This is a genomic window from Shewanella seohaensis, assembly GCF_023283775.1.
GTDB lineage: Bacteria > Pseudomonadota > Gammaproteobacteria > Enterobacterales > Shewanellaceae > Shewanella > Shewanella seohaensis.
On the sequence record NZ_JAKILE010000003.1, the window covers coordinates 57,672 to 173,014 of the forward strand.

Annotated in this window: 102 protein-coding genes and 1 other RNA gene (2 of these 103 cut by a window edge); 41 read left to right on the top strand and 62 right to left on the bottom strand. The window is 48.4% G+C overall.

What is annotated here, in order from left to right:
* Nucleotides 1-249: the 3' portion of a CBS domain-containing protein gene (locus tag L2713_RS04105; RefSeq protein ID WP_011624048.1), read on the top strand. The gene continues 177 nt to the left of window position 1, outside the view; 249 of the gene's 426 nt are visible here — the last part of the coding sequence; the start codon falls outside the window, past its left edge; it ends in the stop codon at nucleotides 247-249.
* 83 nt (nucleotides 250-332) lie between these two features.
* The gene (locus L2713_RS04110; RefSeq protein ID WP_248967028.1) at nucleotides 333-935 is read left to right on the top strand and encodes a DUF4274 domain-containing protein; all 603 of its coding nucleotides are present in this window, start codon (nucleotides 333-335) and stop codon (nucleotides 933-935) included.
* 44 nt (nucleotides 936-979) lie between these two features.
* On the opposite strand, the gene L2713_RS04115 is transcribed toward L2713_RS04110, so the two are convergent.
* On the bottom strand, nucleotides 980-2,350 hold the full coding sequence (locus tag L2713_RS04115) for an MATE family efflux transporter (protein ID WP_248967029.1): 1,371 nt from the start codon (nucleotides 2,348-2,350) through the stop codon (nucleotides 980-982).
* A gap of 305 nt (nucleotides 2,351-2,655) precedes the next feature.
* Between L2713_RS04115 and L2713_RS04120 the strand changes: the two genes are divergently transcribed.
* Nucleotides 2,656-3,570 (top strand): alpha/beta hydrolase, encoded by a 915-nt coding sequence (locus L2713_RS04120; RefSeq protein WP_248967030.1) that lies wholly within the window; start codon nucleotides 2,656-2,658, stop codon nucleotides 3,568-3,570.
* Between the two features lie 92 nt (nucleotides 3,571-3,662).
* On the opposite strand, the gene L2713_RS04125 is transcribed toward L2713_RS04120, so the two are convergent.
* A complete protein-coding gene (locus tag L2713_RS04125) occupies nucleotides 3,663-4,145 on the bottom strand; it encodes a cupin domain-containing protein (protein WP_248967215.1) in 483 nt (160 codons plus the stop codon).
* 138 nt (nucleotides 4,146-4,283) lie between these two features.
* On the opposite strand from L2713_RS04125, the gene L2713_RS04130 reads away from it, so the two are divergent.
* From L2713_RS04130 to L2713_RS04150, 5 genes are all read left to right on the top strand, one after another.
* The gene (locus L2713_RS04130) at nucleotides 4,284-6,452 is read left to right on the top strand and encodes a TonB-dependent receptor plug domain-containing protein (protein ID WP_248967031.1); all 2,169 of its coding nucleotides are present in this window, start codon (nucleotides 4,284-4,286) and stop codon (nucleotides 6,450-6,452) included.
* On the top strand, nucleotides 6,452-6,913 hold the full coding sequence (locus L2713_RS04135; protein WP_248967032.1) for a TlpA family protein disulfide reductase: 462 nt from the start codon (nucleotides 6,452-6,454) through the stop codon (nucleotides 6,911-6,913). The genes L2713_RS04130 and L2713_RS04135 overlap by 1 nt, the downstream gene beginning before the upstream one ends.
* Before the next feature lie 290 nt (nucleotides 6,914-7,203).
* Nucleotides 7,204-8,112, top strand: coding sequence for a GGDEF domain-containing protein (locus L2713_RS04140; RefSeq protein ID WP_248967216.1), 909 nt, complete (start codon nucleotides 7,204-7,206; stop codon nucleotides 8,110-8,112).
* A 301-nt stretch (nucleotides 8,113-8,413) separates the two neighbouring features.
* Complete coding sequence (locus L2713_RS04145) at nucleotides 8,414-8,830, top strand: hypothetical protein (protein WP_047539835.1); 417 nt, start codon at nucleotides 8,414-8,416, stop codon at nucleotides 8,828-8,830.
* Entirely contained in the window at nucleotides 8,814-10,052 is a 1,239-nt protein-coding gene (locus tag L2713_RS04150; protein WP_248967033.1) for a trypsin-like serine peptidase, read from the top strand. Before L2713_RS04145 ends, L2713_RS04150 begins: the two co-directional genes overlap by 17 nt.
* 122 nt (nucleotides 10,053-10,174) lie before the next feature.
* On the opposite strand, the gene L2713_RS04155 is transcribed toward L2713_RS04150, so the two are convergent.
* Nucleotides 10,175-12,361, bottom strand: a complete 2,187-nt coding sequence (locus L2713_RS04155) for an OsmC domain/YcaO domain-containing protein (RefSeq protein WP_248967034.1) — start codon at nucleotides 12,359-12,361, stop codon at nucleotides 10,175-10,177.
* 218 nt (nucleotides 12,362-12,579) lie between these two features.
* Nucleotides 12,580-12,822, bottom strand: coding sequence for a hypothetical protein (locus L2713_RS04160; RefSeq protein WP_041408884.1), 243 nt, complete (start codon nucleotides 12,820-12,822; stop codon nucleotides 12,580-12,582).
* Nucleotides 12,823-13,138: 316 nt separating this feature from the next.
* On the opposite strand from L2713_RS04160, the gene L2713_RS04165 reads away from it, so the two are divergent.
* Nucleotides 13,139-14,803: a methyl-accepting chemotaxis protein gene (locus L2713_RS04165; protein ID WP_248967035.1), complete on the top strand. Its 1,665-nt coding sequence runs from the start codon at nucleotides 13,139-13,141 to the stop codon at nucleotides 14,801-14,803.
* Nucleotides 14,804-14,985: 182 nt separating this feature from the next.
* Here the strand turns inward: L2713_RS04165 and L2713_RS04170 are convergent, their stop codons facing one another.
* Entirely contained in the window at nucleotides 14,986-15,375 is a 390-nt protein-coding gene (locus L2713_RS04170; RefSeq protein ID WP_248967036.1) for a ribosome recycling factor family protein, read from the bottom strand.
* Nucleotides 15,376-15,665: 290 nt separating this feature from the next.
* Between L2713_RS04170 and L2713_RS04175 the strand changes: the two genes are divergently transcribed.
* Together L2713_RS04175 and L2713_RS04180 are read left to right on the top strand one after the other, a co-directional pair.
* On the top strand, nucleotides 15,666-15,911 hold the full coding sequence (locus tag L2713_RS04175) for a DUF3297 family protein (protein ID WP_011624059.1): 246 nt from the start codon (nucleotides 15,666-15,668) through the stop codon (nucleotides 15,909-15,911).
* Nucleotides 15,912-16,274: 363 nt separating this feature from the next.
* Entirely contained in the window at nucleotides 16,275-17,201 is a 927-nt protein-coding gene (locus L2713_RS04180) for a nuclease-related domain-containing protein (RefSeq protein WP_248967037.1), read from the top strand.
* A 117-nt stretch (nucleotides 17,202-17,318) separates the two neighbouring features.
* On the opposite strand, the gene thyX is transcribed toward L2713_RS04180, so the two are convergent.
* The 8 genes from thyX to L2713_RS04220 all read right to left on the bottom strand — a co-directional run bounded on the left by thyX (nucleotide 17,319) and on the right by L2713_RS04220 (nucleotide 27,964).
* On the bottom strand, nucleotides 17,319-18,080 hold the full coding sequence (thyX, locus tag L2713_RS04185; RefSeq protein ID WP_248967038.1) for an FAD-dependent thymidylate synthase: 762 nt from the start codon (nucleotides 18,078-18,080) through the stop codon (nucleotides 17,319-17,321).
* The gene (locus L2713_RS04190) at nucleotides 18,061-19,008 is read right to left on the bottom strand and encodes a dCTP deaminase (RefSeq protein ID WP_248967039.1); all 948 of its coding nucleotides are present in this window, start codon (nucleotides 19,006-19,008) and stop codon (nucleotides 18,061-18,063) included. Before L2713_RS04190 ends, thyX begins: the two co-directional genes overlap by 20 nt.
* A 606-nt stretch (nucleotides 19,009-19,614) precedes the next feature.
* Entirely contained in the window at nucleotides 19,615-22,503 is a 2,889-nt protein-coding gene (gene gcvP, locus L2713_RS04195; RefSeq protein ID WP_248967040.1) for an aminomethyl-transferring glycine dehydrogenase, read from the bottom strand.
* 122 nt (nucleotides 22,504-22,625) lie between these two features.
* A complete protein-coding gene (gene gcvH / locus L2713_RS04200; protein ID WP_011071083.1) occupies nucleotides 22,626-23,015 on the bottom strand; it encodes a glycine cleavage system protein GcvH in 390 nt (129 codons plus the stop codon).
* Between the two features lie 25 nt (nucleotides 23,016-23,040).
* Nucleotides 23,041-24,135, bottom strand: a complete 1,095-nt coding sequence (gene gcvT, locus L2713_RS04205; protein WP_248967041.1) for a glycine cleavage system aminomethyltransferase GcvT — start codon at nucleotides 24,133-24,135, stop codon at nucleotides 23,041-23,043.
* 664 nt (nucleotides 24,136-24,799) lie between these two features.
* Nucleotides 24,800-26,023, bottom strand: coding sequence for an FAD-dependent oxidoreductase (locus tag L2713_RS04210; protein ID WP_248967042.1), 1,224 nt, complete (start codon nucleotides 26,021-26,023; stop codon nucleotides 24,800-24,802).
* Between the two features lie 36 nt (nucleotides 26,024-26,059).
* Complete coding sequence (gene ubiH / locus L2713_RS04215; protein WP_248967043.1) at nucleotides 26,060-27,283, bottom strand: 2-octaprenyl-6-methoxyphenyl hydroxylase; 1,224 nt, start codon at nucleotides 27,281-27,283, stop codon at nucleotides 26,060-26,062.
* Nucleotides 27,284-27,388: 105 nt separating this feature from the next.
* Nucleotides 27,389-27,964: a UPF0149 family protein gene (locus tag L2713_RS04220; RefSeq protein ID WP_089066962.1), complete on the bottom strand. Its 576-nt coding sequence runs from the start codon at nucleotides 27,962-27,964 to the stop codon at nucleotides 27,389-27,391.
* A gap of 225 nt (nucleotides 27,965-28,189) precedes the next feature.
* Here L2713_RS04220 and L2713_RS04225 point away from each other — a divergent pair, with 225 nt between their 5' ends.
* The 3 genes from L2713_RS04225 (at nucleotide 28,190) to L2713_RS04235 (ending at nucleotide 29,503) form a co-directional block, all read left to right on the top strand.
* The gene (locus tag L2713_RS04225; RefSeq protein ID WP_089066961.1) at nucleotides 28,190-28,492 is read left to right on the top strand and encodes a cell division protein ZapA; all 303 of its coding nucleotides are present in this window, start codon (nucleotides 28,190-28,192) and stop codon (nucleotides 28,490-28,492) included.
* A 115-nt stretch (nucleotides 28,493-28,607) separates the two neighbouring features.
* A non-coding RNA gene (gene ssrS, locus L2713_RS04230) (6S RNA) lies at nucleotides 28,608-28,788 on the top strand.
* 7 nt (nucleotides 28,789-28,795) lie between these two features.
* Nucleotides 28,796-29,503, top strand: coding sequence for a 5-formyltetrahydrofolate cyclo-ligase (locus L2713_RS04235; RefSeq protein ID WP_248967044.1), 708 nt, complete (start codon nucleotides 28,796-28,798; stop codon nucleotides 29,501-29,503).
* 109 nt (nucleotides 29,504-29,612) lie between these two features.
* Here the strand turns inward: L2713_RS04235 and folM are convergent, their stop codons facing one another.
* A complete protein-coding gene (folM, locus tag L2713_RS04240; protein ID WP_248967045.1) occupies nucleotides 29,613-30,332 on the bottom strand; it encodes a dihydromonapterin reductase in 720 nt (239 codons plus the stop codon).
* 210 nt (nucleotides 30,333-30,542) lie between these two features.
* On the opposite strand from folM, the gene L2713_RS04245 reads away from it, so the two are divergent.
* Nucleotides 30,543-30,932, top strand: a complete 390-nt coding sequence (locus tag L2713_RS04245) for a thiol-disulfide oxidoreductase DCC family protein (RefSeq protein WP_248967046.1) — start codon at nucleotides 30,543-30,545, stop codon at nucleotides 30,930-30,932.
* 79 nt (nucleotides 30,933-31,011) lie between these two features.
* On the opposite strand, the gene mdh is transcribed toward L2713_RS04245, so the two are convergent.
* Nucleotides 31,012-31,947 (bottom strand): malate dehydrogenase, encoded by a 936-nt coding sequence (gene mdh, locus L2713_RS04250; RefSeq protein WP_011718296.1) that lies wholly within the window; start codon nucleotides 31,945-31,947, stop codon nucleotides 31,012-31,014.
* Nucleotides 31,948-32,237: 290 nt separating this feature from the next.
* Here mdh and argR point away from each other — a divergent pair, with 290 nt between their 5' ends.
* Nucleotides 32,238-32,708, top strand: a complete 471-nt coding sequence (gene argR, locus L2713_RS04255) for a transcriptional regulator ArgR (protein WP_011624073.1) — start codon at nucleotides 32,238-32,240, stop codon at nucleotides 32,706-32,708.
* Between the two features lie 196 nt (nucleotides 32,709-32,904).
* Here the strand turns inward: argR and L2713_RS04260 are convergent, their stop codons facing one another.
* Complete coding sequence (locus tag L2713_RS04260) at nucleotides 32,905-33,537, bottom strand: NAD(P)-dependent oxidoreductase (RefSeq protein ID WP_248967047.1); 633 nt, start codon at nucleotides 33,535-33,537, stop codon at nucleotides 32,905-32,907.
* 103 nt (nucleotides 33,538-33,640) lie between these two features.
* On the opposite strand from L2713_RS04260, the gene L2713_RS04265 reads away from it, so the two are divergent.
* Nucleotides 33,641-34,543, top strand: coding sequence for a LysR family transcriptional regulator (locus L2713_RS04265; RefSeq protein ID WP_248967048.1), 903 nt, complete (start codon nucleotides 33,641-33,643; stop codon nucleotides 34,541-34,543).
* A 64-nt stretch (nucleotides 34,544-34,607) separates the two neighbouring features.
* Here L2713_RS04265 and L2713_RS04270 read toward each other — a convergent pair whose 3' ends face one another.
* The 5 genes from L2713_RS04270 to L2713_RS04290 form a co-directional block, all read right to left on the bottom strand.
* Nucleotides 34,608-35,549 (bottom strand): Dyp-type peroxidase, encoded by a 942-nt coding sequence (locus L2713_RS04270; RefSeq protein WP_011624076.1) that lies wholly within the window; start codon nucleotides 35,547-35,549, stop codon nucleotides 34,608-34,610.
* Nucleotides 35,550-35,755: 206 nt separating this feature from the next.
* Nucleotides 35,756-37,468 (bottom strand): gamma-glutamyltransferase, encoded by a 1,713-nt coding sequence (ggt, locus tag L2713_RS04275; protein ID WP_248967049.1) that lies wholly within the window; start codon nucleotides 37,466-37,468, stop codon nucleotides 35,756-35,758.
* A gap of 139 nt (nucleotides 37,469-37,607) precedes the next feature.
* Nucleotides 37,608-38,657 carry an ABC transporter ATP-binding protein gene (locus L2713_RS04280; RefSeq protein WP_248967050.1) on the bottom strand — a complete coding sequence of 350 codons (1,050 nt, stop codon included), beginning with the start codon at nucleotides 38,655-38,657 and terminating at the stop codon, nucleotides 37,608-37,610.
* Nucleotides 38,654-40,288 carry an ABC transporter permease gene (locus L2713_RS04285; protein WP_248967051.1) on the bottom strand — a complete coding sequence of 545 codons (1,635 nt, stop codon included), beginning with the start codon at nucleotides 40,286-40,288 and terminating at the stop codon, nucleotides 38,654-38,656. Before L2713_RS04285 ends, L2713_RS04280 begins: the two co-directional genes overlap by 4 nt.
* A 77-nt stretch (nucleotides 40,289-40,365) precedes the next feature.
* On the bottom strand, nucleotides 40,366-41,373 hold the full coding sequence (locus L2713_RS04290; RefSeq protein WP_248967052.1) for a Fe(3+) ABC transporter substrate-binding protein: 1,008 nt from the start codon (nucleotides 41,371-41,373) through the stop codon (nucleotides 40,366-40,368).
* Between the two features lie 218 nt (nucleotides 41,374-41,591).
* On the opposite strand from L2713_RS04290, the gene L2713_RS04295 reads away from it, so the two are divergent.
* A complete protein-coding gene (locus L2713_RS04295; RefSeq protein WP_086902757.1) occupies nucleotides 41,592-42,014 on the top strand; it encodes a hypothetical protein in 423 nt (140 codons plus the stop codon).
* A gap of 7 nt (nucleotides 42,015-42,021) precedes the next feature.
* On the opposite strand, the gene L2713_RS04300 is transcribed toward L2713_RS04295, so the two are convergent.
* The 3 genes from L2713_RS04300 to L2713_RS04310 all read right to left on the bottom strand — a co-directional run bounded on the left by L2713_RS04300 (nucleotide 42,022) and on the right by L2713_RS04310 (nucleotide 44,176).
* On the bottom strand, nucleotides 42,022-42,618 hold the full coding sequence (locus tag L2713_RS04300; RefSeq protein WP_011718305.1) for a glutathione S-transferase: 597 nt from the start codon (nucleotides 42,616-42,618) through the stop codon (nucleotides 42,022-42,024).
* Between the two features lie 70 nt (nucleotides 42,619-42,688).
* Nucleotides 42,689-43,438 carry a ferredoxin--NADP reductase gene (locus L2713_RS04305; protein ID WP_248967053.1) on the bottom strand — a complete coding sequence of 250 codons (750 nt, stop codon included), beginning with the start codon at nucleotides 43,436-43,438 and terminating at the stop codon, nucleotides 42,689-42,691.
* Nucleotides 43,439-43,567: 129 nt separating this feature from the next.
* Nucleotides 43,568-44,176, bottom strand: a complete 609-nt coding sequence (locus L2713_RS04310) for a DUF5610 domain-containing protein (protein ID WP_248967054.1) — start codon at nucleotides 44,174-44,176, stop codon at nucleotides 43,568-43,570.
* A gap of 168 nt (nucleotides 44,177-44,344) precedes the next feature.
* Between L2713_RS04310 and L2713_RS04315 the strand changes: the two genes are divergently transcribed.
* The 3 genes from L2713_RS04315 (at nucleotide 44,345) to L2713_RS04325 (ending at nucleotide 46,791) form a co-directional block, all read left to right on the top strand.
* On the top strand, nucleotides 44,345-44,938 hold the full coding sequence (locus L2713_RS04315) for a SixA phosphatase family protein (RefSeq protein ID WP_248967055.1): 594 nt from the start codon (nucleotides 44,345-44,347) through the stop codon (nucleotides 44,936-44,938).
* 11 nt (nucleotides 44,939-44,949) lie between these two features.
* Nucleotides 44,950-46,440, top strand: a complete 1,491-nt coding sequence (locus tag L2713_RS04320) for an FMN-binding glutamate synthase family protein (RefSeq protein WP_248967056.1) — start codon at nucleotides 44,950-44,952, stop codon at nucleotides 46,438-46,440.
* A 144-nt stretch (nucleotides 46,441-46,584) separates the two neighbouring features.
* Entirely contained in the window at nucleotides 46,585-46,791 is a 207-nt protein-coding gene (locus L2713_RS04325; RefSeq protein ID WP_086902751.1) for a hypothetical protein, read from the top strand.
* Nucleotides 46,792-46,831: 40 nt separating this feature from the next.
* On the opposite strand, the gene L2713_RS04330 is transcribed toward L2713_RS04325, so the two are convergent.
* Complete coding sequence (locus L2713_RS04330) at nucleotides 46,832-47,089, bottom strand: hypothetical protein (protein WP_086902750.1); 258 nt, start codon at nucleotides 47,087-47,089, stop codon at nucleotides 46,832-46,834.
* An 82-nt stretch (nucleotides 47,090-47,171) separates the two neighbouring features.
* Complete coding sequence (locus L2713_RS04335) at nucleotides 47,172-48,968, bottom strand: ABCB family ABC transporter ATP-binding protein/permease (RefSeq protein WP_248967057.1); 1,797 nt, start codon at nucleotides 48,966-48,968, stop codon at nucleotides 47,172-47,174.
* 447 nt (nucleotides 48,969-49,415) lie between these two features.
* Here L2713_RS04335 and L2713_RS04340 point away from each other — a divergent pair, with 447 nt between their 5' ends.
* The gene (locus tag L2713_RS04340; RefSeq protein ID WP_011624090.1) at nucleotides 49,416-49,592 is read left to right on the top strand and encodes a hypothetical protein; all 177 of its coding nucleotides are present in this window, start codon (nucleotides 49,416-49,418) and stop codon (nucleotides 49,590-49,592) included.
* 50 nt (nucleotides 49,593-49,642) lie between these two features.
* Here L2713_RS04340 and aroG read toward each other — a convergent pair whose 3' ends face one another.
* The 5 genes from aroG to L2713_RS04365 form a co-directional block, all read right to left on the bottom strand.
* On the bottom strand, nucleotides 49,643-50,701 hold the full coding sequence (gene aroG / locus L2713_RS04345; protein ID WP_248967058.1) for a 3-deoxy-7-phosphoheptulonate synthase AroG: 1,059 nt from the start codon (nucleotides 50,699-50,701) through the stop codon (nucleotides 49,643-49,645).
* A 307-nt stretch (nucleotides 50,702-51,008) separates the two neighbouring features.
* Nucleotides 51,009-52,196 (bottom strand): tetratricopeptide repeat protein, encoded by a 1,188-nt coding sequence (locus tag L2713_RS04350; RefSeq protein WP_248967059.1) that lies wholly within the window; start codon nucleotides 52,194-52,196, stop codon nucleotides 51,009-51,011.
* Between the two features lie 118 nt (nucleotides 52,197-52,314).
* Entirely contained in the window at nucleotides 52,315-52,662 is a 348-nt protein-coding gene (locus tag L2713_RS04355) for a hypothetical protein (protein ID WP_248967060.1), read from the bottom strand.
* A gap of 115 nt (nucleotides 52,663-52,777) precedes the next feature.
* A complete protein-coding gene (locus L2713_RS04360; RefSeq protein ID WP_011624094.1) occupies nucleotides 52,778-54,028 on the bottom strand; it encodes an ammonium transporter in 1,251 nt (416 codons plus the stop codon).
* 10 nt (nucleotides 54,029-54,038) lie between these two features.
* Entirely contained in the window at nucleotides 54,039-54,377 is a 339-nt protein-coding gene (locus L2713_RS04365; protein ID WP_011624095.1) for a P-II family nitrogen regulator, read from the bottom strand.
* A gap of 324 nt (nucleotides 54,378-54,701) precedes the next feature.
* Here L2713_RS04365 and L2713_RS04370 point away from each other — a divergent pair, with 324 nt between their 5' ends.
* Nucleotides 54,702-55,244, top strand: coding sequence for a hydrolase (locus tag L2713_RS04370; RefSeq protein ID WP_011624096.1), 543 nt, complete (start codon nucleotides 54,702-54,704; stop codon nucleotides 55,242-55,244).
* A 36-nt stretch (nucleotides 55,245-55,280) separates the two neighbouring features.
* Here the strand turns inward: L2713_RS04370 and L2713_RS04375 are convergent, their stop codons facing one another.
* The 8 genes from L2713_RS04375 to L2713_RS04410 all read right to left on the bottom strand — a co-directional run bounded on the left by L2713_RS04375 (nucleotide 55,281) and on the right by L2713_RS04410 (nucleotide 65,183).
* Nucleotides 55,281-56,015: a DUF1566 domain-containing protein gene (locus tag L2713_RS04375; RefSeq protein ID WP_248967061.1), complete on the bottom strand. Its 735-nt coding sequence runs from the start codon at nucleotides 56,013-56,015 to the stop codon at nucleotides 55,281-55,283.
* Between the two features lie 99 nt (nucleotides 56,016-56,114).
* The gene (locus L2713_RS04380) at nucleotides 56,115-56,924 is read right to left on the bottom strand and encodes a hypothetical protein (RefSeq protein ID WP_248967062.1); all 810 of its coding nucleotides are present in this window, start codon (nucleotides 56,922-56,924) and stop codon (nucleotides 56,115-56,117) included.
* A 133-nt stretch (nucleotides 56,925-57,057) separates the two neighbouring features.
* Entirely contained in the window at nucleotides 57,058-57,762 is a 705-nt protein-coding gene (locus tag L2713_RS04385) for a LysE family translocator (RefSeq protein ID WP_248967063.1), read from the bottom strand.
* 90 nt (nucleotides 57,763-57,852) lie between these two features.
* The gene (locus tag L2713_RS04390; protein ID WP_248967064.1) at nucleotides 57,853-58,683 is read right to left on the bottom strand and encodes an AraC family transcriptional regulator; all 831 of its coding nucleotides are present in this window, start codon (nucleotides 58,681-58,683) and stop codon (nucleotides 57,853-57,855) included.
* A gap of 151 nt (nucleotides 58,684-58,834) precedes the next feature.
* Nucleotides 58,835-59,581, bottom strand: a complete 747-nt coding sequence (locus L2713_RS04395; RefSeq protein WP_248967065.1) for a hypothetical protein — start codon at nucleotides 59,579-59,581, stop codon at nucleotides 58,835-58,837.
* 108 nt (nucleotides 59,582-59,689) lie between these two features.
* The gene (locus L2713_RS04400) at nucleotides 59,690-61,330 is read right to left on the bottom strand and encodes an alkaline phosphatase family protein (protein WP_011624102.1); all 1,641 of its coding nucleotides are present in this window, start codon (nucleotides 61,328-61,330) and stop codon (nucleotides 59,690-59,692) included.
* A gap of 42 nt (nucleotides 61,331-61,372) precedes the next feature.
* Complete coding sequence (locus L2713_RS04405; protein WP_248967066.1) at nucleotides 61,373-62,869, bottom strand: alkaline phosphatase family protein; 1,497 nt, start codon at nucleotides 62,867-62,869, stop codon at nucleotides 61,373-61,375.
* A 235-nt stretch (nucleotides 62,870-63,104) separates the two neighbouring features.
* Complete coding sequence (locus tag L2713_RS04410) at nucleotides 63,105-65,183, bottom strand: TonB-dependent receptor (RefSeq protein WP_248967067.1); 2,079 nt, start codon at nucleotides 65,181-65,183, stop codon at nucleotides 63,105-63,107.
* A 292-nt stretch (nucleotides 65,184-65,475) separates the two neighbouring features.
* On the opposite strand from L2713_RS04410, the gene L2713_RS04415 reads away from it, so the two are divergent.
* The 5 genes from L2713_RS04415 to L2713_RS04435 all read left to right on the top strand — a co-directional run bounded on the left by L2713_RS04415 (nucleotide 65,476) and on the right by L2713_RS04435 (nucleotide 70,549).
* Nucleotides 65,476-66,324: a hypothetical protein gene (locus L2713_RS04415; protein WP_380823573.1), complete on the top strand. Its 849-nt coding sequence runs from the start codon at nucleotides 65,476-65,478 to the stop codon at nucleotides 66,322-66,324.
* Nucleotides 66,325-66,561: 237 nt separating this feature from the next.
* On the top strand, nucleotides 66,562-68,553 hold the full coding sequence (locus tag L2713_RS04420) for a sensor domain-containing diguanylate cyclase (protein WP_248967069.1): 1,992 nt from the start codon (nucleotides 66,562-66,564) through the stop codon (nucleotides 68,551-68,553).
* 73 nt (nucleotides 68,554-68,626) lie between these two features.
* Nucleotides 68,627-69,214, top strand: coding sequence for an excalibur calcium-binding domain-containing protein (locus tag L2713_RS04425; protein WP_248967070.1), 588 nt, complete (start codon nucleotides 68,627-68,629; stop codon nucleotides 69,212-69,214).
* A gap of 209 nt (nucleotides 69,215-69,423) precedes the next feature.
* Nucleotides 69,424-69,747, top strand: a complete 324-nt coding sequence (locus tag L2713_RS04430; RefSeq protein WP_380823575.1) for a thioredoxin family protein — start codon at nucleotides 69,424-69,426, stop codon at nucleotides 69,745-69,747.
* A 439-nt stretch (nucleotides 69,748-70,186) separates the two neighbouring features.
* A complete protein-coding gene (locus L2713_RS04435; protein ID WP_248967072.1) occupies nucleotides 70,187-70,549 on the top strand; it encodes a hypothetical protein in 363 nt (120 codons plus the stop codon).
* A gap of 526 nt (nucleotides 70,550-71,075) precedes the next feature.
* On the opposite strand, the gene L2713_RS04440 is transcribed toward L2713_RS04435, so the two are convergent.
* The 5 genes from L2713_RS04440 to katG form a co-directional block, all read right to left on the bottom strand.
* On the bottom strand, nucleotides 71,076-71,579 hold the full coding sequence (locus tag L2713_RS04440; protein ID WP_248967073.1) for a NifB/NifX family molybdenum-iron cluster-binding protein: 504 nt from the start codon (nucleotides 71,577-71,579) through the stop codon (nucleotides 71,076-71,078).
* Nucleotides 71,576-71,872, bottom strand: a complete 297-nt coding sequence (locus L2713_RS04445) for a DUF134 domain-containing protein (RefSeq protein ID WP_248967074.1) — start codon at nucleotides 71,870-71,872, stop codon at nucleotides 71,576-71,578. Before L2713_RS04445 ends, L2713_RS04440 begins: the two co-directional genes overlap by 4 nt.
* A 176-nt stretch (nucleotides 71,873-72,048) precedes the next feature.
* Nucleotides 72,049-73,539 carry an ATP-binding cassette domain-containing protein gene (locus L2713_RS04450; protein ID WP_248967075.1) on the bottom strand — a complete coding sequence of 497 codons (1,491 nt, stop codon included), beginning with the start codon at nucleotides 73,537-73,539 and terminating at the stop codon, nucleotides 72,049-72,051.
* Nucleotides 73,540-73,635: 96 nt separating this feature from the next.
* The gene (locus tag L2713_RS04455) at nucleotides 73,636-74,376 is read right to left on the bottom strand and encodes an arginine N-succinyltransferase (RefSeq protein ID WP_248967076.1); all 741 of its coding nucleotides are present in this window, start codon (nucleotides 74,374-74,376) and stop codon (nucleotides 73,636-73,638) included.
* A gap of 212 nt (nucleotides 74,377-74,588) precedes the next feature.
* Nucleotides 74,589-76,808 (bottom strand): catalase/peroxidase HPI, encoded by a 2,220-nt coding sequence (gene katG, locus L2713_RS04460; RefSeq protein WP_248967077.1) that lies wholly within the window; start codon nucleotides 76,806-76,808, stop codon nucleotides 74,589-74,591.
* Between the two features lie 368 nt (nucleotides 76,809-77,176).
* Here katG and L2713_RS04465 point away from each other — a divergent pair, with 368 nt between their 5' ends.
* Nucleotides 77,177-77,428 carry a DUF2999 family protein gene (locus L2713_RS04465; protein ID WP_007650566.1) on the top strand — a complete coding sequence of 84 codons (252 nt, stop codon included), beginning with the start codon at nucleotides 77,177-77,179 and terminating at the stop codon, nucleotides 77,426-77,428.
* Between the two features lie 155 nt (nucleotides 77,429-77,583).
* A complete protein-coding gene (locus L2713_RS04470) occupies nucleotides 77,584-78,117 on the top strand; it encodes a hypothetical protein (protein WP_248967078.1) in 534 nt (177 codons plus the stop codon).
* Between the two features lie 180 nt (nucleotides 78,118-78,297).
* Here L2713_RS04470 and L2713_RS04475 read toward each other — a convergent pair whose 3' ends face one another.
* Nucleotides 78,298-78,702 (bottom strand): carboxymuconolactone decarboxylase family protein, encoded by a 405-nt coding sequence (locus L2713_RS04475; protein WP_011624114.1) that lies wholly within the window; start codon nucleotides 78,700-78,702, stop codon nucleotides 78,298-78,300.
* A 363-nt stretch (nucleotides 78,703-79,065) separates the two neighbouring features.
* Between L2713_RS04475 and fliB the strand changes: the two genes are divergently transcribed.
* A complete protein-coding gene (fliB, locus tag L2713_RS04480; RefSeq protein WP_248967079.1) occupies nucleotides 79,066-80,346 on the top strand; it encodes a flagellin lysine-N-methylase in 1,281 nt (426 codons plus the stop codon).
* A 379-nt stretch (nucleotides 80,347-80,725) separates the two neighbouring features.
* Here fliB and L2713_RS04485 read toward each other — a convergent pair whose 3' ends face one another.
* The 9 genes from L2713_RS04485 to L2713_RS04525 all read right to left on the bottom strand — a co-directional run bounded on the left by L2713_RS04485 (nucleotide 80,726) and on the right by L2713_RS04525 (nucleotide 91,273).
* The gene (locus L2713_RS04485) at nucleotides 80,726-81,709 is read right to left on the bottom strand and encodes an HAD family hydrolase (RefSeq protein WP_248967080.1); all 984 of its coding nucleotides are present in this window, start codon (nucleotides 81,707-81,709) and stop codon (nucleotides 80,726-80,728) included.
* Nucleotides 81,710-81,743: 34 nt separating this feature from the next.
* Nucleotides 81,744-83,054 carry a hypothetical protein gene (locus L2713_RS04490; RefSeq protein WP_248967081.1) on the bottom strand — a complete coding sequence of 437 codons (1,311 nt, stop codon included), beginning with the start codon at nucleotides 83,052-83,054 and terminating at the stop codon, nucleotides 81,744-81,746.
* A 116-nt stretch (nucleotides 83,055-83,170) separates the two neighbouring features.
* Complete coding sequence (locus L2713_RS04495; protein WP_248967082.1) at nucleotides 83,171-84,892, bottom strand: VWA domain-containing protein; 1,722 nt, start codon at nucleotides 84,890-84,892, stop codon at nucleotides 83,171-83,173.
* The gene (locus tag L2713_RS04500) at nucleotides 84,885-85,892 is read right to left on the bottom strand and encodes a VWA domain-containing protein (RefSeq protein WP_248967083.1); all 1,008 of its coding nucleotides are present in this window, start codon (nucleotides 85,890-85,892) and stop codon (nucleotides 84,885-84,887) included. Before L2713_RS04500 ends, L2713_RS04495 begins: the two co-directional genes overlap by 8 nt.
* Nucleotides 85,879-86,397, bottom strand: a complete 519-nt coding sequence (locus L2713_RS04505) for a DUF4381 domain-containing protein (RefSeq protein ID WP_248967084.1) — start codon at nucleotides 86,395-86,397, stop codon at nucleotides 85,879-85,881. Before L2713_RS04505 ends, L2713_RS04500 begins: the two co-directional genes overlap by 14 nt.
* On the bottom strand, nucleotides 86,394-87,389 hold the full coding sequence (locus L2713_RS04510; protein WP_248967085.1) for a DUF58 domain-containing protein: 996 nt from the start codon (nucleotides 87,387-87,389) through the stop codon (nucleotides 86,394-86,396). The genes L2713_RS04505 and L2713_RS04510 overlap by 4 nt, the downstream gene beginning before the upstream one ends.
* A gap of 5 nt (nucleotides 87,390-87,394) precedes the next feature.
* Nucleotides 87,395-88,396, bottom strand: a complete 1,002-nt coding sequence (locus L2713_RS04515; protein ID WP_089066920.1) for an AAA family ATPase — start codon at nucleotides 88,394-88,396, stop codon at nucleotides 87,395-87,397.
* Nucleotides 88,380-89,687 carry an anaerobic sulfatase maturase gene (locus L2713_RS04520; protein WP_248967086.1) on the bottom strand — a complete coding sequence of 436 codons (1,308 nt, stop codon included), beginning with the start codon at nucleotides 89,685-89,687 and terminating at the stop codon, nucleotides 88,380-88,382. The genes L2713_RS04515 and L2713_RS04520 overlap by 17 nt, the downstream gene beginning before the upstream one ends.
* A 68-nt stretch (nucleotides 89,688-89,755) precedes the next feature.
* Complete coding sequence (locus tag L2713_RS04525; RefSeq protein ID WP_248967087.1) at nucleotides 89,756-91,273, bottom strand: arylsulfatase; 1,518 nt, start codon at nucleotides 91,271-91,273, stop codon at nucleotides 89,756-89,758.
* 153 nt (nucleotides 91,274-91,426) lie between these two features.
* Between L2713_RS04525 and L2713_RS04530 the strand changes: the two genes are divergently transcribed.
* Complete coding sequence (locus tag L2713_RS04530) at nucleotides 91,427-92,272, top strand: LysR family transcriptional regulator (protein ID WP_248967088.1); 846 nt, start codon at nucleotides 91,427-91,429, stop codon at nucleotides 92,270-92,272.
* Nucleotides 92,273-92,614: 342 nt separating this feature from the next.
* Nucleotides 92,615-93,901 (top strand): hypothetical protein, encoded by a 1,287-nt coding sequence (locus L2713_RS04535; RefSeq protein ID WP_248967089.1) that lies wholly within the window; start codon nucleotides 92,615-92,617, stop codon nucleotides 93,899-93,901.
* A gap of 555 nt (nucleotides 93,902-94,456) precedes the next feature.
* On the opposite strand, the gene groL is transcribed toward L2713_RS04535, so the two are convergent.
* Together groL and L2713_RS04545 are read right to left on the bottom strand one after the other, a co-directional pair.
* Nucleotides 94,457-96,094: a chaperonin GroEL gene (gene groL / locus L2713_RS04540; RefSeq protein WP_248967090.1), complete on the bottom strand. Its 1,638-nt coding sequence runs from the start codon at nucleotides 96,092-96,094 to the stop codon at nucleotides 94,457-94,459.
* Between the two features lie 57 nt (nucleotides 96,095-96,151).
* The gene (locus tag L2713_RS04545; protein WP_011071021.1) at nucleotides 96,152-96,442 is read right to left on the bottom strand and encodes a co-chaperone GroES; all 291 of its coding nucleotides are present in this window, start codon (nucleotides 96,440-96,442) and stop codon (nucleotides 96,152-96,154) included.
* Between the two features lie 226 nt (nucleotides 96,443-96,668).
* On the opposite strand from L2713_RS04545, the gene L2713_RS04550 reads away from it, so the two are divergent.
* Nucleotides 96,669-98,027: an MATE family efflux transporter gene (locus L2713_RS04550; protein ID WP_248967091.1), complete on the top strand. Its 1,359-nt coding sequence runs from the start codon at nucleotides 96,669-96,671 to the stop codon at nucleotides 98,025-98,027.
* Nucleotides 98,028-98,201: 174 nt separating this feature from the next.
* Here the strand turns inward: L2713_RS04550 and L2713_RS04555 are convergent, their stop codons facing one another.
* Nucleotides 98,202-99,197, bottom strand: a complete 996-nt coding sequence (locus L2713_RS04555) for a LysR family transcriptional regulator (RefSeq protein WP_248967092.1) — start codon at nucleotides 99,195-99,197, stop codon at nucleotides 98,202-98,204.
* Nucleotides 99,198-99,326: 129 nt separating this feature from the next.
* On the opposite strand from L2713_RS04555, the gene L2713_RS04560 reads away from it, so the two are divergent.
* Together L2713_RS04560 and L2713_RS04565 are read left to right on the top strand one after the other, a co-directional pair.
* On the top strand, nucleotides 99,327-100,409 hold the full coding sequence (locus tag L2713_RS04560; RefSeq protein ID WP_248967093.1) for an efflux RND transporter periplasmic adaptor subunit: 1,083 nt from the start codon (nucleotides 99,327-99,329) through the stop codon (nucleotides 100,407-100,409).
* Nucleotides 100,410-100,412: 3 nt separating this feature from the next.
* Nucleotides 100,413-103,493, top strand: coding sequence for an efflux RND transporter permease subunit (locus L2713_RS04565; RefSeq protein ID WP_248967094.1), 3,081 nt, complete (start codon nucleotides 100,413-100,415; stop codon nucleotides 103,491-103,493).
* Nucleotides 103,494-103,668: 175 nt separating this feature from the next.
* Here the strand turns inward: L2713_RS04565 and L2713_RS04570 are convergent, their stop codons facing one another.
* Both L2713_RS04570 and L2713_RS04575 read right to left on the bottom strand, forming a co-directional pair.
* The gene (locus L2713_RS04570) at nucleotides 103,669-104,064 is read right to left on the bottom strand and encodes a hypothetical protein (RefSeq protein WP_248967095.1); all 396 of its coding nucleotides are present in this window, start codon (nucleotides 104,062-104,064) and stop codon (nucleotides 103,669-103,671) included.
* 187 nt (nucleotides 104,065-104,251) lie between these two features.
* On the bottom strand, nucleotides 104,252-104,872 hold the full coding sequence (locus tag L2713_RS04575; RefSeq protein ID WP_011625062.1) for an FxsA family protein: 621 nt from the start codon (nucleotides 104,870-104,872) through the stop codon (nucleotides 104,252-104,254).
* Between the two features lie 223 nt (nucleotides 104,873-105,095).
* On the opposite strand from L2713_RS04575, the gene cutA reads away from it, so the two are divergent.
* The 5 genes from cutA to L2713_RS04600 all read left to right on the top strand — a co-directional run bounded on the left by cutA (nucleotide 105,096) and on the right by L2713_RS04600 (nucleotide 111,647).
* A complete protein-coding gene (gene cutA, locus L2713_RS04580; RefSeq protein ID WP_088210103.1) occupies nucleotides 105,096-105,419 on the top strand; it encodes a divalent-cation tolerance protein CutA in 324 nt (107 codons plus the stop codon).
* On the top strand, nucleotides 105,416-107,257 hold the full coding sequence (locus L2713_RS04585) for a protein-disulfide reductase DsbD (RefSeq protein WP_248967096.1): 1,842 nt from the start codon (nucleotides 105,416-105,418) through the stop codon (nucleotides 107,255-107,257). The genes cutA and L2713_RS04585 overlap by 4 nt, the downstream gene beginning before the upstream one ends.
* A gap of 152 nt (nucleotides 107,258-107,409) precedes the next feature.
* On the top strand, nucleotides 107,410-109,059 hold the full coding sequence (locus L2713_RS04590) for a cation:proton antiporter family protein (RefSeq protein WP_248967097.1): 1,650 nt from the start codon (nucleotides 107,410-107,412) through the stop codon (nucleotides 109,057-109,059).
* 285 nt (nucleotides 109,060-109,344) lie between these two features.
* Nucleotides 109,345-110,490 carry a galactokinase gene (gene galK, locus L2713_RS04595; RefSeq protein ID WP_248967098.1) on the top strand — a complete coding sequence of 382 codons (1,146 nt, stop codon included), beginning with the start codon at nucleotides 109,345-109,347 and terminating at the stop codon, nucleotides 110,488-110,490.
* Between the two features lie 125 nt (nucleotides 110,491-110,615).
* The gene (locus L2713_RS04600) at nucleotides 110,616-111,647 is read left to right on the top strand and encodes an aldose epimerase family protein (protein WP_248967099.1); all 1,032 of its coding nucleotides are present in this window, start codon (nucleotides 110,616-110,618) and stop codon (nucleotides 111,645-111,647) included.
* A 109-nt stretch (nucleotides 111,648-111,756) separates the two neighbouring features.
* Here the strand turns inward: L2713_RS04600 and L2713_RS04605 are convergent, their stop codons facing one another.
* From L2713_RS04605 to L2713_RS04615, 3 genes are all read right to left on the bottom strand, one after another.
* The gene (locus L2713_RS04605) at nucleotides 111,757-112,164 is read right to left on the bottom strand and encodes a hypothetical protein (RefSeq protein ID WP_248967100.1); all 408 of its coding nucleotides are present in this window, start codon (nucleotides 112,162-112,164) and stop codon (nucleotides 111,757-111,759) included.
* Nucleotides 112,165-112,486: 322 nt separating this feature from the next.
* Complete coding sequence (locus tag L2713_RS04610) at nucleotides 112,487-113,485, bottom strand: NAD(P)H-quinone oxidoreductase (protein WP_109287674.1); 999 nt, start codon at nucleotides 113,483-113,485, stop codon at nucleotides 112,487-112,489.
* Between the two features lie 162 nt (nucleotides 113,486-113,647).
* Nucleotides 113,648-115,343, bottom strand: the 3' portion of a protein-coding gene (locus L2713_RS04615; RefSeq protein WP_248967101.1) for a tetratricopeptide repeat protein. The gene runs 104 nt beyond the window's last position; 1,696 of the gene's 1,800 nt are visible here — the last part of the coding sequence; its start codon lies beyond the right edge, outside the window — the gene reads right to left on this strand; the stop codon is at nucleotides 113,648-113,650.

Here is a 115,343-nt window from a genome sequence, read left to right on the forward strand (position 1 = left end):
TCTATGTTGAACAAATACGGCCAAGGCGCATTGGATCGCAAGGAACGCTACACTCCCATAGCGACTGTGATGGACAAAGACTGCCAGCACTTAACCGCCGATGAGCCCTTAAGCGTGGTAGTGGAATACTTTATCGACAACAAACTCGGCTGCTTACCCGTAGTAGATAACGATAAGAAAGTATTAGGGATTGTCACCTCTTCCGACTTTATTAAGCTCTGTCGCACCCTGCTGCAACAGCAAGCTTAACGCCTAACATCCTCACTCTTTCTCGCTGGCCCTCGGTTATCAGGGCTGGCGAGAGTCATTGTCTAAAAACTCCAAGGACGCCCGTGGCCAAGTTATTAACCCAAGAACAATTTATCCGCGCCTATGAATGCGCCGAATTAGGCTGTATTGCCAACCATGATCGCCTCGCCCAATTGCTCGCCGATCCCGATTATGACGCTTTACATGAATACAGCGCCTACTTTGGCAAAGCGGCGAAACAAATCATCTGTATCAGTGACTTACAAAGCATGGAGGAATTGCATTTTGTCGCGGGTAACTTGAATTGGGATGACCATGATCCCGATATGGTGAGGGCGATTATCGAACACCCACTCTGCGATGCGGGTACCGCCTTATTGCTTTACTGGTACGGACAAGGCTTTTATTACTCCACGCCACAGAGGCTAGACACGCCTTTTGGACAGCTATTCAAAACCATCACCGAACGCTTTGTTACGCGCGACTATGCCAGTTATAGAATCCATTTTGATCCGTTTAAAGAATGTTTTATGCCCTCATTAGAGGACGTCCTCACGAATGGATGCCAAATTCCTGGGGCCATTTTTGCCCCCTACAGCACCATGGAAATCGAAACCGATGCAGGGCATTCAAGGTATCTACAATTTAAAAATGAACAGCTAAAATCGGGCAAATGGGGCCAGTAATAAGCCCCGTTCTGTCTTTAAATAGAGCGCTTAAAGCCAAGCTATTAACGTGATGAAACAGGCGTTGCTGGCGGAATACGGGTAAAACGCTGCCAGCGACCCGAGCGCCAACGGTGCACCATAATCAAGCCTCGCACCCATTCATCGGCGGCAACGGCAAGCCAAGCGGCCAGCACGCCATAACCTAAATGCAGCCCAAAGAACCAAGCCAATAGCACGCCAATTCCCCACATACTAAACAGGCCCACGCGCACCGGAAACGCCACATCCCCCGCGCCTTTTAATGCCGAAATAATCACCAGATTAAAGACTCGGCCAGTTTCCAGCGCGATGGAACCCAATAGCAGGAGTGCGGTAAGTTGAATCACTTCAGGGTTCTCACTCAGCCAGCCCACTATGGTAAAACGCTGCCAATAAAAGGTTAACACTATGGCGAGGGAAGCAATAAAGCCCACAAGGCAATATTTTTGCACCCGCACAGTAATCTCATCGAACCATTGTTTACCGACGTAGTAGCCGGTTTGAATTTGCGATGCCTGCCCAAGCGCCACCGCAAAACAGTAAATAAAGCGGCTGATATTCAAGCCATAGGTATAGGCGGTCAGCGAGAGTGTGCCCATCTGGCTGATAAAATAGATGATAGTCATCTGTGCCACGTTGTAGGAGAGCATTTCGCCCGCATTGAGCAAACCTATGCGCATCACACTCCAATAGGTGCTGCGCGGCAATAACTTCAACCTTGGCATCGGCAGCGGGATACCTTTACCGCGGATCACCGCCAGCATAATCAAGGCACCGATAATCTGGCTGGTTACAGTCGAAATCGCCACCCCAGTCACCCCATAAACCGGCAACCCAAAGGGAGAATAGAGGGCAATATAGTTACCGAGCACATTCATCAACCCCGTGCTAGAGGTGACTAACATGGCCGAGCGGGTAAAACCGTAGCTGCGTAAGATGGCGGCAAAGGCGATGTTCATCACCAGCCCGATACTCAAACTGCCGCAGATCAGCAGATAGTCATAACCATAGCCAGCAACCTCAGGCTCTAGGGCAAACAAACCGATAATGCCGTGGGCACCGAAAAACATCGATGCACCCATAATCACAGCTAAGCCTAAGCTTAAGGCCACACTCGCCACACCAATATCGGTCGCCTGCTGCGTCTGCCCCGCACCATTATTTTGGCTGATCAGAATGCTGGCGCCCGTGCTGACCATCATGGACATCACCATCATAAAAAACATCAATTGGGTGGTGAGTCCGACTGCGGCGACGGCATTATCGGAATAATGGCTCAGCATAAAAATATCGCTGATCCCGAGTAAGGATTGCAGCAAGGTTTCGATAAAAATCGGCCAAGTGAGGGCGACAATGCCCATGCGTTGTTGCAGGGTTTTAGCTGATTTGGCCACGTTCTATCCTTACCGCGGGAAGACAAGTGAAATAGCAATAACACGCCAAGGCTGGCGAACGGTAATTTTCTTACATTTTTAGATTGTGCTCAATCTTTCATTACAACCAAACCGACCGCTGCAACCGTATTCATTGGCGATGCTTCCCTCAACAAGCTTTCATCAATAAGTGCTAATCAACTGAAATAGATGGAGTTAATAGCAAATCAGCCAATACACACTACCCTTTTCAATATTGAGCCGATACACTTTGCCGACCACAAGGGGCGATCAACGCTCACCGAATATATTCAGGGAAACTGCACATGAGCCAACTCTATTTAGAAGACGGAATTAAACAATTGGTGAGCGAGTTTATCGCCGCAGGTTGCCCTTCGGTGCGCGAGCAAAACCTTGAGGAACGTCGTCAAGGTTACATCGCCAGCACGGTATTGGCTGGCGAGCCGGAAGCGGTGTTTGAGGTCAAAACCTTATCCCTTGAGGGCATCGAATTAACCCTATTTAAGCCCTCGGCGGACAACAACTTACCCGTGGTCATTTACTATCACGGTGGCTGTTTTGTCAGTGGCGGCATCGCCACCCATAATCAACAACTGCGTAAAATCGCCAATGATTCTGGCGCGTTAGTGGTGGCGGTCAGCTATCGCCTCGCCCCTGAGCATGTGTACCCCGCCGCCCATGACGATGCCTTCAATGCCGCCAATCTCGTGCAGCAACATTGCCAACAATGGGGCGGCGATAACACCAATATCACTCTGATGGGCGACAGCGCCGGCGGCCATTTAGCCCTAGTCACTTGCCTGAGGTTAAAAGCAAAAGGGCAATGGTTACCTAAAAAACAAGTGCTTATCTATCCTATGTTAGATGCGACCGCCAAAAGTCAGAGCTATATCGACAATGGCGACAAGTACATCATCACCCGCGACACCCTGCTCACGGGCTTTGATATGTACCTCGATTGGCACCCCAGAACCGACGTTGAAGCCAGCCCTCTGCGCAGCCAAGAGTTAGCAGGCCTGCCCGAAACCCATATTATTACCGCCGAGTTCGATCCCCTGTTAGATGAGGGCGAACAGCTATTCCGTAACCTGTTGGATGCGGGCGTCAATGCCCATTGCCGCCGCTATTTAGGGGTGATCCATGGCTTCTTCCAACTCGCTGGCGTCAGTCAATCGGCGCGGGATGCCATGGTGCAGGTAACCCATATTATTCGCGCTTAACCTGCTTAAGCCGCATGCCTTAATGCGGGCATGCGGCTACCGAATCTATTCAACGAACAACTCATTACATGATAACGCAATGATCTCACGAGCTATTTCGCCTCTGGCCGACTCAGTTTGTGGATCACGTCTTGATGCTGTGGATACATGGCCAGCAAAGCTTCTTGGCTAAACAATTCAAAGTCATCGAAGGTAAAACCCGGTGACACCATACAGCCCACCAGCGAAAACCCCGGTTGATTCATGGCCGAGCCAAAAATACAGCCCTTAGGCACTAAAAACTGTGGCCTTTCGCCCGCGGCTAAATCCAGCCCCAATTGCGTCGTGGTCAGCTCACCCTCGGGGGAAATCATATAAATTGTCAGCGATTGACCCGCATGGAAATACCACATCTCATCGGCCGTGAGTCGATGAAAATGCGACACTTCGCCGGTTCGCAGTAAGAAATAAATGCTGCTCCACAGCTGACGACTCGGATCAAAAGCCGATTCTGAGCGATAGGAAGAACGGTAATATCCGCCTTCAACATGCTGCTCAAGTTCTAAATACTGAATAAAATCATCTGCATTCTGCATCATTACTACTCCATTCATTTTTTCGCACCTGTATCTTGGTTAATACCTTTTTTAAGAAGATGTTAGAACCATGACCAAAATCAAATAATAATTATTCTCATTTACATATAATGCTGCCACTTGTGATTTTACGGAGAAATGAGAGTGAAGCCTACTTACCTTGCCATCCTGTTAGCAGCCCTACTACATCCCCCCTTGGCCAGCGCAGACGAAGTGAAACAACCTGAACTGGATAAAATCGAGCGCGTGAGTGTTGTCGGCGTAAGACAACGATTAGAGCAAGCCGGAACCTTGGCTAACACTATCATGAAAACCGAAGTCATCGACGCCAGCGTGATTGAGAACAAAAATGCCGTCAACCTCTCCGAGGCGATTGATAATTCCCCCGGCGTCAAAGTCTCCAACGAATGCTCCATGTGTGGCGTGAAACGCATTATGCTCAACGGCATGAAAGGCGAGCAAACCACGATTCTGGTCGATGGTTTACCCGTACACACTATGATTTCGGGCTATTATGCGGTCGATGCGATCCCAACAACTGGAGTCGAGCGCATCGAAGTCGCCCGTGGTGCGGGCGCCTCCTTAATCGCCCCCGAAGCGATTGGCGGCACCATTAATATTGTTAGCTATGAGCCCACTGAAAACGGCGCAGAACTGGATTTGTCCGCTGGTGAAAATGGCTACCGTAAACTGGGTTTTCTCGGTAAAGGCGTGACTCAAGATGGCCGCACCCGCGCGACACTCGTTGCCCAATATGACGATAGAGATCAAGCCGATGCGGACAATAACAAAGTCAACGAAGCACCGATGCAGGAAAACCGTAGCCTGACCGCTCGAGTCTCCCACGATGTGACCGATGCCGATAACCTAGTGATGCGCGTCGCCAATATTCAATCGGAAATTTTCGGCGGCCCTATGATAGGCAGCACCTTCGCCGATGGCGTAGCGTCTAGCACGGGGAACGTGTTATCCGGCTACGATGGCCAACCGAGCGAGCCACAACAACTGTTTGAAGATGGTGATGTGCGTAAGCGCTACACAGGAAAAGCCTGGGAAACCACCGAATGGATTAAGACCGAACGTAACGAAGCCTCACTCGCTTGGCTGAGGGAATTTAACGACGACTGGAACATGCACCTTGCCGCCAGCTACGCCGATCATAAACAGGACTCCTTCTACGAAGGCTTCGATTACAGCGCCGATGACAAGATGTGGTTCTTCGATGCACGTTTTAATTATCTGTTGAGCGAGAGCCAACTACTCACCTTCGGCGCCGACTTACGCACAGAGGAAATGCGCTCCCATTCCCGCTCGGGCAGTGCCAACCCTGACTATGTTTCCGACTCCTTTGACTATGATGTCAAAGGCGTTTATCTACAGGACACTTGGCAAGCCACTGAGTCGTTAGAAGTCGCGATGGCGCTGCGTTACGATACTATCAGCGCCGATTTTACCGACCCCAACAAACCCGGCACCGAACTCGATGAGTCGATTCTGTCGCCTAGGGTCGACATTCGTCTGCGCCACAATGATGAATGGACCTCGCGCCTATCCGCAGGTCGCGGCTATCGCGCGCCATTATCCTTCTTTGAAACCGACCACGGCATTTTAGACGGCTCTCTGGGCTTTGACATCGATATCGACGAGCTAGAGCGCTCCAACTCAGTCAACTATGCCCTGAGTTACGAAGGTGAACGCCTCACCTCTACCGCCTCGATTGCTTGGACCGAAGTCGAGCATTTAGCGGCATTAACCACTAACGACCATGGCATTCCATTACTGACCCAGCTCGATGAAAAAGCGCGGGTTATCACCAGCGATATTGCCTTAGGTTATCGCTTGACCGACGATATGAGTTTAAGCCTTACCGCCGAGCATTTTGATTATGATTCAGTATTCAAATCCTCCTATGCCATTGCGCCAGTGGAGAAAAGGGTCAGCCTCAGCATGGATTGGGACGTGAATGACTGGGAAATTTTTGCCAACCTAGTGTGGATCGGTAGTCGCGATCTCGCCGACTTTGGCTACGAAGGCTATAACCGCCTCGATGCCAATGGCCAAGTCGACCCTAGCTCGAAAAAGACCACGGATGCGCCCGCTTACGTGACTTTAGATTTAAAGGTCAGTTATCAGCTCAACGATACCCTGTCACTCTACACTGGGGTCAGCAATCTGTTTGACTATACCCAAGCGGGGGATGAAGACACGCCACTGTTTTACGATGCCGAGGGCGCCTTCGACGTGGGCTATATCTATGGCCCACTGCGTGGCAGAGAAATCTACGCTGGCATGAAGTTTAGCTTCTAATGCTGCGCATTCTTCTCCTTATGTTGCTGTGCTGCGCCCTGCCGTTATCGGCGGCGCAGCTCACCCGCGACTATCAGTTTCAAGCTTTGCGGGGTCAGCAAGTGACTGACTTGTCACATCTCGAGGGGCAAGCGATGGCATTGATGTTTTTCGAGCCTGAGTGCCCTTGGTGCATCAAGCAGGCCAGTGTACTGAAGCAGCTGCATCAAAGCTGTCATCAAGGCGTGCAACCCGTGGCGCTTGGGGTCAATGGAGATAACTTAGCCTTAAAACGTGCCCTGTTTAGGCTGAATTTCCCCTTTGAAGCCTACCGCGCGCCGCCCGCTTTGCTAAAGGATATGGGCGGTATTCCTGCCACGCCAATCCTGCTGCTGCTCAATACCAAGGGAGAGTTAATCAAAGGCTATCGCGGTTTTACCGATGAAGCAGAGCTGAAGGCTCAACTCTGCCGCTCGAGTTAATATCAGCATAATTTAATCTATTGTTTTCAATCAGAGTGTTGTTTGATGCCATTAAATGGCACACCATTCCGATTGAGAACAATAGGTTTTTGCCAATAAAACCTACATTAATCTACACTGTTCAACGCCAACATCAGATACACTTAGAGTGTTACTCCGACATGCCCTTGCCTAGGTTTGAAAAAGCCACATGGGCCAGCGATAGTGAGTAATGGGTGCAATAGCAGACAAGGAGCCAACTAAGAGTGCTTCAATCTATTAGACCCTTTAACGTATAGGGAGCTTGTTTGATGGTCAGTGTTGAGCAAATGGCTTTAGTGCTGGACGCGCTACCCGATCCGGCGTTTATCCTGTCACAAAGCGGCCGCTATGTTGCTGTGTTTGGTGGTAAAGATGCGCGTTATTACCACGACGGCAGTGGATTAGTTGGCCTTTACCTGAGCGATGTACTCAACGACGAAAAGACCACTTACTACCTCAAGATTATTCAGCAAGCCTTAGATAGCCGTAAATTACTGATTGAGGAATATGAACTCAGTAATAAGGATGTCAAAGGCTTATCCGATCAAGGTCCTTCAGAACCCATCTGGTTTGAAGGGCGCATTCAGGCGTTAGATTTTCTAGTGGATAACGAACCCGTCGTCCTCTGGGTCGCCAGTAATATTTCCAAACGCCATAAGCTAGAAATACAACTGCGGCAATTAAGTGATACTGACCAACTGACTGGACTCTATAACCGCCGCCGCTTAGACCGTGACTTACACTTTCTCTTCGACACCTTTAGCCGCCACCGTATTCCGGCCTCGATCTTAGTGCTCGATCTGGATCACCTGAAGCTTATTAACGATCAACTGGGGCACCAAGCGGGTGATCGCGTCATCATGGCGGTCGCCGAAGCCTGCCAACAGCAATTTCGCAAAACCGACAGCGCCTACCGTTTTGGTGGCGATGAATTTGTGATTGCCCTGCCCGGGGTTGACCATGACCAAGCCATAGTGTTTGCCGAATATCTCTGTGACTGTTGCTTCAAGGCATTGCAGCAACTCTCGGTAAAAGGATTATTTGCCACCGTCAGCATAGGTGTCGCCAGCATAGAAGCGGGCGATAAATCCTATGAAGACACCCTAAAGCGCGCCGATGCCGCGCTCTATCAAGCCAAGCGGAATGGTAAGAATCGCGTAATAGCCAATACGGCTTAATTTCCGACAATAGGATAGTATAGAGCTTGATATGAGTTCACCTTGCAACATATCACCCACAGAATTTATGACCTTATAATCATAACACATTGTAATAAAACAAATTCACACAAGCCTAATATACAAAAACATTTAAGATAAATATCAAAAAAACCAGTTATTGTAAGATTAATAAATTGATAGAGTGAATAAACTCATTTACAATTATTAACCCTATTTTACCTTAGACGACATGATTGCTTATACATAATCAAGTCAACAGAAAAATATTTACACTCAAAATTTAAACAAGGCTAATATAATGAGATATTCTCAGGAAGAGATGAAAACAGCATATAATAATGTTATGAAAAAATGCAAACCTATGGGTGCTATTTTTGGCGCATTGGTCGGTACCATTCCGGCGCTAGCAATTTATATATCATTTGTTTTTATGAATGTTAATGGACCTATTTGGATTTTATGCATTTTGCCTCCAGCTGTAATTGGCATGTTTTCACGCTTTGTTGGAAGAACCTTTAGACCAGAGCATCGTATCCCCACAGGGCTAATCGGAGCAATAACTCATATTTTAGGATGTTACATATTAGGAAGTGGAATAATTTTTTATCTATTAGCACCGATTAATTTTGCGATAGCAATGATAGCAGCAAAAACAAAGCTAAGCGAAGTAGAAGAATGGGCAATTTATCAAGCTGATATTGGAAAACTATCCTAAAAACATAATAAATAAAAATAAGAAAATGAGATTACTAAATATAGCATTATTCATTCTACTCCTTTGTAGTTTCCATGCCGACTCTACGGAACATTCTGTTAAAAGCTCAACGATAAGCTCCAGAATACAGATTAAAGATATCAATCAAGTGTTGTCAGCTCAAAGCGTAGGTACTCTGGTCATTACAAGAAATCGATTTAGCAAAGATACTCAATCACTATGTACGGGTATTCTAATTGCTGATGACTATCTTATGACAGCGGCGCACTGCATTATCGACCATATGACTGGTGAGGGTGTGCTCAATGCAGAATTTATTCCACAATACCTTGGCGATGGTAAGCAAATTCGTTCAAGAGTGTTCATTGAAAAAGGATGGGTTCACAAAAAATATTTAACCACTGATTATAAAGATATTTTACAGTTCAAAAATGGTTTAGTCTCACTCAATCGCAAACCAAATACGAGTGATTTAGCTATACTAAAAGTCACAAACAGCCAAACAGGATATGGCTTAGGGAAGCAGTACGGATATGTTTCCCCTATTGCAGCAGAAGATGTGTTAACCACTAAAAAACCTAATGTTAGTTTACTAAGTTATCCAGCAGATAAAAGTGGTAATACATTATGGTATCAACAATGTCACTTAACAGAACACAAGTCATTAATAGGGAAGTTTGACTGCCAAATCTACTCGGGTTCTAGTGGTGCAGGATTGCTAATAAAGGCACCTAATTCTGATAAAGATAGAGTGTTAGGGATAGTTTCATCTTCATCGGATAATGGACTATCAGGTGCAGCGGTTCTTTTTTCTACTGAAATGATACAGGATATTGAGAATATTATTAAAAATCGCACTGAATCGATTAAACATTTTAGCGCCGTAAAATTTAAAACAACACCTCGAACTTATGTGCATATTGAAAATCTTTGCAAAAAAGAAATTATTGCCATGGTATATTCAGAAGAAAATAATCAGGGAATGGTTTCTGAGAGTAAAATACCAGTTAATACATCCGTAATTTTTAATAGCATACAATCTAGAATATGGTACAGTCATATTAGAGATCTAGAAGGAAAACCTTACAATTTTGGCAATGATATATTGCTAGATGTTAATAACAAATCATATTACTTTAAAAAAAATATTATTCCATATAAAAATATTGGCAATGGAAGTGTTTTTTATGGTGATTATTTTCTAAAAGTATACTGTATTTAATACAAGCTGCGTTTATTAAACACAGTACTGTACGATGGCCTATAACATCAAACTAGGAACTACGATTTAGAGGCTTGCATCAACACTGTTTAGGTTAGTTTGATGCAAGCCTCTGTTGAGTCTTACTTAACCGCGTTAGCCTTGCGGGCGGCGTGCAGTTTTTTATAGCTTTCGATAAGTCTTAGGTGCGGTTCAATCCCTTCGAGCTGCATACTGGTCTTAGTTAAACCGCTGAAACGGACTTTACCCGTAACGCTGCCGACCACTTGTTCCATCACTTCTGCGCCAAACATGCGGGTAAAGTTATGGCTAAAGTCTTCGAGTTCAAGGTCTTCATCCAGCGTCACTTCCAGTACCGCGCTCATTGCTTGGAAGAACAGATTACGCTTCACGGTATTGTCGTTAAATTGCAGGAACTCACCGACTAATTCCAGCGCCTCTTCATGCGCGCCGAGTGCCAGATAAATCAGGATCTTAAGTTCGATAATCGTCAACTTGCCCCAGACGGTATTTTCATCGAAGACGATACCAATCAGGGTACGAATATCGGTGTAGTTATCGAGCTGACTTTCTTCTAAACGATTGACTAGGTTAACCAATTGCTTAGTGCTTAAAGAATGCAGATTTAGGATATCTTCACGGTAATCCAGCGCCTTGTTGGTGTTGTCCCAAATCAGGTCTTCAACTGGATAAACTTCAGAGTAATCAGGCACTAAAATACGGCAAGCCGATGCGCCTAATGCGGTAAATTCGGCGACATACACCTCTTTACCTAGATCTTCTAAAATGCCGAATAAGCGGTCCGCTTCCTCTTGGTTAGTGCCAGAGAAATCCCATTCGCAGAACTCATAGTCATGCTTGCTGCTAAAGAAGCGCCATGAGATCACCCCCGTTGAGTCGATAAAGTGCTCAACAAAGTTTTCAGGCTCGCTCACCGCCATGCTGTTAAAGGTCGGTTTTGGCACATCGTTTAAGCCTTCGAAGCTGCGACCTTGGAGCAATTCGGTCAGACTGCGCTCCAATGCCACTTCAAAGCTTGGGTGGGCACCGAAGGAGGCGAATACCCCGCCGGTTTTCGGGTTCATCAGCGTCACGCACATCACAGGGAACTGGCCGCCTAAGGAGGCGTCTTTCACCACCACTGGGAAGCCTTGTTCTTCTAAGCCCTTAATGCCCGCAAGAATGCTTGGGTATTTTTCTAATACCGACATAGGCACGTCTGGCAGAACGATTTCCTGCTCGATAATTTGGCGTTTCACCGCGCGCTCGAAGATTTCAGACAGACACTGTACTTCGGCTTCTTTGATGTTGTTACCCGCGCTCATGCCATTGCTTAAGAACAGGTTTTCAATCAGGTTTGATGGGAAGTACACAGTCTCGCCATCGGATTTACGCTTGTACGGAATCGCACAAATGCCACGGTCACGATTGCCCGAGTTAGTGTCAATAAGATGCGAGCCACACAGCTCCTCATCGGGGTTATAAATCTCTAGGCAGTAGTCGTCTAACAACCCCGCTGGCAGAGCGTCGTCTTCCTCGAGAGCAAACCATTTTTCGTTGGGATAATGCACAAACTCGCTGTTAGCAATCTCAACCCCAAAGAATTGGTCGTTATAGAAGAAGTTATTGTTTAAACGCTCGATAAACTCACCGAGGGCCGAGCACAGCGCGCTCTCTTTGGTTGCGCCTTTACCATTGGTAAAACACATGGGCGATGCGGCATCACGGATATGCAGTGACCACACATTGGGCACAATGTTACGCCATGAGGAGATCTCAATCTTCATCCCCAGCTCAGCCAAAATGCCAGTCATATTGGCAATGGTCTGCTCTAGCGGTAAGTCTTTACCCAAAATATAGGTGCTGCTGTCGTCGCCTGGGTGACCCATCAACATGGCATTGGCGTCGGCATCGAGGTTTTCAACGGTTTCGATTCTAAATTCTGGGCCAGTCTGCACGACTTTTTTCACGGTGCAGCGGTCGATGGAGCGCAAAATACCTTCGCGATCTTTATCCGAAATATCATCGGGCAATTCGACATTGATCTGGAAAATCTGGTTGTAGCGATCTTCTGGGTCGACAATATTGTTTTGCGACAGGCGGATATTGTCCGTCGGAATATCGCGAGATTTACAATATACCTTCACAAAGTAGGCGGCGCACAATGCCGAAGAAGCTAAGAAGTAGTCGAAGGGACTCGGCGCCGAGCCGTCGCCCTTATAACGGATGGGCTGATCGGCCGTTACCGTAAAATCGTCGAACTTGGCTTCGAGTCTCAGGTTGTCGAGAAAATTAACTTTGATTTCCATTAGAATTTTTCCACTCAATATGCTCAAACGCGATAATCGCATTCGTTACCGCACAGCATTGCCCTTGGGCGCTATCGTCTTGGGGGGAATTATCGGTGTTTTTCGCCCATTAGTCTTGGGTTAATTATGTTAAAAAAACACCAGCGGGATTTTTATGCCTTGGGCCGCAAGCAGAACGGTAGGATTAATTGCGGCATTCACTGTGGGTTAGCCAAGGGTTAATGCTCAGCACTGCCTTGCTTATCCGCCTCGCGCTTAACCAGTAAAAAGGTGAGATACATCTTTGTCGGCAGGGATAACGCCATGCCAACGGCAACGCAAACGGCGCTGATAATTATGCCTTTTACGCCCATGGCTTCGACGGTTTCATTAAAGTTATGCAGATAAATCCCAAGCATAATCAGGCACAGCCCAAGGCCAATGCAGATTTTTAACAGCGTTATCAGCCTTTGATTAGTCACAGTCCTGCCTTTAGTTGCACGCCTTGATTGAGCTAGAGTCGTCTTGTTTAAGCTTGCGTCGCACCGTTTAGCCACTCAAACAAACAAGCGCCGCCTATGCATAAAGATTAACTAATATAATGAGCGCATTGGCTTATTTAGGCTTTGATTAAGATCAACGAAGTGACTCAGCCTTTCGCCCTCATCCTTAAGTCAAATACCACTTTGCACTTTTGTCGGTTACATTAGATTTTTGTTAACTTAAGCACTTAAGAATATTGGGGATTCGTTATACTGCCCTGCAATAATAAAGCGGCTTATTCCGGAGTTGTTGAACATGTCTAATTTCAGTTTACGTAACAAATTGCTCCTACTCGCACTGTTCCCGTTGATTCTGACCCTCATAGTGCTGATGACAGTTTCCTACCATGTCGAGCAATCGGCGCTTGCCGATGAAGTCACCACATTTAGAGAAAAGTTAATCGGTGAGCGTAAAACCCAAATCAAAGAAGCCACCCAAATCGCCGCAGGCATAGTGCAATACCAGCTATCGTTAAAAGAACAGGGCAATGTTAACCAAGCCCTACGTGATATTCGCTTTGGCAGTTCGGGCTACTTCTTTATTTACGATTCCCAAGGTAAAAACCTATTCCATGCGGTCATGCCCAACCTCGAGGGGCAGAATAAAATCGATATGACCGATCCCCGTGGCACCAAGATCATTGTCGGCCTACTCAATGCCGCCAAAAACGGTGACGGTAATTTCTCGTTCTATTTCCAAAAACCCAATACCAACGAGCAAATCGAAAAAATCGGCTACTCCATGATGATCCCAGGCACAGATTGGATGCTCGGCACCGGCGCCTATATCGACGATATCGATGCCGTGGTTGAGGATTACCGCACCACAGTGACCGAGCAGATGATCGATAAGTCCTACGCGATTTTATTGATCGCACTGTTATTAGCGGCCATTACCGCCGCCGTGATCTTAGTGACCGCCCAGCGCATGGTCACACCGATTAAAAACATGGCAGATAACTTAAACGATATCGCCAAAGGCGAAGGCGATTTAACCAAGCGCCTTGCGGTGAAGGGCGACGATGAAATCGCCCAACTCGGCCGCTCCTTCAACCTGTTTGTCGATAAACTGCAAACCATTATCGGTGATGTGGCCGATGCCACCGCTAAGGTCAAAACCGCAGCCAATGCGATTCATGACCAAACCAAGGTGATGTCGCGCCAGCTTATCAGCCATAACAATGAAACGGATCAAGTGGTTACCGCCATTACTGAGATGTCTGCCACCGCGAGTGAAGTAGCGCAAAACACCACCCAAGTGGCCGAAGCGACCCACGCCGCCACGGGCGATGTGGCCAATGCCCAGCGTTGTGTCGATGCCTCGTTAGAGGAGATTTCGGCGCTGATGGCGCAAATCAACAATGCCGCCAGCAACATTCAATCCTTGAGTGAACAATCCAAAAAAATCAACAGCGTGCTCTCGGTGATCGGCGGTATTGCCGAGCAAACTAACCTGTTGGCATTAAACGCCGCGATTGAAGCCGCCCGCGCGGGTGAACAGGGTCGCGGCTTTGCCGTGGTGGCCGATGAGGTACGCAACTTAGCCAGCCGTACTCAATCAAGCACATTAGAAATCAACGAGATGCTATCTGAACTGCACAAGCTGGTGAGCTTAGCGGTTAAAACCATGGAAGAGAGTCAGCAGAGTTGTATACGCTCGGTGGATTCGTCCCGCGCCATCTCCGAAAGCTTAGGCTCAGTGACCTCGGCGGTGACCGCCATTAACGATATGAGTACCCAAATCGCCACCGCTGCAACCGAGCAAAGCTCAGTGACCGAAGAGATCAATCGCAATGTGTTTGCTATTCAAGAAATTGTGAATGAGCTACTGCACTCCAGCGAAGAGGCGGCGAGCGTGAGCCAAACCGTGTCGCAGGAAGGACTTAACCTCGGCAAACTCGTCGGCCAATTTAAGATTTAACGCTAAGGCGTGATATCGGCGCTCGCTGTTAGTCGATTAGGTGTTCATCACCTCGGCGTAAGTCGATTCAGTGTTAGTCGATTCGGTATAAATCGCTATCTTTAACCGCCTAAGGCCTCAAGCAATTGAGGCCTTTTTCTTGGTGGCTGCTTGCTAATAACCCAACATAATAGAGTTCGGTATCAAAGCTCGGCCTCGAAGCGAGCAAGGCGCGCCTCGCTCATCGTGCATTGGGTTTGTTGCATCAGTTCGCCCAAGGTAATGGCGGGGTTTTGGTTGATCAGGCGAACCAATTTTGCGCCGAGTGGTTCAAGCTTATCGGCATGTTGTAATAAGCCGCTGTCGATCTTTTTGATCATAAAGGCAAATTCGGCAGTATCACTCTGCCCTTTTAACTCGACGCAACAGCTTTGAATCGCGATAGCCTGCCCAGTGATGCTCCAATTACGGGAGCGGCGCACCCGCTTAAGCTCGCAGCCCTTTTGCACAGCAATCGCCTGCGCCCGCTTGACCGCCTCGCGGCCGATGCGATGGATAAGGGATGGCAAGGGAATACTAATATCATCATGCATGGCAAGTTAACTATCGGGCCTTGGGTCGAATATGGGTGAATAACGGAGCGCGGCGCTAAGTCTTAAGCCTTAAGCGCGAAACCTATAGCCAACGCCGCCAGAGTTTACCCTGCGGCGGGTGCGAACAAAAGACGATACAAACTCATGCAACAACTCACGCATCAACTCACGCTAAGCGCCCCTCGCCCAAGATAGCGGCTCAGGCGTCACAGACTGACAACAACAGTCCTTGAGCAAGGCGGCGGGATTGCCTACAATAACGCACTTTTTGTTCACTACAGATAACGACCATGACTGACACAACTTCACAACCCGCATTACCGGATCGTCTTTCGGTTAACCCACGCAGCCGCCACCATGTAGCTGAAGTCTTTCAATACGATGTGGGTATCCGCGTGAACGGTAAAGAACGTTTCGATGTTGAAGAATACTGCATCAGCGAAGGCTGGGTTAAAGTACCAAGCAAATCTTTAGACCGTCGCGGTCAACCTCTGCTGTTAACCATCAAAGGCACAGTAGAAGCATTTTACCGTTAAGCACCCACTGCTTAATGGATAATAAAAACGGCCAATTCGATTGGCCGTTTTTATTTGCCCTGTATAACCCCAAAACCCTCAGTAATTCATCTCCCCAAGTATTCACAAGTTGTTATTTAAAATAAGCTTTTGTGATAAAACGCATTGATTACACCGCATAACGCGGGTTAAAGTGTGACCACTAAGGGAAATGCAGAGCCACACTCGAACGCCACTATCGAGCACGCTATTTAAGGACAAAGCAGCCAATCTGTACCATGCCGCCCCACTCTTAACAGCCTCCTCTGCCACCAAGGTATCAAGCACATTCATCATGTGTGCGTTATGGAATTAACGATAAACCTTTCTATTTCAAGGATGTAAATGGTAGATTTTACAAACAATCTTTTATCGATAGTGATCATCCTCTCCAGCATGTTCGTCACAATTGGAGTGATGTACGCGCTGCTCAAGTACCGTGATGCTACTGTCACCCTGCCCGTTGATCGCGAGCAACTCAGCCGTATTCCCGCCTATGGCTTACAAAAGCAAATCCAAGATCTGCAATTAGATTTAATCGGCAGCATGATGATGGGGCTGATGATAGTGTGTTTCCCCTTTGCAATAAGCAGTATTCAAGCACATATTGCCGTCGGGAAATTCCCTTGGGTTTACGCCCTAACAGGTTTAATGGGATTAACTTATTGCGGTATTAAAACTTGGAAAAACTTTTCCAAACTCACCAAATTACGTCTAGGGCATACGGCTGAAATCGCTACCGCCAATGAACTTATCGGCCTACAAGCCTTGGGTTATCAAGTGTTTCACGATGTGCAAGCCGACGGCTTTAATATCGACCACCTCGTAATCGGTAAAAATGGCGTATTCGCGATTGAAACCAAAGGCCGCCATAAGCGCAATAAAGACCTACGCCAAACCAATGGCAATGGCGGAGGCTCTAGTTCTAGTTCTGGTAAGAAAGGCTATGAAGTATTTTACAAAGACGGGCGCTTAAACTTCCCCTCGTGGACAGAAACCAAACCCATCGAACAGGCCGAACGGCAAAGCAAATGGGTCAGCCAATGGTTAACCAAAGCCACAGGCTCCCCCGTCGCCGCCACCCCAGCCCTCGTATTCCCCGGCTGGTATGTCACAAGCCAATCGAAACCACCGTTCCCGATCCTTAACCACAAACAATTAGTCGGAACCATCCCGAAACTGAAAACCCAAGATCTTAGCCAGCAACAAGTAGACACCATCATCTACCAAGTCGCCCAAAGATGCCTAAGTAAAAGCGAGGTGGGGAAATAACGAGAATTAACAGTAGTTAATAACTTAACTCTGACTTAGATTTGCTGAATCACATAAATCCTGAGAACACAAAAGTGAAACCTTTCATGAATTAAAAATCAACATCTAATAAAATAGTTAGACTTTAATTAATTTAAAGCTTCCATCACTCATCTCTATCTTTTTAAAATCAAAGAAGATTGATGGTGCATCTTGATAAACTAATTCAAATAAAGCACAAGCAACTCTTCTCATTTCCCAATCACCTTCTAAACTACCTCTTACTGTGAAAAAATGCCTCAAGGATCTTGCATTAACAGTTATTACTATCTTGGTTTCAGTTGCATTTGGTAAAATAGATCTCGCTGCACTCCTTAATTCTCTTAAATGTTCTTTCTTAGATAACTTCGTATTTTCAAATGTTGTGATTATTTTCCTGTAAGTACAAATGCTTTTATACATGTTGTCTGACCACACTGAAAACAATTCTTTATTTTTCTCTATTGTCGGAGGCACTACAAATAAAGCCTCAGATTCATCATGATATTGCTGAGACAATTGGCTAAATGAAAAACCTACGCGATGACGAACAAGTTGATGAGTAAAACCTCTAGAAACTCCGGACAAAATGATAGTCCAACTTACATGCTCCAAGACACTTTCATGACCTTGTAATATTAAATTTGCTATATACTCTTTATTATTACGAGGTGACTGTCTATCTTTCCCAAATGATAAATAACAAAGCCTTCCCGAAACCTCAACTAGTTCCTCAGCCTCTGTGCCGCCGGTTCTAATCCATTCCAAGCATTCATCTTTCAAAAAACTAAAAAATTCTTTCTCATCAAAACTTGGCCTGCTTAAAATCCGTACATTAAATTTAGCGCATTTTATTTTCATTTTTCATCACTTCTTTGCTGGTCAGATCAAAATCTTCACATTTATTAATCCCAAAGTGACAATAAAGTTTTTCCACATTGGAATTAAGCTTTTTAATTTCCAACTCCTTAACTTTAATACTAGTGTTTAAAGATTCTAAAGCTGCTGATTTTTCCTTCAACTCACTTCTTAACAAACTCAATTCGACTTGATATTTATCACTAGAAATTTTCAGAGGGGATACATATTCCAATCTAAACTTGTCAAGCATTGAATTAGTGAATATCTGCTCACTAACAATAGGTATTATTGTAAAAACAACACTAAGCACAACACTTAATAATGCAATAAAAAAACCACTCCAAATAAATGCTTTCTTACGAATTACTGATTCCAATAAATCTGGCATTCTTATGTCTAAATTTGCAAAATCTTTACTTAGAGTTAATACTTGCTCTTTACTTACCCCTGCTCCAGATATTGATTTAAAATCACTATCACATTCACCATCAATAAAAAATAATAATAAAGTCGCAACCTTGTCACCCTTGCGCAACTTTACTGGTGATTTACCCATATTGACTAAATACACACTAATATAACCAGAAAACAGCGGATCTATATGCCCTGGATTAGTCATAATAACCCCTGATTTTGACATCGAATTTGGTGGAAAAATAACCCCCCCAACATCAAAAGGAAAATTGAATTTTTCTGCGACTTGAATAACAACCGTTTGACCAGGATGCAGATCAATCACATCTAATCCAGAGACATTTACATCAACATTCGACCTAGATATATCATTATTAGCTGCATAAATCGATTTAATTGTCAAATCAACTGAGGATGCTTGAGTTTGATTTATAATGTCATTAAACGAGCCATCATCTAAACTCAGTATTTTCTCACTTTGAATTAGCTCAACAATTTGATTACGTCCTAGCACAATAGCTCCAAATATAAATTATAAAGCAACCATTTAACCCAAATACCTAATCAACCATTAAGTTACAAAAAACACAGACAGCACTAACGTATAGGCTTCTAACAATTTGATTTTATACTAAATATAAGTAAATGGCCATCCATAATAAATCAACAACATAACCTACTTGTGGCTTGCCTACGTCTGTACAAATGACAGGACAGGCATAACTCTTCACTCAATGATTACGCCAGAACTAGCATTGTTGCACCAGTGACCTTCTAAAACAGGATGTTTTAGTAGAGCTTACAGGGACGACTAATGTTTACATCATGGGCGGCGAGTCACTGGTGTAACTTATATAAGAGAATGCAAAAGCCTGCAGCAGGCAATTGGGAAGTACAGTTGCCAAAAGCTACAAAATAACCCATTCGCAGCACTAAGTTCGCCAGAGATAATACGCATAAAACAAAAAAGCGACCCTAAGGTCGCTTTTGTATGTCCATAATTGCGTTGCTGGCGAAGCTAATGCAAGGCGGATTGAAAGCTTTCGCGCGGAGTTGACTCCTGTCAATGAGCACGAAAGCTGAGATTCAACGCCGCAGTAGCGAGCCTAAGCAGCAATTATTATTCATAGTCTGATAACGGCACACACGCACAGAACAAATTACGGTCGCCGTACACGTCATCAATACGATTCACGGTCGGCCAGAACTTGTTAGTACGCACTGCGGCACTTGGGAACACGGCCACTTCACGGCTGTATGGGCGTGAATCGAACGCTGGATCCATAATATCGGCCATAGTGTGTGGCGCGTTGTGCAGCGGGTTGTTGTCCGCTGGCCACTCGCCTGCTTCAACCTTAGCGATTTCGGCGCGGATTGACACCATAGCATCGATAAAGCGGTCCAGTTCAACCTTAGACTCAGATTCGGTTGGCTCAATCATCAGCGTGCCCGCTACTGGGAAGCTCATGGTTGGCGCGTGGAAACCGTAGTCGTTCAGACGCTTAGCGATATCCATTTCGGTCACGCCAGAGGCTTCTTTGATTGGACGCAGGTCGATAATACATTCGTGCGCGACGCGATCGTTACGGCCACGGAACAGTACTGGGTAGTGTTCAGACAGCTTCTTCATCACGTAGTTAGCGTTTAACAGCGCGGTTTGAGTCGACTTTTTCAGGCCGGTTGAACCGAGCAGCTTAATGTACATCCAGCTGATTGGCAGAATGCCAGCACTGCCGTATGGCGCGGCAGAAACCGCACCGTTGTTATCGCTTTCGCGGCCTGGTTTCACCACTACGTGACCCGCTACGAACGGCGCTAAGTGCGCTTTCACGCCGATTGGGCCCATACCTGGACCACCGCCGCCGTGTGGAATCGCGAAGGTTTTGTGCAGGTTAAGGTGCGATACGTCGGCACCGATAAAGCCTGGAGAGGTTAAGCCAACTTGGGCGTTCATGTTGGCGCCGTCCAAGTACACTTGACCACCGTGCTGGTGCACAATGTTGCAGATTTCGCGGATAGATTCTTCGTACACACCGTGGGTCGATGGGTAAGTGATCATGATACATGACAGGTTTTCTGCCACTTCAGCCGCTTTGGCCTTCAGATCTTCTAAATCTACGTTACCTTGCTTGTCACAGGCAGTCACAACCACTTGCATACCGGCTAATTGCGCCGATGCTGGGTTAGTGCCGTGGGCAGATTGTGGGATTAAGCAGATGTTTCTGTGGGCTTCGCCGCGAGACTCGTGGTATTTACGAATCGCCAGCAGACCCGCGTATTCACCCTGTGCGCCAGAGTTAGGTTGGATACACACGGCATCGTAACCTGTGACATTCACTAACCATGAAGACAGTTCTTCAATCAGTTGAGTGTAACCCTTGGCTTGATCCAGTGGGCAGAATGGGTGCATGTTAGCAAATTCTGGCCAGCTGACTGGGATCATTTCAACCGCAGCGTTTAACTTCATGGTGCATGAACCCAATGAAATCATTGAGTAGTTCAGTGCTAAGTCTTTGCTTTCGAGACGCTTGATATAACGCATCATCTCGGTTTCGCTTTGGTAGCGATTGAAGGTTGGGTGGCTCAGGATGGCATCTTCACGCACTAAAGAAGCCGGAATCGATTGGCTACCTTGCGCCACGATTTGCGCGTCTAATGCGGCAACGTCTAAGCCATGACCAGCACCTAAAATCACATCGAACAGGGCTTCGATATCGGTGCGGATAGTGGTTTCATCTAAGCTCACGCCAACGATGCCGTCAGCATCGAAACGCAGGTTCATTTCAGCGGCCAGCGCGCGAGCATTGACTGCTGCAACGTCTAAGCCTTTGATGCTGATCGTATCGAACCAAGTGCTGTTCACTAAGCTCACGCCTTTAGCTTGTAAGCCAGCGGCTAAGATATCGGTGAAGCGGTTAATGCGTGATGCGATGGTTTTCAGGCCTTGTGGGCCGTGGAATACGGCGTAGAAAGACGCCATGTTCGCTAACAGAATTTGCGCGGTACAGATGTTTGAGTTGGCTTTTTCGCGGCGGATATGTTGCTCGCGAGTTTGCATCGCCATACGCAGTGCGCGGTTACCACGGGTGTCCTTTGACACACCGATGATACGGCCAGGCATAGAGCGTTTGTGCTCGTCACGGGCCACGAAGAAGGCCGCGTGTGGACCACCAAAGCCCATCGGCACACCGAAACGCTGCGCGCTACCGAAGACCACGTCGGCGCCCATGGCACCCGGTGATTTCAGTAATACCAGTGACATGATGTCGGCAGCCACAGTCACAACTACGTTCTTCGCACGCAATTCGGCGAATAAGTCTGTGAAGTCAGTGATTTGACCGAAACGGTTTGAATACTGGAACAGGGCACCAAACAGTTCGTGGTTTACCGCTTCATGGGCAGGACCTACCACTACTTCAAAACCAAAACACTCAGCGCGAGTCTTCACTACGTCTAAGGTTTGTGGGAATACGTCATCGGCTACGAAGAAGATGTTGGCTTTTTTGGCTTTAGACACACGCTTAGCCAGCGCCATCGCTTCGGCAGCGGCTGTCGCTTCGTCCAGCAGTGAAGCAGAGGCTAAATCTAAGCCGGTTAAATCCATAGACACTTGTTGGAAGTTTAGAATGGCTTCTAAACGGCCTTGGGCGATCTCTGGCTGATAGGGCGTGTACGCCGTGTACCAACCTGGATTTTCGAAGACGTTACGTAAAATCACATTAGGCACTTGGGTACCGTAGTAACCCATACCAATGTAGCTTTTGAAGACTTGGTTTTGTTTGGCTAAACCACGAATGTAAGCAATGCCTTCGGCTTCGCCGCAGGAATCACCAATGCTCAACTCTTGGCTTAAACGGATCGACTCAGGCACGATTTGCGCAGTCAGATCGTCCAGAGACTCAGCACCAACGTAGTTCAACATTTCTTGTTGTTGGCTGCTATCCGGGCCGATATGGCGACGTAAGAATAAATCGTGCTGTTCTAACTGAGTGAGGGTTTGCTTGGTCATGATAAACCTTGTTCCAGATTTGCCGTAGCTCAGAACTGTAGGGTACTGATAAACGGGCTATTGTTATGTCAAACTTGCGCTAAAACAAACGAAGCCCCTTGGGGCTTCGTTAGCGTCGACGATTATTCCTCGTCGATGACAGCTTGGTAACCTTCTGCATCGAGCAGAGCGTCAACTTCTGATTCATCAGAAGGCATAACGCGGAAGAACCAGCCTTCGCCGTAAGCGTCGCTGTTTACGAGCTCTGGAGAATCTTCCAGTGCTTCGTTGACGGCAATCACTTCACCAGAGATTGGCGCGTAGATGTCAGAAGCCGCTTTCACTGATTCTGCCACTGCACAGTCGTCGCCTGCAGTCACAGTGTCGCCCACTTCTGGCAGCTCAACGAAAACCATGTCACCTAACAGCTCTTGAGCATGCTCAGTGATACCCACAGTGTAGCTACCGTCTTCTTCCTTGCGGATCCATTCGTGTGAAGAGGCGTATTTCAGTTCTGTCGGAATATTGCTCATTGTTCTTGTTCCTTGTTCCGTTTTTTTAAAATGCTTGTTTACCGTTGCGCACAAAGTTTGGCGCTACTACTCTAACAGCCACGCGCTTTTTACGCATTTCGACTTCCGCCGTATCCCCAATCGAGTTAGGAACACGCGCCATCGCAATAGAATAGCCCAATGTTGGCGAGAAAGTACCGCTAGTGATCACGCCTTGCTGCTCAACACCCGCTGCATCGGTGAAAAATACTGGCATATCATGGCGTAACACGCCTTTTTCTTCCATCACCAGACCGACTAATTTGTCGGTACCCGTATCGTGCAGGGCTTCAAGCGCCTTACGACCGATAAAGTCACGGTCAGTTGGCTCCCATGCGATGGTCCAGCCCATGTTGGCGGCCAGCGGGTTGATGGTTTCGTCCATATCTAAGCCGTAGAGGTTCATACCAGCTTCGAGACGTAATGTATCGCGAGCGCCTAAACCACATGGTTTAACGCCTTGATCTAACAGAGCTTGCCACAGTGCTTCGGCTTCAGTTTCTGGCACGATGATCTCGTAACCCACTTCACCTGTGTAACCTGTGGTGGCAATAAACAGAGAACCAGTTTGCTTACCGAAGAAAGGTTTCATGCCTTCGATGGCGGCATTTTGCTCGCTACTGAATACGGCGGCGGCTTTGGCCTTAGCGTTAGGACCTTGAACGGCGATCATCGCCAGCTCAGGACGCTCAGTCACAGTGACATCAAAACCTTGGGATTGTTTGGCAATCCACGCTAAGTCTTTTTCGCGGGTCGCGCTGTTAACAACAACACGGTAGAAAGTGTCGGTGAGGTAGTAAGTGATCAGGTCGTCGATGATGCCGGCATTGTCATCTAACATGCCGCCGTATAAGGCTTTACCAGGAACTTTAAGTTTGGCCACATCGTTTGCCAGCAACTTACGGAGGAATGCACAAGCGTCGGTTCCGGTCACATCAACCACAGTCATGTGGGACACGTCGAACATACCTGCGTCTTGACGCACGGCGTGGTGTTCTTCGATTTGTGAACCATAGTTGAGGGGCATATCCCAACCGTGGAAGTCGACCATCTTAGCGTTTGATTCTAAGTGCTTGTTAAACAGAACAGTTTTATTAGCCATTGTTATCCCTTTTTTGCGGCCTTTTTCAGGTCTCTGCCTAGCGTAGGGTGATACAAATCCGGCTAAATATCTGGCTAATCGGCATTTCACTTCCACGATGCATCAATTTGAAAGGTGATTCTTTCTGTATCAATGCGTCTGTCACTGCAACGCCTGATTTGCTCTGAATTAATCAGATATTTATCGTGATTGGTATAAGTACTAGGGTCTAAAATGCGGCGAAATTATACCTTGCGTCACAAATTTGTATACAGGAGATTTTTCTAATCCGAAGCCAGTGTCATTAGATTTTCTCATCTTCAACATGTAATTTTTTTACATACGAAAGCGAGATTTGCGCAGCCTGCAATCAAAAGATATACCCAAATAACCAGAAGATGCCGGATTCAGCGGGAATTTAACGCACTTTAGGCAAGGCGGTTATTTGAGGACCTAGTGGGCTAAGTTAAGAATAACCAACACAGCATAAAGTGCGTTAAAACCCGCCGGGACGGAGCGTCTAGGGCGCGCCACTTCTGCGTTGCATCAATTCAAAAGGTACCCGACATTTTCTCATTGATGCGCCTTGAATTGGCGCACCTTAGGCGCTCTGAAACTCGTATCTGCTGGTTATTTGGGTATACGGATATTATCAGCAATTATGATTACATTAGCGCAACCGAGGCTAGCGACATAACTTGGGGAGTGAGGACTTATTGCCCATGGCCTGTTGCATGAACACTGTTTTCAGCCCAGCGACATTATCAACGAGGTTGAGTCCCAGATCGCGAATGGCTTTTTTAAGAGGATTGCTCCCCTCGAACAGGCGCTTAAAGCCTTCCATCGCCGCAATCATCTCCATCGCATCGGCCTTGCGCCAACGCTCAAGGGCGCGCAGCTGGGCATAATCGCCAATATCCTTACCCGCCTCGTGTAGCTCGCCGATGACTTCGATAATGCTGGCAGCATCAAGGAAGCCTAGGTTTACCCCTTGGCCAGCTAATGGGTGAATAGTGTGGGCCGCATCCCCCGCGAGCACTAAACGGTGGCGGGCAAAATGGCGGGCGTAGCGCATCCGCAGTGGAAAGGCTTGGCGTTCACTCTCAAGCTTGCAAATACCGAGGCGGCCATCGAAGGCGGCGGTGAGATTGCGCTCGAACTGCTCTGGCGCCATCTCAAGTAATTCGGTGGCGCGCTCTGGCGGCACTGACCAGACGATGGAGCTGAGGTTATCTTCATATAAGGGCAAGAAGGCCAGCGGGCCGTCCTGCAAAAAGACTTGGCGGGCGGTGGCAAGGTGCGGCATTTCACTGCGAATGGTCGCCACGATCGCATGATGGCCATAATCCCAGAAGGTTAACGGGATCTTACATTGTTCGCGCACCCAAGAATTGGCACCGTCGGCGGCAATCACCAGTGCGGCGCTAACACTCTCAATGTCAGCATCGGCGCCATTGGCTAAGGTCAACCAAGCTTCGCGCTCACCAAAGGCGATACGCTCTATGCGCTGGTTTTCGATATGGGTGATATTGTCAAATTCACTGGCGCGCTTGGCGAGGGCGTAGCTGATGGCATCATTTTCGATAATGGCGCCAAGGCTAGGTTCACTGATGCTGCTGGCATCGAAGGCGATTTTACCAAAGCCGTCTTTATCCCATACCGCCATTTTTTGATAGGGCGTTGCACGGCTGGCATCGACATAGTGCCAAGCGCCGAGGTGCTCGAGTAAACGCTGGCTCGCCTTGTTGATCGCGCTGACCCTAAGCCTTGGCTCACCGCTCACGGCTTGGGTGCTTTGAGCATCGATCACGACGACATTCAAGTTGGCCTGCGCCAATCCTATCGCGGTGGCGAGTCCCACCATGCCGCCACCCACAATGGCAATGTCATAGGCTTGTGAACTTAACATGGGTACATCCTTTTCGCGTTGCGATACCAGTAATGATTATTTCCAGCCCATCGCCTTCTGCGCGACGGGGGTTTTCAGTGGCGGGAACCAAGATAACAGACGCAATCCCAGATTACGCCCAAGGGCCAAAGGCCAATATTGGTTAGAGAAGCCACGGACTAAAAATTCAATATTGCGAATAGTGCTGTTTCTATCCGCCTCACGGACCTGCAAATAGCCATGGGTAACGGCGACACCGCCGATATCTTCGCCCTGCGCCAGCGCTAGTTGCAGCACATCGAGCAGGCTGACGACATCCCGAAGGCCCAAGTTAAACCCCTGCCCCGCAATTGGGTGCAGAGTCTGCGCCGCATTGCCGATAAACACACATCTATGGTGAATCGGCCTTGGCATGTAGGACAGGTTTAACGGATAAGCATGGCGCTCACTAACGTCGATAAACTGGCCTGCGCGATAGCCAAAGGCTTGCTGCAACGCAGCTAAAAACTCGGCCTTGGGCGCGGTGAGCATCGCTTGCGCGCGGTGATTATCGAGTGCCCAGACGAGGGATAAACGTGGTTGGCCTTGGCTATCAGCCATCGGTAATAATGCCAGTGGGCCAGTCTCGGTAAAGCGTTCATAAGCCCAGTGCTGATGCGGCTTATCGGTTTGCAGATTAGCGATAATCGCGGTTTGCTCAAACGCCACTTGGGTAATGGGCAGATTAAAACTGCTGCGCACCTTGGACTGCAAGCCATCGGCCGCAACCACCAGCTTGGCGCAAATCCGCTCGCCGGAATCGAGCACTAAGGTGTGACTCTCGTTAGCCGGAATTAACTCTGACAGTTTGGCAGGGCAATACAGCTTAACCTGAGTTTTATGAAGCTCGCTAAAGAGCACTTGGCCAACTCTTTCAAGCTCGACCACTTGGCCCAGCGCATCTAAGTGAAACTGACTGGCGTTGAGTTCCGTCATCCCAAAATGGCCGCGATCGGATACGTGGATATCCCTAATCGCCGTGCCTAAATGCGCCAGTTTCGGCCATAAACCTAAACGGGATAACTCGAAGATGGAACCATGGGCAATGGCGATGGAGCGGGCGTCAAAGCCGGGGTGGCTATTATCGGGAAGATGCGCCTCGATTAAGGCAATAGATAAAGGTTTTTCAGTGCCAGACAAACGCGCTAAGGCCAGCGCAAGGGTCGCCCCCGCCATGGCGCCACCAACAATGGCAATATCGACATTTTGAACTGAATTATCCATGTGCTCTGCTACCGTCATGGGGTTCTCATTCAAGCTATGGCATGGCTAAAAGCGTTTCGCCATCAGGATGTTAGATTTGAAACTCATTAAAGGCGGAATCGTTCCGCCTTTCTCTTTCTACGATTAGTGGATCACCGCAGGATCGTCGCCCTCTCCGTGGCTCGGCTCTGGGCCAAACTCGGAGTAACACAAAATGGCGGCAATACGGACAAACTCCAGCAACTCAGTGTAAGCCGTTTCCGATTCTTCATCTTCGGTCACGTCAAACTCAACCTGAGCAATCTCCGCCAGATCTTTGATCACTTCACGCACTTCGGCCGAGGCTTTATTCAGCTTTGGCTGGATAATCGCGATGCCGGTTAAGAAGCTTTGCGTCCACAGTGATAACGCTTCAACGCGTTGACTTAACGGTTCTTCCTCTTCGGGAAGCAGTGGCATAAAGCCAAACTCAAAGTCGCCTAAACGGGCAACCGAGTCTTGGAATAGCTCACACACCAATTGATGCAGAGGCGCTGGTAAAGGTTGACCATCATTCATCAGGTCAAATAAAGGTTTAATCCACAGATCGCCAGTTTGATCTACGCCACCGCAGATTAACCCCACAAGGGCACCGTGCACTTCCACGGGATGCTGACCAATTTCAGCCGCATCGAGGGCGATTTTTAAGCTGTCGATACGTAACGAAGGAGGGGTAGCCATATCAGGTTCCAATCAGAATTTTCCAGCAGCAATGCTAGCAGAGATAAAGACTTGAACCAACTCTGATCCGGCATTCTTGGGGGCGAAGATAAAAATTCCGGCAACTGCTCACACAAGCAGCAAACAAAACGGCGAATGTGCAATCCATCGGCGGCTCACCTTGCACTTTTAATATCAGCCCTATATAGTCCGCCCTATCGATGCCAACGAAAGGATCATCTTCGAATGAGTAATAGTGCAGTTGAAATCACCCTACTGGGGCGCACCTACTCTATCGCCTGCCCGAAAGGTCAGGAAGATGCCCTACGCGTTGTGGCGCAAGGTGTTGAGCAACAGCTCATCTCGATGAAAAATCGCACCAACAGCTTAAGCCGCGAAGAAATTGCTATTATGGCGGCGCTGAATATTGGACACGAGTTGTACCAAGAAAAGCAAAAGAATAAGCACTATATGAAACAAATGGATGACCGCATCAGCCTGTTGCAGTCAACCTTGGAAAACGCCTTAGTTGAGCGTTCAACCAAATAGATTTAGACTGTGCCACTCGGTGCCAAGCACCATCTATCTGAGAAGAGTTGCACAGTGAATGGCTAAACTGGCCTATACTTTTTAAGCCAAGATTTTAGCGATTCAATACCGTTTTTGCTCCCTGGGGTGCAGGCCAACTGGTAATGTCCCTGTGCCGATAATTTTGATCTCAGGGTGAATGCTTTACTGACATTGAGCATGCTCGGCTCGTACCGAGAAGCCTTAGGAGGTAATCATTTACCCGCCTTGAACCTACGGTTCAAGGGCTACACCGGTAGCGGCATTCTGGGGAGCATCTTATTTATGTCTATCACTTCACCTGTCTCGAACACTTCGGCCCCAACAGTCAAGGGGCCACACGGTACTCAGTCTGCAATTGATACCCAGTCGCTAAGCCCAACTCTAAGTCCAACGCTAAGCCTAAGCCCAACGCTAAGCCGCGCCGAATTGCGTAAACAGATCCGCTTAGCTCGCCGCTCGCTTTCGACAGAGCAGCAGGCAGAGGCAAGCCTTGCCGCGGGTCAGCGAATGCTCGAAAAACTTAACGCGCTGAATGCCCAACATGTCGCACTTTACCTCACCCACGATGGTGAACTGGCAACCGCTCCGCTTATCGAAGCGCTTTGGCAACAGGGGATTCACACCTATCTGCCACGGCTCCACCCCTTTAATGCTGGGCAATTATTGTTTTTACATTACCACGCCGACTCGCCAATGCTGCCGAATCAATTTGGTATTTTAGAGCCTCGGCTAGATGTGCGTAACGTTATGCCGATTGAGCGACTCGATGTGGTGATCACCCCGTTGGTTGCCTTTGATATCCAAGGTAATCGTATGGGCATGGGCGGCGGCTATTACGACAGAACGCTAGCTAATTGGCACAGCAAAGGCAAACCACTGCCCATGGGGTATGCCCATGATTGCCAACAAGTACCGAGCCTGCCATGCGAACATTGGGATGTGCCCTTACCGACTATTATCACCCCAAGCCGCGAATGGCTGTTCGACTAGGCCCTTTAGTTGAATCAGCCCAGCTACTCGTTTAAACCCTGCTAATCGTTTAAATCCAGTGACTTTTTTAAACTCAGTACTTGATTAAGTTCACTGCTATTACGCCGCCTTACTTTAAATGCCGCCCACCATCGACATTGTGGCTACGCCCTGTAACGTAGCGGCTCGCCAATAGATAATCCACTAAGGCGATAATCTCCTGATTTCCAGCTTCTTTTGGCAAGATGGCCTTAGCCAAGGTCTTTTGCCGGTAGGCTTCATCATCGCTTGGATTAAAGAGGATCATTGCCGGCGCAATCGCATTCACTTTGATCTCAGGTGCCAATTTTGCCGCAAAGGATAAGGTTAAGTTATCCAGTGCCGCCTTACTGGCCGCGTAAGCCATGTGCTTGGCGCTGCCCTTTTCGGCCACATAATCGGTGAAATGGATAATATCGCTGGCGCCAATCTCGCCCTCGGCTCCCGCTCGCAGCTGTGAGGCAAAGGCCAAGTTCATTTGATAGGGCACGCTCACGTGCACCTGCATCATGCGCTGCATGACTTCATGGGCGGCAAGGCTTGGGCTGTTGTCTGGCAGCCAGTCAGAGGCATTATGGATAATGGCGCGGATTTTGGGATATTGGCTCAATTGCTCAATCAGGGTTTGCAGCTGCGCATTATCGTAGAAGTCGCATTGGATTAGAGTCGCGCCCAAAGACTGCAACTCATCGATGCTGGGATAATGGCTGCGATAGGTGCCAATCACCTTGTGCCCTTGGGCGAGCAAGTGTTTCGCGAGGGCGTAGCCAATGCGTTTACCCACACCAGTGATAATAATGGGAGCTGTCATATTCATCCTGTTATTTGCCGAGTACGGGCTTATGTGTTCAATGTAGGGCAAATCTAGTTAGCCAAATCATCAATAAAACAGTGTAATACACAGAATGTTACTGTCTTTATCGTCCTGCGCCTAATCATAAAGGCATTAAATGCTGCATGATTTAGATCTAAAATGATGGCGCCCGCGTATACTCAAGGCCAGCTTAATCGAGGAAGCCCTATGGAACTGCGGATTTTTTACGACGGCAATTGCCCTTTATGTAGCGCCGAAATGCGTCAGCTTAAAGCGCGCGATCCCGATGATCGCATCGAGCTTGTGGATCTTAATGCCGAGCATTTTGGCGCTCGCTTCGGCTATATCGATAAAGAGTACGCCAATGCCATTCTGCATGGTGAGACGGCGTCGGGGGAGATTTTGCTTGGGCTCGATGTCACCTGCAAAGCTTGGGGATTAACGGGTACGCGCCCTTGGGTGCAGATGCTACGCTTACCACTTATCAAACCTATTGCGGATTGGTGCTACCTGAGATTTGCCAAGCACAGATACCGCATCTCTTATTTACTGACAGGCAAGGCGCGTTGCGACAATCAATGCCAACTGCCTAAGTAACTAGCCTCAAGTAAAGACTCACATTTAGCCCATAAAAAAACGGAGCCATTGGGCTCCGTTTTCTGATAATCCAGATGGATTACTTAACGAAATCAACGCCTAGTTTGATATCACCTTTCAGCGTATCTAACATAGAATCACGGGCGTTAGCTTCGAATGCGCTCACTTCACCGTAAGGCAGTACTTTTTCGATACCGTTTTTGCCTAACAGCACTGGTTGAGCGAAGAATTCAGCGTGCTCGCTGCCGCCGTCAACGTAAGCACATTCAACGATGTTAGCTTCGCCTTGCAGACCACGAACCAGAGACATACCGAAACGGCAAGCCGCTTGACCCATAGACAGAGTCGCGCTTCCGCCACCGGCTTTAGCTTCAACCACTTCAGTACCCGCGTTTTGGATACGCTTGGTCAGAGAAGCCACTTCTTCATCAGAGAAAGTCACGCCTTCAACTTGAGACAGTAATGGCAGAATAGTCACACCGCTGTGGCCGCCGATTACGTTCACTTTAACGTCAGCAACGTTTAAGCCTTTTAATTCAGCGATAAAAGTTTCAGAACGGATAACGTCCAGAGTAGTCACACCGAACAGACGGTTCTTGTCGTAAACACCCGCTTTCTTCAACACTTCAGCCGCGATAGCAACAGTAGTGTTTACTGGGTTAGTGATGATACCCACTAACGCTTTAGGGCAAGTTACTGCCACTTTCTCGATCAGGTTACGCACGATACCTGCGTTGATGTTGAACAGATCTGAACGATCCATACCAGGCTTACGCGCAACACCAGCAGAAATTAGAACAACGTCAGCACCTTCCAGTGCAGGCGTTGGATCTTCACCAGCAAAACCTTTGATTTCTACCGCAGTAGGGATGTGGCTCAAGTCAACCGCAACACCCGGAGTAACCGGTGCGATATCGTATAGAGACAGTTTAGAACCCGCAGGTAATTGAGTTTTTAACAGTAGGGCGAGAGCCTGGCCGATACCACCAGCAGCACCAAGTACAGCAACTTTCATAGTTATCTCCGTTATTTCTCGGATATGTGTGACATGGATCTAATTTCCGTTGGCGTCACATTACTGGAATGTCACGTTAATTTCAATTATCCCTTAGTCGTGGAGACAAAGTTTTAGCGAAACTGAGCATTCCAATGTTGAATATTTACTCTAGTTCAATATCAATACCGACAACACGGCTATCTAGCCATCCGTAATTTGCATTTTTATTCAGTCATAATGGTTATTTGTTGACACTTTGACCAAAACTATTCAAAATACGCCTGTTTTTTTGAATAAAGAATAAGACTATGCAAACGACCAAGAATCAGGATGACCTTGTTAGAATTTTTAAGGCGATTTTAAAAGAGGAGCGCTTTGGCTCCCAGAGTGAAATTGTCGCCGCTTTACAAGCAGAAGGCTTTAGCAATATTAACCAATCGAAAGTGTCTCGGATGCTGAGCAAGTTCGGTGCAGTGCGCACCCGCAACGCTAAGCAGGAGATGGTTTATTGCTTACCCGCCGAACTCGGCGTGCCTACCGCAGGCAGCCCGTTAAAGAACTTAGTACTCGATGTTGACCATAACCAAGCCATGATTGTCGTTCGCACCAGCCCTGGCGCCGCGCAATTAATTGCCCGTTTATTGGATTCCATCGGTAAACCTGAAGGGATTTTGGGGACCATTGCCGGAGACGACACTATCTTTATCTGTCCATCCAGCATCCAAGATATCGCCGATACCTTGGAAACCATCAAATCTTTATTCAACTACGCAGAATAAAAAAACAGGTCAGCTTGCTGACCTGTTCTGTTTTATCTGTACGCTTTTCAGTCCAACATTGCCCTCGTTTCAGGGCTGGTGTCCCGATTACGTTACAGAATAAGACCTATCTGTTGGTTTGGATGACGCACACCGAGAACAAACACTCGTCACCCCAAGCTTACAAACCTGAGCACTCAGCCACAGTTCGTCAGCCTTAGTAGGCCACACTGATCCTTTGATTAAGATGCGCCGCTTTTTCTGCTTCATCGAGCATCGCTTTGGCGTAGTCGGCTACTGAAATCTTGCTCTGGCCATTCGCATCGGTAAAGAAGCTATCGCCACCTAAACGGTAAGGGCCTTCGCTGGCGCCTGGGTAGATTTCTGCCGCTGGGCTAACAAAAGTCCAGTTAACAGTAGTATTGGCGGCGCGAAATGCCTTCAATGCCTCACCTTGAGCCAAGGCCTCATCCTTATAAGCGGGCGGGAAATCTGGCGTAGACACTAAGGTCACTCCCGGCGCGACTTCTAAACTCCCCGCACCACCAACCCACAATAAACGTGGCACTTTAGCCTGTGGCAACACGGCTAATAGATTATTAACTGTTTTCGCCACTAAGCCGTGATTCTGCTCGGCGCGGCCGCCCACTGAAGCAATTAACACATCCACGCCTGCAAAGGTTTCAGCGGTTAATGGCTGAGTCAGGTCAACACTACGCACTTCTGCTGGCGTTTCACCAAGCTTGCTTGGGTCACGCACTAAGGCAACCACTTCATGACCACGGCTCTGCGCCTCGTTAAAAATGGTTCCGCCAATCCAACCTGATGCACCTAATACTGCAATTTTCATTTGATAAGTCTCGCTACTGATTTAAATTGAGACCAGTTTACTTGCGACACTTCACGTGATAAATATCGATAAATGAGCATGATTGTTTCAGATTGAGATACTAATGGATAAAATCGCCGCCATGCGTAGCTTTATCGAAGTGGCCAACTGTGGCAGCTTTACTAAGGCCGCAGAACACCTCGATCTGAGTCGCCTACAGGTTTCACGTCATATTCAAGAAATTGAGCAGTGGCTGAGTTTACGTTTACTGCACCGCACGACCCGCAGCGTGAGCCTCACTCTGCAGGGTGAAGAAGCACTGCAATATTGTCAGCGAGTGCTGAGCGAAGTCGCCGCAATGGAAAGCCGCGCCCATAGTCATAACACCGAATTAGTAGGCAGTATTCGTATTGCCACGCCCGTCGGGCTTGGGCAACACAGTCTGTTTGATGTGGTCGATCGCTTTATAAAATTACACCCCAAGGTCAATATTCAGCTGTTAATGTCAGACAGTTTTGCTCAATTAGTGGATGAGCGGGTGGACGTGGCACTGCGCTATACCGAGCAGCCCGATGAGAATTTGATTGCCCGCAAACTGATGAGCATAGATGCCGTGCTGTGTGCCGCACCCAGTTACTTGGCTCAAGCCGAGCCTTTAACCGTCCCTAACGATCTGCTCCGCCATAATTGCCTTATCCATAATTCGCAGCAACATTGGCAGCTACTCAAGGAGCAACAGAGTGAGCTGATTAAACCTATGGGGAATCTGATGGCGAATGAAATGGGAGTGCTTGTCAGCGCCGCGTTGCGCGGACATGGGATTGCCTACTTGCCCTGCGACTTAGCCAATCCCTATCTGGCCAGCGGCCAACTACAAGAAGTGCTCCCCGAATACACGGCGCCAGGGCAAACCCTTTGGGCTGTGTATCTCTCCCGCAGTTATCAACAAGCGCTAGTGCGCGCCTTTATCGATTTTACCGCCCAGCAGTGGCAGCAGGATTTCAGCAAGTGGACGGCATCGAGCTAAGCCCACAAACAAAAACGCACTGAGGCTTTAAGGCTCAGTGCGTTATCTAAGGTTTTACGCAGGCTTAATTATCGAATTGCATCAAAAAATCTAAGCTTGGGGCGAAGAAAGAAGAGCCCGTCAAGGCGCTGGTGAAGTGCATCAAATGGTCGTGATTACCCGCGCCATCACCAAACACCATGCTGTGGAGCATCTTCTCGAAGTGCTCTGGCGTACGGCAGGTTGAAATAAACATCAGCCCCTGCTCCTTGAGCGAACCGTAAGGCATGCTCTGGCGCAAAATCTCAATCGACTTGCCGTTGTCATCCTTGAGGTTTACCCGCTTGATATGGCTGGTTAATGGCTTATCTTCGGACTCGTATTCGATATTGTCTTGCTTGGTACGACCGATAATATCTTCTTGCTTTTTAAGCGGTAATCTATGCCACTTACTCAAGTTGTGGGCGTACTTTTGCACGTGAATGTAGCTGCCGCCTTTAAATTCAGGATCTTCATCCCCGACTAAGGCGACCTCTTGACGATGGCGTCCTTTAGGATTTTCGGTGCCATCCACAAAGCCCGTTAAATCGCGACTATCCATAAATCTAAAGCCGCGCTCCTCTTCGACTAACTCGACTAAGTCTTCGAACATTTGGCTGATTTCGTTGGCGACTAAATGCAAAATGTCGTAGCGGTCGCAGCGAATATGCACAAACAGATCGTATTCGATCGCAGGCGCCTCACGGTTACCCGCTTGCATCGCTGGGAATGGTTTGAGCATTTCGGGGCGAGCATCGGGATAGAGGCTGTCCCAATAGTTGGCGCCTATGCCCACAAAACCATTGAATGCGCTGTCGGAATATTGATCCGTCAACTCATAAATATACTGCGCAACGTTGGCAATACAGGGACGCAATTGCGATTCAACGTTATCGTTGTCGCTCGCATTAAACATCAAATAGACGCTATGTAAGTTTCCCTCTGCACACACACCCAACTGTTCACGCGGCATATTTTGAATATCCATCTGGTTATCACCCTTTTGTCGATTCATTTTCGGCAATATTATCCGCAACTTTACCTGAAAATGACATTAAGTAACGCACAGTTTGTCCGTCTTTGTAATGTAAACACGTTTGTAGACTGGAATATAAAAATTGACGAGGCCATTACGCCTCGTCAATCAGTCTTACGCAAGCTTCGGCGCTCATTACGCCGCAAGCAAATTATGCCTTAGTAACCCGCGGCATAACCGTCTTTACGGCTTTCGGAGGCGCCGCGGTAAACGCCCGTTTCCGCATTAAAACCAATGGCTTGATATCCGCCAAAATCACCAAGCCCATCGCGGAGCACATGGCCTTTCTTAATCAGCTCACGGCGAGTTTCAACGGGGAAGCCTGATTCTAAGCTCACATAGCCACCGTCATTCATCACCTCGCCCGTAGGCTCGGTCGAACCTGTGTGCAAAATTCTGGGGGCATCGCCCGCTTCTTGCAAGTTCATTTTAAAATCAATCAGATTAACAATGATCTGCGCGTGCATTTGCGGCTGCGTTGCACCGCCCATCACCCCAAAACTTAGCCAAGGTTTACCGTCTTTAGTTACAAAGGCGGGAATAATGGTATGGAAGGGGCGCTTACCAGGCGCGTAGGTGTTGAAACGACCTTCGGTGAGATCGAACATCTGCCCGCGATCCTGCAGTACAAAACCGAGATCCGGTGGCGTCATACCTGAGCCCATGCCGCGGTAGTTACTCTGGATCAGCGACACCATATTGCCGTCTTTATCCGCGGTAGTGAGATACACAGTATCCCCATGTTGCAGCGCAGGATTACCCGCATCGACACTCTTAGCCGCCTTGTTTAAGTCGATAAGTTTGGCGCGATCGTAATTGTATTGCTGCGAAATCAGCTCTTTAACAGGCACTTTGTTAAAGGCCATATCGGCATAGAATTTCGCGCGGTCGGCAAAGGCAAGTTTTTTAGCCTCTACGAATAAATGCACATATTCGGGGCTGTTAAAGCCCATGGCCGCGACATCGAAGGGCTCCATGGTTTTTAAGATCTGTAGTGCAGCAATCCCCTGCCCATTGGGCGGCAATTCCCACACATCATAGCCACGGTAGTTGGCTGATACGGGTTCAACCCAGTCGCTAGTATGGCTGGCTAGGTCTTCATAACTGAGGTAACCGCCTTGAGCCTTCATGTATTTATCTATGCTCTTGGCAATGTCGCCCTTATAGAATGCGTCGCGACCGCCCTTGGCAATTTTCTCGTAGGTGTTTGCTAATGCAGGATTTTTGAAGATTTCTCCTACCGCAGGCATTTTGCCATTGGGCATATAGGTTTCTTTAAAACCGGGGAATTGACCGAGTTTTTTACCACTGCCATTAAGATAATAAGCAATCAGCTCAGAAACGGGGAAGCCTTCGCGGGCATAACGAATCGCTGGCGCTAAATTATCGGCCATCGGCAGTTTGCCGAACTTATCGTGCAGCTCGAACCATCCATCCACCGCGCCGGGAACCGATACAGGCAGCGGCCCAAAGGGCGGTAAGTAATCTAAGCCGAGGGATTTAAGCTTCTCTAGGGTTAAGGATTTGGGGCTACGACCCGAGGCATTGAGGCCATAGAGCTTTTTATCTTTAGCGCTCCAGACAATGGCAAATAAATCGCCGCCAACCCCGGCACCAGTAGGCTCGACTAAGCCCAGCATGGCATTGGCCGCAATCGCCGCATCCACAGCACTGCCGCCCTGTTTTAACACATCAATCGCCACCTGTGTCGCCAGCGGTTGGCTGGTCGCCGCCATCCCATGGGTGGCATACACTTCTGAGCGCGTCGCAAAGGCTTTACCCGTTATCCTATCCATGGCCAATACTCCCGATGACGACATTGCTGTCGCCACTGTGACTAAGGTACAAATTGATTTTATTGTTTTTATCATAATTCCTCCCACTCTGGAGGAATTAAGGTAACAAGGAAGGCTGAAAATATCAGCAATCTAGAGGTTTTTTGCCCAAGTTAAACGTAAGCAAAGATGTCATACTTTATGCTGATACAGTGACATATCCTCTGCGGCCTGCTTAAGACTCAAACAGCACCAGAGAATGTGGCTCAGTGCTTAACCCCACTCGCTGGCCAACATTCAACTGCATGATTTGACTGCGCACTTCAACATAATGGGCGTGGGACGCCGCCTCGACTTTCACCCAATAATGGCAAAATGCCCCGAGGAAGCGCCGCTCGGTAATGGTCCCCACACCCGCATCATCGGCGCTAAGCGCCAATTGCTGTGGCCGCAAAAACACTTGGCCATTGAAAGCATGGGATTGCGACAAGGGCGTCAGGCTGCGCAGCTCACCAATCGGGGTGGCAACACTATGGCCATCGAGCACTTCGGCGGGTAAGTAGTTACCACTGCCAAGAAAATCCGCCACATAGCGGCTATTGGGCGCGGCATATAAGTCCTCGGCGCGGCCATGCTGCACTATCACGCCTTGGTTGAAAATAGCCAAGGTATCGGCAAAGACGAAGGCCTCATCCTTACTGTGGGTCACAAATACCGCGCTGACATTACGCTGTTTGAGTATGCTGCGGATCTCCGCCATCATGCTGTGGCGCACTTGGGCATCGATATTCGAAAAAGGCTCATCGAGTAACAGTAATTGCGGCTCATAGGCTAGTGCGCGGGCAATCGACACCCGCTGCTGCTGTCCGCCGGATAGCTCATGGGGATAGCGTTTGGCTAACCCTTCGAGCTTCACTAGGCCGAGCATGTCATCTAACCGCGCCTTGCGCTGCGCAGGCGTTAGTTTTGCCACACCAAAGAGAATATTCTCGGCGACGGTCAAATGGGGGAACAAGGCATAGTCTTGGAAAATCATCCCGATCCCCCGTTGCTCACTCGGCACAAATTGCCCTGCGCCGCTAACCGTCTTGCCATTGATTTTAATTTCACCTTGGCTGATGGCCTGCAATCCTGCAACCGCCCTCAGCAAAGTCGTTTTGCCGCAGCCACTTGGGCCTAACAGCGCAAGGATTTCCCCTTGAGCCAAGGTTAAATCTAAGCCTTTGAGTACCTGTTGGCCCTGATAATCGCTATGAACTTGATGAAGATTGAGGGTGCTGGTCATCGGCTATCTTGCTCCAAGGAACGGTTTAAATAAATCAGCGGGACTAAGCCCACGAGCACAATCACAATAGCGGGCAAGGCGCCATGTTCAAGCTTTTCGTCTGAGACAAACTGGAAGACATGGGTCGCAAGATTCTCAAACCCTATGGGACGCAACAACAATGCCGCCGGTAATTCTTTCATGCTTTCGATAAATACCAACAACGCCCCAGCAAATAAGCCTTTGGTGAGTAGCGGTAAATGCACTCTTTGCAATAGTCGTCTTGGGCTCTGCCCCAGAGTCAGACTCACCATGTCCAGTGACGGCGAAATGCGTTTATAGCTGGTCTCAACACTGCCGATAGCGATAGCCACAAAGCGCACACAAAAGGCAAAAACCAGTGCGGCCGTACTGCCCGTAAGCAGGAGCCCAGGGCCTGTCATCCCCAACCAATCGGCTACGTCATTGATTGCAAAATCGAGCAGGGTTAATGGCACCAATACGCCAATGGCGAGCACTGTGCCAGGCAAGGCATAGCCAGTCGATGCTAAGCGTGATGGCAGCGCATCGCTCGACCTTGGGCTCACGCGGCGAATAAACATCAATATCAATGCAATCGTGCAGCACACTAGGCTAGTGATGAGTGCGAGGCTCAAGCTATTCACGCTCAATTGCCAGAAAATCGGATCCCAGCTCTGCTCAAAATAATCGATGGCATAGGAGAGTAAAATCCCGCTTGGCAGCACAAAGGCCAGCACTAACAAGGTGATGCAATAGCCGAGAGCAAACAGGGTTTGCATCGGTGAGAGCCGATATAAATCGCTCGCTTGAATACGGGACTGCTTTTGGAATAACTGCTGCTTACGGCGAGCAAAACGTTCCATTCCAATCAGACTAAACACTACCAAGAGAATAATGGCCGAGAGCTTAGCCGCCGCAGTCAAATTGCCATAACCCAGCCAAGTGTCGTACACGGCAGTGGTCAGGGTTGGTACGGCAAAGTAGTTAACCGTAGCAAAATCCGCCGCGGTCTCCATCGCCACTAAGGCTACGCCCACGGCCAAGGCGGGCCTTGCCATTGGCAAAGATAAACGCCAAAAACTCTGCCACGGCGAGCAGCCCATAATTCTCGAGGCGTGGGCCAAGCTTAGGGATTGCTCCATAAACGCGGTGCGCGCCAACAGATAAATATAGGGAAAGAGCACCAGCGACAACACACATGCCGCGCCGCCTAAGGTACGAATATCGGGGAAAAAGTAATCCTGCGGTGAACTCCAACCAAACACAGAACGAAGCCCAGTTTGTACTGGGCCGGCGTAATCGAGTAAATCGGTATATACGTAGGCAACAATGTAGGCAGGCATGGCCAAGGGGAGCAATAATGCCCATTGCAGATAACGCCTAGCAACAAACTCACAGCGCGCCATTAACCAAGCGCAGGGCAGTGCCAACAAGAGTGAACCAATACTCACCCACAGGATCAACCATAGGCTGTTGGAGATATAAGTAGGTAATACAGTGGAGAGCAGATGACCAAAGACGGCCTCATCGGGCTGCGCCGCCTGAAGAATTAACGCAAAGAGGGGTAACACCAGTAGCGCGGCTATGGCATAACCAGTAAGCGACCAGCTTCTGGCTAATCCTAAAATCATGTGGATCCTTTAACCTAAGTGCGCCAATCAAGGCGCACTTTTCACTTTTACTATTTCTAGTCGTTATAAGCGCTCAACTAGAGATCGAACTGAACTTCATCTAACAGTTTCACCGCCGCTTGATGGTATTCCGCCAGTTTGAAAATCGGTAATTGGTCGGATTTAAACTCGCCCCAAGAGGCGACCAAGGTTGAAGGCGCGACATCGGCTTTGACTGGATACTCCATGTTCACTTCGGCATAGGCTTTTTGTGCCACATCCGCAGACAGAAACTCCATCAACTTGATTGCATTGTCTTTATTCGGCGCATGGCGAGTGAGCACCATACCAGAAACGTTCACATGGGCACCGCGATCGGCTTGGTTCGGGAAGTTAATCACCACTGCCTCTGCCCAGCTCTTTTGCTCTGGATCTTGCAGCATATTGCCATAGTAGTAGCTGTTACCAATGGCGATATCACATAAGCCCTCTTTAACCGCCTTCACCTGCGCCCTATCGTTACCTTGAGGCTTGCGTGCTAAGTTGGTTTTCACACCTTGCAACCAAGTCTTAGTGTCGGCCTCACCGTGGTGGGCGATCATAGACGCCACTAAGGCGATGTTATAAGGGTGCTTACCACTGCGCGTACAGATCTTGCCTTTGTACTTAGGATCGGCCAACTCTTCGTAGCTGATGGCTTGTGGGCCGAGGCGATCTTTTGCCGTATAGAGATTACGCACACGCATCGTTAAGGCATACCATTGTCCATCGGGATCGCGGTATTGCGCGGGGATATTGCTATTGAGCTGCTCACTTTTCACGGGAGCCGTCAGGTCTTTGTCGACCAATTCAACCAAGCGAGAGAAATCTGAAGTTAACACTAAATCCGCAGGGGATAAACGGCCTTCGCGGGCGATACGCTCGGCAATACCGTCTTTCGCAAAGACAAAATTGACCCCAATGCCCGTTTCCTCCGTAAAGCGCTTCAGAATAGGTTCAACCAGAAACGGCTGACGGTAGGAGTAAACGGTTAATGTCTCATCAGCGCTAGCCGAATTCGCAACCGACATTAACCCAAGTAAAGCGGCACAAGTTACCCATTTCATTCGCGATTTCTCCCCAAAATGATGACAGCAAGCGTGAGTCAATTCTTAAGACTATTAATGATAATAGTTATCAGTTGCGCAAGAGTAATAGATCAAATGAACTAGGGCAATAGGTTGATTAACTTTTTGTTTTTAATGAAATAAAACTTAAAACTGGTGATTATCTCAAACCAAACTAAACTGAACCTTAATTCGCTTAAAATACATGAGGAGGCGGTATGTTGGGCGTTTTACTACTGCTGGTCATCGCGGTAGCGCTACTCGCATTGCTGACACTCAAGCGAGGCCCTAAAAAGCGCAAGCACTTTGTCAAACTCATGGAAACCGCAAAAAATAAAAATCAACGAGTTGCAGGGCAAGATCGCCGCTTCCACTGTGTCAGTATCGAAAATGACGGCAGTTGTTGTGATCAGGTAGATGAGCTCAAAGGGAAACGTTTTCTATCGAAGGAAGCCCCTGAGCTTCCCATGGAAGAATGCACTATGGCCAATTGCCAATGCCGCTATCAACACTATGATGATAGACGCCAAACGGGTAATGATCGTAGGGTCGATTACGGCATAACGAAGGATCTCTACGGCGCGTTTGGTGAACATAATCGCCGTGAGACCCATAGAGGCCGCCGCTCGACAGACCATTAAACGCCTTTTACGCTGGGCGAGTTTCCACAAACGCTGGGAGATCGCGCATCTCACTAAACCAGAGCGAGGTCGCGGGAGCCACTTTACGCCAATCAAGCTCTGGATGTCTGAAATCCACATAATCTAATAAGCAAATTAAGGCTAATTGTGGCGCCTGAATCGTTGCCTGAGTGATCACGCTCTGATGTTCCATTTGCATCAAACCACGCAGCAGCGCTTGCTCAAAACGCGATGTCCAAAAGGCCGATCTTACCCCTTCCTCTTCACGCATTTGTTCTTGGCGCAATTTTACTGCGCTATCGATAAGACCTTTGATCATCGAATATTGGCACTGTAATACCCAATTATTCACTTGGCCACCGAACATCTGCTGCTCACCTAATTCGGCGTCTAAATAGCGCATAATCACTTCGCTATCGAAGATAGGCACACCATCGTTGGTGATGAGGCAAGGGATCTGCCCAAGCGGGTTAACATCGAGCAGCTCGGCGGTGTTTTCCATCGGATTGACTAAGACTTCTTCGATATCCTTAATCCCTAAATAACGGATTAATGTGCGAACACAGCGAGCATAGGGTGAAGCGAGGGAGCAGAGCAACTTCATCAAAAAATCCTTCTATATGACTGACATTAAAACGATTAAGACTAATTATTTGTCATTAACACTCAACCAATTACCAATACTTCTCGACGGTAATTTGTCCCGGAGCGCGGCGTAAATTCTTTGCGAGTCCCTTGTCGAGCAACGCGGCCTGTGCGCCACTGATCATCCCCGGATTACCACAAATCATTACCTGTGAATCCGCCGCGCTGAGCGCTAAACCGACTTTAGCTTCAATCTCTCCCGAGACTAAGCCATCGGGGATACGACATTGCAGTGCATCGTCAAGCTTTTCACGGGTGACGGTTAAACACAGGATAAACTGATCAGGATATTGCACCGAATAAGCCTTTAATTTATCAAGGTAAGCTAAATCTTTAGCTTCGCGGACACCATAGACGAGTACGACTTTTTCGAAACGCTGCCAAGGCTCGGCTGTATCGAGCATAGATAAGAATGGCCCCACGGCCGTGCCCGTGGCTAACAGCCATAAGTGACGGCCTTGCCCTTCCCCCTTAGGGATCTCATCTAAAGTCATAAAGCCTGTGGCTGTGGGGGTGATCTCGATTTCATCCCCGATGGCAAGATTTTGTAATTGTGGGGATAACTGGCCCTCTTCTACGGCCACAGCCAAGATTTCGGCATAGGGTTTATCGGGGGAATTAACCAGGGAATAGGCTCTAGCGACACGCTTATCATCTTGCAGCTGACTGAGTTTAATAAATTGACCCGGAATAAAGGGCGCCAGTTCGGCCGCTATCCGCAGCGAAAATAATTTATCACTCCAATCAATACGTTCAATAACACGTCCCCTAGTCCACATAACTCGCCCTCAAGCAAAACGTTAAATAGACCCCTAGCATAGACTGTTCTCTGCGCAACAAAAACCCCTTATTGCAAGGGGCTTAAGACAAGGGAAATGGCAACAACATTGAGTGCTAAGCGCGGGACATTATGCGCTAGCCATTTGTGTCTCATCTGGTTTCTTATTGAAGCTATCTCGGAAGGCCTGCAATCCCTCTTGCACCAATCCATAGGTTTTATCGACGCCATCGGCGATATCCCCTTGCAGCACTTTAAGGCCAGACAAAATATCTCGCGCCTCCTTAAAGCCATTATCGATAGCGCCACCTATGATGCCCATAAAACTGTCGAGCTGATCATTTAGACTCATATTCGAATTTTGCTGTTGGTGAATGCTAAAAAATTGCGTCGCAAAACTCACAATCCTATCGGCCGTCGCCTCGGGAGAATAATCGACCTGATTGTCATAGTTAGTTTGAGTCGCATTTGGCCCCATCGAAGGCGCTAATTCTTTATCTATCGCTTCAATTGCCGCGCGATAAAGTAACGCCATGGATTGATCACCGGATTTTAGACTCACTTCTTCCTGTGCCGACAAAATAGCCTGGTTCATTAGCTGCTTACTGGTTTGGTATGCAGTCTGTTTGCCGGGCGCTTCCACATTTTTCGTCTTTTCACTATTAGCAGCGGCATTGTCAGCATACTTCTTATGGGGCGTAGAAGGAGTCTGTACCTGTGCAGGGTTGTTGATTTCCATGATGCTAATCCATTCAATTTGGGATGACTTTATTATCGACCAAAAATTGAGCAACTTTAGTAATTTTATAAATTGCAGTACCATCACAACCTAAGGCAATGATACCCATGATGAATCTACTCGCCTCAGTGTCACACTTGCATACCCCATTAGATAAGGATATACGGCATGGCAATTCCCCAATGGTTAACAGCTGTTACCCACTCCTTACGCATCAACAGCTTCAATGCCCCTCGGCTATTACACACTCAGCTGTTAGGCCTGTTACTCTTTACTAGCATTGGACTCAGCGCCAACAATCAAGCTTTTGCCGATAATCGATTGATTATTTTGGTGAGACATGCCGAAAAAGCCGAAGCTCCAGCAGGCGATCCTACACTTTCAGATGATGGCCATGCACGTGCCCTCGCGCTGGTTAGCGCCTTGCAAAGGACACAGATCTCGCAACTGATCGCGACCCAATATCAAAGAACCCAGCAAACCTTATTGCCTATGTCTGCGGAGCGGCATTTACCCATTACCGTGGTCGCAGCAGAAAAACTAATCGAAGTCCATATTCAGCAGATAGTTGAACAAGTACATGCCGTTAAAGGTAACAGCTTAATCGCGGGGCATTCCAATACCGTCCCACTGATCATCAAGGCCCTTGGCGGCCCTGAAATCCCCACCATCGCAGAAGATGATTACAGCCAGCTGTTTTTACTCTCCATCCATGATGGACAGCCAGCGAGCCTTATCTCCACCCGTTATGGACACGAATAGAGGATAACAAGATGCAAGAACTCAATTGGTTTATGTGGGGACTGGATCTCTTCTCAGGACTCTTTTTAATTCTCATTGGTTTAGGCGCCCTCGCTGTCGTCTATATGTACATCGCCGACAAGCTACAAACCAAACAGGCCGTGCGCCACAACTACCCTGTGATAGGTCGCTTTCGGTATTTATTTGAGAAACAAGGTGAGTTTTTTAGACAATATTTTTTCGCACAGGACAGGGAAGAATTGCCCTTTAACCGCGCCGAGCGGAGCTGGGTATATCGCGCCGCGAAAAATGTCGACAGAACCATCGCCTTTGGGTCGACACGCCCACTAGACAGCACGGGCGCCATCATGTTTATGAATACCGCCTTTCCGACTCAAGATGAAGATATCACTCCAATTCTGCCTCAAACCATTGGCCCCCATTGCCGTGAGCCTTACACCACTAAGGCCATTTGCCATATCTCCGCCATGAGCTTCGGCGCCCTATCACGCCCTGCCGTCACCGCCTTATCCCACGGCGCAGCGCAGGCGGGATGTTGGTTAAATACCGGTGAAGGTGGCTTAAGTCCTTATCATTTAAAAGGTGGCTGCGACTTAGTCTTTCAAATTGGTACCGCTAAATATGGTGTACGTAATGAGCACGGCCATTTAGACGATGACAAGCTCAAAGAGATCGCCGCACACCCTGAAGTTAAAATGTTTGAAATCAAAATGAGCCAAGGCGCCAAACCAGGCAAGGGCGGTATCTTACCGGGAATCAAAGTCACCGAGGAGATCGCCAAAATTCGCGGTATCCCGCAGGGCCATGATTCCATAAGCCCCAATGGTCATATCGAGTTTAAAAATGTGGCTGACATTCTGGATATGATTGCCAGAGTGCGTGAGGTCACGGGTAAACCCACCGGCATTAAGGCCGTACTTGGGGACGTGCAATGGCTCGAAGATTTTTGCGATGAAATTGAGCGCCGTGGCGAAGCATCCGCCCCGGACTTTTTTACCTTAGACAGTGCCGATGGCGGCACAGGCGCCGCCCCTCAACCCTTAATGGATTATGTGGGACTGCCACTCAAGGAAAGCCTGCCCATACTGGTGAATATCTTAATTCAGCGTGGGCTACGTAAACGCATTAAAGTGATCGCCTCGGGTAAACTCATAGTGCCATCGCGGGTGGCTTGGGCGCTGGCCTTAGGTGCGGACTTTATCGCCTCAGCCCGTGGCAATATGTTTGCCCTCGGATGTATTCAAGCACTGCAATGCAACAAAGATACCTGTCCAACGGGTATCACGACTCACAATAAGAAACTCCAGCAAGGTCTTGCTCCTAGAGATAAATCGACGCGTGTCGCCAACTATAACCATAACCTGCACCACGATTTAGCCTTGATAGCCCACTCCTGCGGTGTGACAGAGCCAAGACAACTCAAGCCATCCCATGTGAGGATTGTACTCGAGAGCGGTTTGTCGGTTTCATTGGATAAGTACTATTCCCATATCAATCAATAAGTAACCTAACTCTGTATGCATTTTGTACGACTTTAGTCTAAAGTTAATTTAGCAAGAGGTAATTTGAATGCGTATCACAAAAGGGGTAAGATCCGTGATGCACGCATGAGATTAAACAACTGCATATTAAGTTAAGGAAACACTGTGAAAGCAAGCTTTGTAAGCCATATGCCCGACAGTAAGACTGCCAGCACAAGCTGTAAGAGCTGTAATCGCTTGACCGAGATCGAAGGCGAACTAGTGTGTTTTCGTGAAGGCCAAGTCATTCGGCTCACGCGAATCGACGAATCGACCACCAAATTCAATCTGTTGTGTGAAGGTTGGAAGGCAGAAAAACCAAAGGGAATATAATTTCTTATATTCCCTTGTTTTGTTTCAGCAGTGATACTCTCTAATACCCACCACGAATATCTGCATTATATTCATTGGTTTTACGGATAATCCCAGCTAATTCAAGTTCTTGATTCAATTTTGCCAGAGTTAAACGTCTTGTGGTCACTTTAAGGCCTGCATTTAACTCTGCGTGAATGCGTTGTAGCGAATCATAATCCACACCGCGTTTTTTAAGGGTTGCCATAATCGCAAACCAGTCTGTGCTTACTTTCTCTTCTCTGCCTTCAATATTGACTCTTAATGCCATATTTTCCATGCCAAGCACCTCTTATCATTATTTGCTTGGATTTGAGTATAGAGAGCCGAACCTGAATAAAAACTGAATTGTCCCAACGCTGTTACACTTCTACCGAAAGCTGCTGTTGCTCATTTTGTATGCGCCACAACTTAGCGTATAAACCATCCTGAGCCAGTAAAGACTGATGATTCCCCTGCTCGACAATTTCCCCTTGGCTTAAGACCACGATTTGGTCGGCGTCGACTATGGTCGATAACCTATGCGCCACCACTAAGCTGGTATGCCCTTTCGCGACCTCGCGCAGTGCCGACAGAATAGCTTGTTCCGAACGGCTATCGAGGGAGGATGTGGCCTCATCAAACACTAACACTGGGGAGCCTTTTAAAATCGCCCGCGCAATGGCCACACGCTGTTTCTCTCCGCCCGAAAGCTTTAAGCCCCGCTCACCCACTTTGGTATCCCAACCTTGGGAGAGCGACGCGATAAAATGCTCTAAATGTGCGAGTTTGATGGCATGGCGCACTTCTTCATCTGTCGCATCGGGGCGGCCATAACGAATGTTCTCCACTAAGGAATCATTAAATAACACAGTATCCTGCGGCACTATGGCAATAGCACGGCGCAGTGCATCTTGGGTTAAGTGACGAATATCTTGCCCGTCAATCAAAATGCGCCCTTGCTCCACATCGTAAAAACGGAACAACAACTTGATGAGTGTTGATTTTCCGGCGCCGCTATCTCCAACGACGGCGACTTTTTTCCCCGCCGCCACCTTAAAGCTGACGTTGCGCAAGATGGGCCTGTCATCGTAGCTAAAACTCACATGTTCAAAACTAAGCTCGCCGCGCTTAGGCTCAAAGTCTAAGGCATCGGGTTTATCCACTATACGAGGATGCTTATCGAGCAGACTGAACATCCGCTCAATATTGGCTAAGGCGCCACGGATTTCACGGTAGACAAATCCCAAAAAGTTGAGCGGCATAAAGAGCTGCATCATAAAGGCATTGACCAATACAAAGTCACCTAAGGTCATCTCATTATTGGTCACTTTATAGGCGGCTAACGCCATCATCGCCGTCATCGCCAACGCAATAATCAGCGCCTGCCCACCGTTGAGGGCAAATAGCGATAAACGATTCTTACGTTTAGCCACTTCCCATTGATCTAAAGCTTGGTCATATCGATCCGATTCATACTTTTCATTATTAAAATACTTCACGGTTTCATAGTTGAGCAGACTGTCGATGGCGCGGGTGTTGGAGAGTGAGTCGGCCTTGGCCGCATCGCGGACGTATTCGGTGCGCCACTCTGTCGCCACCACCGAAAACCAGATGTAGGCCATCACTGAGGTAAAAGTGATCGCGGCGAAGGCAATGCCATAATTAAAAAAGAAAATACCAATAACCATGGCGATTTCGAGCAGGGTCGGCACTATGTTAAACACCATAAAGCGCATCAAGAAACTCACGCCACTGGTGCCGCGCTCAATATCCCTCGACAAGCCGCCTGTGCGCCGCTCTAAGTGAAAATCCAAATCGAGTCGATGTAAGTGATCGAACACCGCTAAGCCCAAACGGCGAATGGCCCGCTCAGTGACACGGCCAAAGAGTGTGTCGCGGATTTCACCCGTGATCACAGTTAATAGTCGCACCGCGCCATAGGCTAATACCAACCCGATGGGCACACTCAATGCCTGCGCGGTCTTATTGGCATCCAAAGTATCGACTAAATCTTTAAGAATAAAGGGCAAGCCCACGCTGGCAAGCTTAGCAACGATAAGACAAGACATGGCCAATGCCACTCGGCCCTTGTACTCGAGCAAATAAGGCCAGAGCAACTTAACTACGTGCCAATTGAGCTTATCGATGGGACCTTCAAAATACAGTGTTGGGCGCATATGTCTAAACCTTTGCCAAAGTCGCTCAATTGTAGCAGCATGGCGCACGTTAAGGCGAAACCAAACAGGGAAAGTTTGAATAAAATCAATCAGATTTTTCTGACAGACAAAAAGCGGCCATCTTGGCAAAATCTCTCTGGCTTATCGAAATAAAAATGTCATGCTAACGACTTACGCTCAGAGAGTTCGCAACGCGAATATTAAGGTAAAAAAATTCTGAATCAAGCTTGGCTATATCAGAACAGTAACCGTTAAAATAGGCCTAACATCAAGGGTTCTACTGTTGAATATTTTGTCGGTTTTACCCAAAATGCCCTATGGACTTAAGATCGCTAGCAGCAGGATTTGCAAATCTCTGGCCGTAGATCCGTGTGTATATGCCGTGCTGCACTCGTTCTGCGATAACACTAACGATAATTCTAATAAATTAAGATCGAAGGAAGCTTTATGTTGGATTCCGCTAAAGTTCAATACCCGCCATTACCACTGATCCAAACTTGGGTGTGGATGATGATCGAATCTGGCAATCCAGAAATTCAGGACAAAGGCAGAAATAACCTCATTGCAGCTTTTGGTAGCTTGGCCAAAGCTAACGAATACTTAGCCGAAATGAGCAAAAAATAATAAAAATAAAGGCGCCAGAATAGCGCCTTTATTTTTGAGCTTTTCAGGACTTAGACCCGCTGGCGGCGTGCAATAACGCTCTGATTTAACACATCTAACAGACCCTCGGTATCATCCCAGCCAATACAGGCATCCGTAATACTCTGGCCATAACATAACGCCTGGCCTTCAATCAGATCTTGGCGACCTTCCACTAAGTGGCTTTCAACCATCACACCGAAAATTGCCTTATTACCCGCGGCCACTTGCTCGGCCACATCGTTCGCGACATCCATCTGGCGTTGATATTGTTTGCTGCTATTGGCATGGCTAAAGTCGATCATAATGTTATCGACAAGCTTGGCCTTTTTCAGTTGTTCGCTGATCTGCGCAACATGGCTGGCACTGTAATTAGGCTCACGGCCGCCACGCAAAATGATATGGCAATCAGGATTACCTTTGGTCGACACAATCGCCGAATGGCCAAATTTGGTTACCGATAAGAAGTGGTGCGGCGCATTCGCGGCGCCGATAGCATCAATCGCCACCTTGATCGTGCCGTCAGTGCCATTTTTAAAGCCTACAGGGCAAGATAACCCAGAAGCTAATTCACGGTGCACCTGCGATTCTGTGGTGCGCGCACCAATCGCGCCCCAGCACATCATATCCGCCACATATTGCGGAGTGATCATATCGAGAAACTCACCTGCGGTAGGCATGCCAGAGTCATTCAAATCGACTAAAAGTTTACGCGCGGTACGTAAACCATCGTTCAGCTTGAAGCTGTTATCCATATAAGGATCGTTGATGAGCCCCTTCCAACCCACTGTAGTACGCGGCTTTTCAAAATAAACACGCATCACCACTTCGAGCTGATCTTGATAACGTTCTCTGAGCGCAACCAGTCGCTGGCCATATTCCAATGCGGCCTTAGGATCGTGAATTGAGCAAGGACCAATGACCACTAACAAACGATCATCTTGGCGGGCAAGAATGTTATGAATGCTTTGACGGGCGTTAAACACAGTTGCAGCAGCGTTTTCGGAGGCAGGAAATCGTTCTAGAATCGCAATAGGTGGAAGTAACTCTTTGACTTCATTAATGCGAACGTCATCATTTTGGTAATACATAATTTACTGCTCCAACTCTCGTGTTTAGGCTATTTTTATCGCTGCAATAGGGGATCTCAACTGCAATACTGAGTTCAATTTATCCAGTCTGCGCCGCTAATGCAACCAAGTTGTCTCCATTTCAAGAAATCAAATATAACGTATTGTTTTAACATATTTTTAAAAAATACAAATTCAAATATTTCAATGTGATATGCAAACTAAAGCCAAACGAGTGTTGGGGTTGGAAGCAAGCGGTGGTGAAAGCGGAAATAAAAAACCTCCTTTGCCAGTAGTCAAACGCAAACAAAGGAGGTTGAGTAAAGGATTAATGTTGCTGCATGGCCTGCAGTTTTGCCTGATAGCGATGTTTATCTGTGGCTTCGCGGCTTAGAGCCATGGCTTTTTCCATATTGAGTTTGGCGCGCTTTTCATCCCCCAGCGCCCAATAGGTGCGTGACAGGCCAAAGAAAAACTCATGGCGATAATCGGCTTTATCCACGGCCCTTTGATACCAAGCGAGCGCCTCGCTGTATTGGTGCTCGTCATAGGCCTGCTCACCCATATCGTAGTAGTAATAAGGATTACGAATACGCGCTAACTCCAGCACTTTATTGACCTGTGCCCACTCTTCCAAACGGCCCTGCTCACCTAAAATCACCGCCAAGTTATAGAGCGTCGTCATATCATCGGCATCATATTTGAGTGCATAGCGATAGACTTGCTCGGCCCGCTTTTCATCGCCCTTGTGGCGATAAATCACGGCTAAGGTGTTGAGCGCTGGAATAAAGTGTCCTGATTTTAAGCCCGCTTTAATCAGCGCATAGGCGCGGTCTAAATCCCCTTCGACCAAGGATTCGGCGGCCATATTGTTATAGAACATACTGGTTAAGGTCTGGCGATTGATTTGCACTTTGTTGTAGCCTCGCAGGGCGCGCTCGGGCATAAAGTCGACCAGAATTGCATGGGCCGACACATACACAGTGTGCACGCTCTCGGCGGGTAGCAAGCGTAGATTGACATGGCCGTTAATCAGATAAAACTCGCCCTGTTTGTCCCATACGGGTTCAATCGCAATATCCTGAAACTCAGTGCCAATTTTAAACACATCCGCGAGTGCCGATGTCATCACCACCAGCGACATACAATTCCCCGCGCGCTGGGCGTAGGTTTCGCTGGCGGTTTGAGTCAAATTATCTTGATAGTGAAAATCGCTGTGGCCGCCGAGCTGATTGGCATTGATATAACTGGCTAACCATTCATGCACCGCGACGGGGTTTTTAGTCGATAAGCTGTAGCGGTCGTAGGCGCGCCGGACATCGGTTGCAACCGAGGGCGGAAGGCTGAAAATATCCTCGACACTAGGAATATTGCTGACAGATTTAAATAACGAATCTGCCAATAGGGCATCTATCTCATCATCATTTGGTTTGGGGGCAGTCGAGCTACAACCCCATAATAGTAAAAGTAATAATGAGCAGAATATACCGCTAGAGATGGTGCGCAGTTGTATCATAATACGTCCCCCAGACCATAAGGCTCCTATTTGAGCTTATTACACTTGGCCAAAAAGACGTCATAAAATGGTTACAAAAAATAATGGCCTGCCACAAAGGATTGAGGCAGCTTAAAGGTTAACGCTGCGCCGGAGGGTCAACCTTGATATACACATCCTGCTGCTGATAACGATAGGGGCGGTAGTTATCCTGACCACAAGTGAAGTAAGGGTAAGGCTTTACCTGGGCAATACAACCGAGTGGCAAGGCCTGCAGAATTTGAATTTGCTCCTGTCTTCGCAAAGATTCCTGCCATTCATAATCTTTCAACACTTGATCGCGCACGGCAAAAGCATCGAAAGGCTCATCCGAGCGGGTCACTACGACTTGCCCCGCCAAAGCGGGCAAGGCTATGAGTGCACTCAGAATGCCACCAAGCAAGCAGGTGCGTCTGAGTTGTCCAGTGGAATCAAAGATTAAGCGCATCATTCGCTCCTTGTGGTATCAGCATGACAGTCGAAGACCCATAAAAAAGCAGAGCACTAGGCTCTGCTTTACTATCCTCTTATCCCTTAGAGGCATCAAGTGATATCAATACCCGTTAGCCTGCACTTTTGACAGTCACAAACTCTGGGTAAGCGTCGATACCACAGTCAGATGCATCCATACCGTTATATTCTTCTTCCTCAGAAACACGGATGCCCATAGTCATCTTCAGTACAAACCACACCGCAAACGACGCGCTAAATACCCATGCGAAGATAATCGCTGCGCCAGTTAATTGCGCTGTGATAGTGGCGTCGGCATTCGATAAGGGGACACACATCAAACCGAGGAAACCCGCAACACCGTGCACAGAAATCGCGCCCACTGGGTCGTCGATCTTGATTCTGTCCAGACCCACGATAGAGAACACCACTAAACCACCAGCAACCACACCAATTACCCCAGCCATCAGCAGCGAAGGCGACAGCGGATCGGCAGTAATCGCCACTAAGCCCGCCAGAATGCCGTTGAGGATCATAGTTAAGTCCGCTTTACCCCAAATCATTTTGCACACAACTAGGGCAGAGATAGCACCAAAAGCGGCCGCGGTGTTGGTGTTCACGAAGACTTTAGCGACAGAGCTAGCGTTGGCCGCATCTGAAACCATTAATTGTGAGCCACCGTTGAAACCAAACCAGCCCATCCACAGGATAAACATCCCTAAGGTTGCCATTGGCAGGTTAGAGCCTGGAATCGGATTCACTTGGCCGTTAGGGCCGTATTTGCCCTTACGAGCACCGAGCAATAACACCCCAGCGATAGCCGCCGCAGCGCCTGTCATATGCACAATACCGCTACCCGCAAAGTCCACAAAACCTAAGCTAGAGATAAAGCCTTTACCCCAAGTCCAGTAGCCTTCAACAGGGTAGATAATGCCTGTCATCACCACGGAGAAGAACAGGAAAGCCCATAACTTCATCCGCTCCGCCACGGCGCCAGAGACAATCGACATCGCCGTTGCCACAAACACCACTTGGAAGAAGAAGTCAGATTCTAAGGCATGGTTTGCATCTTCGGCTTGTGAGCCAATCAGCGTACCGAGTGAAGGCAACCAACCGCCTTCGGCATTGTCGACGTACATAATGTTGTAGCCAACCAATAGGTACATCACACAGGCAATCGCGTATAACACCACGTTTTTAGTTAAAATTTCGGTGGTATTTTTAGAGCGTACTAGGCCAGCTTCGAGCATGGCAAAACCCGCCGCCATCCACATAACCAAAGCGCCTGAAATCAAAAAATAAAAGGTGTCGAGTGCAAAGCGCAGTTCAGAGACTGTCACGCCTAATTTTGTTAGTTCTTCCATCTTCCGCCCCCTATAGCGCTTCAGTGTCGAGTTCACCCGTACGAATACGGATGGCATGTTCTAAGTCGATAACGAAAATCTTTCCGTCACCAATTTTTCCCGTATGAGCCGCACTGGTAATCGCCTCAATCAGCATGTCGAGATTTTCTGCTTTAGTGGCAATTTCTAGTTTTACTTTTGGCAAAAAATCCACCTGATACTCGGCGCCACGGTACAACTCCGTGTGCCCCTTTTGACGGCCAAAACCTTTAACCTCGGTCACCGTCATCCCCTCAATACCAATACCGGCGATAGCTTCACGGACATCATCCAATTTAAATGGCTTGATGATAGCGCTGACTAGTTTCATCCTGACCTCCAAAAAACGCGATTGTTATTAACTTGTAGCCAAGATAATTCAATCATTAGGCCAGAATTTTAATTTATTGATTTAAAAGAAATAACAAATATTCGCCAGGAATAGTTCGATTAAAAATGCACCAGACTTGTGCAAGTAGGAGAGCGACGCACTCTTTTAGTGAGCAATTTAAGTGCACGCCATATTCGACCTTTGCCCTATTGGTGAGGCTGCCCAATTAGGGTTTACTAACAGTGCAAAAAACACACAACTCACAAAATAAGCAGAGCAATCGCTAAACGATGCCTTTATCCACCCGCGCAGAAGGAACGCCCGATGTTAAAACCCGAAGAATGTGTACTCGTTATCGTCGATGTGCAGGGAAAGCTCGCTCAGATCATGGATAACTCAGCCAAGCTTCATCAGCAGTTGAGTACACTTATCCAAGGCGCACAGCTGTTTGAAATCCCCATCCTCTGGCTCGAGCAATTGCCCGCTAAACTAGGCTCGACCACCGAAGAGTTAAAAACCTTGCTCGAAAGAACTGGCTCGCCCATTGCCAAGCAACATTTTAGCGGTTGGTATTGTGATGAATTTGCCAATGCACTCACGAAATCTCGACGCAAGCAGGTGTTGCTGGCGGGGATAGAAACCCATGTCTGCGTGTACCAAACTTGCCGCGATCTGCTCGACCAACACTACTCTGTGCATCTTGTCGCCGATGCGGTGTCTTCTCGCAGCGTTGACAATAAACAGCTGGGCATTCAAATGATGACCGCCAAGGGAGCCACTCTCACCAATGTGGAATCACTGTTATTTGAACTGCAACACGAAGCTCAAGGCGACCGATTTAAGGCGCTGATTAAGTTGATTAAATGAGACAAGAAGAGAGCTTATTCAAGCTCTCTTTAGTATTCAAAACGCGGCGACACAAACAGCAAATTTGGCACTATTGGCATAACTGCGAAAACTATAGCCGCTGGGGGCGACCGAGATAATGCCGACCTCGAATTCGGTCTCATACACTGTGCGAGACCAAGAAGGGATTGTCGAGCTCCACTGCGCACGTTGATAGGCTGCGCGACTCTCGCCGTACCCATAGAGAGTGTTTAACTCCTGCTCTGTTGGCCTGCGCCAATTGTCTTTACCAGCAAACTCGATTGAAGCCATTTTTTGGCACCAGCGGTCAAACTGACCGTTAACACCAACCTTGGCCTCATTGCCCTTGGCCGCTTCGGTGCCAGGTAAGATGACCCCTTTAGCGTCCTGCCGAAACAGGGCGTATTCGCCTCGGCTCGGGCCAAATACAAACTCCTCCTGTACGTTAAACGTCATCGCATAGCTATCGCCACGGTTGTTGGCATCATCTTGTTCAAGATAACCCAAGGCATTCATCACGGCGATGGAGGGCGAGCTGCTAAACCATTTCGTCTGGCGATCGCTTTTATCGTAAAGCGCTTTGATTTTTAAGCAGTTGGTTGATGCTAGAGTGCGGTCGTTATTATCGAGGCCGCCATCAAAGCTAGTATCGATTGGCGTACCTTCGACGTGGCCACACAGGGGAATTTGCTCTTTTTGGCGACATTCTGTCAGTAAAAACAACAGCACTATGGCACTGCTGAATATGGCGATTTTAGTGGGATTAATCATGACAACAAACCTTAATCCAGTGGTGGTAAAAAGACAGTTACAGACAAGCTTGATGGTATTCGCTTCAGGGAATTAGCCTTAAGCGAATGGCCAATTAAGCTATAACGCCTTAATCACAGGCTCCTGCACCAGTAATTGGTCGTTCTTGTAAACCAACAGCTCACCTATGGGTCTTTCTTCGGCGCTTAGCACTATCACATCGCAGACATAAAGATAGGGACCGCTTTTAAACTGGAAGGAGTGATTACCGCCGTTACCATCGAGGACTAACTTCCCCTTTTTGAGGACTAAATCAGGTTTCTCGCTCAGGGATTTACCCTTTGCCCAAGCGGCATAACGGTATTGCTGACGATCGAGGGCATCGACACGTATGATGAATCGCTCGGTTTCCCACGCCAGCTCAGGGCTAGCAAACTCGCGCACACTCTCGTGTAGCATCGCTTTTTGCTGCGCGATCAGTTCATCCCTTAACTTAGCTTCCTCTGGGCTTTGATAATTAATGCCCGAGATTTTGCCATCGAAATCCAACCAGACACTGCCGTGGTCGAGCATAATACCGCGCCAGCCCATAGTCTGCCAGTTGTTCTCTGTGGTCGAATTGGCGATTTGACTCAGCAACTTGCTATCAAAGACTTGCTGAAATCTTGTCAGCAATTGCTGTGGATTTTGCACATCGGGGAGCGGGTATTCGCGCTGGAGGGGATAAGAAATTTGCTCGGCAATCGCCTGACGATCACCCGCCTTGGCCGCATCAATCAAGGCTTGCACCTGCGGCACGTACTCCGCCTCTAGGGCTGCCAGAGCCTGTGGCGTTGCGCTAAGACTCCCCAGCAACAAGCCCGTATAAAGCCCTAAACGCGAGAGTCGATTAATCGCTGAAAAACCTTGAAAAAACGGGCGACTAGACATGATTTATTCCTTTAAAGTCAAAAACATCCAAATTAAGACTTGGCAAGGATACCATAGCTAAGGAGGGATAAACACACACAATCCCCCCAAGCTTATGTGCTGTAAGCCGCATCACTGCCCCACTATCACCCCGTCAGGCCAGCAGCAAATTAGACACTATCGCTACCGCCACCGACATAAAGATCACCCCAATAACTCCATCGATGATAGGTGTGAGTCGTTGCAGCTTTTGCTGTACTTTGGCTTTAGAGAGCATCAGCGCCAGAAAGCCAAACCAGAGCAGTGACAACACAAACAGCATCAGCGCGGCGGCGAATTTAGTCACCGAAGCCACGCTCGGGGTGATCAGGGCAGAGAATAAGGTTAAGAAAAACACTAAGGCTTTAGGATTCAATAAATTGGTATAAAGCCCCCGCATAAACCCCTGTTTAGGTGATAAGGCGTCTACCCCGCCCGCCGTAGGCATCTCAAGGCTGTTTTCCGAGGTTGTTGTAAATCCAGTGGGCTCTGCGCCCTCGCCGTTTAATACGGTTTTGGGTTTACTGAAAAAGGCGACCGCAGCCTTAAGCGCGCCAAATCCCATCCATGCCAAATACGAAGCGCCCAGCAATTGCACTAACAGATACAAGCTATGGGAGCTTTTAATCACTAAGCTGACGCCAGTTAAACTCAAAATGGTATGGGCTAAAATCGCTACCGATATGCCAGCCGCCGTGGCAATTGCGGTGTTTCGCGGCTGTGAGGTAGCAATCTTCACCATAATGGCAAAATCCGGCCCAGGGCTGACTAAGGCTACGCAGTGAATAACGGCTAAGGTGACTAACAGGGATACATCCATCAATAGGGCTCCGCAAATACATGTAAGAACGCCAGTATGCCCAAGCCTTCAGCACCTGCATTGTAAGAAATTGCACGCGGCTAATTTACCTTAAAGCATGCGCCGCTGAAATTGGACCGGTGAGAGTAAAAAGGCCTGTTTAAACGCCTTATTTAGATGACTCTGGTCGAAAAAGCCTAACTGCTGCGCCACATCCGCCACTAAGGCGCCATGGGTTAAGGACTTTTTCGCTAACTCTAATCGCACTCGCTTCAGGTAGGCGTGGGGTGTCATCCCGGTCGCCAGTTTAAATTGGCGTAAAAACTGAAACTTACTCAGATTAACCTCATCGGCCAGCGCCTCAAGCTGAGTATTTAGCCACGGCTCATCGTGAATTTTCTGTTTGATGCGATTTAACTGCTGCCATGATAACCCCCTATCCTGCCGCAAATTCAGCATTCCCGTGGGGTGGCGCGTCAATAACAGCTGCATAAAGTTCAGCAGATGGGACTCGGCCGCAAGCTCAGAGCATTGGCCTTGAATGAGTAGATCATGCAACTGGATAAAGTATTGATATAACGCGGGGTCATCCACCATGGGCGCATTAAAGAAATGGGCCTTGAGCCCCATTTCTTGGCTAATGCTGTTCATATACTCCACGGGGATAGACATCACCTTAACCCGATACCCTTCGGCGTCGCGGCTTTGTCCATCGTGGGTTTCATCGGGATTGAGGGTCGATAGCCCATGTTGCCCGAGCTGATAACGACTGCCCTTATTGATAAATTGCTGCGCCCCTTGAGTCACAACCCCTAAGTGGTAATCCAGATGCACGTGTTTATCAAAACTGAAATGGGTAAATTCGGCCTGACTCAGTTCAATGCCCGAGAGGCTGGGATGGCGCCAGTAATTGATATTTTCAACGGGAGTCACACGGCTCATAGGGCAAGCTTAATCTCACAGGCAAAGACAACTTTAGATACGACTCATTCTAGCCGCCGAGAACTTGGCTCGAATAGTAAAATATTGCAGCGTGCTCCCTAAAAAGCAAAACGCCCAAATGCGGGCGTTTACTGTTGACTCAAAAAGTCGCTTAGTGCGAATGACTGCCGTGGCCGCCTTGTGCCTCAATGGCATGACCTTCACTGTTATAAAAACCACTGCTACCGTGCTCGATAAAGCCTTGGTTAATCATCTTGGCGATAAAGGGGTCGGACTCACTGTCGCCCACATCGGCAAAATCAATGTCTTGATAATTCTGGGTTAAAGCGGCAAACGCCTCGTGGCTGTAGGGCTCAACCTTGAGCAATTGGTAACTTAATACATCGCCTAAGTTAAATTGCTGTGGCAGTTCAATGCTGGCAATCCAGTCGAGCTGGCTGTCCATACCATTCACCTTACCTGCAAAGCCCTGGGCCGCAAAACAAGGCAGTAGTTTTTGCTCGGTTTTAGTCAAGTTAGCTGGCAATGCAGGAGACACCACATGGTACAACTGATCGCGGTCGTGCTGAATGTTTAGCGCCCTTAAGTCACCCTTACGATAGGTGACTGAGCGTTTTTCAACGGGGAAATAACGCACATATTCGCCATTGGGTGCCCATTGTTCGAAGGTGGTGTTATCCCGTTGAATAATAAAATCTTGTCCATCTCTTAGCAGGGTCATCTGCCAGCTTTGCCCCTTAGCATTGGTGACTTGGTACTGGGCTTTTAAATGGCTGGCCTCAAGTGTTGCGCATTTTGCATTGGCCTGAATGGCAGAAGCAGCGCTAACGGGAGTGGCTAAGGCCATCACAGGGGAGGCTAATGTCGATACCAGAGTGACTAAGAGGAGTTTGTTCATGTTATATCTCACTTACACGCTAATTTTATGACTCGCATTACTGACTAACGTCTTTAAAGACAGTTAGATAAAAGCCGATGGCAGGACAACCCACCATCGGCATTTGGCTTACTTCGCCGCCATTGCAGCTTCCGCTTTCGCGACTAAGTTCGCCGCACGGTTCATCACGTGGAAGATATGGTTTTGTTCAACCGTACCTTGAACCAGATCCGAGCTTGGGCCGCGGGCAAAAATCGCCACGTCTTCACCCGCATGGGTTTCATCGCTTAATGGCACTAGGGCTTCTTGATGGAATCCAACGTCTTGGGTATCCACAAAGTTCAAGTCCTTACGACCAGCATCCACAGGGAAGTTATAACGTTCATCGCCACCTGTCGCTAATGACGCATAACCCATGCCGTTGGCATAACCTACTGTTGTGTAAGGCAAACCGTTAGCGTCGGTTGAGTTAGTCACTTCGGCGATACCGTTCGCATCGTTACTCTTCACCAGACCTAGGATCGGGTTACCACGGGTTGGATAACCTGCAATGGTGAACACATGGCTGTGGTCAGCCGTCACCATTAACAGAGTGTCGTTGGCCGAGGTTTTTTCCATCGCAACACGGACTGCTTCAGATAGCGCAACTGTGTCGTACAGGGCACGAGCAGCGTTACCCGCATGGTGCGCATGGTCGATACGACCCGCTTCGACAATCAGCACATAGCCTTTGGTGTTTTTCTTCAGAATATCAATCGACTTGGCTGTCATCTCAGCAAGTGATGGCTCGCCCTTCACGCCCGCTTCGGTGCGGTCATAGTCGTATTCCATATGGGATGAGTTGAACAGGCCCAATAAATGGTCAGTGCTGGCAACATCCACATTGAGGAAACCATCTCTGTCCTGAACGTAGGCCGCATTAGTGTACTTAGCTAACCATTCGGCAGTCAGATCGCGACCATCGTTACGCTTACCCGCTTTACCTTCTGGATCAATTAAGGTTTTTGGAATAAAGCTGCGGCGACCACCGCCCATCATCACGTTTAAGCCATTGCCATAGTTAAAGTCGAGCATTTGCGCGGCGATATCTTTACAGCCATTGGTCACGGCTTCGGCTGGCAGGTTTGAGTCGGCTTCCCAGTCACGCTCAGGCACGTGGGCATAGGTTGCCGCAGGTGTTGCGTGGGTTAAACGCGCTGTGGTGACCACACCAGTAGACATACCCGCCATGGCGGCCAGTTCCAGTGATGTCACTAAGTTTTGATCTTTAGTCGATGCGCAGTTAGCACGCACTACGCCTTCGGCCTGTGAAATCACGCCCACATCGGTTTTCACCCCTGTCATCATCGCCGACATAGTGCCCGCAGAGTCTGGTGTTTGACCATCGACGTTATAGGTCTTAGATAAACCGACGTAAGGCAGAGTTTCGAAGGATAAAGAGTTTTCCTCACCCGTCTTGCCCTTTAATTGGCCTTCTAAAATACGTGCCGCAGTGATAGTAGAGACGCCCATGCCATCGCCAACAAATAGGATCACGTTTTTCGCCGCGCCCACATCGTTGTTCACGCTCAAGCCATCGGCCTTAGTCACACGTGCTTGAGCATCGACATACCATTGGTTGACTGCGGTCCAGTCTTTACCGTCGCTGCCATTGGAACCGTTAGAACCATTCGAACCCGGCGTACCTGCAGCGCCGTTGTCACCATCGCTACCGCATGCGGCTAAACCCAGCATGGCAGAGATTGCGAGTACCAGTAATTTCTTATTCATTTTTAACTCCAAAAGTGAGAACTGTAGGTCGCAGACGACCTATTAGTACTTAGTGCCGCCAAGCTGCTGGGCTTGGTTGATAATGTGGAAGATCACGTTCTGCTCAATCACGCCCTGTACCAGATTCGAACCTGGGCCCATTGCGTGTAAGCTGATGTCTTCACCGGCGTGAGTCTCACTTTCCATTGGGATAAGTGCTTGTTGCATGAAGTCTTTGTCTTGAGTATCGACCGAGGTTAAGTCGTCACGCACGCCAACCACAGCGCCAGGGCCGTTAGTGTAAGCCAGCGTGGTGTAAGGCTTGCCGTCGTTAGCGAGGGCTAACGAACCATCCACATCGTGGACTAAACCTAAAATCGGGTTACCGCGTTTTGGGTAGCCTGCAATGGTAAATACATGGCTGTGGTCAGCTGTTACCATGATCAGGGTGTCATCGCTGCTGGTTGCATCTACCGCGGCTTTCACTGCGTTAGATAACTCAACTGCGTCGGTCAAGGCGCGGTTAGCGTTGCCCGCATGGTGGCCATGGTCGATACGACCCGACTCCACGATCAGCAGGAAGCCTTTATCGTTTTTCTTTAAAATCTCGAGGGATTTCGCGGTCATTTCTGAAAGTGATGGCTCACCACCAACGTCATCTGCACGGTCCGCTTCGTATTCCATATGGGATGGGTTAAAGAGGCCGAGTAAGTGATCGGTATTGGCGACATCGATGGCATCGAAGCCTTTTTTGTCCCACACATAAGCCGCTTTGCTAAAGTTTTCGACCCACGCTTTAGTCAGGTCTTTGCCGTCTTTACGTTTACCGGCTTTGTTCTCACCGTCAGTGACTTCTTTTGGTAAGAAATAGCTGCGACCGCCACCCAGTGCAACGCTAAGTGAGTTTGCCTCATCGCGCATCACCAGTTGGCTGGCTATATCGGTACAGCCGTTAGCAACGGCTTCGGCAGGCAGGTTAAAGTCGCCTTCCCAATCACGCTCTGGTGATTTAGCGTAAGTCGCGGCAGGCGTCGCATGAGTTAAACGGGCGGTCGTGACAATCCCGGTCGATAAGCCTTTAGCATTGGCAAGGTCAACCAGAGAAACGAGTTCATTACCTTTAGAAGACAAACAGTTACCACGTAAACTGGTGTCAGAAATCGAGATGATACCGGCTTTGGTTTTTACCCCGGTCGCCATGGCGGTCATGGTACCTGCCGAGTCGGGCGTTTGCTGGTTAGTGTTGTAGGTTTTTACTAAGGCCGTGTGAGGAAACTGCTCGAAACTTAAGAAGTTTTCTTCACCGCCTTGGTTACCCCTTTGCTGCTGTCCTTGCAAAATACGGGCGGCAGTTAAGGTTGAAATACTCATGCCGTCGCCGACAAAAAGAATCACGTTTTTAGCTGTTTTCTTGGTTTCAAGCTGCGCTTTAGCCGCGACATTGGCTGCACTGTCTTTAAACCACTGACTGTCAGTTTGGGTTGCGGGTAAGACTGCAGCGTGGGCTACAACCGTCATTAAACTGCAGGAGATAGCTGCAGCGATCCGTTTAATATTCATCACGTTCATCACCGATTTTATTATTGAGTGTATGAGGGTATTCCCTTAAGAGGCGCCCACATTTTCAATGCTATATATGACGAACTGGCGTGATTTTAATGGCGTTTTTATTGCAACTAGATGTCGGAATGATTGCAGTAAACAGAATAGAAAACGCTAAGTTTATCCTAGGTGCGGAACAAACTTAGCGTATCGATTGGCGCTAGCCGTGGTCACTCAAGAATGGTCACTCAAATTAGAAACGATAACTGACACTCACCCGCACCATGCGCGGCTCAACAGGATGATAATGCAAGTCTTCCACGCCTTCAGCTGGCTCACCCGCGAGACGAGACTCGTAGAAATAATCGATATCGTGGTCTTTGCTATCAAATATATTCAATAGCTCGAGCTTAGTATCGAAGCCCGATAACTGATAACCCAAGGCAAGGTTCACTAAAGTTGTGTCATCGGCTTTATGCTCATCAAAACTATCGAGAATTCGCTCGCCTAAATATCTCAGCCTGACACTGGTATACCAACCATAGCCATCGGGACGGTAGGTAATGCCCGCACTGCCAACAAAGGGCACTGCACCATCGACATATTTGCCTTCATCGAGTTCATTTTCGGTAAAACGGGCACGGGTCCAGGCCAGTTCCATATCTAAACTCAAATCATCGTTAAGCCAATAATAGGCCGTGACTTCAACACCGTAACGCTCAGAGGCGCGGCTTGGTTCGGTATTGCCCGCATCGCCGACGAAGAGTAGTTCAGAGTCGAGTTCCAAATACCAAAGCGCCGCCGAAAAGTTAATAAAGTCGCGATCATAGTATTTGACGCCAAACTCGCCGCCATTGGAGCGGACTAACAAATCGACCTTTTCAACCTGATCGCCCGTGACTGGGTCGACCTTAATGGTTGCACCGCGGGCATCGTTAGAATGCAATCCCTGCCCCGCATTCATATAGAGTTCCAGATTATCGTTCACTAGGTAGGAAGCGCCCGCCTTTAAGCTCAACATGCCATCGGAAGCATCGCCGCTATTGAGGGGATTATCACTATCGACCTGCACATCGAAATAGTCGTATCTCAAGCCTAAATTCAAACGCCATTGATCAGCTGGTAACCATTCCAGCTTACCAAACAATCCCGTAGAGAGTTCCTGCACTTCATCGAGCCTCACAGTGCTGAGGCGTTCTCGTGCTTTGGTGTTATATAAGCCTACGGCACCAATATCGTCGTAGCGTACATCGGCACCTAGGCTGTAATTGACTTGTGTCCCCGCCAGACTCATTTGCCAGTCGCGTTTAATATCGCCGCCCCAAATGGTGCGCTCATCGACCTGTTCAAATTCATCGCCATTGATGGGATCGTTTAAGAAGTAAGTAAAGTTTGAAAACAGATCCATGGTCGAGCGAATGGCATAGGCATTGGCCTGCCAGTTGCCAGCGTCATAATTCGCCGAAATACTGTAACGACTGGCCTCTCCGCCCACATCGGTATCGAGTGAACCGTAAAAATCAATCAGCCCAGACTCCACCGCACGCGCCGGAATTTGATCCGCAGAATTCCAGCTATTGTCGTAGGCCATCATAGTGAGGCTAAAGTCCCCGCCATTAAGCTTGGTAAGATAGCGACCAACAACATTGATCTTGCTGACATCTTCCTTAATATCGCTCCAAGGGCCATCGTAAGCCTGTAATTCGGTTCCTAAAATAAACCGGCCGACCTCGGTCTTCATATCCTGAGTCGCCACCAGCCGTTGATAACCGTATTCCCCTATGGTCACCCCAACTTGGCGATAAGCGAGTTCATCGGCGAGTAGAATTTGCGCCGCACCCGCGCCAGAAAAGTCTGCCACTTCAGGATAATAAGCTCCTTTGGCGTAACGGATTTCCCCTAACAGCTCGGGGATCAAAAAATTAAGATCCGTGTAACCTTGACCATGGCCGTGGGTCCGCATATTGACCGGCATACCTTCGACACGGGTATTAAAATCTGTGCCATGGTCTAAGTTAAAGCCACGCAGAAAATACTGATTCGCCTTACCCGAACCACTGTGCTGAGTGACTATCATCCCGGGGACAAACTCAAGGATCTCCCCCGTGCGCAGCAGCGGACGACTTTCGATTTCCGCCGCACCCACTATCCCTTCCGACGCCGAAGTACTATGGCCTAAGGTATTGATTTGCCTGCCACGCACTTCTAAGCGTTCAATATTATCTGCGCTGTCGGCCAAGCTTACACTCGATAAACCATAGAGCGGCAATAACCAAACTCCAGATAAATAAGCCTTGGTTCGCCATCCTGCAACCGTATGGAATAACTTCATTTTTCCTTCCCGCATCAACGAATGAGTGACACGGATTTAACGCTGTCTTCACGGTTAAAAAGCGGATCAAGCTCAAACTCTGCTGAGGAAAAAATCACCAATGACAGTTATCTTTCTATTTTACGTGCTGTATCGCACGTTTTTATCCGCAAAAGGACAAATTGTCCTCATCAAGATCACATTTTATTCCGCGATAAACAAACTAAGGCAGCTCACATTACCAACCTCAAAATCCCCCCACTTTTACGAGAGTGTCTATACTTTAAGCACTTAAAAAGGTTAAGGATACCCTATGCAAGCTCCCTGTCGTCCCAACGGAATAAAGGCTTTTTTCTTGAGCATCTGCTTAGGCTTACTATTTAATCCACTGTTATGCCAGACACTCAGCGCTAATCCCTCCCCCGCAACCCAAACGCCCACCACAGCCGATATGCCCGTTATTACTATGGCGTTTTATGAAGATCCTAAGGACAACCTTTATTTTCGATTTGGTGAACTGATTTACACCGAGGCGTTTGCTCGCCTTGGTTATCGATTTAGTTATCAAGTGGTTCCGCCGATGCGCGCCAGCCTAATGGCCGATTCGGGCAAAATCGATGGTGAACCAGCGCGGGTATTTTCCTATGGACTGAAATTTAAGAACTTAATCCGAATCGAAGAACCCGTGATCGAGACTAAACTCATCGCCTATGGTATCCATCCCGATATGCAGATTCAGGACTGGGCTTCACTGCTGAATCATCCATATCGTATTGAATATTATCGAGGGATTTTTTATATCGAACAAAAACTTGAAGGGCTAGTGCCCCAGGACCGTATCACCACCTCTTCTTCTCCCGTAAATTCCTTTCGCCGTATGCTGCGCGATAGGATTGATATCTACATAGATACCGAAGCGATTGGGGAACAAGTCCTTAAATACACTGAATTTCAACACAGTAAAATCCATTCCGTGGGCGAATTGGACGACCTCATTAGCTTCGGCTACCTGCATAAACGCCATAAAGCACTGGCGGCCAAACTCAGCACTACCCTTAAGCAAATGAAACAGGAAGGCTTATTCGAACAATACCGGCAGCAAGCCCATAGTGAACTCGACCCAAGCCTGTCCCCAAACGAACCGTCAGAGGTTAAGGACTGAAATTTGATCTAATTGATGGCATTTCATTCGGTTAACTTGAAAGCACTTTAGCCTTTGCTACAGTCATACATAATTCCTAACTAATAAGGAGGCCAAGAAAGCTCATAACATAGGCATACATCGCGTATCACGACACATTTTCCAAGGAACAGATGAGAAACCCACAGGTTAACGACCTCATAGGCCAAACTGACTCGCCTTTACTCATCGGCACTCCCATGGCGTTGGGGAGGAAGGATGGGTAGTAAATTAAGGCAATTCATCAACATATTGCAGCAACAGTCCCGTTCAACCGTCGCTAAGGTACTGTTGATTATTGGCATGTTTATCACTATCTGTATCGTGCAGGTTGCCCTCGTCTATGTTCAGGGCAATATTTTCGATGGCGTTCGTACCTATGTTAGAGGTGAAGGACTGTGGGCGAAGGCGCAAAAGGATGCCACTTTTTATCTGATCCAATATTCCTACCATAAAAATGAAGTAGATTATCAACGCTACCTGGCGGCAACCGCCGTTATGCAGGGCGACAAACAAGCTCGCGAGGCCCTACTCTCCTCACCGATTAATCAGCGTAAAGCAAGGGAAGGCTTTATCCAGGGATTAAATGACGACAGGGATACAGAGTCCTTAATCTGGTTTTTCCGCCATTTTAACCGTACTCACTATATGCAGCAGGCCGTCAAGATTTGGGGCCTCGCCGACGATAAATTCAGTACCATGATGTCCCTCGCCAGCGCGATGCACCAAGAAATCAACCTGTCAGGGGGCAACGCGGCAGACCTTAGCCAATATCGAGAAAAAATCATCAAACTGAGCGAAGAGTTACTCAGTTTAGAGATTGAATTCTCCGCCGTACTCAGTGAGGGCGCCCGCTGGGTGAAACGAATCACTTGGTTAATCAGCCTAAGCGTGTTGCTGTTGTTTATCAGCATTGGCGTGTTGGCCAGTAGGCAGATTATCCGCAACATTGCCAAATCAGAAAAACTCTTACTTATCAGTGAGTCACGATTTAACAGCCTGAAAGACTCCGACACCATAGGCATTATTTCATGGCAGCTTGATGGCACCATACACGATGCTAACGATCACTTTCTCAATATGTTGGGATTTGACCGTGAGGATCTCGCCTCAGGCCGAGTCAATTGGCGCTCGCTCACACCGCCTGAGTTTGAGGCCAGAGATCAAATCGCCATCGCCGAACTCATCGAATTAGGCCATTGCAATCAGTATGAAAAACAACTCATTAGTAAAACAGGCGCCCATGTTTCCGTGATGCTAGGTGCAAGCTTTTTAAACAGCAGCACCCATGAAGGGGTCGCCTACTTTATGGATTTAACCAGCAGCAAGCAGGCAGAAGATAAACTGCGGCTCGCCGCAACCGTGTTTAATGCCAGCACAGACGGCATTATCATTACCGATCCCCTACTGAGTATTATCTCTATCAATCAAGCCTTTACCGATATCACTGGCTTAACCGAGCAGGATTTACATCAAGACGCCTCACGCTTTATCAATACTGGGCATCCGAGCGAAGATGCCTATCAAGCCATGCTCAATCTGCTCCAAAAGGGAGAGCAATGGCAAGGAGAGCTGATTAAAGAAACCGCCTCGGGTTATCTGCCCCTTAGCGTGCGGATAAACACTGTACGTAACCAAGATAACCGACTGACTCACTTCGTGATTGTGATAACCGATATTTCTGAGCGTAAAGCCGAAGAAGAACATTTACGCCACATCGCTCACCACGATGCCCTCACCAACCTTCCCAATCGGGTGCTATTCCATACCAAATTGGAGCAAGCGATCGTCCATGCGCAGCGTTCAGACGGGATCTTTGCCATTTTGTTTCTCGATTTGGATAACTTCAAACCGGTCAACGATGAATTTGGCCACGATGTCGGCGATAAGTTATTGCAGGAAGTCGCAAAACGACTCACGGGCAACATTCGACAAATCGATACTATTACCCGCCTCGGCGGGGATGAATTTGTGATTTTGCTGGAACACTTACCCAACGAAGAAAGCGTGCCCGTGTTGACTCAAAAAATCACTCAAGCGGTCACCGCGCCTTATATTATCCATGAACACAAGTTACGCATCGGAGTGAGCATTGGCTCGGCAATTTTCCCCTGCCACGGCACCGATGCTAAGACCCTGATCAACTATGCGGATCAAGCCATGTATGCGGTCAAAAAAGCCAACAAGTTGATGCAGTCATCCCAGTCATAATCCGATTAACGCCATTGACCTTAAGGCCAATCCCACATATAAAGAACATAAATTAAGCACTTAGAGCAAACTCATGGAAAGAGGCATTTTAGTTCGTTGGAACGATGAGAAAGGGTTCGGATTTATTCAACCAGAAGATTCAAAGGGTAAAGACGTTTTTATCCATATCACTGTGTTGAAGCACATGGCTAGAAAACCCCAAGTCGGCGATAGTATTTTGTATCGAACCGAAATACAAAACGATGGCAAAGTGAAGGCCATCAAGGCCTCTATCGAAGGCGTCGCCGTGTTAGCGAACACAAATAAAAACCCACGACGCAATGCGAATCCCCCGAGTCGCTCCCTATCAAATACGCTGCTACCGCTGTTGTTAATCTTGGGTATTGGGATATTTGGTTTTAAGAAATATACCGAGTTCGAGATTGCTCAGGCGCCTAACAACGCAGAGATAGAGACAACGCCCCTGTATGAGCCTCAAACTCAGTCTCTGTCAGCACCTCAGGCTCAGTTTCGCTGCGAGGCTGGTAAAACCCATTGCAGCCATATGAGCTCTTGCGACGAAGCAACGTATTACATCAATCACTGTCCGAATACCCAAATGGATGGCGATGGTGACGGCATCCCTTGTGAAAGCCAATGGTGTAGTAAGTCTTTGTTTTAAATGTTACACCATTCAATTTTGAATCGAACTCAAACGACGCTAATACGCGAGATTCTAGCGAACGAACAAGCGACGCTTATACTTTACCTATCTGAACTAAGTACATTTAGCTTGGGTTGTGTAGTAACCTTGGAACGATAGTTATCTTACCCAGTTTATTTGAGCCGCATTCCACAGGACGCGCCATGCCTAACGCCCAAATCCATACCATGGAAACGCCAGAGCAACTGGATGCCGTACTAAAGCAATTTCCAGCGGTATTACTCCTCTTTGGCGCACCAAGCTGTGGCGTGTGTCAGGCCCTTAAGCCTCAGATTGCGGATTTGTTGGCGAGGGAGTTTCCCCAAATGGCGCTGGCATATATCGATTGTGAGGCCCAAGGCGAGATTGCCGCCAGCTACCAGGTCTTTAGTTTGCCAGTAGTCGAAACCGTGTTTTATGGCAAAACCTTTGGGCGTTTCTCGAAGGTGTTTTCCCTTGGCGATCTCAAAGGGGCGATTGCTCGCCCCTATGAATTACTGAATGCAGAATAACTGTCACCAAGTAATAAAGAATCATACTGAAAAGGCAGCGATCACATCGGTGTACTACCTTTTCTAAAACATTTTTGCCCCAAACGAGATAAGTTTGTCGTCAGGTGTGCAAGACGAATTGTCATTGTTTCCCCTGTGACACGCCACCCTTTTATTTCACAAGAAGCATCCCTGAGGGCTCGACGGCGGCATCTGCAACACATGGAAGTGTAAATGCCGCGTTCACATGGATGTGAAAGAGCGGCCATGCCGCCAACGGTCACAGTTGCAACAATGGCAATCTTTACGATCATTGAACTGTTCATTGGCTAAAAGCTTTTTGCCCCAAAATGATTTTTGTGCCACATCAGCACTTTGCAAGTAATTCGTTAGTTGAACAAATTTTAGTAATGCTTCAAAGTGACCAAAGTAACGGTGGCAATTCAATTTTGGATAAATTATGACTCGTAGATACCTCACTATTGAAGAAGCGAATTCCGCACTGCATCGCGGAAAGTTAGTTGAGATATTCATCGGAGGGTTCACTCTCAATGATGACAGGTGCATTCGTTGGGCTTCGTTTGCAAAGACGGAGAAAGGTATTAGCGGTAGTCTTTGGGAAGTTTATGACCAAGGTTCAGAAGATTACCTAGATATCTATAGCTTTGACTCTCCAACAGGTGAGTACTATGAGCCGGTCAAAGTGGTACATTCTGAAAATATCGAGGATGCGACTAAAGAGTTGGGTATAAGTTCGCTCAATTTTGTAAACCAAGGCGTTGTTCAAGATGAATATGGTTCTTACCTTCTATCACACATATAACAAAGCCAAGCATCTTTGCACCCTGGACCTCGCTGCGCTAGTCGACTGTAGGCGGCATTAATCCATAGAAATTTTAATCCGAACTCCACGGATTAGAATAAAAAACCTAGCTCGCTTTTGTCCCAAAGCATGCTGTGCGTTTCTTTAAAACCTGCAAGCTACACCGATGCTAAAAGGGTTAGTTATGGTGATTAGCGAGACGATCGTCCGCACCATGGCCGCTCTTTGGCATCCATGCCATCGCGGCATTTGTGAATCCATTCACATCAGACGGGCGGTCGAGCATCCAAGGAAGGACTCGCTGCGCGTCGTTGAGCAAATACCATGACTCACCCATCAATCAAATCCAGCGTTTAAGCTACAACGAGTATGATACTTTAAAACTCGGTTGTAGCTCGATTCGGACTGAGTTGTAGCAATTAGTATGAATCTTTATTTTTGGTCATGTTTAATATAAAGCGGTACTCGCAGGGGTAATTGATTGTTTAGTATGAGACTTTATTCCTCTCCTACTATTACGCCATGACTATTTTGATAATCTAAAACCACTGTATTGAATGGGCTTACTTAAGGTTAAGCTTGGCTGCGCTTGAGTCAGGCTCAACAAGGTTTGAGTTGTCTTTGCCTTACCACCGCAGCCACAACTTCCTTTAGCACCACAGCATCCGCCCTTGGCTAAATGTTTAAGGGATGCACGCCCCTGTGATGCAGCAGTTAGACGCAAGTTCAGATCCCGACTCTGGGCGAGCAGAGCCGCTATCGAGAGTTGATTATCCCCTCGACTCACACTAATCCCTGCATCGAGCAATTTACCTAACATACGCTCCCCAATATGTTGCACCACCACAATGCTGGTGTGTTGGGCGCGAATGGCATCTAACAAGGCCTTTTTATCTTGGCAATTACCGCCAAGGGCGGGATTAGGGATAGAGAGTAAAAGCTGATGATTTTCATCGTAAAAGCTCACTTGCTGCGCCTTAGTAAAATGGCTGGCAAGCCGTCCACGACTAATAGGAAGGGCGATAATCATATTGGGTCCTTATCGTTTGAAACAGGTAACTTCAGTACCACCCCTTGAGTGACAGCTGTTGCCACTTTTTTACGGGCACTGGCGAGTAAATAACCAAAAGTTTGCCGTGAGATCCCCATTTGCGCGGCAGCCTCAAGCTGACTCAGACGCTGGACATCACCAAGCTCTAACGCTTCAAACTCATCGGCAGCTAAAAGGATCTGAGGTAAGTTAGCCGCAGGTATGCCATTGGGTTTAAATAAGCTACAGGGCACACAGCTCGATAATTGGCGGCACTTTTTGGGTCTTGGCATCTGTGATTGCACCTCAGGGGCAAATGTCGGTGCACAGAAAATAATATTCTGTTCACATCAAATAGTTTCTGGCATACGCCAAAAACTATTATTGTCATTTAGAGCATCTAAACCGAGGGAGTCATCACAGTTTTGTTTATAGAAATGATAAGTTTTAGTTCGATAGATGAAAGCGTTTATAAATCAGTAGCGTAACTCACCTCTACCGAATAACCTTCATCCTGTTTGATAAAATCGACAAAGTTTTTGATGGCGGGCAAGGCATCTTCCCTATGGTGGGAGACATACAACAATTGGCTAAGATGGTGCTCGGCAATCATATCCAAAGCCCGCATCACTAAGGTGCGATTGATAAAGTCGAGCCCTTGATATGGCTCATCCAAAATCAATAATAACGGCTGTTTAATCAAGGCTCGACCTATGAGCAATAACCGCTGTTGACCGTAATCCAGTTTTTTAAAGCCCGTGCTAGCAAACTCACTCATGTGCAAAATCGCCAACCATTCCTTGGCCAGATCCAATTGGGGTTTAGTGGGCTTGTGATACAGGCCGATGGAATCGTAAAAACCTGACAATAAGACATCGAGCGCCGAACAACTGACGCGATACTGTAAATGCAATGCCGACGATACTATGCCAATCCGTTGTTTAATCTGCCAAATACTCTCGCCGCTACCACGGGGTCGGCCAAAGAGGGTAATGTCATTGCTGTAACACTGGGGATGGTCGCCCAAAATCAGTCCGAGCAGAGTACTCTTGCCACAACCATTGGGCCCTCGCACTTGCCAATGCTGGCCAGCACTAATCCGCCAATTCACCCCTTTAAAAATCAAGCCGCTCACATATTCGACCTTGCCGTTTTTAATGTCGACTATCGGGTCAAACGCCTCGGCATTGTGGCGTTGACGCGCCATCAATGCCAAGAGTTCGGCGCTGCGGCTGGCCGAAAGCGCATTAAGCTGCGCCATCACAGGATGTGTATGCCACTGCTCAATCGACATGGGCGCGCTCAGTTGATGCACATGCTGACCCGATTTGAGCATATCGCTATTAAACAGCGCCACATGGCTAATACAGGGCGGTAATTCTTCTTGGCGTGAGGTAATGATTAGCAGCTGCGTATGTTCGGCAACCTCCACCAGCAACTGCGACAGGCTAAGTTGATGCTCGATATCCAGCCCTGCATAAGGGTCATCTAGAATCAGCAAGTTGGGCTCAGTTGCCAGCGCCCGCGCTAACATCACTCGCCGGGTTTCACCGGTCGATAACTGCCTAAACCCGCGATGCTTTAAATGGGTTAATTCGACTTTCTGTAAAATGGCCGCCAAGTGTTCATCGTTTAGGCAGCATTCCTGCACCAATGACTCGACCGTCGAGCCGTAATCGAGTTCGTCCTTTTCTAATTCCCGCTCCAGCAGCGCCTGTTGCAAACCGAGAGACACCCAGCCAATTCGCGCGGGCAAACCCGTAATTTGCCCCGCATCTGGCTCAACATCCCCCGCCAATATTCGCCCAAGCAATGAGCCGCTATAACTGTCGGTCGCAAAAATCGCCCAATGCTGCGCAGGCATTAGCTGCCAATCTTCAACCACTAACAGTTCATTACCGCGGCCGTAGCGTAATCCCTTAACGGCTATCGCCTGAGAGTCTGTCGTGCGATGCTGCATTGAGTACGTCCTTTGGGGTGATTTTTATCCAAGTCTAACAAGCTGTTATCGTTTTTGTCCCTTCGACTTTATGCAAAGGGCAGATACAAACAGGGATCAGGGGCGTAATTTGATATACAACTCACCCTCGCGAATTTGAATATCTTCGACGCCGTCGGCAAAGGCATTCCAAAAGCCTCTGTCGCCGAACTCACTGACAAGATTGACATTCTTCATATTGCCTAGCCAAGCATTAGGAATAGGCACGCCCATCAAGCTAACGCCCACCAAAGACACACTCGGGCGGCGATTAGCATCGAGATGGATATCGAGTCCGGCATTGACCCGTAAAATCTCCCCCGCCATCACAGGAAAGTCCCGAGGGATCGGTACTAGGATTTTGGCACTGGCTAAATTATCTGAAAAATCAATGGCAATACGCTGCGCAAAGTCGGGATTACGGCCAATGATGGCATTGACTTCGCGCTCGCTAAAACTCACTTGCCGATCTTCAGGCCGCTCGCGGTAGGGCTCGGCTTGTAAATCGTCACTCGAAGACGACTGAGCCGAATCCTTAGTATGAGTCGAGGCCTTGCGCTCTGACTGCCAACCTAGCTGACTCAGTTTATCCTCAAGCTTTGCCTCTTCTTTGGTTGATAAACTCACAGGCGTCAACGGCTTAGGGAAGATATAACTGCGAACCACAAAAAAGGTAATCCACACGGTGAGCACTATGGTCACCAGTATCATCAACAAGACTTGCACACCGGTAAAACCCTGTTGCCGTAGCCCCATATTAAAGGGCTTACGTGAGCGGCGCTGCGGCCTTGCCAAATAGGGGCGAGATGTTGAGAGCATATTCGTTTCGCTGCAAAGAGATTTCCCCCGATACTACTTGGCAAAGCGGCATAAGGAAACGTCTAAGGCCAACAAGCGAGGTCTTAAGCGAAAACTCATTTCAAGTTAAGTGAGGATAGAAAAAGAAAAGTCCACCCATGCACAGGACACAGGGCACGGATGGACTTATGAGAGTTGAACTCACGGGTGATAAAACCCAGAGTCAACGCCGCTTAGATATCGAAGCGATCGGCGTTCATCACCTTATTCCAGGCTTTGATAAAGTCCTGCACGAATCTGTCTTGTCCATCTTGAGCTCCGTACACTTCAGACACTGCGCGCAATTCAGAGTGCGAACCGAAGACTAAATCGACGGGAGTCGCGGTCCATTTCAGTTTACCGCTCTTACGATCTTGCCCTTCGTAGATACCTTCTTGCTTCTCTGACTTGCTCCACTTGGTTGACATATCGAGCAAGTTAACGAAGAAGTCATTGCTTAAGGTGCCAGGTTTATCGGTAAACACCCCGTGTTTCACGCCAGCGCTGTTGGCATCTAAGGCACGCAGACCACCTACCAGTACAGTCATTTCCGGTACGGTCAGATTGAGCATGTTCGCACGTTCAATCAGCATCTCGGCAGGAGAATGGCTGCTATCCTTCGAGTAGTAGTTACGGAAACCATCCGCCGTTGGCTCAAGAACCGCGAAGGATGACACATCGGTTTGTGCCTGAGTCGCATCCATACGTCCTGGAGTAAATGGCACAGAGACAGCCACACCCGACTCTTTCGCAGCCTTTTCTACTGCCACGCTACCGCCGAGCACAATCACATCGGCCAGCGAAACCTTCTTGCCACCTTTCAGTGAGCCGTTGAAGTCTTTTTGGACTTTTTCCAATTTAGCCAGCACCTTAGCTAACTCTTTAGGATTGTTCGCCTGCCAGTTCATCATAGGCTCTAAACGAATACGCGCGCCGTTTGCACCACCACGCATATCGGTACCCCGGAAGCTGCTGGCCGAAGCCCATGCCGTTCTCACCAATTCGGGAACCGTTAAGCCGGAAGCCAAGATTTTGTTACCTAAGGCTTTGATATCGGCGTTATCGATTACAGGGTGGTCAAGGGCGGGAATAGGATCCTGCCAAATCAACATTTCCGCTGGCACATCGGCACCTAAGTATCTTGCCTTGGGCCCCATATCGCGGTGAGTTAACTTAAACCATGCCTTAGCGAAGGCCAGCTCAAACTCCTGTGGATTTTTAAGGAAACGGGTCGTGATCTCGCGGTAAATAGGATCTTCCTTCAGCGCGATATCGCTGGTGAACATCATAGGAGCATGGCGCTTATCCGCAATATGCGCATCGGGGATCAGATTAGCGGCCTTACCGTCGGCAGGTATCCACTGGATATGGCCTGCTGGACTCTTGGTTTGTACCCAATCAAAGGTATACAGCCAAGTTAAGTATTCCATGGTCCATTTGGTTGGGTTGGATGACCAAGCCCCTTCTAAACCACTGGTAACAGTGTCTTCCGAGTGGCCTTTGCCGCATTTGTTTTTCCAGCCTAAACCTTGTGCCTCAACACCAGAGGCGGCGGGATCGGCACCGACACATTTAGAGGGATCATGCGCGCCGTGCGCCTTACCAAAAGTGTGACCACCCGCGATCAGCGCAACGGTTTCTTCATCATTCATCGCCATACGGCCAAAGGTGTCACGAATTTCCTTCGCCGAGGCTAATGGATCTGGCACACCATTGGGTCCCTCTGGGTTAACGTAAATTAAGCCCATTTGGGTCGCGCCCATCGGCTTAGTCAGTTCGCCCTTTTCGTTGCGGCGTTTGCTATCGAGCCAGGCTTTTTCTGAACCCCAGTTCACCTGTTCCGCTTCCCAGTCATCGACACGACCACCGGCAAAACCAAAGGTTTTAAAGCCCATAGACTCCAGCGCCACGTTCCCCGTGAGCACCATTAAGTCGCCCCACGAAATCTTGCTACCGTATTTTTGTTTGATAGGCCACAGCAGGCGACGCGCCTTATCTAAGTTCACGTTATCTGGCCAGCTGTTTAATGGCTCGAAACGTTGCTGACCACCGGCACCACCACCACGACCATCAAAAATCCGATACACACCCGCGCTGTGCCACGCCATACGAATAAAGAAAGGACCATAATGACCGTAGTCCGCTGGCCACCAATCCTGAGACTCAGTCATCAGGGCTTTGATGTCTTTTTTAACGGCGTCGAGATCTAAGGATTTAAAAGCTTCGGCGTAGTGGTAGTCGCTACCATAAGGGTTTGATTCAACTGCATTTTGACGTAGCGGGCTTAAATTTAGCTGTTCTGGCCACCAAAATTGATTACCCGTGACTTGCTCTTGTGCGATAGCAGCCCCACCAAATGCCAACGACATCGCCAAGGTCAGCGCTGACAAGGTAGGAATAGTAGTTTTCTTCATGATGATTACCTATTTCTTCTAGTAAGGACATATCTGCCTGCACAGATGTGTGTCGTTTGTTTGCTGCTCAACCCCATGTCTCGTTGTGTAATTCTCGGGTAATGCATGAAACCGTCACCACAATCGATGCCAGAAAGTGTAGTGATGCGAGCTAACTATATGAAATGATTAAAATCGATGATTGGAATCGCCAAAATAGATTAACGATTGTTAATTTATGAAAGGATTATCAAAATCCCGACTTACGGCAATCCATGCGGTATCGGGGTAAACAGCGATTAAGCCGTTACTTCACGGCCGTACCACCACTTAGGCGTAACTGTGATAAAATGGCCGCCGTTTTCTGTTAACTTCGACAAGGTATTGCAATGAATCCCATTATTGCCATCTTAAAAGAACACAATGTCACTGATGCAAAAATTAACGAGCTTTTTCAAGCATTAACCGATAATCCTCTCATGGCGATGGGCATTATTGGTCAGCTTGGGATCCCGCCCGAAAAACTGCAGCAACTGATGGCGTTGGTAATGCAAAATCCGGCGTTAATCAAAGAAGCCGTACTCGAGTTAGGTCTTGATTTCGCTAAGGTTGAAGCAGCCAAGGCACAGCTACAAAAGTAATGCTGCTCCAGCCCATGGCTTAAAAAGGTAAAGCGACGTTCGCTTTACCTTTATCTCCTGTTCCACGCTGTTACATAAAGATATAAAAACCTTATCCCCCCTCGCGAATAATATTTGCTAGAGTGTTGTGACATCAGTGACAACAAGGAAGCAAGATGCGCCCACATATTCCCCTATTAGCACTACTATTGCCCGTATTCTTGTTGGGTTGCCAAGAGCAGACTCAGGCGCAAAATCCATCCAATGTGGACAACACCGCCGCGCAAAGCACCGCCAAAACGGACACCGCACAAGCAAGCACAGCTCAAACTGACACGCCCCCAAAAGAGACGAGCGAGGACAAAACGGTCACAGTGGATAAGCGCAACAGTCCGCAGCTTCACACGTCGACTGATAAAGGTTTTATCAAGCCAAGTATTTCACCCCAAGGAGAAGGCGTAATGCTGCAAGGCACTGTGAGATATATGAATTTAGAGGGTGGATTCTGGGGCATTATCGCCGACAACGGCCAAAAAATACTGCCAAAAAATCTGCCGCAGGATTACCGCAAAGACGGGCTACGCTTGAGTTTCACCGCGCAGGAAATCACTGGCATGATGACCATTCAGCAGTGGGGCACACTCTCGAGTTTGAGTGACATCACGGTTATCGGCCAAGTCGAGAGTCAATCGGCGGATCCACGACTCTAACAAGCGTTGGCCTGAGTATGAGCCGCAAGCTTCGGGCAAAAACTCAGGCCACACTTATTGAACATTGAACATCGAGCGAATAGCATCCCCTCGTTCTGGCAAGGTATCCTAAGTACGCGCACATCAGGTGATGGTTCCACACCCGATGGCTCAAAGGATACATGCCACAGGGGGCAAACATTAAGGCTGCCCCGACACCTTGGCCTGCTCAGCCTGCCACTCTTCAATCACTTCTTTTGCCGCCCGAAAAGCCTCAATGCCCGATGGCATGCCGCAATACATGGTTGAATGTAAAAGCACTTCTTGGATTTCTTCCACAGTGCAACCATTACGCAACGCGCCGCGCACATGGCCTTTTAATTCGGTCGATGCCTTTAACGCGGCAAGCGTCGCTATGGTCACAAGACTGCGAGTTTGCCTGGAAAGCCCCTCACGCACCCAAACCTCGCCCCAGCAGTTCGCCGTCACCAACTCCTGTAATGGACGCGTAAAATCCGTGGCACTGCTCAAGGCCTTATCGACAAAACTATCGCCCATCACGGCGCGGCGCACTTCCAGCCCCTTCTCGTATTGTTCATCATTCATCAAGGCGTCCTTATTTCGTATCATCAGAACTTATTACTACTATCACCATCACCAGCACAACATGGAATGGCATGGTTCACTCCAAAGAATTTAACGTGAATGCTCCGATTGTTAAATATGGATGAGTGAAACATCGATTATCAAGTGCAAAAAACACAAATCTGAATGTTGTCGTCCAATCTAAATATCTAACGCCATAGCCTTAACGCACAACTTGTTCGTAGGTATTTGAACTTCCTTTTGACAACCGTTCCTACACTTTCAATATGGCTTCATTATGCAACAATCACCGAATATTTTTCGATTGGGTATAAATTTATATGTTAATCTAAAACCAGTTTTATATAGGAGTTTACTAACATTATGAATCAACAAAAACTAGAAGTAATGATGCCAAAGTTTGTTAGTGACTTCGCATGCGTTGGTAGTGACTGCACTGCACACTGCTGCAATACCTGGGCTATTGAGGTCGATAAACAAACCTATAAAGCTTTAAAAAAACACGGTGATATTGAAATTCGCCAGCTAGCATCATCAACTTTCAAACTAACTAGGCAATCAGAAAAAAATTACGCTACTATCAAAATGTCTACCGATGGTGATTGCCCTCTTTTAGATGAAAACAATTTGTGTAATATCCACAAAAAATGTGGTCAAAACCTATTGCCTCACATTTGCCAAGACTATCCACGCACTCCCCGTTGGTTTGGCAAACATGTAGAGATGAGCATGGCTATATCATGTCCTGAAGTAGTTAAAAAGGTATTATATGATCCTGACGCTATGATGATATCAACCGCGATGCAATATCAACATGAGTTAAGTCATGGGAATATTAGGGGGCTAACTTCTGCCAACTTACCTACATATTTAGAATTTATACGAGACTTTTGTTTTAGCGTCGCCTTAAATCCAGCACTTGATTTTGAACAACAGCTTTTTACTATTGGATTATACTTAAAACAGTCAGACAGTTTTTTATATAGCTTACCTCGTTTATTCGAATTAGCTGATAATTTTAACACTATGATTTGTGATGGTACTTTACTGGAGACCTTTCAATCTATCCCATCAGCACCAGCAATAAAGTGGCACTTCTTTGCAAATCAAGATATAGCCCTTGTCACTAACATATATGAAAACAGAGATATTCCATTATCTAGTATTAAGAAGTTTGATGACTTTATAGAATGCCAATTAATGCTCATGAAATGTCTGAACAATGTCGAAAAAACTGATGATAATACTGTGGTTGTAGCCAATCCACAGCAAGAACATCATGCATATACTGATACGCTAGATGCTGCACAAAAATCAATCAACGAACATTTGAGCGAACATCCACAACTTTTAATCAACTTCTTACTATATAGTATTTACAATGACCAATTCATGGCGCATTTAGGTCAGCGACCAATCGAGTATTTTAAGTTTTTCATACTTGATGTATTAATGCTAAAAAGCTATTTATCAGGAATAGCTATACAGCAAGAAAAATTAAGTCAAGAATCTGTTATAAGATTATTTCAAAGTTACTTTAGACGTCGACAGCATTACCCTGGCATATTAAATTCCATGAGAAACATAATAAAAGAGGCTGAAAAACAAAGTGAATATATTATTTTCTCATTATTGAAAAGTTAAAGACGTAAAAGTTGGCAGCATTTATAGTCATAATAGCACTTTGGGGATGACTGGTGACTAAGTTCATTTATTTGGCAATTTATAATTGAGCACATAGCAAATGCTAATATAAACCTTATAAATGAAGGTGATACCAGTTGATTGATAAATCGGATAACCATTAGATGTATCCGATCGCAGTCAAAGATCATTTATTCAATCCCTGTGTTATCCAATCTCAGTTAGCCTACTCTAGGGAAGATAGCGTGCTCGCGCCATACTCCTTAGGTGGATGCTAGGGCGCAAAAATAACAATGGGTTTATCCCGATTGGATAAACCCATTCACGACGAACTGTTTTCAGAAGATGAGGTTAAGAGCCCATCAGACAATCAGAAGCCTTAGGGATAAATACGCTTCCAATCGGCTTTCATATCGACCATGGGCCAGCCTTTGGCCGTTGCCTCATCTAAGCCTTTGTTTAACTGACCGATATGGGAGTCGCGATCATATTTCCACTCACGCTTGTCATCGGTATGGTGGATGTACATAGGTAAGCGTAGGCCGTCACCCGCCGCGGTCCATTGCAACATGGCTAAGTCGCCATCCGAATTACCAAAGGCGGCTATGGGTCTGCGGCCTATACGTTCATATATTTCCTGCACTTTCATTTCTTTATCGTCGTTCACTAAGAAATTGGGCATGCGTTTTAATGTCGGCTTACCGTCAACCAAGCTGAACTCGGTCTCAAAGGTGCTGCCCACCACTTGCTCAGGGGGAATATGGTAAACGCCTTCCACCCAAGCCCGCATAAAACCAGTGCCGCCGCCGGAGACGATAAAGGTCTTAAAGCCATTAGCACGCAGGTAATCCAACAGCTCTAACATAGGCTGGAACACCATTTCGGTGTACTTTTTCCCTGTGGTGGGGTGCTTGGCCGTGGCAATCCAGTCCTTCACTATGGCATCGAACTCATCGGTGCTCATACCGGTATGGGTCGCATAAATCACTTTCACTAAGTCTTCGGAATGCAGCTTGCTCACATCGCCCTTAAGCACGCTGGCGAAGGGTTCCTCAGTTTTCCATTCGGGATGGCTTGGAGCCAGGGTTTTGAGGCGGTCGAGGGCAAACAACACCTGAAAGTACATGGGCTGCTCAGACCATAGGGTGCCGTCGTTGTCGAAGGTCGCGATCCGCTCGGCTTCTGGCACAAAATATTGGGAATTCTTATCCGTCACTTGCTGCACAAACTGTGTAATGGCCGCCTTGGCCTTGCCATCGTTCCAGGATGCCAAAGGGTCACTCTGGGCCGCGTAAGCTTGCCCCACCAGCAACATACTAACGAGTAACAACATCCAATTGCGGTATAGTCGTATGATTCTCACAGGGTATCTCCTTATTACGATCGGTAATGTCCCTCTATGACTCAGAGGCTTTGGGTTCGGATAACACTTTTCCAGCTGCTACGTTTTCGGTTAGTAAGGGTTGTTTCTCTAATGCGACCAGCGCCTTAGGTAAAGCCAACCCCATTCTGGCTCGCTTAATGCGCTTCCAGAGGTAGATAAAATCCGCCCGATGAGTCGAATGGGTTTGTAACCTCAGGGCAGCAGCTTGCCAATCAGGCTCTGTGGATACCGCTGTCATCGACAGTAATTGTTTGCGCCGACGTAAGCGTCGGTACAAGAGTGCTCGACAGGTTTGCCATTCACCGCGGCGCAGAGCGCGGTAAAACACTAGCCACACAGGAATAGGATGGGTTTGGTAATACGCTTTCCCCCAGCGTATCAATAACCCCAATAACGCCGCGCTTAATAGCAGGATGAAAAGTGTCCATACGTGGTACTTCAACCAAGAACTCAGGGTATGCTTGACCTTAATACTCTTTCCTTCCAACACTATCAGCTCCAACTGGCCGCTTTGGGTGTTCCACCACCAGAGTCGATACTCGGGCCAGCTCACATCGCCGCCATGTTGCAACACGTAGGTTTGGCTATCGATTCGGCTCGACACATAACCTTCACGGCTTTGTTTATCCACAAGCTCGGGCGAAGTGGGATACAGCTTCCAATCGGAAGAAGCTTGCGCCGGCATAAGATTGGGCAGCAACACAGATAGGGAATCATTGGCCTCAATATGAATGGTGCGCACTAGGCTATCCCCCACCTTGAGCACCTCAGTCTCATTTGGGCTCCACTCCTGCAGCACTTTAACGTCCGATGCTGCAAACCAAGCCTTTGTGCTGGCAAGCTCGGCACTGGGCAGAGCCACCCGAAATCCCATCGCAGGGGTTGTAAGCGTGACAGCTTGTTTGTCGCCATTGACCCCAGCCACCTGAGTGATGACTGTAGCTTCTGGCACGCTAAAGTCACCGCTGGTTTGTGGATAGAGGGCGATTTCCCAGCGCTGCCGCGACCAAGTCTGGCCGTCTTCCTGCTCGGTATAGTTAACGGCAAAGGTATTGCGTTGCTTCACTAACACATTGGGGATTTCAATGCCCTTTATCTGAGTGCCCGAGGTAAACCAGCGGTTGGTCGACACCTCAATCTGCAACAATATCTGCTCCGTCGGCGCCCATAGCTTTTCAGTTCCATCGGGGTTTGCATCCGGTTTGTCACCCAACCACGCCTTCACTTTGACCGCGGTAGCGGGCTCGGTTGGTAGGGCATCGCCCGCCTGCGCATGGGCATGGGTTACGAGCAGCAAACCATTCAATATTAAGGTGATGAACATCGAAGCGATGACTCTTCTAGCTATCAATCTCGCACTACCTATGACTGGCTTTATCGATACTCGCACTCTGCTGCCAGATAGTGTTTTGTCGCAGCTCAGTGCACTGATTGCATGACTCATGGCTGCAATCCTCCCTTGGCGTTATCAGTGCTCTGTGCGTCCTTAGGTTGCAGATTTTGCAGCTGAAACTTCGCCCGCAAAAATTGTTCGGGATTAGCCTCGACTCGCTTAAGCCAGACTTCGGCCAATTTAGGATCGCCTAACATCTGCTCCGCCGTCAGGTTTTGCGACTGCATTTTATCCTGTGAGGTTTGTTCATCGGCGCCTTCGGCGGTCTGCGGCTCGTCGTCCGGCAATTCGATAGAGGTTTCCTGATCACCCATACTGTTGGCTTGGGAGGCGCTCGCTTGATTGATTTCATCAATAAGCCCTTGGATAACCTTAAGATTATGCTCGATATCGGCTTTTAGATCTGGAGCAATATCCTGCTTTTTCGCCAGCGTCCTCAATAGTTTACGCGCCGCGATATATTCCCGCTGCCGCGCTAATGCGCTGGCGGCGTAATAGGCGCCAAGATCGGTTTGTACCTGCATAAAGGCCGAGTGGGCGAGTTTATACTCGCCGCCATAGTAGTAGGCGATTCCCTTGTTGAGCACCGAATGGTAAGCCGCTGCCGCCTTGGCAAATTCGCCCTTATTAAACCAGAGTGCGCCTTGTTGATCCGGCGTTAGCCACAGATCCAACCACCATTGCCAACTCCGCTCGGCAAAACTGACTTGTGTCACTTGGGTCTCGGTGGCCGCCTTAGAAACGGTGATTTCGGCATAGGCCTGTTGCGGCGCAATACTCGGTAGCGTTAACGCTAACACTAGGCTCCACTTCACCAACCAGCCCCGGCGAAACCACAGTAAACTGAGCAAGGCTAAGGGCCAAAGCAACCAATAGCCTTCATCTAACCAAGGCATGCTGGAGTCATTATTTAGCATGCTAAAGCGCTCAATTTTGCGCTCAAGTGCCTGAATATCCGCATCATCTATTGTCATGCGGTACAGACTGCCGCCCGTGCTATCGGCCAAGTTTGCTAGGGAGTCAACATCCACTGGCACCTGCGATTGAACATCGGGATCGCCGATCGCCAAGATCAACAATTGATAGGGAGGATGTTCAAACTGCTCGGTAAAATAGCGCTCAAAGGCATCGATAGTGAGTTGGTCAACGCCGTCGGTAAGCAGTAAGACACTGTTGCCAGCATTCGCGGGTAATTGCTCAGCGAGCTGACTCAGTGCAGTTTGCGCCGCCTTGCCGGATAACGGCATCACCTCAGGGCTTATCGCCTCAAGGTAAGGCTGTAACACCTTAGCATCGCTAGTAACGGGCATAGCCACATGGGCGCTGCCCGCAAACACCATCAACCCCGTCTTACCGCCGCTTCGCGCCGCAATTAAATCTAAGATCTTATGTTTAGCGCGGCTGAGTCTATCCGGTGCCACGTCCTGTTGTTTCATGCTCTCACTGCTGTCGAGCAACACCATCAGCGCGGCATCGTCTTCGCCGAAGGGCGACGCTTCGCGCTCCCAGGTCGGTCCCGCACAGATAATCACCGCCAATAACAGCAATAACATTAAGATTTTCAAAGGTAATTGACTGCGCCAACCGCCTTGATTCAGCGTGAGCGCACTGCGCAAATGGTTGGGAAAAAATACCAACCGTTGCTGCACATCATCCCGGCGCCAACGCAGCATCAGCACAATGGCGAGTGGAATGAGGGTCAATAACCAGAGTGGCCGTATAAAATGAAACTGCGCCAACATTTGCAGTTCTAAATGCCAATCACTCATTGGCCACCTCGGTGCGGCTGAACATTTGCCGCAGCGTCATCCAACTAAAAATCAACAAGTGTAGGGCGAGTACAATGGCAATCAGATAGTAATGCAGGGTAATTTTCGGGCGGAAACTGGCGCTGCTGTATTGCTGCGGCTCCAACTTATCGATCAGCTGATACGCCTTATCCAATTCCGCTTGGTCGATAGCAATAAAGGCGCGCGCCTGAGTGAGCTGCGACACCCTTTGAACCACCTCCATATCCATTGGCTGCTCGCCCACATGGGTTGGATCGCCCATAGCGATAGTGTAAATCTTGATGCCTCTCGCGGCGGCAATCTTGGCGGCATCCACGGGTTCGACAAAGCTGCCAGTATCGTTACCATCGGTCAGCACTATCATCACCTGCTGCTCCGATGGCTGCGGATTTTGCTCGAACACTTTAATGCCAAGACCAATCGCATCGCCAAGATGGGTGCTCTGCCCCGCCATCCCCGTTTGCGCCTCCTCTAGCAAGCTTAACCACACCTGCTGATCGGCGGTAAATGGCGTTTGGATAAAGGCGGCATCCCCAAACAAGATCAGTCCAAACCGGTCGCCACTGCGTTTGGCGATAAATGTTTTTAAGACGTTTTTCGCCGCGTTTAAGCGGGTTAAGGTACTGCCATCGGCGGTGGTAAAATCCGCCTCATCCATCGAGCCAGACAAGTCTACCAACATGAGGACGTCCCGCCCGAAGGCTTCGCGGGTTTGCACTTCACCTAGGATGCTAGGCTTAGCCAATGCGGTGACAATCAACAGCCAAGAGAGGATCAGCATGCCCCGCTGCCAATGTTTCGGGCTGAGCAGACCAGCGGCAACTTTGGGAGTCTCGTTCAATGCCCGTAGGATTTCGGTAAAGAACGGCACTTTGATCGCATCTTCGCGGCTGCGGTACGCGGGCACAAACCAGTACACCACCACGGGCAGCGGCAACAGGATAAACGCCAAAGGATAGGCAAACTCAAGCTGATCCATGGCGAGCCTCCGGCAATTGATGCCCGCTTAACCACTGGCTTAGCCCTTGGCGCACAGCGCTAAAATCGGGGCGAGCGGCATTAGGATCTTCAAGGCATTTTAGCCACTGCTGAAACGATTCGTCGTTCGCGAGGTGAGCCTTCGTATGGTAACGCCCCATCTGCTCGAGCAAGGGAGCACCGTAGAGGGAGGCATTTTTCGGCTCTAAGTAGACCATCACGATTTTAATAATCTTCATCATCTGCGTCGGCCAATGCGGGTCCTCCGCCGACAGACTCAGCAAGGCCGTTATCGCCTCCTGACGGTAACGGTTACGCCACCAGAAAATCCCCTTGAGATACAGGCGATAACCCAGATATAGCAGCAATACCAGCAGCAATATTTGCCAGCCCAGAGTTTGTGGCCACCAGCTCACAGGATCGGGCTGAGCTACGTCTTTTAACTCCCTCAGCATGTAGCTGCTAGGAGGAGACTGAGTTGCGCCAAGCAGTGAGATTGCCGTCATTGGATATCACTCAGGGTACGAGCCAGTTGCAGCAGATGATCGCCTTGTGTGCCGATTTCAATGAAGGGCATACGCTGCATCGCCATCAGATTTTTGAGTTGGGTTTGTTTCTCAAGATATTGTTTTTGCAGCGCCTTATTCACCTCGGCCGTTTGTTGCCCCTTCTGTAATGCCAACTGATATTGGCCATCACCCACAACCCAAGTGCTGCTAACACTGTCTTCGGGCACATGGGTTTCCATCGGATCAGAGATAAAAATACACAGCACATCATTATGCTGCTGCAGGTACTTTAACTGTTTGAGGGATTGGTTATCGGCATCGGCAAAGTCGCTGACAATCACTAACGTTGCGGCTTTGAGGCTGCGCTGACTTAAGATTTGCATCCACTGGGCGAAGCTTACCCGTTTGCTATCTCGGCTCGCCGCACTTAGGGAATGATTGGCTTGGATAAGCCTATCTAATCCCATTAAAAAATGCGCTGTACCACGCTTTGCCGAGCACCAATGCAACTGCTGAGTCGCGGATATCAACAGCCCAACCCTGTCATTATTGGCCAGCGCCAGCCAGCCCATTAAGGCGGCAATCTCGGCGGCCACGACGGATTTCATATGGCTCACCGAACCAAAATACATGGAGCTACGTTGGTCAACGCAGAGGATCACTTGGCGATCTTTCTCTTCGGTGTAACTGCGCACATGGGGCTTACCCGTGCGTTGGGTGACCTTCCAATCCATTTGGCGAATATCATCACCCAGTTGGTAGTGGCGCAGCTCCTCAAAGTTCAGCCCGCGCCCCCGTTGATGCGATTGATAACGGCCAGAAAGGTGCGCCCGAGAGTAACGCAGGCTAAGCATTTTGATTTGCGTCGTCTGTCCCTGCAATCGCACCAGTTGCGGCAAACTGGCATAGATACGGGGGTCCTGTTGCTTAGCGGCAGCGGACATGGACGACTGAGTTCGAGTGGATGCGGCCAGAGATGCGAACGCCATAGCCGTTATCCAATACTGACCACATCGAGCAGTTCATGCACCAGATCGCGCTGATTGACTCCATCCGCTAATGCCTCGTAGGAGAGGCTCAACCTATGGCCCAATACTAAAATCGCCACCTCACGCACATCGTCCACCAGCACATGGTCGCGGCCATTTAGCCAAGCCAAGGCGCGGGCACATTTGTCCAGCGCAATGGATGCCCTAGGGCTGGCGCCAATCATCAGCCAGCTGGCTAACTTAGATTGGGGATATTGCTCGGGCTGGCGCGTCGCCATCACTAAATCGATAATATAGTTCTCCACCATATCCGATAGCGTCACGGCCGCAATTTGCTGCCGCGCCTTGAGAATACTGGCGGGATCTATGGTGATGGTTTGCGGTTTTTCGGCGCTAAAAACACCGTTTTCCTCACTGCGGACGAGGCGCACTATGTCACGCTCGGCTTCTTTTGTAGGGTATTCCACCGAAGCTTTGATCAGAAAACGGTCCATCTGCGCCTCGGGCAGCGGATAGGTGCCTTCCTGCTCGATGGGGTTTTGTGTCGCCAGCACCATAAAGAGTTCGGGCAGCACATGGGTTTGCCCCGCCACGGTAATAGTCCCTTCGGCCATCGCCTCTAACAGCGCCGCCTGTACCTTGGCGGGGGCACGGTTAATTTCATCGGCCAGCACGATTTGGTTAAACACTGGCCCCGGCTGAAACCTGAGTGTCGATTTACCCTCAGCCTCGTGAAGCACCTCAGTGCCCGTCACATCGGAGGGCAAGAGATCCGGCGTAAACTGGATCCGACCAAAGGAAATCGCCAAGGCATTGGCCAAGGCCTTAACCGAGCGGGTTTTTGCCGTTCCGGGCAAACCTTCGAGCAGCACATGGCCGCTACACAGTAAGCCCAAAATCAGACTGCGGATCACTGTGCGTTGCCCTACGACTTGAGATTCAACCTGTTCAATTAAGGCGAGAATATCCCCGTGGGCACGCGTTTGTGTGTTAGCCATTGGTTCCATGTGGTTGTCCTAGCAATACGGCCAATCCCGTCAGAATTGGCAACGAATAATCGAAAAATGCTTTAATCCCTGGACACAGATAATTGAGCCCTTCCTCCCCATCTGGGGTTTTCAACAGGCGATTTTTAGGGCATTCACCCCAACAGAGTTTGAGATAAGGGCAGTCTTTACAGTATTGGGGTAACGAGTCGCGCTTCGCCATACCAAAGGTTAATTGCCGGGTTGAGAACGCCATTTCATTTAAGGGACGCTCGCGCACATTGGCAATCTTATATTCGGGGTAAACATAATGGTCACAGCTAAAGACATCGCCATTATGCTCAATGGCTAAGCCCTTACCGCAAAACTCAGCGGTAATACAAAGCTGCGCCGGTTTGCCCATCACTTGGGCGACCGCCGTCTCAAACAGGTTAACCAGTACTCGGCCAAGATCGTTGTTGATCCACTCTTCAAAGGTAACGATAAGGAACTTGCCCCAGTCATCGGCATCGACTGACCAATCCGTCACCACCGACATAGGATGCCCAGGCTTTGCCAGCTCGCTGCCAACCGTGGGGACCATGCTGCTGTTCCAAAACTGTGGCGCCGTGGTTTTAAAGTCGCTGGGTTCGACCACAGGATTGAACTGGATATAGGTCGCGCCCAACTCTTTGGTGACAAAGCGATAAACTTCGAGCGGATACTTTACGTTGTGGCGGTTAACCGTCACTAAGGTGTTAAAACGCACCTTGTATTGTTTGAGCTTTTCGACCGCAGCCATCACTAAATGAAAGGTTGGCTTGCCACTGCGAGTCACACGATACTTGTTATGGAGTTCTTCGGGACCGTCGATGGATAAACCCACGAGGAAATTATGCTCGGCAAGAAACTGGCACCATTCATCGTTTAATAGGATGCCGTTGGTTTGCAGATCGTTTTCAATGTTAACGCCTAGGGGTTGATATTTTTTCTGTAGCTGAACCACTTTACGAAAGTAGTCCACGCCTAACAGGGTCGGCTCGCCACCCTGCCATGAGAATACGATTTCGTCGCCATCTTGGCTTTCGATATAACCTTTAACAAAGGCTTCGAGGGTCGCATCATCCATCTCTGGTTGCTTAGGCTGATGCAATAAGCCTTCTTTGTGCAGATAAAAACAATATTGGCAATCGATGTTACATTTCGCCCCACCGGGCTTAGCCATCACGTGGAAACGACGTTGGTAATCGGGATGCTCTCCAAGCGCTTTTGCAGCTGATTTTAACGGTACGACATCGAGTATCGTTGATGCTCGCATTGAAGTTTTCGCCATGCAGACTTCCTTGTATTGGCTGACGTTCACATGAACGTCAGCCAATTTCTATTTAAAAAACAGCTTGTTTATCTAGGAACAAACGTACCAGCTTCCATCCGCGGTGGGAACTCTTTAAAGCTTTCCATGACTTCACCGACCTTAGCCATGGCAGGGCCTAACAAGAATGCACGTTCGTACATCCAAGTGTTGTAGCCCATACCTTTGTCACCCTTCTCGAATGGATCGACACTGAGGTCGAAAATCAAAGGTACACGCAGCTTAGTGAATGGATATTGCCAAACCGCAAAGCCCGTTTCATGTTCTTGGATCATGAAGTGGAACTTGAATTGGTTGTAACGCAATGCCAATAAGTCACCGTCGTCACTCCAGTAGACGAACTCTTTACGAGCCGACTCTTGGGTCTTATCGGTGAAGTAAGGCAGTTGGTTGTAACCATCGAGGTGCACTTTGTAGGTTTGTTTACCGACCTTTTTACCCTTGAGTAATTCTTTCTCAACGCCTTCACCGCCCGCTGCGGCGACTAAGGTTGGGAAAAAGTCTTCCAAAGAGACCATACCGTTTTTAGTGGTTCCAGGTTTGATGTGTCCAGGCCATTTGATCATGCCAGGCACACGGAATGCACCTTCCCAGCCGGTGTTTTTCTCACTGCGGAAGGGCGTCACACCCGCATCAGGCCACATGTCGACCATTGGACCGTTATCCGAGGTGTAGATGATGATAGTGTTATCATCAATACCCAGATCTTTGATCTTCTTCAGTAACTTACCCACCTCATCGTCGTGCTGCTTCATACCATCGGCATAGAATCCGGCACCGGTTTTACCGGCATAGGAGTCAGGCACGTGGGTATAGTTGTGCATACGCGTGGTGTTAAACCAAGTGAAGAAGGGTTTGTCCGCCTTAACTTGCTTCTCGATAAAGGTTTCGGCCGCATCGAGGAACTCGCCATCGACGGTTTCCATACGCTTACGGGTTAGTGGACCTGTATCTTCGATTTTGCCATCGGCATAGGAATGGATGACGCCGCGTGGGCCAAACTTCTTACGGAAGGCGGGATCTTTAGGATAATCGACGTTTTCAGGCTCTTCTTCGGCATTGAGGTGGTACAAGTTACCAAAGAATTCGTCGAAACCATGGTTAGTCGGTAAATGCTCGTCGCGGTCGCCTAAGTGGTTTTTACCAAATTGACCCGTTGCATAACCTAAATTTTTTAACATAGTTGCAATGGTGGGATCTTTTTCGCTAATCCCTTCGGGGGCGCCTGGCATACCGACTTTAGATAGACCTGTACGCTTAGGCATCTGGCCAGTAATAAAGGCACTACGACCCGCGGTAGAACTCTGCTGAGCATAAAAGTTAGTAAACTTAGTTCCTTCTGCGGCAATACTGTCAATATTGGGCGTGCTATATGCCAACATTCCATTGTTGTAGGTACTTAAGTTCCAGTAACCCACATCATCACCAAAAATTACCAGAATATTTGGTTTATCTGCAGCATAGGCTGTCACTGACGCGGCGCCCAAGGCAAGTGTGCAGGCATTTAGCACAAACTTATTTGAGCGCGGTTTTTTTCCTGTACTCATAAAGACTCCATTTTTACGGTGGGGGTTATCTCATCTCTCACAAAACATAAACATCCCACTCAGGCTAGACCCAATTTGTACAAGAAACAATCATCAAAATGTTTTAAGATACATAAATCAAATTTATGAATTGAAGATTATGGGTTGAAATTTATGGATTTAAATTTAGTGCGCACCTTTTTAGTCGTGGCCGAATGCCAGTCCTATACTAAAGCCGCTGAACATTTACAATTAACGCAACCCGCAATCAGCGCCGCAATTAAACGCTTAGAAAATCGCTATGGCGAAAACCTTTTTATCAAGCAAGGACGAGGAATCGAACTCTCCAGTAAAGGGCAACAATTGATCCCCGCATTTCGCCAAGCCCTCAGCATCATCGAAAATGCGATGAACATGCGTACCCAATTTAATGTGTGCTGCAATGAGTCGCTGATAAGCGCACTATTTCCAATTGAAAACATTAGCTTGCAAGAATCGCCACCAGAGAAAAACCATCTATTTGAACACCTGCGCCACGAGAAAACCGACATCATAGTCGACAGTTTTCTGACCCGAGATAGCGCCTTTATGGTGGAGGAAATTTACTTAGAACCCTTGGTCGTTATTTGCCGTCGTGACCATCCACGAATTCAGCACAGCATTACTAAAGAGGCCTTTTATAACGAAGAACATGCACTTTATAGTGGCACCTGGGATAAAATTCGCGCCTTCGAACTCTTTGCCAATGAACCGATTGAAGAACGCAAAATTGCATTAATTTGTCACTCCATCGCCAGCATTGCGCTCAATATTGCCCAGAGTGATTCTATCGCCGTTATCGCACGCACATTTGCCGAGCAATGGGCCGATAAATTAAACCTGCAAATATTAACCTGCCCCTTTAAGACCGACTTTATTCCCTATCATTTGGTGTATCACAAACGGGAAATTAAAAATCCCTACCACAAAAAAATCAGAGAAGAAATAAAAGCCAAGATAAAGGCCTTGGATAGGCATTAATCGCTAATCCGAGCTTCAACAATGGGTGTCAATGTAACCATTGCACCCGTAACTCTTCCCAGAATACCGCCGCAATATCACTGTCACGGGTGAATCTATCACGCTACCGTTTACCTAAATTCAATCTCAAGTTTAACTTTTTGCTGTTACTTAGGTACTATGGGTTTGTTTATTATCAAGTTATGAATGGATTCTGCTGATAACGCCCCCGCACAATAGCCTCAGTTTCCACCTAGTCCCGGTCTTGATTGGGATGCGATTAACAAGATACAAACCATTTTTAACAACGCGACATTACACTCGCCGATACACAGTAAATTGGTAGAAATAAGGATGCTATCTATGAACAAAGGACTGATTCTCACAGCCATACTCCTTGGCTGTTCTTCTCACTTGGCCCTCGCACAGACATGCGATGTCGAGATCAAAGGCGAAGTTCCGGCTCACATCAGCCTAGATAAACTGTTTGTCTCAGTCTATCAGCGGAATATTCCCGTAACTGCACATCAATTTAGTGTCTGTGCTACCAAGAAAGATCTCAATGTCACAGGCCAACATAATCCTAATAATAAGGTTTATCTGGTCGATAAGAGCACGGATACACCACTTTACCTTTATAGCAGCCTAGTGTTTGTGCAAACCAAGCAAATAGAGTTAGACAGCATTTCAACACTAGCTAACTATGCCTGCGATAGTCGCTGCGGTTACTACTCGCACCAAAGGATCCAAGATGATGCAGAGCTAATATCACTCGCTCAGCAATACAGCCAAATTGATGCAAAAGCCAAAGCCGAACGCTCCGCTTTCACCCTTAAACATCAAGCAGCGCTCGGCCAGCTGTATACCAAGGTGGCTGATATAAAAGCGCTCGATGCAAACCGCATGACCGAAATCAACAATCCAGATCTCTGGGTCGACCCTTATAGCGGCGCGGGATTATTCTTTGATAGTAAAGCCAACTTACAATCTACTGCCTTTATAGAGGGGATTGGTGACAAGATCCGCAACATCATGAATCAAAACCCCGATCTCAAACCACTAGTCACACCCCACAAGAAAGATTTAAGCGTAATTGGTGAGGGCGGCTTAAGCTGGGAGCAAAAAGGTGAGGCTATCGACGCGCTGGCCGCACAGTTTAAAACCTACAATCAGCCGAAACTCGACGAAATCAGCAAAATCCTTAAAGACAGCTACCGAAATGCATCCCCTCGCTTCCAAGATTATTTGTCTAACAAGGATAAAACTCCCTTTGCAGCGCTTAACCAAGCCTACAGCACGTTTGAACTCGTGCTCGCCAACTGGACACTAGCCGCCTACAGTCATAGCAAAGATAAACAAAAGTTCTCCGCCCTTTTTACCGAGCGCTTTAAACAAGAACAGTTGCCAATACAAGATAAGGAACTGGATAGCGCCCTCTCTCGCCTTATCACACTCCCCAATCATTTAGGTCAGCAGAAATTGGCCGATGGTTATAAAAATATCCAAATTGAGTTTAAGGACAGACTCAGTCCTTCCAACGAGCGCTATGACTTTAAAGATGATCTACAGAGCCTAAGCTTTATCTATGAACAAGGCGCATGGCGACTAGACAACCTAAGCCAAGTACCAATGAATCACTATGAGCTATAGAAGCGAGTGTTAGTAATCCTCTAGGGCAGGTGAACTTAAATCGTGCAGTTTTGTTTATCAGTGGATATAAGCCTAAATTTATATCCACTTCAAATGCGAACACCTAAGACCGGCGTAACTCTTCACTCAATGGTTACCCCAAAACTGGCATTGTTGCACCAGTGACCTTCTAAAACATGGATGTTTTAGTAGAGCCTACAGGGATGTATCTACGGCGAGTCACTGGTGTAACAGTGCGAGAGCCTGCGGCAAGCAATTAGGGAATCCAAATCCTTAAAGCGCTGCTGTAGTCCATTCGCAGCATCTATCTCTGCCGAGATAACATCAACACTCTGACGCAGTCAGCGCCAAAAACAAAACCCCGATACTGTTGCCAGTATCGGGGTTTTCATTTTCTTTTATAACTATTTGGGTGTTAAGCGATTAAGCTAAAGACCGCAGATGTTTTTGCGCAGGAAAAATCGTTTTAGAGCAAGGCTTTTTGTTGCGACGTGTAGCGTTTTTCTACACGAGTAACAAAGTAACGCAGCTATAAACGATTTTAACCAGCTAGGATCACATCATGCCGCCCATTCCACCCATTCCACCCATACCGCCCATATCTGGCGCATCAGCTTTTGGCAGCTCAGCTACCATTGCTTCGGTGGTGATCATCAGGCCTGCGATAGACGCTGCGAATTGCAGTGCGCTACGGGTCACTTTAGTTGGGTCAAGGATACCCATTTCTAACATGTCACCGTAGGTGTCGTTGCCCGCGTTGTAACCGAAGTTACCGCTGCCGTTCTTCACTGTGTTAGCCACAACAGAGGCTTCTTCGCCTGCGTTGGTTGCGATTTGACGCAGTGGCGCTTCCATTGCACGCAGAGCGATAACCACACCGTGTTTTTGGTCTTCGTTAGCCACTTCAACGTCAGCAATCTTAGAAGCAACACGTACCAGAGCAACACCACCGCCAGGTACCACGCCTTCTTCAACCGCAGCACGAGTTGCGTGCAGCGCGTCTTCTACGCGAGCTTTTTTCTCTTTCATTTCAACTTCGGTAGCTGCACCGACTTTGATTACCGCAACACCGCCAGCTAATTTAGCCATACGCTCTTGCAGTTTTTCTTTGTCGTAGTCTGAAGTTGATTCTTCGATTTGTTGCTTGATTTGGCTAACGCGCGCTTCGATTTGCGCTTGTTCGCCGTTACCATCGATGATGGTGGTGTTGTCTTTAGTGATCACAACACGCTTAGCAGTACCTAAATCTTCTAAGGTTGCTTTTTCAAGCTCTAAACCGATTTCTTCAGCGATTACAGTACCGCCAGTTAAAATCGCTACGTCTTGCAGCATTGCCTTACGACGGTCACCAAAGCCTGGGGCTTTAACCGCAGCAACTTTTACGATACCGCGCATGTTGTTCACAACTAGCGTTGCTAAGGCTTCGCCTTCAACGTCTTCGGCAACGATCAGTAATGGCTTACCGGTTTTTGCCAGACCTTCAAGGATTGGCAACAGTTCGCGAATGTTAGAGATTTTCTTGTCTACTAACAGTACGAATGGGTGATCTAATTCAACGCTGCCAGTTTCTGGTTTGTTGATGAAGTATGGAGACAGGTAGCCACGGTCGAACTGCATACCTTCTACTACGTCCAGTTCGTTTTCCAGTGCTTGACCTTCTTCAACGGTGATCACGCCTTCTTTACCGACTTTTTCCATTGCAGTGGCAATGATTTCGCCGATTGACTCGTCAGAGTTAGCAGAGATAGTACCTACTTGAGCGATAGCTTTTGAGTCGGCACAATCTTGAGAAAGGTTTTTCAGCTCGATAACGGCTGCAGCAACGGCTTTATCGATACCGCGCTTTAAATCCATTGGGTTCATACCCGCTGCAACGGCTTTTAAGCCTTCAGTCACAATGGCTTGTGCCAGAACGGTTGCAGTTGTGGTACCGTCACCGGCGGCGTCGTTGGCTTTAGAAGCAACTTCTTTCACCATTTGCGCGCCCATGTTTTCGAATTTGTCTTCTAATTCGATTTCTTTTGCAACAGACACACCGTCTTTAGTGATCAGTGGTGAACCAAAGCTCTTATCTAATACCACGTTACGGCCTTTAGGGCCTAAGGTCACTTTCACTGCGTTAGCCAGAATGTTTACACCAGCCAGCATTTTTACGCGTGCGTCATTACCAAATACAACTTCTTTAGCTGCCATATTGAGTATCCTTTAAATTTTTGATGATTAATTGGAATGTCGAATTGATGTCGTGGATTAACCTACGATGGCCATCAGGTCAGCTTCTGACAGGATCAAGACTTCTTGACCGTCGATTTTTTCTTTCTTCACACCGTAACCTTCATTGAAGATCACTACATCACCTACTTTCACATCCAGTGGTCTTACAGTGCCATTTTCGAGAATACGGCCGTTGCCTACTGCCAGTACTTCTCCGCGAGTCGATTTTTCAGCGGCGCTACCGGTTAATACAATGCCACCCGCTGAAGTTGATTCAACTTCTAAACGCTTAACGATTACGCGGTCATGTAATGGACGAATATTCATCTATGAACTCTCCTAATGATTTAATGCCCAACAATCGAGGCGATTTTGTGATGAAAAAGAGGAAGCGTATTCGCCGTCCCCTTTGATGTCTGTGATATGGGGTTAGCCCCTGCCAGATCCAAGTGCCTTTACAAAAAAAAATTCATTTTTTTGATGTCAGTTTTTTCAAGCGAGCACAATCCTGCTAGAATTCCGCCTCCGCTCGCAAACAAGGCACCATTTCCCCATGAAAGACAGACACGGGCTGCTTAGCGCGCCAATTGGTCGTGTACTGCTCAACATGAGCCTCCCTAACTTGATTGGCATTATGACCATTCTCGGGTTTAGCCTCGCTGACACTTTTTTTATCAGCCAGTTAGGAACAGAAGCCTTAGCGGCGATCAGTTTTACCTTTCCTGTTACTTTGATTATTTCCAGTATTGCGATTGGGATTGGCGCTGGCGTATCGACCAACCTTGGCAGACTGATTGGCTCGGGCAATGCCCCTCGTGCCAAAGTGTTTTTGCACGATGCACTACTGCTGACCTTTATCCTGATCGCCAGTTTATCCGCGCTCGGTAGCATTTTTATTAAGCCACTGTTTAGTTTGCTTGGTGCCAATGACACCAGTCTGCCGCTGATCCACGACTATATGGTGTATTGGTATGTGGGTGCGCCACTGTTGGTGTTATTGATGGTGGGTAATCAGGGATTACGCTCGACCGGAGATACCCGCTCCCCCGCGATGATTATGGCGCTGGCGGCGATCATCAACTTAATTCTCGACCCTTTATTAATCTTCGGTATCGGGCCGTTTCCGCGCTTAGAGATCCAAGGCGCGGCGATAGCGACACTGTGCTCCTGGCTGGTCGCCCTGTCGCTCTCGGGTTATTTATTGATTATTAAGCGCAATATGTTGGAGTGGGCGGCATTTGATATCGATAGAATGCGTGCCAACTGGAGTAAGCTCGCCCATATCGCCCAGCCAGCGGCTCTGATGAATTTAATCAACCCACTCGCCAATGCGGTGATTATGGCGATGCTGGCGCATATCGACCACAGCGCCGTCGCGGCCTTTGGTGCGGGCACGCGCTTAGAGTCGGTGCTCTTGATTGTAGTAATGGCGCTCTCGTCGAGCTTAATGCCGTTTATCGCGCAAAACCTCGGTGCTGGGCAGCCACAAAGGGCCAAACAGGCACTGCTGTTATCGCTTAAATTTATCTTAGTATTCCAAACCTTACTCTATATTCCGCTGGCGTTTTTGGCTCAGCCTATCGCCCATTTATTCAGTACCGATCCGCAGGTACTAGAGTGGTTAAGCTTTTATATTCTGGTGCTGCCCTGCGCTTACGGCCCCTTGGGCATAGTGATTATCTTTGCCACGGCGCTCAATGCGTACCACAGACCCATGAGCTCGTTAGTGATTAACCTGTGCCGCTTAGTGCTGCTGATGCTGCCGCTGGCGGCGCTGGGCTCCTATATCGATGGCGTGAAAGGCTTATTGCTGGCGCTGCCGATAACGAATCTCTTGATGGGGATTGCCTGTTACTATCTTGCGCAGCGTATTTGCGAGCCGACCAAGGTCACAACCGCCGACGCAATCTAACTCTGCAAGATTTATCGTAAAAAGGCCGCAACTAAGGTCGCGGCCGTTAAAGAAAAACAGGCTCATATCAAGGCACAAACGGCAACTATTTGCTGTGGTGCTGGCTAAGTGGCCACACATACTGCACACATAGCTACTGCATCCTCGGCAACTTAGCCATTGAGAGACGCCTGATTACACCGCGTGTTTCAGGCGAAAACGAACATCATTCGGCGGGAAGGGTTCTTCCGAGGGTTTGCAGGAGCGACGCCCCAAATTACCTTCGGCACTCATATTGGTCGGCACGCCCTCTGGCGCCAACTCTTGCATGATAAAGTCGATAAAACGGCGACAGGCAAGACTGACATAACGTCTTGAAGGATAAGCCAAATAACATTCTCCGGGATGTGGATCAATCTCGGGTAACAGGGTGACTAATTGGCCGTTAGACACATGCTCGACCACCACTTCGGTCGGGGCATACACTATGCCTCGGCCTTGTAGAGCAAATTCTACCGCCACTTCGACACTGTTAGAGCAGAAATTGCCTCTGACCCGGACTTCTTCTTCGGCACCAATCCATAGCTCATTGAAGATTTTGCCGTTCGAGAGCCTAAACAAGGCCACATTATGGGACTCAATCTCCTGCGGCGTCCGCGGCGTACCGTGCTCGGCGAGGTATTGGGGACTGGCATAAAAACGCAGATCTGTGGTGAAGATGGGGCGCACTACTAGATCTAAGGTGTCCAATGCAGGCTCGACTACAAAGGCCACATCGAGGTTATTCTTCACCATATCCACGGATTCAGCGCTGTTGATCACTTCAACGGTTAACTTAGGGTGCAGATCCATAAAGCGGAAAATCGCCCGCATCAGCACGTTCATGCTGTGGATAGGGAACATTTGGATCCGCAGATGGCCGCTGATCTCGGCATCATCATTGGTCATCTCAAATAGGGTTTCATCGAGCTGAGCCAAGATATTCAAGGAACGCTGATAGAAATGGCTTCCCGCCGAGGTGAGCGTCATCGAACGACTCTGGCGATGGAATAGCTTGATATTCAGCTCATCTTCTAAGGCTTGCAAACGTCGACTCACGGTCGACTTAGGCAAGTTAAGTAAATCAGCAGCTTCGATCAAACTGCCGGTTTCGGCTATTCGGTGAAATAGCGCTAAGTCCTCTGTCTTCATCTCTAGCTCAATATCAATCTCATAATATGGGATTCATAATCCCAAAGTATCCCGTTTATTGCAACAAATTTAGCTGTTATCTTCGCGCCCCTGAAATCCTGATAAATTGGTTACCGAGGACACCCCACCATGAAATCATATCGACTTCTCCCTTTGGCGGCTTTGTTGCCCGCACTACTTTCAGCCTGTACACCCGCGGAAAGTTCGGTACAGGCAAGTGCCATTCGCCCCGTCAAACTGTTTGAGGTGATGCAACTCGAAGGGGGAGATTTTAGGACGTTTCCCGCCCGCGTCAGTGCTAATAGCCGCGCCGAGTTGTCGTTTCGGATTTCAGGTGAACTGACAGAACTAGCCCTAGTGGAAGGTCAACAAATTCGCCAAGGTAGCCTCCTGGCCAAGTTGGATGACAGGGATGCCCATAACAATCTGATGACTCGCGAAGCCGAGCATGAACTCCTGGCGGCGGATTTTCAGCGTAAAACCGAGCTACTCAAGCGCAAATTAATCTCCCAAGCCGAGTTTGATAGCGCCCAAGCACAACTAAAATCGGCCAAAGCCGCCTTAGCGGCCGCCCGTGACCAATTAAGTTACACCCAACTGATCGCACCCTTTAGCGGCACAGTGGCGAAACGTTTAGTGGATAACCACCAAATCGTGCAGGCCAACCAAGGGATTTTAACGCTGCAAAATAACAACCTGCTCGATGTCAGTATTCAAGTTCCCGAGGCGATGGCCGCGAGCTTAAATACCTATGTGCAGCAACAAAACTTTACCGCTAAGGTGCGTTTTAGCGCATTAGCGGGAATGGAGTTTGATGCGAAATTCAAGGAATACTCAACCCAAGTCACGCCTGGGACTCAGGCCTACGAAGTAGTGTTTTCCTTACCTCAACCTAAGGATATTCAATTACTTCCAGGGATGAGCGCCGAATTAACCCTCGCCTTAGTAAAGACGCCAGACCAAACCGCATCGGCCATAGTGCCAGTCACCGCCATCGATAAACGCGACCAAGACGGCCAAGTCCAAGTGTGGGTGTATCAGTCTCAGTCGGGTGAAGTGAAACCCACAGCCGTCACCTTAGGGCGTGTCACCACTCAAGGCATCGAAGTCTTAGGCGGCATCAACAAGGGAGACTTGATTGTGAGTGCGGGGGTTTCCCAGTTATCCGACGGGATGAAAGTCAAACCACTACGCTGGCAGCGCGGAGTGTAATTCATGAATATTGCTGAGTATTCCATCCGCCACAAAGTCATCAGCTGGATGTTTGTGTTGCTGCTACTCGTGGGTGGCGGCGTCAGTTTTACGGGCCTTGGGCAATTAGAATTTCCCGAATTTACCATTAAAGAAGCCCTAGTGATCACCGCTTACCCGGGCGCATCGCCCGAGCAAGTCGAAGAGGAGGTGACCCTGCCCCTCGAAGATGCATTACAGCAGCTCGATGCGGTTAAGCACGTGACCTCAATAAACAGTGCTGGTCTGTCGCAGATCCAAATTGAGATTAAAGAAACCTACGACAAAACCAGCCTGCCACAGGTGTGGGATGAAGTGCGCCGTAAGGTTAACGATACCGCAGGACAATTGCCCCCCGGCAGCACCTCGCCCAAAGTCTATGACGACTTTGGCGACGTCTATGGGATTTTGTTTAACCTTTCTGGCCCGGATTATAGCAACCGCGAATTAACCAACTACGCCGACTATTTGCGCCGAGAATTAGTGCTAGTGCCTGGGGTGAAAAAAGTCTCAGTCGCGGGCAGTGTGACCGAGCAAGTGGTGATTGAAATATCACAACAAAAACTCTCGGCACTGGGGCTAGATCAAAGCTATATCTACGGTCTTATCAACAACCAAAACGTAGTCTCCAATGCGGGCAGTTTAGTGGTTGGCGATAATCGCATTCGTATCCACCCTACGGGTGAATTCAGCAGTGTGCAAGATCTGGCGCGTCTGATTGTCAGCCCACCGGGTAGCACCGAACTCATTTATTTAGGGGATATTGCCAATATTGAGAAAGATTACGACGAGACCCCGAGTGTGCTCTATCACAACCGTGGCGAGACGGCTTTATCACTGGGGATTTCCTTCTCAAGCGGCGTTAACGTGGTTGAAGTGGGTAAAAGCGTTAGCCAGCGCCTTGCCGAGCTAGAATCACAGCGCCCGATTGGAATGAACCTAGACACGGTTTATAACCAGAGTCTGGCGGTAGATGACACAGTTAATGGATTTTTAATCAACCTATTAGAATCGATTGCCATCGTTATTGCCGTGCTATTGCTGTTTATGGGCCTCCGCTCAGGCTTACTGATGGGATTAATCCTGCTGCTGACCATTCTCGGCACTTTTATCGTGATGAAAGTACTGGGCATTGAGCTGCAACTGATCTCCCTCGGCGCCCTGATCATCGCGCTTGGTATGCTGGTCGATAACGCCATTGTGGTGACGGAAGGCATTCTGATTGGCCTGCGCCGGGGTAAGACTCGCCTCGAAGCCGCAAAACAAATTGTGTCGCAAACCCAATGGCCGCTACTTGGCGCCACCGTTATCGCGATTATCGCCTTTGCGCCGATTGGTTTATCACAAAATGCCGCCGGTGAATTTTGTCGCTCCCTGTTCCAAGTGTTAATGATCTCTTTATTTATCAGTTGGATTACTGCGATCACCCTGACACCTTTCTTCTGCCACTTGCTCTTTAAAGATGCGCCAGCAGACGATGAAGAACAGGACCCATACAAGGGCTGGTTCTTTAGCTTATACCGCGCGAGTTTAACCTTTGCCCTGCGTTTTAGGCTCGCCAGTATTCTCTTGGTCGGTGCCATGCTCGTTACTGCGGTAATTGGCTTTGGGCATATCAAAAATGTGTTCTTCCCTGCGTCAAATACGCCAATCTTCTTTGTGGATATTTGGATGCCAGAAGGCACGGATATCAAAGGTACAGAACGCTTTACCGCCGATATTGAGCAGATGCTACTCAAGCAAGCGGAGGAACAACACAGCGGCCTAAAACACTTAACCACAGTGATTGGCCAAGGTGCGCAGCGTTTCGTCCTGCCCTATCAACCCGAGAAAGGCTACCCCGCCTTTGCCCAGTTGATCATCGAGATGGAGGATTTAGCGTCGCTCAAAGTCTATATGTCTGAGTTAGAAGGACAGTTAAATCAACGATTCCCGCAGGCGCAATATCGATTCAAGAATATGGAAAACGGCCCGTCTCCCGCCGCGAAGATTGAGGCACGTTTCTACGGTGATGACCCCGAAGTGCTGCGTGCATTAGGCGCGCAGGCCGAAGCGATTTTCCATACAGAACCAACGATGGACGGTGTTCGCCATGACTGGCGCAATCAAGTGCCGCTGATCCGCCCGCAGCTGCAAAATGCTCAGGCGAGGGAAACCGGGATCAGTAAGCAAGATCTGGATAACGCACTGCTCATCAACTTTAGCGGCAAACAGATTGGTCTGTACCGTGAAACCAGCCATTTGCTGCCTATCGTTGCCCGTGCACCCGCCGAAGAGCGCTTACAGGCCGACAGCCTGTGGAAACTGCAAATTTGGAGTACCGAGCACAACACCTTCGTGCCAGCCACCCAAGTGGTGAGCCAGTTCGAAACCCAGTGGGAAAACCCGTTGGTGAAGCGTCGCGACCGGATGCGGATGTTAGCGGTTTTGGCCGATCCAAAGCTTGGCAGCGATGAGACAGCCGATTCTGTGCTGCGTAAAGTGAAGGATAAGGTTGAAGCCATCAGTCTTCCCGCTGGTTACCACCTCGAATGGGGCGGCGAGTATGAGACCGCAGGCGAAGCCCAAACCGCGGTATTTAGCTCAATTCCTATGGGTTACTTGGCGATGTTTTTAATCACAGTGTTCCTGTTTAACTCTGTGCGCCAGCCCTTAGTGATTTGGTTTACCGTGCCACTGGCCTTGATTGGTGTCTCGGCGGGATTATTGATTTTCGATGCCCCCTTTAGCTTTATGGCGCTGCTGGGCCTGCTGAGCCTCTCGGGCATGGTGATTAAAAACGGCATTGTGTTGGTTGACCAAATCAACCTCGAGCTCGATGAAGGTAAACCCGCCTATGCCGCACTCGTCGATTCGAGTGTGAGTCGTGTGCGCCCCGTATTAATGGCGGCAATCACCACTATGCTCGGGATGATCCCGCTGATCCCCGACGCTTTTTTCGGCTCGATGGCGATCACTATCATCTTTGGTTTAGGTTTTGCCTCATTACTGACCCTGATAGTGCTACCAGTGATGTACAGCTTGGCCTTTAACATCAAACCGAATGCAGTGGCGAGCACCAACTAGCACGCCACTCTCCCTAAACGCTTCCCGGCGTGGCCGATCGATGTAGTATTGCTCATCGATTGGCCCTTTCCTTTTATCGATTATCCACTTAAGCCGAATACAAAAACGCCTAGATTTCAGCTGGGTTAGCATAAAATCTAGGCGCGGTAAGAGTGAATGACTATCGAGCCCGGCGTTAATTGATGACCTTTTTCACGACTTTCTTAGCATCGACTCCCTCTTTTTTGTCGTGCTTGTCGTGTTCGTGCTTATCTTGCTTTAGCGCATCGGAGGCTTTGTCGGATAGCTTATCGTCGGGTTTAATATCATCGACCTTATCACTGACCGAATCCGTCACTTTATCCTTAGCATCCCCAACGGCATCCTTGGCATCTTTCGCCGTACGCTCGGCGGCTTTCTCGGGAGTACAGCGACCACTCACGCCAGTAGTAGCCTTGACCGCGGCATTCTTGGCAACTTTTTCAGGGTCGCAATTTGGATCTAAAGGCCCTGCCACGGCGCTATAGGTGATCAGCGAGCAAGTTACGACAGACAACAATCCCGACATCAGCTTTAACTTAGTTAAGTGCATATTCAACCTCCATGAATAATATGTTCGAGGTTTACTATAGTACGCCCCTAAATCGAAGCAAAGGTGAGACAAGTGATCCACCGCAGACTATTGCGACAAAGCCCAAATAAAAACAAGCTCCCAAAGGTTTACCTATGGGAGCTTGCAGAATAGTGCCTGAGTACAGCTTAGCTGTCGGGATATATGACTAAGGTTTTGGATCCTTTGGCTGAGCGTCTTTAGGCTCATTCGCTTTCGCATCAAGGTCTTGGTCGGTCAATTGATGACTCTCGGGGCGTTTATCGCTCGGATCGGCCTTATGCTCAAAGTCCCCTTCATACACATTGCCGTCGGAGTGAGTATGTTGCTCAAAGGGGGATTGGCCAAATGGATTCGACTGTGAGCCTGAATGAGGTCCAAATGGACCCGCGCCAAAACCGCCGTGCATTCCGCCCTGTAAACCAGACACCACGCGCAGCTGCATACGCTTAAACACTAAAGCGGCAATCGGGCGGCGCGTTAAGGGTGTGAGTAATAATAGGCCAATAAAATCAGTCACAAAGCCTGGAATAACCAGCAATACACCCGCCATGGCTAGCATCATGCCTTCGACAATTTCCTGCCCTGGCGCCTCGCCTCGGGTGAGTTTTTGCTGCACTTGCATCAGCGTGCTCAGTCCTTGACTACGCACGAGGGATACGCCCAACACGGCGGTAAATAACACCAGACCAATAGTGGTCCAAGTGCCGAGCACCTCGCCCACGCGAATTAACACTGACAGTTCGACAACTGGGATCAGCACAAATAATAAAAACAGGATTAAAAACATACCGACCTCAGATTTATCTCGCTTACTTGAAAACTAAATGGGGGCTATCCGGTCTTAATTCAAGTCTCTTGGCTGGCGCTGTCGGTAAGGGAGTGAAACTTCTGATATTTAGCTCACTCTTTTATTACCCGGTTAATGTATGAGACCATAAAAACACGTAAAGTAGCTTAGCCTAATAGGCTTAAGCGAAGTTTAAGATTGTTAAGGGACGATACCTCACACCATGCAAGCTCAATATCTTGTGGTCAGCACCAGTTGCCCAGATGAAGTTCAAGCAAAGCGCATTGCACGTGCCTTAGTGGAAGCGCGCATCGCCGCCTGCGTACATATTTCGGCGCCGATCCGCTCCATTTATGCATGGGAAGGAAAAATCTGTGAGGAGCAAGAAATTAGCTTACACATTAAATGTTTACAAAGCCGCTATGCCGAGTTAGAACAGCTTGTGCTTCAACTCCACCCTTATCAAGTGCCTGAAATTATTGCCGTACCCGTGACTCACGGGCTACCAGCCTACTTAGATTGGATAAAAGATAACACTCAGCCATGAAAAAACTACTTAGCCTTGTTTTCACCGCGTTACTGCTCTTTACGCCTCTCACCCTAAGTGGCAACGCCTTCGCCAATAGCTTTGGTTTTCTAAAAAGCGAACCCGAGTTAATGCCTGTCGACCAAGCCTTTGCCTTCGATTTTAAGCAAGAAGGTAATAAGGTCACCCTCAATTGGGTCATTGCCGACGGCTACTATATGTATCGGGATAAACTCAAATTTAGCGTCAATGGCGCCGAACTTGGCACCATCGACCTGCCAAAGGGTAAGCCCCACAACGACGAATATTTCGGTGAGCAAGAGGTTTACTACACCTATATCGATATTCCCGTTGGCCTGAAACAAGCCGATGATAACGGCACCTTAACCGTGACCTTTATGGGCTGCGCCGAGGGTAAACTCTGTTATCCACCGACCAAGCGGGACGTGACCCTAAAGGCTGTCGCGGCCAATGATGGGGATATTGCAACGGGCGCAGACAGCAACGAAACGACTGAACCTGCCGCCTCTGCTGACGCCAAGCAAACTAGCAGCGCCCCAAGCCAACCTATTACTCAGCAGGACAGCCTAAGCCAGATGCTGTCTAACGACAGTTTACTCTGGACCTTAGTGATCTTCTTCGGCCTAGGGATTGGTCTGGCGCTCACGCCTTGCGTCTTCCCGATGTACCCTATCCTATCGGGCATTATTGTTGGCCAAGGGCAAAAACTCTCGACCGCCAAGGCCTTCACCCTGTCGATGGCCTATGTGCAAGGTATGGCAATCACCTACTCGATTTTAGGTCTAGTGGTTGCCTCTGCGGGGATGAAATACCAAGCGGCGCTACAGCATCCCGCTGTGCTGATCTTTTTAGCTATCCTGTTCTTTGTACTCAGTTTATCCATGTTTGGCTTGTACGATCTCAAACTGCCTTCTAGTTGGCAGGAGAAGATGAACTCGATTTCCAACAATCAAAAGGGCGGAAATTTAGTTGGCGTGTTTTTGATGGGGGTGATCTCGGGATTAGTGGCCTCACCTTGCACAACGGCCCCGCTCTCAGGCGCCTTAGTCTATGTGGCACAAACCGGCGATTTATTGCAAGGTTTCCTCGCGCTCTACGTGCTGAGCATGGGTATGGGTGTGCCGCTACTCATCATTGGTACCTCGGGTGGTAAGTTACTGCCACGCGCTGGCGCTTGGATGAACATCATTAAAACTGTGTTCGGTTTCCTCCTGATTGCGGTATCAATTGTGATGCTTGGCCGCATTTGGACTGGTGTGGTTTCCGATGTGCTCTGGTCACTCTGGGGCATTAGCTTCACCGGTTACCTGATGCACCAAAACAAACTCAGCGCCTTCAACTGGAAACAAACCGTGCGCTCAGTGCTACTAACACTCACGCTGCTGGCCAGCTTCTCCTACGGTTTCCAAGCTGTCATGGGCCACTTTGGCTTTACCCACACGTCAATGGGCACAGTGGCGACAACCGAGCAGGAGCACGGCTTTAAACACATTAAATCTATTGAAGATTTAGACCGTGAAATCGCCGCCGCAACAGCGGCGGGCAAGCCTGTGATGCTGGATCTCTACGCCGATTGGTGTGTGGCCTGTAAAGAGTTTGAGGCCATCACCTTTAAGGACGCAGAAGTATTAGCACGGATGAACAAGATAGTGTTATTGCAGGCCGACGTGACTAAGAGCGATGCCATAGATGTCGCACTGCTAGAGAAATACAACGTACTAGGTTTACCCACGCTGCTGATGTTTAACGAGCAAGGTGAGCAGAGGGAAGATCTAAGAGTGACAGGCTTTATGGGACCGAAGGAATTTGCCGCCCATTTAGATCACTTAGTGAAATAATCTCAACTAAAACGCCAATTTATCACTGCGCCGTTTTAGCGTAAAACCAATAAAGAGCGGACTTTTTTCATTAAAAGTCCGCTTTTTTATCACGCTGTCATCGATTTCTTATACAATCCCTGTTTAACGTGGACTTTTTAGATTGGAGCATTATGGAACCGGCTATTCTCATCATTACACTTATCTGCGGCATGCTGGTTAGCCGCATAGGGCTGCCTCCCCTGATCGGCTACTTAGTGGCAGGCTTTGTACTCTTTGTTTTTGGTATTGAGAAAGAAAGCCTGCCGCTGCTGCAAGAACTCGCTAATCTCGGTGTCACCTTATTATTGTTTGCCATTGGTCTTAAACTCGATATTCGTAGCCTCTTTAAGGCCGAAGTCTGGGCGGGCTCGAGCATACATTTAGTGCTCTCCATGGTGCTGTTTATTCCCATCCTCAAAATCCTCGGCCTGATTGGCTTAAGCCAACTCGACGGTTTGAGCGTGGCACAGCTGTCATTAATCGCCTTTGCGCTTAGCTTCTCCAGTACGGTATTCGCGATTAAGGTATTGGAAGATAAAGGCGATGTGCAGTCCCTCTATGGCCGTGTCGCCATTGGTATCCTGATTATGCAGGATATTTTTGCCGTCGTATTTTTAACTATTTCTAAGGGCGCTATCCCGTCTGTCTGGGCGCTGGCATTATTGCTGTTGCCTCTAGCAAAACCGCTGATTTACAAAGCCTTCGACCGTGTTGGTCACGGCGAACTCTTAGTGCTATTTGGATTAGTGATGGCGCTGGTTGTCGGCGCTTGGTTGTTTGAATCCGTCGGCCTCAAACCGGATCTCGGCGCACTGATCATCGGGATTTTACTCGCGGGGCATAAAAAGGCTTCTGAGCTGGCTAAATCCTTGTTCTACTTTAAAGAACTCTTCCTTGTCGCCTTCTTCTTAACCATTGGCCTCAACGGCTTACCCACGGTATCCGATGTGGTACTCGCGGCCTTATTAGTGCTGTTAGTGCCGTTAAAAATCCTGTTATTCGTCTACTTACTGACACGATTCAAGCTGCGTTCACGCACCTCTATGCTGGCCTCATTCAACTTAGGTAACTTCTCTGAGTTCGGCCTTATCGTGGCCGCCGTTGCCACCAGCAAAGGTTGGCTACCACCACAATGGCTGGTGATAATCGCGGTCGCCTTAAGTTTCAGCTTCTTATTTGCGGCGCCACTCAACGCTACCGTGGGCAATATTTATCAACGCTTCCAACAACGTTTGATTCGACTCGAGAAGCCCCCGTTGCACCCAGAAGACAGACCGATTGCCATTGGTAATCCCCGCTTCTTGATCTTAGGTATGGGCCGCATTGGTAGCGGTGCCTACGATGAGCTGCGCGCACGTTTCGATGGTGAAATCCTCGGAATTGAACACAAGCAAGAACTGGTGGATTTACACCGTGCCAATGGCCGCAACGTAGTGCAAGGCGATGCCGCGGATACCGACTTTTGGGAGAAACTCGACAGAGCGCCAAATCTTGAGTTAGTGCTACTGGCCATGCCGCACCATGCGGGGAACCTGTTCGCCGTTGAGCAGCTTAAGAAGCTGAACTATCAAGGTAAACTCAGCGCCATCGTACAATACGGCGATGATGCCGCCTCGCTGAGAACCTCTGGCGTACACAGCGTGTATAACTTGTACGAAGCGGCGGGTGCGGGTTTTGTCGACCATGTGATCCATGAGTTATTACCCGATTCAGAAACCCGCGCAGAGGTCAATGCCGACAAGTCACCAATCAACGCTAACGCAACCTCTGGCTCGGTCTAATCTAGCCTTGAATAAAAATCATCTTATTTAGGCTGATGTTGGCTCAGGAAATCAAACCTCCTGAGCCAACTTACCTCTCCCCTTAAAATGTTAAAAACAATTAAAATCAACTAATTGCAATGATTCGCTAGACAGAACTAATCGGTTGATTGTTCTGTATCGATTTTCCCTAACGAGACTATCGTCTATACCCTACAAAATCTCAGTTACAAGGCCGAGTTAGTCATGATATAAATCGAAGACAAGAACGCAATTTAGCTCAGCTTGTTTGGAAGTCTTCTCAGCATGTCGAACCCTGCGCAGCGCGCCACTAAGTTATTTGTCCAAACCTTTGGCACTAAAGCCGATGATTTATACCAAGCCCCAGGTCGGGTTAATTTGATCGGTGAATATACGGATTACAACGACGGCTTCGTGTTGCCCGCCGCCATTAATTTTCATACTGTGATTGCCGTTAAGCGCCGAGAGGACAATAAGTTTCGCGCCGTTGCCGACGCCTTTCCGGGGCAAATCAAGGAATGGAGTTTCGGTAAAGACACCGAAATCAATCCCGAAGATGGTTGGGTCAATTATCTCAAAGGCCTAACTGTGGCCATGGCCAACACTGGGCTTATCGCCAAAGGGTTAGACTTAGCGGTTGTCGGCGATGTGCCATTAGCCGCAGGTCTGTCTTCCTCCGGCGCCTTAGTCGTCGCCTTTGGCACCGCCATCAGCGACAGCAGTCAACTGCATTTATCTCCTATGGCAGTAGCACAACTCGCACAGCGCGGTGAATATCGTTATGTCTCATCGGCTTGCAGCATTATGGACCATATGATCTGCGCCATGGGCGAACCGGATCATGCCTTGCTCATCGATTGTCTGGATCTGGATAGCGAGCCTATTGCGATCCCTGAAAACCTCAGCCTTATCATTATCGATGCCCATATCGAGAAACAACGTCTGGCGGCGATAAATCAACAACGCCGTGAAGAATGCGTACAGGCTGCCGACTTTTTTGGTCTCGATGCCCTGCGCCACCTCGACCTGCGCCAGCTCGAAAGTGCTAAAGATCAATTGGATGACACCCTGTATCGCCGCGCCAAACACGTCGTCACCGAAAACAAACGCACTCAGAGTGCAGCTCGGGCGCTAGAGCAAAATAATCTATCTAAATTCAGTTTGTTAATGGCACAGTCCCATCAATCTCTGCGGGATGATTTTGAGGTGACACTGCCCGAATTTGACACTTTGGTGGACATAGTCGGCCAAGTGATTGGAGAGCGTGGTGGCATTCGCATGACCGACGGTTGTGTTGTCGCCTTAGTGGATCACGAACTCACCGATGCCGTGGTCTCGGCGGTAGAGCATGCATTTTATGAGCAGACCGGAATCGATGCCACTGTGTATCTCTGCTCGGCAAGTGCTGGCGCGGGGCGCATCGACAGCTAGTCCGTCAATCACGCTCAATCCATTCTCCCAGACAAATACCATACGAATTCAACCTTGAATCCTATGGCATTTGTTGTTTTTAAGAGGCAAAATCAAACGGTTAAATCACATTAGAGGGAAGCTAAATGGTGCGTTTCAGTGTACTAGATCCTTGGACCGATCCCCGCGGCGGTGAAATCGAACGTGTGCGGATAGACAATGGCATCATCGCCTTAGAAGTGCTCAGCTTAGGTGGCATTATTCGCTCACTTTGGACGCCCGATAAACAGGGGCAACGCGCCAATATCGTGCTTGGCTGCGACAGTGCCGAAGATTATCTAACCCAAAACGCCCACCTTGGCGCTATTGCAGGGCGCTTTGCCAACCGTATTGCGATGGGCAAGATGCAATATCAAGGGCAAGAGTACCAACTGGATATCAATCAGGCCAGCAACTGCTTGCACGGTGGCCGCGAAGGTTTTAATCGAAAAAACTGGCACTTAGGTCAACTTCCCGACGGTGTGCGTTTATCGTTAGTCAGCCCAGATGGTGACATGGGTTTCCCAGGCAATTGCACTGTCCAGTTAGACTATCGCCTCGCAGCCAATAATCTGTATGTGGAAATCCTCGCCTCGGTGGATAAACCTTGCCCCGTCAGTCTGACGCAGCATTCCTACTTCAACCTCGATGGCCTGCCGAATAATCATCAACATCGGATGCAAATTGATGCTACGCGCTACCTCACCATGAATGAGGTGGGCGTGCCTACGGGAATTGCCGAGGTCAAAAACAGTATTTTCGATTTAACTCAGGGCATTACTCTTGGGGATAAACTTCAAGATCCGACGCTGGCCAGCACCCAAGGTTATGATCATTGTTATTTCTTGGACAATCCCGATGGCGCGCTGCGCCGCTTTGGCTGCCTATCGAGTCCCGTCAGTGGTCGCGCCATGACGGTCTTTACCAATCAGCCCGGTGTGCAGCTCTACTGCGCGAACTTTTTAGCGGGAACCCTAGGGCGAAACCAACAAAGTTTGAACGCCTATCAGGGCGTGTGTATTGAGCCGCAAAAATTGCCTGACTCGCCTAATCAACCCCAACTGGGTGATGACGCTTGGTTAGTACCGGGGAAAATCTACCATCATATCAGCCGTTATCAATTTGATATTGAAGGCTAAAATGAATGCGTTTGGGGATAAGTTTTTCGAATAAAGGAAGGAAAAGCTGGTAAGGAATAAAGTGATTTATTCCTTACCCTAACCAAATTTGCCCTAGGCAAACTCAGTATTAATCGTCGAAATCATCGCCGCCCCAATCTTCATCAAAATCGGCGCCAATGGCATCGGTTTCAATTTCAGGCTCAACTTCAGCCTTAGCTTTACGAACAGGGCCTGAATCTTTGACATTGTTCAGGTCGATACGAGCTTGATGCTTGCCCATAAATTGAGCTCGAGCTGCTTTCCATGCGCCGCTAAACTTAGCTTCAGCCGCTTTTACCGCTGCATCATCTAAGTCATGTAGGTTCACTTTTACGATGTCTTCTACATACTCAACAATAGCATCACGTTCGGTATTGTAGAGGTAGATTCGTCCAGGGGAAGCCTCTGGCAGCTGGTTGTCATGGACGACAATCGCGGTGCCCTTCGATGTTCTCAGCTCACCATACCAAACCTGTTTCTTTGCTGTGTTATACATATATGCCAATACCCTTAAATCAACACATACACTATGAGTTTTTTAGTCTGAATAAGCGAAGCGTCGCTTGCTTTGATCCACGAATCGCGCCGGAAAGTCTCTGACGTTTTCAACTGGGTATTTTTACAGAATATTTCCGATAATCAATGCCTCATACCATGAAATTTTCACTTATTACGCATTAATTTCGGCCAAAGTCTCTAAAAAATTTTGTCATTAACGACTTTAGTCTAAAAAAACATCACAGCAAGTTTTAATTCGGCAGCCCGCCTCCATCAAAGGATTGAGGCGAGTGCGTTTACACAGATGTAGCTAGGTAGGATCACAAGGTTAATACGACTTTGCCCCTATGTTCTCCCGACTGCATCAGCGCATGGGCCTTGGCCGCCTCGGCCAGTGGAAAGGTGGCACAGATATGCGGCACGATTTGCTGACTATCGAGCAAAGGCCAAACCTGCTCACGTAATTGCTTGGCGATTTCGGCTTTTGCCGCAACGCTCTGCGGTCTTAAGGTCGATCCCGTCCACACAATACGTTTGGCCATCAACTGCAGAATGTTCACCTCAGCCTTACCGCTACGTTGGGTCGACACTGACACCATGCGGCCATCTAGCGCTAATGCTTGAAGATTCAAGTTGATAAAGTCGCCACCAGCAATATCAAACACCACATTGACACCCTTGCCTTGAGTAAAGGCCATGACTTCTTCCACGAAGTTCTGGGTGTTGTAGTTCACCACTAAATGGGCGCCTAATCCGGCGCAATAGTCGCGCTTGGCATCCTGCCCCGTGGTCGCAATCACGGTCGCACCAAGATGCTTAGCGAGGGAAATCGCCGTGCTGCCAATGCCACCCGAGCCACCGTGGATCAACACGGTTTCACCCGCCTTGAGTCCCGCGCGCATAAAGAGGTTGCCCCACACAGTGAAAAAGGTTTCGGGCAGCGCCGCCGCTTGCACCTCAGAAAAGCCCTGTGGAATAGGTAAACAATGCTCAGCATAGGTTAAGGTGTACTCGCCGTAGCCACCGCCGGGCACTAAAGCACAAACCTTATCTCCTAACTGCCATTGAGTCACGCCGTCGCCCAAGGCGCAGATCTCCCCCGCGACTTCCAGCCCAATAATCGGCGATGCCCCAGGTGGTGGTGGATACATTCCCATCCTTTGTTTGATATCGGGTCCATTCACCCCGGCTGCGCGGTTACGAATCAAGACTTGGCCAGCACTCGGTACGGGCAATGGCGAGCGTGTCAGCTGCATCACCTCAGGCTCGCCAGGCTGCTCAAGATAAATATGCGTGTAATCATGGGGTAATTCGGACATAACGTGCTCCTAGGAGAATACAGAGTACTGCCGCTAACAAGGCGGTCTTCACTGCTGGTTAGCAGCCATTTCAGGCATAGTTGGATATGGGGATAAATCGATAATCATAGCCACGATAGGGCTAGACTATCCCAAGTTCAAACACTAAAACTGGCATGACTCTCAAAGCTTTTCAAGCGCTTGTACTCTTGCCTTGGCCTTAGCTTCGTAATCATTCGTAAAGGATTTAGCCAGTTCAATGCTGTGCTGATAGAGCGCAAGGGCGCGCTCTGGCTCAACGCCGCCACCTTCGCCCGTATCGAGTAGGCTCGCAAGCTGAAAATAGGCACGCCCCAACACATCCCGCTGCATGCCTTGTTTATCGCCCTGCGAAACCACTTTTTCGAGCCAGATGCGCGCTTGATGCGCATCACGCGTGTCGGGTTTTAACAGAATATCCGCATATTCAGCGACAACATAGAGGTCGCGCTCGGCGGCAATCTGCCAAAACTCTTGGCTTTGTTCAAAATCCTCGAGCAAATAATAGTAATCACTGGCGGCGCTATGGGCTAAGGCTGGATCAGCCTGCACACTCATACGATAGTGAGTTAACGCTGCCGTTGCATCATGGTAGGGCGACCAAGGCAATGCTTGGTACAGCGCCATCATACTCATGGCCTCGGGAACACCTTGATTAACCAGCTGATTTAACTGTTGCCAAGCGCTGTCTTGGACGCTTTTCGCCTCGGCCGTATTCTGTTTGCCTTGCAGTATGGTCTCAAATGGCTGACGAATAAGTTCCAACTTGGCCTCGACATCCCCAAGCCTTGCCGCGCGTTGTAGCCAATAACGGCTCTGCTCAACCTCGCCCACATAGGCTGCCTGTGATTGCATCCACTGAATAGCAATCAAGTCATCGCCCTCGGCCGCCTCTCGGTAGTATTTGCGTGCTTTTTCTTCATCCTTCGCCAGCGCATGACCAGCCCAATAGATGTGTGCTAACAATCGCTTATCTTCGGCCTTGCGGCTCTCACTTAAGGTATTGAGCATAGATTCAGGCTTACCATAGGCATATAGATGAACGTCCCCGCGCGGATAATGATACTCAGTGCCATCGGGATAATGAACCGAGATATGCTCAGGCTGACGCCACACATTCACTTGATAATCTGGCAGAATTTCAGGATTAAACTGCACCCGCAGCACTGGTTGTTTATCGAATCGCACCATTTGTGTCGCCGCGCTTGACCATAAACGGCTGCTCGATTGCAGATTACTCTTAAGCTTTACCTCAAAGGGGCTGTCGGTCTTGGGGCTGTAAATCACCACAGGGTAATACACGGGATTGAGGCTAAGCGGCAACGGCGCAACCAGATTGGTATCTTCTTCGCTGCCAGCAAGCACGGGCTCGATAGTCAGCTCCTGACTCAAATAAAAGCCATCATGGGGCGAGGCTTTGGTCGCAGGTTCGCTTGATGTTAATAGCGGTGACGTATGTAAATAGTCATCTTTTAATGACTTAATCTTTTGCCAGATGGGATGACTTGGCTGCAGGGTAAGGTCGAGGACTAAATCCTCCAATTGCCAATCGCAATCTCCGCCCCCTTGTAGGGCTAACGTCAGATTGAAAGGTTTGGCATTATCGGTCGTATCCAGGGTCTGTCGCAAAACCGAACTCTTATTCAGCGTGGCGCGATAGGGGTTGGCAATATCACCATTTGGGAAACGGATTTCTTTGCGGGTACACACAGAGGAAGTGTAATAACCTACTAATTCGAGCTGGGTGTGGGCGGGTAAGGTTCCCGTAAACTCGAAGCGTTGCGCAGTCTTTGGCGGCTTAGTTTGGTCAACGGGTAACTCCTGTAGCCACAGGTTATCC

Bases quoted from the DNA above. Each gene is read 5' to 3' on its own strand.
- L2713_RS04120 (WP_248967030.1), top strand. From the start codon at position 2,656: ATGAGCCAACTCTATTTAGAAGACGGAATTAAACAATTGGTGAGCGAG.
- L2713_RS04125 (WP_248967215.1), bottom strand. From the start codon at position 4,145: ATGCAGAATGCAGATGATTTTATTCAGTATTTAGAACTTGAGCAGCAT.
- L2713_RS04130 (WP_248967031.1), top strand. From the start codon at position 4,284: ATGAGAGTGAAGCCTACTTACCTTGCCATCCTGTTAGCAGCCCTACTA.
- L2713_RS04135 (WP_248967032.1), top strand. From the start codon at position 6,452: ATGCTGCGCATTCTTCTCCTTATGTTGCTGTGCTGCGCCCTGCCGTTA.
- L2713_RS04140 (WP_248967216.1), top strand. From the start codon at position 7,204: ATGGTCAGTGTTGAGCAAATGGCTTTAGTGCTGGACGCGCTACCCGAT.
- L2713_RS04145 (WP_047539835.1), top strand. From the start codon at position 8,414: ATGAGATATTCTCAGGAAGAGATGAAAACAGCATATAATAATGTTATG.
- L2713_RS04155 (WP_248967034.1), bottom strand. From the start codon at position 12,361: ATGGAAATCAAAGTTAATTTTCTCGACAACCTGAGACTCGAAGCCAAG.
- L2713_RS04165 (WP_248967035.1), top strand. From the start codon at position 13,139: ATGTCTAATTTCAGTTTACGTAACAAATTGCTCCTACTCGCACTGTTC.
- L2713_RS04170 (WP_248967036.1), bottom strand. From the start codon at position 15,375: ATGCATGATGATATTAGTATTCCCTTGCCATCCCTTATCCATCGCATC.
- L2713_RS04175 (WP_011624059.1), top strand. From the start codon at position 15,666: ATGACTGACACAACTTCACAACCCGCATTACCGGATCGTCTTTCGGTT.
- L2713_RS04180 (WP_248967037.1), top strand. From the start codon at position 16,275: ATGGTAGATTTTACAAACAATCTTTTATCGATAGTGATCATCCTCTCC.
- thyX (WP_248967038.1), bottom strand. From the start codon at position 18,080: ATGAAAATAAAATGCGCTAAATTTAATGTACGGATTTTAAGCAGGCCA.
- gcvP (WP_248967040.1), bottom strand. From the start codon at position 22,503: ATGACCAAGCAAACCCTCACTCAGTTAGAACAGCACGATTTATTCTTA.
- gcvH (WP_011071083.1), bottom strand. From the start codon at position 23,015: ATGAGCAATATTCCGACAGAACTGAAATACGCCTCTTCACACGAATGG.
- gcvT (WP_248967041.1), bottom strand. From the start codon at position 24,135: ATGGCTAATAAAACTGTTCTGTTTAACAAGCACTTAGAATCAAACGCT.
- L2713_RS04210 (WP_248967042.1), bottom strand. From the start codon at position 26,023: ATGTTAAGTTCACAAGCCTATGACATTGCCATTGTGGGTGGCGGCATG.
- ubiH (WP_248967043.1), bottom strand. From the start codon at position 27,283: ATGACGGTAGCAGAGCACATGGATAATTCAGTTCAAAATGTCGATATT.
- L2713_RS04220 (WP_089066962.1), bottom strand. From the start codon at position 27,964: ATGGCTACCCCTCCTTCGTTACGTATCGACAGCTTAAAAATCGCCCTC.
- L2713_RS04225 (WP_089066961.1), top strand. From the start codon at position 28,190: ATGAGTAATAGTGCAGTTGAAATCACCCTACTGGGGCGCACCTACTCT.
- L2713_RS04235 (WP_248967044.1), top strand. From the start codon at position 28,796: ATGTCTATCACTTCACCTGTCTCGAACACTTCGGCCCCAACAGTCAAG.
- folM (WP_248967045.1), bottom strand. From the start codon at position 30,332: ATGACAGCTCCCATTATTATCACTGGTGTGGGTAAACGCATTGGCTAC.
- L2713_RS04245 (WP_248967046.1), top strand. From the start codon at position 30,543: ATGGAACTGCGGATTTTTTACGACGGCAATTGCCCTTTATGTAGCGCC.
- mdh (WP_011718296.1), bottom strand. From the start codon at position 31,947: ATGAAAGTTGCTGTACTTGGTGCTGCTGGTGGTATCGGCCAGGCTCTC.
- argR (WP_011624073.1), top strand. From the start codon at position 32,238: ATGCAAACGACCAAGAATCAGGATGACCTTGTTAGAATTTTTAAGGCG.
- L2713_RS04260 (WP_248967047.1), bottom strand. From the start codon at position 33,537: ATGAAAATTGCAGTATTAGGTGCATCAGGTTGGATTGGCGGAACCATT.
- L2713_RS04265 (WP_248967048.1), top strand. From the start codon at position 33,641: ATGGATAAAATCGCCGCCATGCGTAGCTTTATCGAAGTGGCCAACTGT.
- L2713_RS04270 (WP_011624076.1), bottom strand. From the start codon at position 35,549: ATGGATATTCAAAATATGCCGCGTGAACAGTTGGGTGTGTGTGCAGAG.
- ggt (WP_248967049.1), bottom strand. From the start codon at position 37,468: ATGATAAAAACAATAAAATCAATTTGTACCTTAGTCACAGTGGCGACA.
- L2713_RS04280 (WP_248967050.1), bottom strand. From the start codon at position 38,657: ATGACCAGCACCCTCAATCTTCATCAAGTTCATAGCGATTATCAGGGC.
- L2713_RS04285 (WP_248967051.1), bottom strand. From the start codon at position 40,288: ATGATTTTAGGATTAGCCAGAAGCTGGTCGCTTACTGGTTATGCCATA.
- L2713_RS04290 (WP_248967052.1), bottom strand. From the start codon at position 41,373: ATGAAATGGGTAACTTGTGCCGCTTTACTTGGGTTAATGTCGGTTGCG.
- L2713_RS04295 (WP_086902757.1), top strand. From the start codon at position 41,592: ATGTTGGGCGTTTTACTACTGCTGGTCATCGCGGTAGCGCTACTCGCA.
- L2713_RS04300 (WP_011718305.1), bottom strand. From the start codon at position 42,618: ATGAAGTTGCTCTGCTCCCTCGCTTCACCCTATGCTCGCTGTGTTCGC.
- L2713_RS04305 (WP_248967053.1), bottom strand. From the start codon at position 43,438: ATGTGGACTAGGGGACGTGTTATTGAACGTATTGATTGGAGTGATAAA.
- L2713_RS04310 (WP_248967054.1), bottom strand. From the start codon at position 44,176: ATGGAAATCAACAACCCTGCACAGGTACAGACTCCTTCTACGCCCCAT.
- L2713_RS04315 (WP_248967055.1), top strand. From the start codon at position 44,345: ATGGCAATTCCCCAATGGTTAACAGCTGTTACCCACTCCTTACGCATC.
- L2713_RS04320 (WP_248967056.1), top strand. From the start codon at position 44,950: ATGCAAGAACTCAATTGGTTTATGTGGGGACTGGATCTCTTCTCAGGA.
- L2713_RS04330 (WP_086902750.1), bottom strand. From the start codon at position 47,089: ATGGAAAATATGGCATTAAGAGTCAATATTGAAGGCAGAGAAGAGAAA.
- L2713_RS04335 (WP_248967057.1), bottom strand. From the start codon at position 48,968: ATGCGCCCAACACTGTATTTTGAAGGTCCCATCGATAAGCTCAATTGG.
- L2713_RS04340 (WP_011624090.1), top strand. From the start codon at position 49,416: ATGTTGGATTCCGCTAAAGTTCAATACCCGCCATTACCACTGATCCAA.
- aroG (WP_248967058.1), bottom strand. From the start codon at position 50,701: ATGTATTACCAAAATGATGACGTTCGCATTAATGAAGTCAAAGAGTTA.
- L2713_RS04350 (WP_248967059.1), bottom strand. From the start codon at position 52,196: ATGATACAACTGCGCACCATCTCTAGCGGTATATTCTGCTCATTATTA.
- L2713_RS04355 (WP_248967060.1), bottom strand. From the start codon at position 52,662: ATGCGCTTAATCTTTGATTCCACTGGACAACTCAGACGCACCTGCTTG.
- L2713_RS04360 (WP_011624094.1), bottom strand. From the start codon at position 54,028: ATGGAAGAACTAACAAAATTAGGCGTGACAGTCTCTGAACTGCGCTTT.
- L2713_RS04365 (WP_011624095.1), bottom strand. From the start codon at position 54,377: ATGAAACTAGTCAGCGCTATCATCAAGCCATTTAAATTGGATGATGTC.
- L2713_RS04370 (WP_011624096.1), top strand. From the start codon at position 54,702: ATGTTAAAACCCGAAGAATGTGTACTCGTTATCGTCGATGTGCAGGGA.
- L2713_RS04375 (WP_248967061.1), bottom strand. From the start codon at position 56,015: ATGATTAATCCCACTAAAATCGCCATATTCAGCAGTGCCATAGTGCTG.
- L2713_RS04380 (WP_248967062.1), bottom strand. From the start codon at position 56,924: ATGTCTAGTCGCCCGTTTTTTCAAGGTTTTTCAGCGATTAATCGACTC.
- L2713_RS04385 (WP_248967063.1), bottom strand. From the start codon at position 57,762: ATGGATGTATCCCTGTTAGTCACCTTAGCCGTTATTCACTGCGTAGCC.
- L2713_RS04390 (WP_248967064.1), bottom strand. From the start codon at position 58,683: ATGAGCCGTGTGACTCCCGTTGAAAATATCAATTACTGGCGCCATCCC.
- L2713_RS04395 (WP_248967065.1), bottom strand. From the start codon at position 59,581: ATGAACAAACTCCTCTTAGTCACTCTGGTATCGACATTAGCCTCCCCT.
- L2713_RS04400 (WP_011624102.1), bottom strand. From the start codon at position 61,330: ATGAATAAGAAATTACTGGTACTCGCAATCTCTGCCATGCTGGGTTTA.
- L2713_RS04405 (WP_248967066.1), bottom strand. From the start codon at position 62,869: ATGAATATTAAACGGATCGCTGCAGCTATCTCCTGCAGTTTAATGACG.
- L2713_RS04410 (WP_248967067.1), bottom strand. From the start codon at position 65,183: ATGAAGTTATTCCATACGGTTGCAGGATGGCGAACCAAGGCTTATTTA.
- L2713_RS04415 (WP_380823573.1), top strand. From the start codon at position 65,476: ATGCAAGCTCCCTGTCGTCCCAACGGAATAAAGGCTTTTTTCTTGAGC.
- L2713_RS04420 (WP_248967069.1), top strand. From the start codon at position 66,562: ATGGGTAGTAAATTAAGGCAATTCATCAACATATTGCAGCAACAGTCC.
- L2713_RS04425 (WP_248967070.1), top strand. From the start codon at position 68,627: ATGGAAAGAGGCATTTTAGTTCGTTGGAACGATGAGAAAGGGTTCGGA.
- L2713_RS04430 (WP_380823575.1), top strand. From the start codon at position 69,424: ATGGAAACGCCAGAGCAACTGGATGCCGTACTAAAGCAATTTCCAGCG.
- L2713_RS04435 (WP_248967072.1), top strand. From the start codon at position 70,187: ATGACTCGTAGATACCTCACTATTGAAGAAGCGAATTCCGCACTGCAT.
- L2713_RS04440 (WP_248967073.1), bottom strand. From the start codon at position 71,579: ATGATTATCGCCCTTCCTATTAGTCGTGGACGGCTTGCCAGCCATTTT.
- L2713_RS04445 (WP_248967074.1), bottom strand. From the start codon at position 71,872: ATGCCAAGACCCAAAAAGTGCCGCCAATTATCGAGCTGTGTGCCCTGT.
- L2713_RS04450 (WP_248967075.1), bottom strand. From the start codon at position 73,539: ATGCAGCATCGCACGACAGACTCTCAGGCGATAGCCGTTAAGGGATTA.
- L2713_RS04455 (WP_248967076.1), bottom strand. From the start codon at position 74,376: ATGCTCTCAACATCTCGCCCCTATTTGGCAAGGCCGCAGCGCCGCTCA.
- katG (WP_248967077.1), bottom strand. From the start codon at position 76,808: ATGAAGAAAACTACTATTCCTACCTTGTCAGCGCTGACCTTGGCGATG.
- L2713_RS04465 (WP_007650566.1), top strand. From the start codon at position 77,177: ATGAATCCCATTATTGCCATCTTAAAAGAACACAATGTCACTGATGCA.
- L2713_RS04470 (WP_248967078.1), top strand. From the start codon at position 77,584: ATGCGCCCACATATTCCCCTATTAGCACTACTATTGCCCGTATTCTTG.
- L2713_RS04475 (WP_011624114.1), bottom strand. From the start codon at position 78,702: ATGAATGATGAACAATACGAGAAGGGGCTGGAAGTGCGCCGCGCCGTG.
- fliB (WP_248967079.1), top strand. From the start codon at position 79,066: ATGAATCAACAAAAACTAGAAGTAATGATGCCAAAGTTTGTTAGTGAC.
- L2713_RS04490 (WP_248967081.1), bottom strand. From the start codon at position 83,054: ATGTTCATCACCTTAATATTGAATGGTTTGCTGCTCGTAACCCATGCC.
- L2713_RS04495 (WP_248967082.1), bottom strand. From the start codon at position 84,892: ATGAGTGATTGGCATTTAGAACTGCAAATGTTGGCGCAGTTTCATTTT.
- L2713_RS04500 (WP_248967083.1), bottom strand. From the start codon at position 85,892: ATGGATCAGCTTGAGTTTGCCTATCCTTTGGCGTTTATCCTGTTGCCG.
- L2713_RS04505 (WP_248967084.1), bottom strand. From the start codon at position 86,397: ATGACGGCAATCTCACTGCTTGGCGCAACTCAGTCTCCTCCTAGCAGC.
- L2713_RS04510 (WP_248967085.1), bottom strand. From the start codon at position 87,389: ATGGCGTTCGCATCTCTGGCCGCATCCACTCGAACTCAGTCGTCCATG.
- L2713_RS04515 (WP_089066920.1), bottom strand. From the start codon at position 88,396: ATGGAACCAATGGCTAACACACAAACGCGTGCCCACGGGGATATTCTC.
- L2713_RS04520 (WP_248967086.1), bottom strand. From the start codon at position 89,687: ATGGCGAAAACTTCAATGCGAGCATCAACGATACTCGATGTCGTACCG.
- L2713_RS04525 (WP_248967087.1), bottom strand. From the start codon at position 91,273: ATGAGTACAGGAAAAAAACCGCGCTCAAATAAGTTTGTGCTAAATGCC.
- L2713_RS04530 (WP_248967088.1), top strand. From the start codon at position 91,427: ATGGATTTAAATTTAGTGCGCACCTTTTTAGTCGTGGCCGAATGCCAG.
- L2713_RS04535 (WP_248967089.1), top strand. From the start codon at position 92,615: ATGAACAAAGGACTGATTCTCACAGCCATACTCCTTGGCTGTTCTTCT.
- groL (WP_248967090.1), bottom strand. From the start codon at position 96,094: ATGGCAGCTAAAGAAGTTGTATTTGGTAATGACGCACGCGTAAAAATG.
- L2713_RS04545 (WP_011071021.1), bottom strand. From the start codon at position 96,442: ATGAATATTCGTCCATTACATGACCGCGTAATCGTTAAGCGTTTAGAA.
- L2713_RS04550 (WP_248967091.1), top strand. From the start codon at position 96,669: ATGAAAGACAGACACGGGCTGCTTAGCGCGCCAATTGGTCGTGTACTG.
- L2713_RS04555 (WP_248967092.1), bottom strand. From the start codon at position 99,197: ATGAAGACAGAGGACTTAGCGCTATTTCACCGAATAGCCGAAACCGGC.
- L2713_RS04560 (WP_248967093.1), top strand. From the start codon at position 99,327: ATGAAATCATATCGACTTCTCCCTTTGGCGGCTTTGTTGCCCGCACTA.
- L2713_RS04565 (WP_248967094.1), top strand. From the start codon at position 100,413: ATGAATATTGCTGAGTATTCCATCCGCCACAAAGTCATCAGCTGGATG.
- L2713_RS04570 (WP_248967095.1), bottom strand. From the start codon at position 104,064: ATGCACTTAACTAAGTTAAAGCTGATGTCGGGATTGTTGTCTGTCGTA.
- L2713_RS04575 (WP_011625062.1), bottom strand. From the start codon at position 104,872: ATGTTTTTAATCCTGTTTTTATTATTTGTGCTGATCCCAGTTGTCGAA.
- cutA (WP_088210103.1), top strand. From the start codon at position 105,096: ATGCAAGCTCAATATCTTGTGGTCAGCACCAGTTGCCCAGATGAAGTT.
- L2713_RS04585 (WP_248967096.1), top strand. From the start codon at position 105,416: ATGAAAAAACTACTTAGCCTTGTTTTCACCGCGTTACTGCTCTTTACG.
- L2713_RS04590 (WP_248967097.1), top strand. From the start codon at position 107,410: ATGGAACCGGCTATTCTCATCATTACACTTATCTGCGGCATGCTGGTT.
- galK (WP_248967098.1), top strand. From the start codon at position 109,345: ATGTCGAACCCTGCGCAGCGCGCCACTAAGTTATTTGTCCAAACCTTT.
- L2713_RS04600 (WP_248967099.1), top strand. From the start codon at position 110,616: ATGGTGCGTTTCAGTGTACTAGATCCTTGGACCGATCCCCGCGGCGGT.
- L2713_RS04605 (WP_248967100.1), bottom strand. From the start codon at position 112,164: ATGTATAACACAGCAAAGAAACAGGTTTGGTATGGTGAGCTGAGAACA.
- L2713_RS04610 (WP_109287674.1), bottom strand. From the start codon at position 113,485: ATGTCCGAATTACCCCATGATTACACGCATATTTATCTTGAGCAGCCT.